This is a genomic window from Methylobacterium sp. Leaf99, assembly GCF_001422375.1.
In the GTDB taxonomy this organism is placed as follows: domain Bacteria; phylum Pseudomonadota; class Alphaproteobacteria; order Rhizobiales; family Beijerinckiaceae; genus Methylobacterium.
This window is the reverse complement of record NZ_LMMU01000001.1, coordinates 336,170-450,172: the sequence shown is the minus strand read 5'-3', so window position 1 is coordinate 450,172 and position 114,003 is coordinate 336,170. Positions and strand designations below refer to the sequence as shown.

100 protein-coding genes, 1 tRNA gene and 1 other RNA gene (2 of these 102 only partly in view) are annotated in these 114,003 nt (G+C 70.0%); 52 read left to right on the top strand and 50 right to left on the bottom strand.

All coding sequences use genetic code 11. The features are described from left to right. A protein-coding gene (locus ASF28_RS02075; RefSeq protein ID WP_056087006.1) for a phosphoenolpyruvate carboxykinase crosses the window boundary here: on the top strand, nt 1-904 show its 3' portion. It extends 716 nt beyond the left edge of the window; only the last 904 of its 1,620 coding nucleotides appear in the window; its start codon lies off the left edge, out of view; it ends in the stop codon at nt 902-904. Between the two features lie 48 nt (nt 905-952). On the opposite strand, the gene ASF28_RS02070 is transcribed toward ASF28_RS02075, so the two are convergent. The 3 genes from ASF28_RS02070 to ffs all read right to left on the bottom strand — a co-directional run bounded on the left by ASF28_RS02070 (nt 953) and on the right by ffs (nt 3,381). Next, nucleotides 953-1,273: a YbaB/EbfC family nucleoid-associated protein gene (locus tag ASF28_RS02070; RefSeq protein WP_056087003.1), complete on the bottom strand. Its 321-nt coding sequence runs from the start codon at nt 1,271-1,273 to the stop codon at nt 953-955. 62 nt (nt 1,274-1,335) lie between these two features. Further along, the gene (locus ASF28_RS02065) at nt 1,336-3,219 is read right to left on the bottom strand and encodes a DNA polymerase III subunit gamma/tau (protein WP_056087000.1); all 1,884 of its coding nucleotides are present in this window, start codon (nt 3,217-3,219) and stop codon (nt 1,336-1,338) included. Nucleotides 3,220-3,284: 65 nt separating this feature from the next. Then, nucleotides 3,285-3,381, bottom strand: an RNA gene (gene ffs / locus ASF28_RS21325) — signal recognition particle sRNA small type. Between the two features lie 123 nt (nt 3,382-3,504). Here ffs and ASF28_RS02060 point away from each other — a divergent pair. Further along, nucleotides 3,505-3,939 (top strand): DUF5991 domain-containing protein, encoded by a 435-nt coding sequence (locus tag ASF28_RS02060; RefSeq protein ID WP_056086996.1) that lies wholly within the window; start codon nt 3,505-3,507, stop codon nt 3,937-3,939. 30 nt (nt 3,940-3,969) lie between these two features. Here the strand turns inward: ASF28_RS02060 and ASF28_RS02055 are convergent, their stop codons facing one another. Continuing rightward, on the bottom strand, nt 3,970-4,233 hold the full coding sequence (locus ASF28_RS02055; protein ID WP_056086994.1) for a PepSY domain-containing protein: 264 nt from the start codon (nt 4,231-4,233) through the stop codon (nt 3,970-3,972). Between the two features lie 155 nt (nt 4,234-4,388). Between ASF28_RS02055 and ASF28_RS02050 the strand changes: the two genes are divergently transcribed. Then, nucleotides 4,389-5,924 (top strand): YifB family Mg chelatase-like AAA ATPase, encoded by a 1,536-nt coding sequence (locus ASF28_RS02050; RefSeq protein WP_056086991.1) that lies wholly within the window; start codon nt 4,389-4,391, stop codon nt 5,922-5,924. Between the two features lies 1 nt (nt 5,925). On the opposite strand, the gene ASF28_RS02045 is transcribed toward ASF28_RS02050, so the two are convergent. The 3 genes from ASF28_RS02045 to ASF28_RS02035 form a co-directional block, all read right to left on the bottom strand. Further along, nucleotides 5,926-7,359 carry a mannose-1-phosphate guanylyltransferase/mannose-6-phosphate isomerase gene (locus ASF28_RS02045; RefSeq protein WP_056086989.1) on the bottom strand — a complete coding sequence of 478 codons (1,434 nt, stop codon included), beginning with the start codon at nt 7,357-7,359 and terminating at the stop codon, nt 5,926-5,928. A 57-nt stretch (nt 7,360-7,416) separates the two neighbouring features. Then, on the bottom strand, nt 7,417-9,582 hold the full coding sequence (gene scpA / locus ASF28_RS02040) for a methylmalonyl-CoA mutase (RefSeq protein ID WP_056086986.1): 2,166 nt from the start codon (nt 9,580-9,582) through the stop codon (nt 7,417-7,419). 179 nt (nt 9,583-9,761) lie between these two features. Then, a complete protein-coding gene (locus ASF28_RS02035; RefSeq protein ID WP_056086983.1) occupies nt 9,762-10,670 on the bottom strand; it encodes an N-formylglutamate amidohydrolase in 909 nt (302 codons plus the stop codon). A 229-nt stretch (nt 10,671-10,899) separates the two neighbouring features. Between ASF28_RS02035 and cpdR the strand changes: the two genes are divergently transcribed. The 4 genes from cpdR to ASF28_RS02015 all read left to right on the top strand — a co-directional run bounded on the left by cpdR (nt 10,900) and on the right by ASF28_RS02015 (nt 12,944). Next, nucleotides 10,900-11,256 (top strand): cell cycle two-component system response regulator CpdR, encoded by a 357-nt coding sequence (gene cpdR / locus ASF28_RS02030; RefSeq protein WP_003603128.1) that lies wholly within the window; start codon nt 10,900-10,902, stop codon nt 11,254-11,256. Nucleotides 11,257-11,348: 92 nt separating this feature from the next. Beyond that, nucleotides 11,349-11,609 carry a glutaredoxin 3 gene (gene grxC / locus ASF28_RS02025; protein WP_056086981.1) on the top strand — a complete coding sequence of 87 codons (261 nt, stop codon included), beginning with the start codon at nt 11,349-11,351 and terminating at the stop codon, nt 11,607-11,609. Further along, on the top strand, nt 11,606-12,454 hold the full coding sequence (locus ASF28_RS02020; protein ID WP_274533104.1) for a carbon-nitrogen hydrolase family protein: 849 nt from the start codon (nt 11,606-11,608) through the stop codon (nt 12,452-12,454). The genes grxC and ASF28_RS02020 overlap by 4 nt, the downstream gene beginning before the upstream one ends. Before the next feature lie 19 nt (nt 12,455-12,473). Continuing rightward, nucleotides 12,474-12,944: a DUF1178 family protein gene (locus ASF28_RS02015; protein WP_056086978.1), complete on the top strand. Its 471-nt coding sequence runs from the start codon at nt 12,474-12,476 to the stop codon at nt 12,942-12,944. A 5-nt stretch (nt 12,945-12,949) separates the two neighbouring features. On the opposite strand, the gene ASF28_RS02010 is transcribed toward ASF28_RS02015, so the two are convergent. Next, nucleotides 12,950-13,438 (bottom strand): disulfide bond formation protein B, encoded by a 489-nt coding sequence (locus tag ASF28_RS02010; protein ID WP_056086975.1) that lies wholly within the window; start codon nt 13,436-13,438, stop codon nt 12,950-12,952. Then, on the bottom strand, nt 13,439-14,020 hold the full coding sequence (locus tag ASF28_RS02005) for a YqaA family protein (RefSeq protein ID WP_056086973.1): 582 nt from the start codon (nt 14,018-14,020) through the stop codon (nt 13,439-13,441). It abuts the gene before it with no gap. A 138-nt stretch (nt 14,021-14,158) separates the two neighbouring features. Between ASF28_RS02005 and ASF28_RS02000 the strand changes: the two genes are divergently transcribed. Further along, nucleotides 14,159-14,243: transfer RNA gene (locus tag ASF28_RS02000), tRNA-Leu, on the top strand. Between the two features lie 3 nt (nt 14,244-14,246). On the opposite strand, the gene ASF28_RS01995 is transcribed toward ASF28_RS02000, so the two are convergent. Next, complete coding sequence (locus tag ASF28_RS01995; protein ID WP_056086969.1) at nt 14,247-14,948, bottom strand: glutamine amidotransferase-related protein; 702 nt, start codon at nt 14,946-14,948, stop codon at nt 14,247-14,249. A gap of 38 nt (nt 14,949-14,986) precedes the next feature. Further along, nucleotides 14,987-16,147, bottom strand: coding sequence for a ceramide glucosyltransferase (locus ASF28_RS01990; RefSeq protein ID WP_056086966.1), 1,161 nt, complete (start codon nt 16,145-16,147; stop codon nt 14,987-14,989). Between the two features lie 199 nt (nt 16,148-16,346). On the opposite strand from ASF28_RS01990, the gene ASF28_RS01985 reads away from it, so the two are divergent. Beyond that, on the top strand, nt 16,347-17,252 hold the full coding sequence (locus tag ASF28_RS01985) for a histone deacetylase family protein (protein ID WP_244474861.1): 906 nt from the start codon (nt 16,347-16,349) through the stop codon (nt 17,250-17,252). A 3-nt stretch (nt 17,253-17,255) separates the two neighbouring features. Here ASF28_RS01985 and ASF28_RS01980 read toward each other — a convergent pair whose 3' ends face one another. After that, nucleotides 17,256-17,828 (bottom strand): TetR/AcrR family transcriptional regulator, encoded by a 573-nt coding sequence (locus ASF28_RS01980; protein ID WP_056086963.1) that lies wholly within the window; start codon nt 17,826-17,828, stop codon nt 17,256-17,258. Nucleotides 17,829-17,919: 91 nt separating this feature from the next. Between ASF28_RS01980 and ASF28_RS01975 the strand changes: the two genes are divergently transcribed. From ASF28_RS01975 to ASF28_RS01965, 3 genes are read left to right on the top strand one after another with little or no spacing between them, the layout of a single operon-like run. Further along, nucleotides 17,920-19,044 (top strand): efflux RND transporter periplasmic adaptor subunit, encoded by a 1,125-nt coding sequence (locus tag ASF28_RS01975; RefSeq protein WP_056086959.1) that lies wholly within the window; start codon nt 17,920-17,922, stop codon nt 19,042-19,044. After that, nucleotides 19,041-20,114, top strand: coding sequence for an efflux RND transporter periplasmic adaptor subunit (locus ASF28_RS01970; protein WP_056086956.1), 1,074 nt, complete (start codon nt 19,041-19,043; stop codon nt 20,112-20,114). The genes ASF28_RS01975 and ASF28_RS01970 overlap by 4 nt, the downstream gene beginning before the upstream one ends. Before the next feature lie 25 nt (nt 20,115-20,139). After that, on the top strand, nt 20,140-23,232 hold the full coding sequence (locus ASF28_RS01965; protein WP_056086951.1) for an efflux RND transporter permease subunit: 3,093 nt from the start codon (nt 20,140-20,142) through the stop codon (nt 23,230-23,232). A 13-nt stretch (nt 23,233-23,245) separates the two neighbouring features. Here the strand turns inward: ASF28_RS01965 and tsaA are convergent, their stop codons facing one another. Then, nucleotides 23,246-23,737: a tRNA (N6-threonylcarbamoyladenosine(37)-N6)-methyltransferase TrmO gene (gene tsaA / locus ASF28_RS01960; RefSeq protein ID WP_056091055.1), complete on the bottom strand. Its 492-nt coding sequence runs from the start codon at nt 23,735-23,737 to the stop codon at nt 23,246-23,248. A gap of 124 nt (nt 23,738-23,861) precedes the next feature. Here tsaA and ASF28_RS01955 point away from each other — a divergent pair, with 124 nt between their 5' ends. Continuing rightward, nucleotides 23,862-25,355: an AMP nucleosidase gene (locus tag ASF28_RS01955; RefSeq protein ID WP_056086948.1), complete on the top strand. Its 1,494-nt coding sequence runs from the start codon at nt 23,862-23,864 to the stop codon at nt 25,353-25,355. Nucleotides 25,356-25,383: 28 nt separating this feature from the next. Here ASF28_RS01955 and ASF28_RS01950 read toward each other — a convergent pair whose 3' ends face one another. Together ASF28_RS01950 and ASF28_RS01945 are read right to left on the bottom strand one after the other, a co-directional pair. Beyond that, nucleotides 25,384-27,915, bottom strand: coding sequence for a PBP1A family penicillin-binding protein (locus tag ASF28_RS01950; RefSeq protein WP_082475943.1), 2,532 nt, complete (start codon nt 27,913-27,915; stop codon nt 25,384-25,386). Between the two features lie 96 nt (nt 27,916-28,011). Continuing rightward, the gene (locus ASF28_RS01945; RefSeq protein WP_056086945.1) at nt 28,012-29,175 is read right to left on the bottom strand and encodes a transglycosylase SLT domain-containing protein; all 1,164 of its coding nucleotides are present in this window, start codon (nt 29,173-29,175) and stop codon (nt 28,012-28,014) included. Nucleotides 29,176-29,493: 318 nt separating this feature from the next. Here ASF28_RS01945 and ASF28_RS01940 point away from each other — a divergent pair, with 318 nt between their 5' ends. From ASF28_RS01940 to ASF28_RS01875, 14 genes are all read left to right on the top strand, one after another. Beyond that, nucleotides 29,494-30,684, top strand: coding sequence for an inositol-3-phosphate synthase (locus ASF28_RS01940; protein WP_056086943.1), 1,191 nt, complete (start codon nt 29,494-29,496; stop codon nt 30,682-30,684). Then, on the top strand, nt 30,684-31,604 hold the full coding sequence (locus tag ASF28_RS01935) for a hypothetical protein (protein WP_056086940.1): 921 nt from the start codon (nt 30,684-30,686) through the stop codon (nt 31,602-31,604). Before ASF28_RS01940 ends, ASF28_RS01935 begins: the two co-directional genes overlap by 1 nt. A gap of 31 nt (nt 31,605-31,635) precedes the next feature. After that, nucleotides 31,636-32,820 (top strand): class I SAM-dependent methyltransferase, encoded by a 1,185-nt coding sequence (locus ASF28_RS01930; protein WP_056086937.1) that lies wholly within the window; start codon nt 31,636-31,638, stop codon nt 32,818-32,820. Beyond that, a complete protein-coding gene (locus ASF28_RS01925) occupies nt 32,820-33,821 on the top strand; it encodes a Gfo/Idh/MocA family protein (protein WP_056086934.1) in 1,002 nt (333 codons plus the stop codon). The genes ASF28_RS01930 and ASF28_RS01925 overlap by 1 nt, the downstream gene beginning before the upstream one ends. A gap of 14 nt (nt 33,822-33,835) precedes the next feature. Next, nucleotides 33,836-35,425: a YcaO-like family protein gene (locus ASF28_RS01920; protein WP_056086929.1), complete on the top strand. Its 1,590-nt coding sequence runs from the start codon at nt 33,836-33,838 to the stop codon at nt 35,423-35,425. Further along, nucleotides 35,422-36,267: a sugar phosphate isomerase/epimerase family protein gene (locus ASF28_RS01915; protein WP_056086928.1), complete on the top strand. Its 846-nt coding sequence runs from the start codon at nt 35,422-35,424 to the stop codon at nt 36,265-36,267. The genes ASF28_RS01920 and ASF28_RS01915 overlap by 4 nt, the downstream gene beginning before the upstream one ends. After that, on the top strand, nt 36,264-37,487 hold the full coding sequence (locus tag ASF28_RS01910) for a glycosyltransferase family 4 protein (RefSeq protein WP_056086925.1): 1,224 nt from the start codon (nt 36,264-36,266) through the stop codon (nt 37,485-37,487). Before ASF28_RS01915 ends, ASF28_RS01910 begins: the two co-directional genes overlap by 4 nt. Further along, a complete protein-coding gene (locus ASF28_RS01905; protein WP_056086922.1) occupies nt 37,487-38,251 on the top strand; it encodes a PIG-L deacetylase family protein in 765 nt (254 codons plus the stop codon). Before ASF28_RS01910 ends, ASF28_RS01905 begins: the two co-directional genes overlap by 1 nt. Beyond that, nucleotides 38,241-38,843 (top strand): uracil-DNA glycosylase, encoded by a 603-nt coding sequence (locus ASF28_RS01900; protein WP_056086919.1) that lies wholly within the window; start codon nt 38,241-38,243, stop codon nt 38,841-38,843. Before ASF28_RS01905 ends, ASF28_RS01900 begins: the two co-directional genes overlap by 11 nt. A 170-nt stretch (nt 38,844-39,013) precedes the next feature. Next, entirely contained in the window at nt 39,014-40,066 is a 1,053-nt protein-coding gene (locus ASF28_RS01895) for a lysylphosphatidylglycerol synthase domain-containing protein (RefSeq protein ID WP_056091049.1), read from the top strand. 31 nt (nt 40,067-40,097) lie between these two features. Next, on the top strand, nt 40,098-41,375 hold the full coding sequence (locus ASF28_RS01890) for an ATP-binding protein (protein ID WP_056086917.1): 1,278 nt from the start codon (nt 40,098-40,100) through the stop codon (nt 41,373-41,375). Between the two features lie 105 nt (nt 41,376-41,480). Next, nucleotides 41,481-44,054 (top strand): heavy metal translocating P-type ATPase, encoded by a 2,574-nt coding sequence (locus ASF28_RS01885; RefSeq protein ID WP_056086914.1) that lies wholly within the window; start codon nt 41,481-41,483, stop codon nt 44,052-44,054. A 56-nt stretch (nt 44,055-44,110) separates the two neighbouring features. Beyond that, nucleotides 44,111-44,506: a MerR family DNA-binding protein gene (locus ASF28_RS01880; RefSeq protein ID WP_370692887.1), complete on the top strand. Its 396-nt coding sequence runs from the start codon at nt 44,111-44,113 to the stop codon at nt 44,504-44,506. 82 nt (nt 44,507-44,588) lie between these two features. After that, nucleotides 44,589-45,758 (top strand): M20 aminoacylase family protein, encoded by a 1,170-nt coding sequence (locus ASF28_RS01875; RefSeq protein ID WP_056086907.1) that lies wholly within the window; start codon nt 44,589-44,591, stop codon nt 45,756-45,758. A 20-nt stretch (nt 45,759-45,778) separates the two neighbouring features. Here ASF28_RS01875 and truB read toward each other — a convergent pair whose 3' ends face one another. The 8 genes from truB to ASF28_RS01835 all read right to left on the bottom strand — a co-directional run bounded on the left by truB (nt 45,779) and on the right by ASF28_RS01835 (nt 55,499). Continuing rightward, nucleotides 45,779-46,822 (bottom strand): tRNA pseudouridine(55) synthase TruB, encoded by a 1,044-nt coding sequence (gene truB, locus ASF28_RS01870; RefSeq protein WP_056086904.1) that lies wholly within the window; start codon nt 46,820-46,822, stop codon nt 45,779-45,781. A 136-nt stretch (nt 46,823-46,958) separates the two neighbouring features. Next, nucleotides 46,959-47,387 (bottom strand): 30S ribosome-binding factor RbfA, encoded by a 429-nt coding sequence (rbfA, locus tag ASF28_RS01865; protein WP_056086901.1) that lies wholly within the window; start codon nt 47,385-47,387, stop codon nt 46,959-46,961. A 181-nt stretch (nt 47,388-47,568) separates the two neighbouring features. Beyond that, nucleotides 47,569-48,444: a hypothetical protein gene (locus ASF28_RS01860; protein ID WP_056086898.1), complete on the bottom strand. Its 876-nt coding sequence runs from the start codon at nt 48,442-48,444 to the stop codon at nt 47,569-47,571. Nucleotides 48,445-48,630: 186 nt separating this feature from the next. Further along, nucleotides 48,631-51,552, bottom strand: a complete 2,922-nt coding sequence (infB, locus tag ASF28_RS01855) for a translation initiation factor IF-2 (RefSeq protein ID WP_056086895.1) — start codon at nt 51,550-51,552, stop codon at nt 48,631-48,633. Next, a complete protein-coding gene (locus ASF28_RS01850; protein WP_056086893.1) occupies nt 51,553-52,371 on the bottom strand; it encodes an RNA-binding protein in 819 nt (272 codons plus the stop codon). Between the two features lie 98 nt (nt 52,372-52,469). Continuing rightward, entirely contained in the window at nt 52,470-54,074 is a 1,605-nt protein-coding gene (gene nusA / locus ASF28_RS01845) for a transcription termination factor NusA (protein ID WP_056086891.1), read from the bottom strand. Nucleotides 54,075-54,149: 75 nt separating this feature from the next. After that, nucleotides 54,150-54,929, bottom strand: coding sequence for a ribosome maturation factor RimP (gene rimP / locus ASF28_RS01840; RefSeq protein WP_056086889.1), 780 nt, complete (start codon nt 54,927-54,929; stop codon nt 54,150-54,152). 210 nt (nt 54,930-55,139) lie between these two features. Then, entirely contained in the window at nt 55,140-55,499 is a 360-nt protein-coding gene (locus tag ASF28_RS01835) for a hypothetical protein (RefSeq protein WP_056086887.1), read from the bottom strand. 221 nt (nt 55,500-55,720) lie between these two features. On the opposite strand from ASF28_RS01835, the gene ASF28_RS01830 reads away from it, so the two are divergent. Together ASF28_RS01830 and ASF28_RS01825 are read left to right on the top strand one after the other, a co-directional pair. After that, the gene (locus ASF28_RS01830) at nt 55,721-57,172 is read left to right on the top strand and encodes a short-chain fatty acid transporter (RefSeq protein WP_056086884.1); all 1,452 of its coding nucleotides are present in this window, start codon (nt 55,721-55,723) and stop codon (nt 57,170-57,172) included. Between the two features lie 8 nt (nt 57,173-57,180). After that, nucleotides 57,181-57,750, top strand: coding sequence for a carboxymuconolactone decarboxylase family protein (locus tag ASF28_RS01825; protein WP_056086882.1), 570 nt, complete (start codon nt 57,181-57,183; stop codon nt 57,748-57,750). Nucleotides 57,751-57,761: 11 nt separating this feature from the next. Here the strand turns inward: ASF28_RS01825 and ASF28_RS22140 are convergent, their stop codons facing one another. The 7 genes from ASF28_RS22140 to rpmH all read right to left on the bottom strand — a co-directional run bounded on the left by ASF28_RS22140 (nt 57,762) and on the right by rpmH (nt 62,003). Next, nucleotides 57,762-57,917, bottom strand: a complete 156-nt coding sequence (locus tag ASF28_RS22140) for a hypothetical protein (protein WP_157085270.1) — start codon at nt 57,915-57,917, stop codon at nt 57,762-57,764. Continuing rightward, on the bottom strand, nt 57,914-58,150 hold the full coding sequence (locus ASF28_RS01820) for a hypothetical protein (RefSeq protein ID WP_056086880.1): 237 nt from the start codon (nt 58,148-58,150) through the stop codon (nt 57,914-57,916). Before ASF28_RS01820 ends, ASF28_RS22140 begins: the two co-directional genes overlap by 4 nt. Before the next feature lie 35 nt (nt 58,151-58,185). Then, nucleotides 58,186-58,560 carry a DUF423 domain-containing protein gene (locus ASF28_RS01815; protein WP_056086877.1) on the bottom strand — a complete coding sequence of 125 codons (375 nt, stop codon included), beginning with the start codon at nt 58,558-58,560 and terminating at the stop codon, nt 58,186-58,188. Then, nucleotides 58,557-59,216, bottom strand: a complete 660-nt coding sequence (gene yihA, locus ASF28_RS01810) for a ribosome biogenesis GTP-binding protein YihA/YsxC (RefSeq protein ID WP_056086874.1) — start codon at nt 59,214-59,216, stop codon at nt 58,557-58,559. The genes ASF28_RS01815 and yihA overlap by 4 nt, the downstream gene beginning before the upstream one ends. Before the next feature lie 173 nt (nt 59,217-59,389). Further along, on the bottom strand, nt 59,390-61,252 hold the full coding sequence (yidC, locus tag ASF28_RS01805) for a membrane protein insertase YidC (protein ID WP_056086872.1): 1,863 nt from the start codon (nt 61,250-61,252) through the stop codon (nt 59,390-59,392). Further along, complete coding sequence (rnpA, locus tag ASF28_RS01800) at nt 61,245-61,829, bottom strand: ribonuclease P protein component (protein WP_443189704.1); 585 nt, start codon at nt 61,827-61,829, stop codon at nt 61,245-61,247. The genes yidC and rnpA overlap by 8 nt, the downstream gene beginning before the upstream one ends. 39 nt (nt 61,830-61,868) lie before the next feature. After that, a complete protein-coding gene (gene rpmH, locus ASF28_RS01795; RefSeq protein WP_018045311.1) occupies nt 61,869-62,003 on the bottom strand; it encodes a 50S ribosomal protein L34 in 135 nt (44 codons plus the stop codon). A 339-nt stretch (nt 62,004-62,342) separates the two neighbouring features. On the opposite strand from rpmH, the gene rcdA reads away from it, so the two are divergent. Next, entirely contained in the window at nt 62,343-62,870 is a 528-nt protein-coding gene (gene rcdA / locus ASF28_RS01790; protein WP_056086870.1) for a protease adaptor protein RcdA, read from the top strand. A gap of 59 nt (nt 62,871-62,929) precedes the next feature. Here the strand turns inward: rcdA and ASF28_RS01785 are convergent, their stop codons facing one another. Then, on the bottom strand, nt 62,930-65,365 hold the full coding sequence (locus tag ASF28_RS01785) for a glycogen/starch/alpha-glucan phosphorylase (RefSeq protein WP_244474950.1): 2,436 nt from the start codon (nt 65,363-65,365) through the stop codon (nt 62,930-62,932). Between the two features lie 480 nt (nt 65,366-65,845). On the opposite strand from ASF28_RS01785, the gene mdcA reads away from it, so the two are divergent. The 9 genes from mdcA (at nt 65,846) to ilvD (ending at nt 75,562) form a co-directional block, all read left to right on the top strand. After that, nucleotides 65,846-67,492: a malonate decarboxylase subunit alpha gene (mdcA, locus tag ASF28_RS01780; RefSeq protein WP_056086865.1), complete on the top strand. Its 1,647-nt coding sequence runs from the start codon at nt 65,846-65,848 to the stop codon at nt 67,490-67,492. A 14-nt stretch (nt 67,493-67,506) separates the two neighbouring features. Then, nucleotides 67,507-67,824, top strand: a complete 318-nt coding sequence (gene mdcC, locus ASF28_RS01775; RefSeq protein ID WP_056086863.1) for a malonate decarboxylase acyl carrier protein — start codon at nt 67,507-67,509, stop codon at nt 67,822-67,824. Further along, nucleotides 67,821-68,744, top strand: coding sequence for a biotin-independent malonate decarboxylase subunit beta (locus ASF28_RS01770; RefSeq protein ID WP_056086860.1), 924 nt, complete (start codon nt 67,821-67,823; stop codon nt 68,742-68,744). Before mdcC ends, ASF28_RS01770 begins: the two co-directional genes overlap by 4 nt. After that, nucleotides 68,731-69,456 carry a biotin-independent malonate decarboxylase subunit gamma gene (locus ASF28_RS01765; protein WP_056086857.1) on the top strand — a complete coding sequence of 242 codons (726 nt, stop codon included), beginning with the start codon at nt 68,731-68,733 and terminating at the stop codon, nt 69,454-69,456. Before ASF28_RS01770 ends, ASF28_RS01765 begins: the two co-directional genes overlap by 14 nt. Further along, a complete protein-coding gene (gene mdcG / locus ASF28_RS01760) occupies nt 69,449-70,084 on the top strand; it encodes a malonate decarboxylase holo-[acyl-carrier-protein] synthase (protein ID WP_056086853.1) in 636 nt (211 codons plus the stop codon). Before ASF28_RS01765 ends, mdcG begins: the two co-directional genes overlap by 8 nt. After that, nucleotides 70,078-70,947, top strand: coding sequence for a triphosphoribosyl-dephospho-CoA synthase MdcB (mdcB, locus tag ASF28_RS01755; protein ID WP_056086850.1), 870 nt, complete (start codon nt 70,078-70,080; stop codon nt 70,945-70,947). The genes mdcG and mdcB overlap by 7 nt, the downstream gene beginning before the upstream one ends. Further along, the gene (locus ASF28_RS01750) at nt 70,944-71,867 is read left to right on the top strand and encodes an acyltransferase domain-containing protein (RefSeq protein WP_056086848.1); all 924 of its coding nucleotides are present in this window, start codon (nt 70,944-70,946) and stop codon (nt 71,865-71,867) included. Before mdcB ends, ASF28_RS01750 begins: the two co-directional genes overlap by 4 nt. A gap of 249 nt (nt 71,868-72,116) precedes the next feature. Further along, nucleotides 72,117-73,622, top strand: a complete 1,506-nt coding sequence (gene glgA, locus ASF28_RS01745; RefSeq protein WP_056086846.1) for a glycogen synthase GlgA — start codon at nt 72,117-72,119, stop codon at nt 73,620-73,622. A 101-nt stretch (nt 73,623-73,723) separates the two neighbouring features. Next, the gene (gene ilvD, locus ASF28_RS01740) at nt 73,724-75,562 is read left to right on the top strand and encodes a dihydroxy-acid dehydratase (RefSeq protein WP_056086843.1); all 1,839 of its coding nucleotides are present in this window, start codon (nt 73,724-73,726) and stop codon (nt 75,560-75,562) included. Nucleotides 75,563-75,632: 70 nt separating this feature from the next. On the opposite strand, the gene ASF28_RS01735 is transcribed toward ilvD, so the two are convergent. The 14 genes from ASF28_RS01735 to coxB form a co-directional block, all read right to left on the bottom strand. Then, on the bottom strand, nt 75,633-76,577 hold the full coding sequence (locus ASF28_RS01735; RefSeq protein ID WP_056091048.1) for a hypothetical protein: 945 nt from the start codon (nt 76,575-76,577) through the stop codon (nt 75,633-75,635). Between the two features lie 53 nt (nt 76,578-76,630). Continuing rightward, entirely contained in the window at nt 76,631-76,987 is a 357-nt protein-coding gene (locus tag ASF28_RS01730) for a hypothetical protein (RefSeq protein ID WP_056091044.1), read from the bottom strand. A gap of 210 nt (nt 76,988-77,197) precedes the next feature. Next, entirely contained in the window at nt 77,198-80,083 is a 2,886-nt protein-coding gene (locus tag ASF28_RS01725; protein ID WP_056086838.1) for a sensor domain-containing phosphodiesterase, read from the bottom strand. 194 nt (nt 80,084-80,277) lie between these two features. Next, nucleotides 80,278-81,573 carry a M16 family metallopeptidase gene (locus ASF28_RS01720; RefSeq protein WP_056086834.1) on the bottom strand — a complete coding sequence of 432 codons (1,296 nt, stop codon included), beginning with the start codon at nt 81,571-81,573 and terminating at the stop codon, nt 80,278-80,280. A 4-nt stretch (nt 81,574-81,577) separates the two neighbouring features. Beyond that, nucleotides 81,578-82,990, bottom strand: a complete 1,413-nt coding sequence (gene thrC, locus ASF28_RS01715) for a threonine synthase (protein ID WP_056086831.1) — start codon at nt 82,988-82,990, stop codon at nt 81,578-81,580. Nucleotides 82,991-83,055: 65 nt separating this feature from the next. Continuing rightward, the gene (locus ASF28_RS01710; protein WP_056086830.1) at nt 83,056-83,472 is read right to left on the bottom strand and encodes a DUF4864 domain-containing protein; all 417 of its coding nucleotides are present in this window, start codon (nt 83,470-83,472) and stop codon (nt 83,056-83,058) included. Between the two features lie 75 nt (nt 83,473-83,547). Further along, nucleotides 83,548-84,279, bottom strand: a complete 732-nt coding sequence (locus ASF28_RS01705) for an SURF1 family protein (RefSeq protein WP_244474858.1) — start codon at nt 84,277-84,279, stop codon at nt 83,548-83,550. A 23-nt stretch (nt 84,280-84,302) separates the two neighbouring features. Then, nucleotides 84,303-84,671, bottom strand: coding sequence for a DUF983 domain-containing protein (locus ASF28_RS01700; protein WP_056086823.1), 369 nt, complete (start codon nt 84,669-84,671; stop codon nt 84,303-84,305). Between the two features lie 129 nt (nt 84,672-84,800). Further along, nucleotides 84,801-85,658 (bottom strand): cytochrome c oxidase subunit 3, encoded by an 858-nt coding sequence (locus ASF28_RS01695; protein ID WP_056086821.1) that lies wholly within the window; start codon nt 85,656-85,658, stop codon nt 84,801-84,803. Between the two features lie 134 nt (nt 85,659-85,792). Further along, entirely contained in the window at nt 85,793-86,392 is a 600-nt protein-coding gene (locus ASF28_RS01690; RefSeq protein ID WP_056086818.1) for a cytochrome c oxidase assembly protein, read from the bottom strand. 21 nt (nt 86,393-86,413) lie between these two features. Beyond that, the gene (locus tag ASF28_RS22135; RefSeq protein ID WP_157085268.1) at nt 86,414-86,584 is read right to left on the bottom strand and encodes a hypothetical protein; all 171 of its coding nucleotides are present in this window, start codon (nt 86,582-86,584) and stop codon (nt 86,414-86,416) included. Continuing rightward, nucleotides 86,581-87,534 carry a heme o synthase gene (locus ASF28_RS01680; protein ID WP_056086815.1) on the bottom strand — a complete coding sequence of 318 codons (954 nt, stop codon included), beginning with the start codon at nt 87,532-87,534 and terminating at the stop codon, nt 86,581-86,583. Before ASF28_RS01680 ends, ASF28_RS22135 begins: the two co-directional genes overlap by 4 nt. A gap of 171 nt (nt 87,535-87,705) precedes the next feature. Continuing rightward, the gene (gene ctaD, locus ASF28_RS01675; RefSeq protein WP_056086810.1) at nt 87,706-89,337 is read right to left on the bottom strand and encodes a cytochrome c oxidase subunit I; all 1,632 of its coding nucleotides are present in this window, start codon (nt 89,335-89,337) and stop codon (nt 87,706-87,708) included. Between the two features lie 85 nt (nt 89,338-89,422). Continuing rightward, on the bottom strand, nt 89,423-90,265 hold the full coding sequence (gene coxB, locus ASF28_RS01670; RefSeq protein ID WP_056086807.1) for a cytochrome c oxidase subunit II: 843 nt from the start codon (nt 90,263-90,265) through the stop codon (nt 89,423-89,425). 274 nt (nt 90,266-90,539) lie between these two features. Between coxB and ASF28_RS01665 the strand changes: the two genes are divergently transcribed. The 6 genes from ASF28_RS01665 to ASF28_RS01640 all read left to right on the top strand — a co-directional run bounded on the left by ASF28_RS01665 (nt 90,540) and on the right by ASF28_RS01640 (nt 97,674). Beyond that, on the top strand, nt 90,540-91,448 hold the full coding sequence (locus ASF28_RS01665) for a LysR family transcriptional regulator (protein WP_056086804.1): 909 nt from the start codon (nt 90,540-90,542) through the stop codon (nt 91,446-91,448). A 158-nt stretch (nt 91,449-91,606) separates the two neighbouring features. Next, the gene (locus tag ASF28_RS01660; protein WP_056086801.1) at nt 91,607-92,080 is read left to right on the top strand and encodes a formate dehydrogenase subunit gamma; all 474 of its coding nucleotides are present in this window, start codon (nt 91,607-91,609) and stop codon (nt 92,078-92,080) included. After that, nucleotides 92,077-93,636, top strand: a complete 1,560-nt coding sequence (locus ASF28_RS01655) for a formate dehydrogenase beta subunit (protein ID WP_056086799.1) — start codon at nt 92,077-92,079, stop codon at nt 93,634-93,636. The genes ASF28_RS01660 and ASF28_RS01655 overlap by 4 nt, the downstream gene beginning before the upstream one ends. 13 nt (nt 93,637-93,649) lie before the next feature. Next, the gene (fdhF, locus tag ASF28_RS01650) at nt 93,650-96,511 is read left to right on the top strand and encodes a formate dehydrogenase subunit alpha (protein WP_056086795.1); all 2,862 of its coding nucleotides are present in this window, start codon (nt 93,650-93,652) and stop codon (nt 96,509-96,511) included. Further along, nucleotides 96,498-97,352 (top strand): formate dehydrogenase accessory sulfurtransferase FdhD, encoded by an 855-nt coding sequence (fdhD, locus tag ASF28_RS01645; RefSeq protein WP_056086791.1) that lies wholly within the window; start codon nt 96,498-96,500, stop codon nt 97,350-97,352. Before fdhF ends, fdhD begins: the two co-directional genes overlap by 14 nt. Before the next feature lie 31 nt (nt 97,353-97,383). Next, nucleotides 97,384-97,674, top strand: a complete 291-nt coding sequence (locus tag ASF28_RS01640) for a formate dehydrogenase subunit delta (protein WP_056086788.1) — start codon at nt 97,384-97,386, stop codon at nt 97,672-97,674. 52 nt (nt 97,675-97,726) lie between these two features. On the opposite strand, the gene ASF28_RS01635 is transcribed toward ASF28_RS01640, so the two are convergent. After that, nucleotides 97,727-98,584, bottom strand: coding sequence for a hypothetical protein (locus ASF28_RS01635; RefSeq protein WP_056086785.1), 858 nt, complete (start codon nt 98,582-98,584; stop codon nt 97,727-97,729). Nucleotides 98,585-99,195: 611 nt separating this feature from the next. On the opposite strand from ASF28_RS01635, the gene gltB reads away from it, so the two are divergent. From gltB to ASF28_RS01620, 4 genes are all read left to right on the top strand, one after another. Further along, nucleotides 99,196-103,911, top strand: coding sequence for a glutamate synthase large subunit (gene gltB, locus ASF28_RS01630; protein ID WP_056086782.1), 4,716 nt, complete (start codon nt 99,196-99,198; stop codon nt 103,909-103,911). Between the two features lie 34 nt (nt 103,912-103,945). Further along, nucleotides 103,946-104,218: a BrnT family toxin gene (locus ASF28_RS21320; RefSeq protein WP_082475941.1), complete on the top strand. Its 273-nt coding sequence runs from the start codon at nt 103,946-103,948 to the stop codon at nt 104,216-104,218. Further along, entirely contained in the window at nt 104,178-104,468 is a 291-nt protein-coding gene (locus tag ASF28_RS01625; protein ID WP_056086781.1) for a BrnA antitoxin family protein, read from the top strand. The genes ASF28_RS21320 and ASF28_RS01625 overlap by 41 nt, the downstream gene beginning before the upstream one ends. 295 nt (nt 104,469-104,763) lie before the next feature. Next, nucleotides 104,764-106,194 (top strand): glutamate synthase subunit beta, encoded by a 1,431-nt coding sequence (locus ASF28_RS01620; RefSeq protein ID WP_056086776.1) that lies wholly within the window; start codon nt 104,764-104,766, stop codon nt 106,192-106,194. A 45-nt stretch (nt 106,195-106,239) separates the two neighbouring features. On the opposite strand, the gene ASF28_RS01615 is transcribed toward ASF28_RS01620, so the two are convergent. The 3 genes from ASF28_RS01615 to galE all read right to left on the bottom strand — a co-directional run bounded on the left by ASF28_RS01615 (nt 106,240) and on the right by galE (nt 109,923). Then, the gene (locus tag ASF28_RS01615; protein WP_082475940.1) at nt 106,240-107,607 is read right to left on the bottom strand and encodes an SGNH/GDSL hydrolase family protein; all 1,368 of its coding nucleotides are present in this window, start codon (nt 107,605-107,607) and stop codon (nt 106,240-106,242) included. Between the two features lie 103 nt (nt 107,608-107,710). Continuing rightward, nucleotides 107,711-108,937 (bottom strand): lytic murein transglycosylase, encoded by a 1,227-nt coding sequence (locus ASF28_RS01610; protein WP_056086774.1) that lies wholly within the window; start codon nt 108,935-108,937, stop codon nt 107,711-107,713. Then, nucleotides 108,934-109,923, bottom strand: a complete 990-nt coding sequence (gene galE, locus ASF28_RS01605) for a UDP-glucose 4-epimerase GalE (RefSeq protein ID WP_056091034.1) — start codon at nt 109,921-109,923, stop codon at nt 108,934-108,936. The genes ASF28_RS01610 and galE overlap by 4 nt, the downstream gene beginning before the upstream one ends. Before the next feature lie 266 nt (nt 109,924-110,189). Between galE and galU the strand changes: the two genes are divergently transcribed. Beyond that, nucleotides 110,190-111,056 (top strand): UTP--glucose-1-phosphate uridylyltransferase GalU, encoded by an 867-nt coding sequence (gene galU / locus ASF28_RS01600; RefSeq protein WP_056086771.1) that lies wholly within the window; start codon nt 110,190-110,192, stop codon nt 111,054-111,056. Between the two features lie 340 nt (nt 111,057-111,396). Beyond that, entirely contained in the window at nt 111,397-112,329 is a 933-nt protein-coding gene (locus ASF28_RS01595; RefSeq protein ID WP_056086770.1) for a DUF817 domain-containing protein, read from the top strand. 49 nt (nt 112,330-112,378) lie between these two features. On the opposite strand, the gene ASF28_RS01590 is transcribed toward ASF28_RS01595, so the two are convergent. Further along, a complete protein-coding gene (locus ASF28_RS01590) occupies nt 112,379-112,594 on the bottom strand; it encodes a hypothetical protein (protein ID WP_056086766.1) in 216 nt (71 codons plus the stop codon). A 424-nt stretch (nt 112,595-113,018) separates the two neighbouring features. Between ASF28_RS01590 and ASF28_RS01585 the strand changes: the two genes are divergently transcribed. Next, on the top strand, nt 113,019-114,003 hold the 5' portion of the coding sequence (locus ASF28_RS01585; protein WP_056091031.1) for a S1C family serine protease. 152 nt of this gene lie beyond the right edge of the window; the window shows 985 of its 1,137 coding nt (coding positions 1-985); the start codon lies at nt 113,019-113,021; its stop codon lies off the right edge, out of view.

The following is a 114,003-nucleotide window of genomic DNA, read 5'->3' as shown; positions in this document are numbered from 1 at the left end:
TTCGGGCACGGGCAAGACCACCCTCTCAAACGATTCCTCGCGCATGCTGCTCGGTGACGACGAGCACGGCTGGAGCCCGGACGGGATCTTCAACTTCGAGGGTGGCTGCTACGCCAAGACCATCCGCCTCTCGCGCAACGCCGAACCGGAGATCTACGCCACCACCGAGCGCTTCGGCACAGTGATGGAGAACGTGGTCATCGACCCCGAGACCCGGGTGCCGGATTTCGACGACGCCTCGCGCACGGAGAACACCCGCTGCGCCTATCCCCTCGACTTTATCGCCAACGCGAGCAGCACAGGGCGGGCGGCGCACCCGAAGACCATCGTCATGCTCACCTGCGACGCCTTCGGGGTGATGCCGCCCATCGCCCGGCTCACGGGGGCGGAAGCGATGTACCATTTCCTGTCGGGCTACACCGCCAAGGTGGCCGGCACGGAGCGCGGCCTGACGGCGCCCGAGGCGACGTTCTCCACCTGTTTCGGGGCACCGTTCATGCCCCGGCACCCGAGCGTCTACGGCAACCTCCTGCGCGACCTCATCGCGAAGCACGAGGTCGATTGCTGGCTTGTCAACACCGGCTGGACCGGGGGCGGCGTCGGCACCGGACGGCGCATGCCGATCCGCGTCACCCGCCGCCTGCTCACGGCGGCTTTGGACGGCTCCTTGTCCCAGGTCGAGTTCCGGCGCGATCCGTATTTCGGCTTCCAGGTGCCGGTCTCGGTACCGGGCGTGGAGCCGCACGTCCTCTCGCCGGTTCAGACCTGGGCCAACAAGGCGGCCTTCGCCGAGACGGCGACGCGCCTCGTCGCCATGTTCCAGGAGAACTTCAAGCGCTTCGCCGCGCACGTCGACGCCGACGTGCGTGCGGCCGAGCCGTCCGCGCAGGCCATCGCGGCCTGATCTTTTGTCAGGGGAGGCGGCCTCCTGGCCGCCTCTTACACGCGAATCCTAAAAAAGCTTCAGGCCGGGCGGCAGGGGCAGGCCCTTGGTCAGTTCGCCCATCCGCTCGGCGGCGACCTGCTCGGCCTTGCCGCGGGCATCGTTCATGGCGGCGACGATGAGGTCTTCCAGAATCTCGCGCTCGTCCGGGTTCATCATGGCGGGATCGAGCTGCACGCCCTTCACCTGCCCCTTGGCCGTCATCGTCACCCGCACGGCCCCGCCGCCGGAGGCGCCCGAGACCTCGACGGTGTCGAGTTCGCCCTGCAGGGCGGCCATCTTCTCCTGCATGGCCTGGGCCTGCTTCATCATGCCCATGAGGTCGCGCATCGTTGGGATTCCTTGGCTGGAGGGCTGTCTCGGCCTGATCTGGGGACGGGTCGGTGCAGGCGCTATGCCTCGCCGTCGGTCTCGTCGGTCTCGGCCTCGCCCGTGGGCGGCGCGTCCGCCGTGACCTCGGGCGCACGGTCGCGTACATCGACGATCTGGGCGCCGGGGAAGCCGGCCATCACCGCGCGCACGAGAGGGTGGGCGGCGGCGTTCTGGTGGCGGGACTCCGTGGCGGCGCGCGCCGTGGCGTCGAGGGTCGGTTCGCCGGCCTCCTTCGAGAGGGCGACGATCCAGCGCCGGCCCGTCCAGGCATCGAGGGCCCGGGCCAGATCGTTGGCGATGGTCTGGCGGCCTCCCTCGGCCAGGCGGAACTCGATGCGGCCCTCCTCGAAGCGCACGAGATGGACCTCGCGCTCCAGGGCCATCTTCAGGCCGATGTCGCGTTTGGTGTCGGCGAGGGCGACGACATCGGAGAAGCGCGTCAGGCGCGGACCCTCGGGCTCGGGCGCCACCGGCGGGGCGATGGACGGTGCCGGGGACGGCGCGACCATGGTCAGGGCGGGGCGGGTGCCGCCGCCGCCCGCGGCCAGGGCGACGACCGGGCGCGGTGGCGCCTCGGACGAGAAGGTCGGGATCGGCGGCAGGGGCGGGCGCCCCTGCGCCGTCACCGGTGCGGCACCGGGTGGCACGTCCGTCGGGGCGCGGGCGGGCGCCGCCAGGGCTTCGCCGCGCATCTGGCGCAGGGCCTCGTCGGGGGTCGGCAGGTCCGCCGCATAGGCGAGGCGGACCAGGGCCATCTCGGCGGCGGCCAGGGGCCGCGTTGCCGTCTGGACCTCGGGAATGGCCTTCAGCAGGATCTGCCACGCCCGCGACAGCACCCGCACGGAAAGTTTTCGCGAGAAATCGCCCCCGCGTTGCCGCTCGGCTTCGCTCAGGGTCGGGTCGGCGGCGGCCTCCTCCGGCACCAGCTTCAGGCGGGTGACGAGGTGGGTGAAACTCGCGAGATCGGACAGGATCACGGCCGGGTCGGCGCCGGCTTCGTACTGGCCGCGCACCTCGGCAAAGCTCGCCGGGACGTCGCCGCGCATCACCGCCTCGAACAGGTCGACGATCCGGCCCCGGTCGGCGAGGCCGAGCATGTCGCGCACGCCCTGGGCGCTCACGTGGCCGGCCCCGTGCGCGATGGCCTGATCGAGCAGGGAGAGGGCGTCGCGCACGGACCCTTCCGCCGCCCGCGTGATGGCGGAGAGCGCCTCGGAATCGGCCTCGACGGATTCGGCCGCACAGATCCTGGCGAGGTGCGAGACCAGGGTGTCGGCCTCGACGCGGCGCAGGTCGAAGCGCTGGCAGCGCGACAGGATCGTCACCGGGACTTTTCGGATTTCCGTCGTCGCGAACACGAACTTGGCGTGGGGCGGAGGCTCTTCGAGGGTCTTCAGGAAGGCGTTGAACGCCTTCTCGGAGAGCATGTGGACCTCGTCGACGATGTAGACCTTGTAGCGCGCCGAGACCGGCGAATAGCGGATGCCGTCGATGATCCCGCGCACGTCGTCGATGCCCGTATGCGAGGCGGCATCCATCTCCAGAACGTCCATGTGCCGGGATTCCATGATCGCCTGGCAGTGGCGCCCGAGCTCCGGCATGGCGATGGTGGGACCGGTATCGGGGTGCCCGTCGCGGACGTAGTTGAGGCCGCGCGCCAGGATGCGGGCCGTGGTGGTCTTGCCGACGCCGCGCACGCCCGTCAGCATCCAGGCCTGCGGGATGCGGTTGGCCGCGAAGGCGTTGGCCAGGGTGCGCACCATGGCGCCCTGGCCGATGAGGTCGTCAAAATTCTGGGGGCGGTACTTGCGGGCGAGCACCCGGTAGGGCGTCGCGGCCGCCTGCGGCTCGGGAGAACCCGGGAGGCCGGGGGCGTCGCTCGGAGTGCCGGAGGTCGCGTCCATGCCGCCTTGCGTGGGTTGGCACCGCCCTGGTCGGAGGGATGCCGCCACGCGGGCTACAGATCGAAGGTGGGAGGCTGGACGAAGACCCGCTCGGTCTCGTTAGGGCTGCTTCCTTCCGGACCTGACCCGGTTGGCGAGTGAAACGTCCCTCGCCAACCTCCCGTGCGCTATATGGCCGGGGCCGGCGGCGGATGCAAGCGGCCGGATCGAAGCAACCGCGAGGGAGAGCGAAGGATGGTTTCGTCCCACACACGATGGGCTCGTGCGGGCCGGGTTCGCGCGGCCATGGCCGTCCCGGCCTGCCTTTTCGCGATGTCGGCGGCCTTCGCCACCCCGGCATCGGCGCCGTCCTGGGCCGGCACCTACACCTTCGCGCACGACGCGGGCCGGACCACGGGAGGCTCGGCCATCGTCGTCGTCTACCGCCTCGATATCGTGCCGGGTCGGGGAAACCGCGACTGCCTGCTGCGGATCGAGGGGTTCCAAACGAATGAAACCATCGTGTGCAAGCTTCGGGGTGACGCGCGGTCGGTCTCGGTGGATTTTCACACCTACGGCGACGGGCGGATCGTCAACGCCTACGGAACGAAGCTGTATGAGATCGGGGCGCCGCTCTTCAGCCTGGAGCGGAGCGGCGCCCTCGTGACCCGGTGGCAGGCGCTGACCCCGGAGGGCGTCGGCGCGGGCACATCGGCGGTCGCGTTCCAGCGGCAGCGGTGATCCCGATGCGGAAAACCGCTGCCGATCGTCCTACTCGGCCTTGCGCTTGACGATGGCGAAGGTCTTGGGATCGAGCTTCAGGTCGAACTGCTTGCCGTTGGCGTCGATGGCGTCGTCCACCTCGATCTCGTCGTCCTCGACCTCGACCTTCTTCCACTTGGTGAAGCCGGCTTCCTTCAGCACGGCGTCGATCCGCGTCAGCTCCGCGGCAGTGGGCTCGCGGTCGGCGAAGGCGGAGCCGGTGAAGGCAAGGCCGAGGGCGAGGGCGGCGAGGCCGGTGGTCCTGAACGACATGGGGAACTCCTTCGAAATCGTTGGGGTGCGGTGCGAACGACGCACCGTACGATTCTGTTCCCAATTCATCGGGCGTCCTTCACCCGCCGAGGTTGTCTCCCATCCGGCTGCCGCCTAGGCTTGCACGCGGCAAGACATCCCGAGGGCGAAGAATCATGGTCACCCGCGTCGCCACCGTCGCCTTCGAGGGAATCGAGGCACGGGCCGTCGATGTGCAGGTGCAGATCGCGCCCGGCCTCGTGGCCTTCACGGTGGTGGGTCTCGCCGACAAGGCCGTGGGGGAATCGCGCGAACGGGTGCGCTCGGCCCTCATCGCCTCGGGGCTGGCCCTGCCGGCCAAGCGCATCACCGTGAACCTCGCCCCGGCCGACCTGCCCAAGGAAGGCTCGCATTACGACCTGCCCATCGCCCTCGCCGTCATGGCGGCCATCGGCGCCCTGCCGGCCGATGCCCTGGCCGGCTACTGCGTACTGGGGGAACTCGCCCTCGACGGCACCATCACGGCGGTGTCCGGCGTGCTGCCCGCCGCCATGGCGGCCAATGCGCGCGGCCTCGGCCTGATCTGCCCGGCCGCCACTGGCCCCGAAGCGGCGTGGGCGGCGGGCGACATGGACGTGCTGGCGCCGCGCTCGCTGATCCAGCTCGCCAATCACTTCAAGGGCACCCAGGTCATGGCCCGGCCCGAACCCGCCATCGCGGTCCCCGGCGGCCCCCTGCCGGACCTGCGCGACATCAAGGGCCAGGAAGGCGCCAAGCGCGCCCTGGAGATCGCCGCCAGCGGGGGACACAATCTGATCTTCAACGGCCCGCCCGGGGCGGGCAAGTCGATGCTGGCCGCGCGCCTGCCGTCGATCCTGCCGCCGCTGTCCCCGCGCGAACTCCTCGAAGTCTCGATGATCCAGTCCGTGGCCGGGGCCCTGAAGGACGGGGCCCTGTCGAACCGCCGGCCGTTCCGGCAGCCGCATCATTCCGCCTCCATGGCCGCCCTGGTGGGTGGCGGCCTCAACGCCCGGCCGGGCGAGGCGTCCCTCGCCCATGGGGGGGTGCTGTTCCTCGACGAGCTGCCGGAATTCACGCCGCAGGTGCTCGACTCCCTGCGCCAGCCCATGGAGACCGGGGAGATCATGATCGCCCGTGCCAATCACCGGGTGACGTACCCGGCCCGGTTCCAGCTCGTAGCGGCCATGAACCCGTGCCGGTGCGGCCAGGCCCTCGAGCCCGGCTATGCCTGCCGCAAGGGTCCAAACGAGCGCTGCGTCGCCCAGTACGGCGCGCGCATCTCCGGCCCGCTCCTCGACCGCATCGACCTGCGCATCGAGGTCGGGGCCGTCACCGCCGCCGACCTCATCCTGCCGCCCCCGGCGGAGGGCTCGGCCGAGACGGCGGCCCGGGTCGCCGCCGCCCGCGCCCTGCAGACGGCGCGCTACACGGCCGGCGATCTCGCCGCCGGCATCACCAACGCCACCTGTCCGGCGACGGTGATCGAGACGGTGGCCGCGCCCGACGCGGAGGGCGCGGCCCTGATCCGGAGTGCCGCCGAATCCATGCGCCTCTCGGCACGGGGCTTCCACAGCACCCTGCGGGTGGCGCGGACCCTCGCCGACCTCGACGGCGAGGCGACGGTGCGGCGGGTTCATCTCGCCGAGGCCCTGTCCTATCGCGGACGGGCCGAGCGGCCGGTGGCGGCCTGACTCAGCGCCCGTAGATGTCCTCGACGCGGATGATGTCGTCCTCGCCGGTGTAGGAGCCGACCTGCACCTCGATGAGTTCGAGGGCGATCTTGCCCGGGTTGGTGAGGCGGTGCATCGAGCCGATGGGCAGGTAGACCGCCTCGTTCTCGTGGACGAGCACCACCCGTTCGTCGACGGTGACCTCGGCGGTGCCGCGCACCACCACCCAGTGCTCCGCCCGGTGGTAGTGCTTCTGGAGCGAGAGCCGGCCACCCGGCGTGACCATGATGCGCTTCACCTGAAAGCGCTCGCCGATGTCGATGCGCTGGTACCAGCCCCACGGGCGGTACATCCGGCGATGGGCGTCGGCCTCCGGGTAGGCCTTGTCACGAAGCTGCGTGACAAGGTCTTTGACCTGGCCCGAGCGGGCCTTCGAGGTCACCAGCACGGCGTCCGGGGTTGCCACCACCACCACGTCGTCGAGGCCGACCACCGTGGTGAGGAGCTCACCCTCGCTGTGGATCAGGCTGCCGCGGGTGTCGATGGTCTCGACCCGGCCGCGCACGGCGTTGCCCGACGCATCGCGGGGCAGGACCTCCCACACGGCGTCCCAGGTGCCGACGTCGGACCAGGGAAACGAGACCGGGAGGACCCCGGCGCGCTCCGTGCACTCCATCACGGCGTAGTCGATGGAGGTCTTGGGCGCCCGCGAGAAGGAAGCGGCGTCGAGGCGCAGGAAGTCGAGGTCGACCTGGGCGGCATCGAGGGCGGCGCGGGTGGCGTGCAGGATCTCGGGGGCCCGGGCTTCGAGTTCGGCCAGCATCACGTCGGCGCGGAACAGGAAGTAGCCGGAGTTCCACAGGGCGCCATCCGTGATGAGGCGTTCGGCCCCGTCGCGGTCCGGCTTCTCGACGAAGCGCTCCACGGCGTAGGCACCCGGCACCCCGTCGAGGCGCGCGCCGCGGCGGATGTAGCCGTAGGCGGTGGCCGGTCCCGTCGGCTCGATTCCGAGGGTCATGATGCGGCCCGCCCGCGCCCCGATGGCGGCGGCTGCGGCCGCGGCCACGAAGGCCGGCGTGTCGCCGATGACGTGGTCGGCCGCTAGGATCAGCACCACGGCCTGCGGATCGCGCCCGGCTGCGTGCAGGGCGGCGACCGCCACGGCGGCGGCCGAATCCCGCCGCTCGGGTTCGAGCACGATGTCGGCGCTGACCCCGGCCTGGAGCAGCTGCTCGGCGACGATGAAGCGGGCCTCGCTGTTGCTGATGACCGTCGGGCGGCCGAACACCGCCGGATCGAGCACCCGGCGCGCCGTATCCTGAAAGGTGGAGGATTCGGCGTTCACCAGGGGGGTGAACTGCTTCGGCATGCTCTCGCGTGAGGCCGGCCAGAGGCGGGTTCCCGATCCGCCGCACAGGATCACGGGGTGGATCAGTTCGGGATGGGCCTGTGCCATGGTCGATCACTCACGCGAGGGGAGGGCCGTGGTCCAGCAGGGACCGGGCCGCGTGGGTTACTCCGCCGCCTGGCGCGCGGCGTAGCCGAGGCGGTCGTTCAGCTCCTCGATGAGCTTGACCGCCGCCTCCGCGATCACCGTGCCGGGCGGGAAGATCGCCGAGGCGCCCGCCGCGTACAGGGCCGGGTAGTCGCCGGGCGGGATCACGCCGCCGATGACGATCATCACGTCCCCTCGCCCCTGCGCGGTGAGGGCGGCCTTGAGCTCCGGCACCAGGGTGAGGTGGCCGGCGGCCAGCGACGACACGCCGACGATGTGGACGTCGTTCTCCACCGCCTGGCGGGCGGCCTCGTCGGGCGTGGCGAAGAGCGGTCCGATATCCACGTCGAAGCCGAGGTCGGCGAAGGCGGAGGCGATAACCTTCTGCCCGCGGTCGTGCCCGTCCTGTCCCATCTTGGCGACCAGGATGCGCGGGCGGCGCCCGTCGTTTTCCTCGAAGGCTTCCACGAGCTGACGGACCGTCTCGACTGCCGGCGACATGCCACCCACCTCCCGCTTGTAGACGCCCGAGATCGAGCGGATTTCGGCCCGATGCCGGCCCCAGGCCTTCTCCAGGGCGTCGGAGATCTCGCCGACCGTGGCCTTGGCCCGCGCCGCCTCGATGCCCAGGGCCAGGAGGTTGCCCTCGCCCTGCGCCGCCTTGGTGAGCGCGTCGAGGGCCGCATCGACGTCGGCCTGGTTGCGCTCGGCCCGCAGGCGCTTGAGCTTGTCGATCTGGAGCATGCGCACGTTGCCGTTGTCGACGCGCATGAGTTCGATGGCGCGGTCGTCGTCCGGCTTGAACTTGTTGACGCCGACGATGGTCTGGCGGCCGGAATCGATCCGGGCCTGGGCGCGCGCCGCCGCTTCCTCGATGCGCAGCTTCGGGATGCCGGCCTCGATGGCCTTCGCCATGCCGCCGAGCTCGTCGACTTCGCGCAGGTGTTCCCAAGCGCGGGCGACGATGTCCTGCGTCAGCTTCTCGACGTAGTACGAGCCGCCCCACGGATCGACCACGCGGGTGGTGCCGCTCTCCTGCTGGAGGAAGAGCTGGGTGTTGCGGGCGATGCGGGCCGAGAAGTCGGTGGGAAGCGCCAGGGCCTCGTCGAGGGCATTGGTGTGCAGCGACTGGGTGCCGCCCTGCGTCGCCGCCATCGCCTCGATGCAGGTGCGGGTGACGTTGTTGAACACGTCCTGGGCGGTCAGCGACCACCCCGAGGTCTGGCTGTGGGTGCGCAGGGGCAGGGACTTGTCGCTCTTCGGCTCGAACTCCTTGACGAGCTTGGCCCAGATCAGGCGCGCGGCCCGCATCTTGGCGATCTCCATGAAGAAGTTCGTCGAGATCGCCCAGAAGAACGACAGGCGCGGGGCGAACTGGTCGATGGTCAGGCCGGCGGCGAGGCCCGCCTTGATGTACTCGACGCCGTCGGCGAGCGTGTAGGCGAGTTCCAGGTCGTTCGTCGCCCCGGCCTCCTGCATGTGGTAGCCGGAGATCGAGATCGAGTTGAACTTCGGCATGTTCTTCGAGGTGTAGGCGAAGATGTCGCCGATGATCCGCATCGAACCCGCCGGGGGATAGATGTAGGTGTTGCGGACCATGAACTCCTTGAGGATGTCGTTCTGGATCGTGCCGGCCAGCTTCTCCGGCGGCACGCCCTGCTCCTCGGCGGCCACGATGTAGAGCGCCAGGATCGGCAGCACCGCGCCGTTCATGGTCATCGACACCGTCATCTCGTCGAGCGGGATGCCGGAGAACAGGGTCCGCATGTCGTAGATGGAATCGATGGCGACACCCGCCATGCCGACATCCCCCGACACGCGCGGGTGGTCGGAATCATAGCCGCGGTGGGTGGCGAGGTCGAAGGCCACCGACAGGCCCTTCTGTCCGGCGGCGAGGTTGCGCCGGTAGAACGCGTTCGAATCCTCGGCCGTGGAGAACCCGGCATATTGGCGGATGGTCCAGGGCTGGGTGACGTACATGGTCGGGTACGGCCCGCGCAGGAACGGCGCCACGCCCGGGTAGGTGTTCAAGAACTCAATGCCCTCGCGGTCCTCGGGTCCGTATACGCCCTTCACCGGAATGCCCTCGGGGGTCATCCAGGGCTCGCCCGCCGGCGGCACCGGGGCGGTGATGGCGTCGGCCGCGTAGGCGACGGTGGTGAAGTCGGGGATGCGGGAGGGCATGGATGCGTGCTCGTGCGACGGCCTGTTGGCCGGCATTATAGGTAAGCGCGTGGGCCGGGCTACTCCTAACCGCCGCCGGCGCCCGCCGGCATCACGAAAATTTCGTGCCGACCGGTCCAGCCTCAAAAATAGTTGACGGCGACCTCAGGCCATTTTGCCGCTCGCCTCACCGGCCGGCCTCATTCCGCCGCCATCCGGCACGGCGTCCAGTCGTCGATCTCGGCGGCCACCGCTGCCACCACGCCGCGCAGGTGCCAGACCAGCTCGGAAAAGCCGGGCCCGAGGGCGAGGCTCGACTCGTTCATGTAGAGGGCGCGGTTGATCTCGACCTGAAGGGCGTGGCGGCCGAGATTGGGCTCGCCGTAATGCTCGGTGATGAAGCCGCCCGCATAGGGTTTGTTGCGTAGGGTACGAAAGCCGCGTGCCCGCAGATGGTGTTCGAACGCTGCGATGAGCTCGGGCGCGCAGGCGGTGCCGAAGCGGTCGCCGAGGATGAAATCGGCCCGCGCGGCCTCGTCGCGTCCGAGGCTGGAGGACGGCATCGAGTGGCAATCGATGAGGATGGCGTGACCGAAATCGCGGGCCGTGCGCTGGATCAGGCCGCGCAGGGTGCGGTGATACGGCTTGTACAGGGTCTCGATGCGGGTGACCGCCTCCTCCACGGGCAGGCGCCCGCGATAGATCTCCTGCCCGTCCGCGACCACGCGCGGCACGGTACCGAGGCCGCCGGCCACCCGCATGGAGCGGGTGTTGGCGAAAGCCGGCAGGCGCCCGTCGAACATGCGCGGGTCGAGTTCGTAGGGCTCCCGGTTCACGTCGAGATAGGCGCGCGGGAAATGCGCGCACATCAGGGGGGCGCCGAGATCCACCACCGGCGCGAACAGCCGGTCGACATGGGCGTCCTCCGAGCGGCGCAGGGCCAGGGCGTCGAGGCGTGACGCCTCCACGAAGGCGCGCGGATAGACGGCGCCCGAATGGGGCGCATTGAAAACAAAGGGGAGGGTGTGCGCGTCCGGCTCGTCCACGCGGAAGGGCGGGTCGAACCAGGGCTGTCCCGGCGCATCCGGAGGGGCGGTCGACTCTGTCATCGCGGCGCGGGCGCCTCGGTCCGGGCGGGAAAACGCATGGGCCCACTGTGCGGTCCGGCGCGGGCCCTGTCTACCATGACGGTCGCCGTCACGGACCCGTCACGGTGCCGTCGCGCACGGCACAGCCGCCTCGGCCCGACCCCACCCTCCGCCGTTGGCAACGTTCTGTTTACCAAGCTGGTGCTTTGTGGAAAGAACACAGCGACTCAAGGGCACAAGGCAACGTTCGATGAAGATCCTCCTCGCGGAAGACGACAACGACATGCGCCGGTTCCTGGCCAAGGCGTTGCAGAACGCCGGCTACGACGTGCTCTCGTTCGACAACGGTCTCTCGGCCTACAACCGTCTGCGCGAGGAGCCGTTCGAACTCCTCCTGACCGATATCGTGATGCCCGAGATGGACGGCATCGAACTGGCGCGGCGTGCCACCGAACTCGATCCCGACATCAAGGTGATGTTCATCACGGGCTTCGCCGCCGTGGCCCTCAATCCGGATTCGAAGGCCCCGAAGGACGCCAAGGTCCTGTCGAAGCCGTTCCACCTGCGCGACCTCGTCAACGAGGTGGAGAAGCTGCTCGCGGCCTGAAAATCGCACCGTCCCCCGTGCCGAACGCCGCAGTAGGAAGAGTCTCCGGGCTCGCCTATAAGCGGCGTGGATTGCCTTGGGGCCTTTTCGACATGAAGCCGGTCACGATCTACACAACCGCCTGGTGCCCGTACTGCTCGGCGGCGAAAAGCCTCCTGCACGAGAAGGGCATCGCGTTCACGGAGATCGACGTCGAGAAGACGGCCGGCTCGCGGGCCGCCATGGTCCAACGGGCCGGCGGCCGCACCAGCGTGCCGCAGATCTTCGTCGGCGAAACCCATGTCGGCGGCTGTGACGACCTCTACGCCCTCAACGGCGCCGGCAAGCTCGAGCCGATGGTGGCCGCGTCGTGACGGAGGCCCCGCGCTTCGTCGCCGCCTGCGTGCAGATGCGCTCGGGCCGCGATCCCCTCGCCAACCGTGACGCCGCCGTTGCCCTCGTGCGCGAGGCGGCGGATGCCGGTGCGGATTACGTGCAGACCCCGGAGATGACCTCCCTGGTCGAGCGCGAGAAGGCGCGGCTCTTCGCCAACGTCACCGTACCGGACGAAGACCCGACCCTCGCGGCCCTGCGCGAGGTGGCGCGCGAGCGCGGTATCGTCGTCCAGATCGGGTCGCTCGCCGTGCGCAACGGCGACAAGATCGCCAACCGCGCCTTCCTCATCGATGCCGCGGGCGCCATCACGGCGTCCTACGACAAGGTCCATCTCTACGACGTCGACCTACCCAACGGCGAGCGCTGGCGTGAATCCGCCACCTATACGGGCGGCGCCTGCGCCGTGGTGGCGGACACGCCGTGGGCCCCCATCGGCGTGACCATCTGCTACGACATCCGCTTCCCGGCCCTGTTCCGGGCCCTGGCGGAGGCCGGTGCCACGGTCATCACCGCGCCAGCCTGCTTCACCCGGCAGACCGGCGAGGCGCATTGGCACGTGCTGCACCGGGCCCGCGCCATCGAGACCGGCTCGTTCATGATCTCGGCGGCGCAAGGGGGGCAGCACGAGGACGGGCGCGAGACCTACGGACACTCCCTGATCGTCGATCCGTGGGGCAAGGTTCTGGCCGATGCCGGCGGGAACCAGCCCGGAATCATCCTGGCCGAGATCGATCTCGCCCGCGTCACCGAGGCCCGCGCGCGGATTCCCGCGCTCCTGCACACCCGGCCGTTCACCGTGGAGCGGATCGGGCGCCCGGCCTGATCACGCCCCGAGTGTCCGCATGATCCGCTACACCCTGGTCTGCGACGGCGGCCACGATTTCGAGAGCTGGTTTCCGTCGAGCGGATCCTACGACGACCAGGTGGCGCGCGGGCTCGTCGCCTGCCCGCTATGCGGATCCGCGCGGGTCGCCAAGGGCATGATGTCCCCCGCGGTGGCGCGCACCGACCGGGCGGCCCGCCTGCCCGTGACCGACGCGCCCGAGGCCGTGGCGCCGGCGCCCGCACCGGTGCCCCTGCTCTCGGAGCCCGAGCAGCGCGTGCGCGCCCTCATGCGCGCGGTCCGCGAACACGTGACGCGCACGGCCGACGATGTCGGGACCGCCTTTCCGGAGGAAGCGCGCCGCATGCATTACGGCGAGAGCCCGACACGCCCGATCTACGGGGAGGCCAGCCTCGCCGAGGCCCGCGCCCTCGTGGACGAGGGCATCGAGGTGGCGCCCCTGCCGCCGGCTCCCGACGACCGCCACTGACGGTCTCAGCGTTTTGCGGCGGCCGTGCCTGAAACCGACGCCAGAACGAAGGCCACGGCGGCGTTCCAGCCCGCGAGGGAGACGCCGAAGAGCCGCCATGCGGCGGTGGAGCAGTCGGCCACCCGCGTGGTTTCGAGGGTGGCGCGGAAGTCCGTGACCGTGGCGGGCGCGGCCCCGGTTCCCCCGCCGCAATCCGACGGGCCGGGCCAGAACGCCCACTCGGCGCCGGCGTGATAGACGCTCAGTCCGGTGCCATACAGGAGGCCGAGGGCCGCGAGTCCGAGGGCGAGGCGACTGAGGCGCTCGGGCAGGACCAGGGCGAGGAGCCCGAGGGGAATCGCGGCGTAGTACGGGATGCGTTCCGTGAGGCAGAGCTTGCACGGCACGTAGCCGAGCCCCCACTGGAAATAGAACGCCACCGCGAGAGTCGCCGCCGACCCGAGGACGAGGAACAGGGCGCTCCGGCGCAGCCGCAGCAGGGTCGCGTAATCCATCTACAGGAGCACCTTGAACAGGACGAAGCCGAGGATGATGACCGCGACCGCGATGGCCGCGACGACGTTGAGGTGGCGGTCGAGGACGCCTCGGATCTGAACGCCGTAGCGTCCGAGAAGTCCCGCCAGGAGGAAGAACCGCGCGCCCCGGGTGATCAGCGACAGGATGACGAACCAGAACAGGTCGTAATGGGCGAAGCCCGAGGTGATGGTCACGAGCTTGAACGGGATCGGGGTGAGGCCCTTCAGCAGGATCACCCAGTGGCCGTACTCGGCATAGGACGCCTGGAACGTCGCGGCCTTTTCCGACAGGCCGTAGACCCGGAACACCCATTGCCCCACGGAGTCGAACAGCAGCGCGCCGATGGCGTAGCCGAGCAGGCCGCCGGCCACCGAGGCCAGGGTGGTGATGAGCGCGTAGAACCACACCCGGTCGGGCCGGCTCACCGCCATGGGCACCATCATCACGTCGGGCGGCACCGGGAAGAACGAGCTTTCGGCGAACGACACGGCCCCCAGCGCCCAGGGCGCCGACGGCTTGCCGGCGAGCGCGAGGATCCATTCGTAGAGGCGGCGGATCATGGGATCATCTGCGTCCGGAGGGCGGAAAGCGGTGCCCTTTGAGCACAGCCGCGCGGGTGTGGCGAGCGGGGGCCGGAGGTGGCCGGGGAAAAATCACCCCTGGTCCGAATCACGAAGGTGTGCCATGAGGCGGGCGCTGCGGGCGTGGTGGAATTGGTAGACGCGCCGGACTCAAAATCCGGTTCCGCAAGGAGTGTCGGTTCGATTCCGACCGCCCGCACCACGCTCAATCGCCGTTCTCCAGAAACCGCCTGATCCAGCCGCCGAGGCGCGGCCCGTCGTTGGCGCGCCCGAGCGACGCGAGGGCGGCGGCGTGCGCTCCCGGTTCGTGCGGCACCGCCGGGCAATGGCCGGCGATGAGGGCCGTGGCGTAGTCCGCCTCGAATTCCGGATGGACCTGGAACGACAGCGCCCGCCGGTCGGAATAGCCGAGGATGCCGTGCGGCGTGAAGGCGTTGCCGGCCAGCGTCCGGGCGCCGGGCGGCGGATCGAGCACCTGATCCTGATGGATCGCCGGCACGGCGATCTCGGTGACGTCGTCCATCCACGGCGCGCGGGTCCGCACCGTGTAGGTCTGCAGGCCGAGGCCCCAACCCTTTTCGGATTTCGCCACCCGACCGCCGAAGGCCGCGGCCATGACCTGATGGCCGAAGCAGAGGCCGACCAGCGGCGTCTCCGGCGGTACCGCCCTGAGGAAATCCAGAAGGGCGGCGATCCAGGCCAGGGGCTCGTAGACGCCCGCGGGTGAGCCGGTGACGAGGTAGGCGTCCTCCGCCGTAGGGTCGACGGGCAGGATTCCGTCCGCCACCGCGTAGGTGGTGTAGGCGTGGCCGGGGCCGACGAGGTTCACCACCATGCGCCCGTAGGTGGGATAGCGGCCGCCGAGGCGCTCGGGCGGGTTGCCGGTCTCGAGGATGCCGATCTTCATAGGGCGCGGCTTACCAGGGCGCCGGCCGCCCCGGAAGCTCAGGCCGCCGTCGCGCGGGTGCGCAGGCGCGCCGGTGCCTTCGGGCGGATGTCCATGGCGTTGCCGCGCCAAAGGACGGCGCCCCGCATCCAGGCGCCGGCCCAGATCGCCGGGAACAGCGTGTCCCGCACGAGGAACGCCAGGAACAGCCGGGGGCCGCGATGCCACCCGGCCCGGATCGCGAGGGCGTATTCGGCCCCGTACCACAGGGCGGCCAGGGCACAGAGCCAGCCGGCCAGGGCCGGGGAGGGTGCCAGCACGAGGGCGAGGCCGAAGGGCAGAACCGGCCCGGTGCCGATCTCCGGCGCGAAGAAGGCCGGGAAGGTGACGCGGCGCAGGCGCGCCCAGCGCAGCTGCCTCGCCCAGACCTCGGCGAGGCTGCGCCGGCCGAGGGGCTGCTCGAACGGGCTCGCCACGAGGTGGACCCGGGCGCCGGCCGCCCGCACGAGCTTCGTCGCCGCCGCGTCCTCGGCGATCTCGGCGGCGAGCGCCCGGATGCCGCCGCGCGCCTCCAGGAACGGCTTGTGCCACAGCATGCTCTTACCCTGGGCGAAGCCGAGGCCGACGGCCTCCCCGGCATATTGCCAGCGGGCCTGGAGGGTGTTGAGGAACGCGCACTCGATCTCGGCGAAGAAGCCGGCCGGCCGCGCCCCGATAGGCGTCGAGCAGACGAGGCCGGTGTCGTGACGCCACGCCGCCTGCAGGCGCTGGAGGTAGTCCGGCGGCATCAGCACGTTGGAATCGGCCAGCACCACCCAGTCGTGCCGCGCCGCCTCCCAGCCGCGCACGCAGTTGTTGAGCTTCGGGTTGTCGCTGATCCGCTCGTCGCCGACGATGAGGCGCGACGGCACGCCGGGATGCGCCGCCATCAGGCGATGGAGCAGGGGGACGATGGGGTCGGCCCGGTCGGCGACGCAGAAGATGAGTTCGTAATCGGGGTGGTCGAGGCGAAAGCCGCGGGTGAGCATCTCTTCGCTGAAGGTCTCGAGGCCGCAGACCGGGCGCACCAGGGAGACCGGCGCCTTGTTCGGGAAGATGGAGGTGCCGCGCCGGCCGCCGAGGCGCAGGGCCGCCAGCCCGAGGCTTGCAAGATTGATCAGCGTCAGGGCGAGGCACAGGGTCAGGGCGAGGTCCATCCCGGTCCAGCCGTCGTCCATCATACCGAGGTCTCCCGCGCCGAGGCTGCCATCGTGCCGCGCCCAAGTCCTTGTGACGGGCCCAAGTCGTTGTGCCGCGCCCAAGTCGTTCGGACGGCCCTAACAGCCGCTTGGCTTCAATCGTATGACGGAGATCGTGCTGGTCGCACGGCGCGGAGGCATGGATGCGGGGGGCAGTCCCGGGAGCCGGGGAGACGGGGACGTGACGGTCCCGCCCATCGTCTACCATCCGGACTATCAGGCGACCCTGCCCGACGGGCATCGCTTCCCCATGGGCAAGTACCGGCGTCTCTCCGAGGTCCTCCTGGCGCGTGGACTGGCGCCGCAGGGCTTCGTGCGGCCGGAGCCGGCGGGCGTGGACCTCATCGCGGGGGTTCACGACCGGACTTACGTCGAATCCGTCCTCGCCCTGACCGTGCCGCGTGAGGTCGAGCGTGAGATCGGACTGCCCGTCGGAGCCAGCGTCGTCGCCCGTTCGCGGGCCTCCGTTGCCGGGACCCTGCTGGCGGCCCGCCTCGCCCTGGCGCACGGGCTCGCGGGGAGCTCCGCCGGGGGCAGCCACCACGCACGGCGCGGCGGCGGGGCCGGGTTCTGCATCTTCAACGATGTCGCCATCGCGGCCCGCACCCTGCACCGGGAGGGCAGCATCGCCCGCGCCGTCGTCATCGATTGCGACGTGCACCAGGGCGACGGCACCGCCGACTGCCTGTCGGACTCGCCGGACCTGTTCACCTTCTCGCTCCACGCCGAGAAGAATTACCCGACCCGGAAGATCGCCGGCGACCGCGATGTCGGCCTGCCCGACGGCCTGGAGGATGCGGGCTACCTCGCCGCCCTGGAGGCCCATGTCGGGCCGCTCCTCGACGCCGTCGCGCCCGACCTCGTATTCTACAACGCCGGCGTCGACCCCCACCGCGACGACCGCCTCGGCCGCCTCGCCCTCACGGATGCGGGGCTGGCCGCCCGCGACCGCCATGTCGTGGCGGCGGCGCGATCGCGAAACATCCCCCTCGTGGCGGTGATCGGCGGCGGCTACGCCACGGATATCGATGCGCTGGCCGCCCGCCATGCTGGGGTGTTCGAGGCCATGGCGGCGGAGGCCGCCTGAGCCTCAGGCCTCGCCCTCCTTCGGAAGGTCCCGCGCGAACCGCTCCATGGCGTCGAATAAACGAGCCAGGTCCGCACCCTCGAGGGTGTGGAACCCGAGCGTCCGCGTCAGCAGCAGGCCCAGGGTCGCGAAGGTGAGCACCGCGCCCGCACCCGGGCAGCTCGCCACATCCTCCATCTGCGCCAGGCGCTGCTTGAGGAAGGCGTTGAAGCCCACGAAAGCCTCCGGATTCTCCGCCGAGGCCAGCAGCAGGGCACGGGGAAACCCCTCCTCGTCGGCATAGACCTGGCGGACATGGGCGATGAGCGCGAGCGGCAGGGCGGCCGGACCGGGCCCCTGGGCCGCCTCGTGGGCCGCGATGCTGTCGCGGATGGTTGCGAGCTTGCGTTCCGCCAGGGCCTGGATCAGCGCGTCCTTCGAACCGTAATGGTGCAGCACCCCGCCCTTGCTCAACCCCGCCTCCGCCGCCACCGCATCGATGGTCATCGTGCGGGTGCCGACCCGCCGGATCAGGCGCTCGGCCGCGTCGAGGATGATCGTCGGGCGGTCTTCGCGCCGCGTGCGCGCCTTGGTCATCGCTTGCCTGCTAAAAACCGTCTGGACGGTCGGTAAGATAGCCGATAAGGATCGCTGCCGATAGGGTCGCAAGCGAGGCTGGCGATACGCGATGACGGGTTTTCACCACATTCGCCGCGCGGGCGGTGCGCTGGCTCTTGCGGCGTCGCTCTCCCTGGCCCCTGTCGGGGGATGGGCGGCGGAGAACGTCCGGCCCGGTGCAGAAAAGCCGCCCGAGCTCGCCCTGGTCCGCACGGTGGTGGCGCGCCGCACCACCATCAGCTCCGATCTCATCTTCACCGGGGACATCGAGGCACAGTCCCAGGTCAACGTGTCCTTCCGCACGGCCGGCAAGATCGCCGCGCGCCTCGTCGAGGTCGGTGATCACATCCGGGCCGATCAGGTTCTGGCGCGCCTCGACCCGCAGGAGCAGCGCGCCAACCTCGACAACGCCAAGGCGGCCCTGACCTCGGCCGAAGCCCTGCTGACCCAGGCCAAGGTCAGCTTCAAGCGCCAGGAAAGCCTGATGGCCGGCGGCTACACCACCCGGCCGAGCTACGACGATGCCGAGCAGCAGCTGCGCACCACGCAGGCGGCGGTGGAATCCGCCAAGGCGGCTCTCGGCACCGCGAAGGAGCAGTTCTCCTACACGGACCTCAAGGCGGGCGTGGACGGCATCGTCCTGAGCCGGACCTTCGAGGTCGGCCAGGTGGTCCAGGCCGGGCAGACCGTAATGGTCATGGCGCAGGACGGCCCGCGCGACGCGGTGTTCAACATCTTCGAGGCGGTGCTGGCGGCCCCCCCGGAAAGCGAGACCGTCGCGGTGGCCCTTCAGGCCGATCCCAAGGTGACGGCGGTCGGCCGCGTGCGCGAGATCTCGCCGAGTGTCGATTCCGCTTCCGGCACCGTGCGGGTGAAGGTCGGGCTCCAGGCGACGCCGCCGGGCATGTCCCTCGGCGCCGTGGTGATCGGCACCGGCAAGTTCCATGCGCGCGAGGCGATCGTCCTGCCCTGGTCGGCCCTCTATCGCTGGCAGGACGGTCCGGCGGTGTGGGTCCGCGATCCGCGGAGCGGCACCGTGGCGCCGCGCAAGGTCACCCTGGAGCGCTACGCTCCCGACACCATCGCCCTCGCGGGCGGCATCGAGCCCGGCGAGGAGGTGGTGATCGCCGGCATCCAGCTGCTCCGGCCCGGCCAGACCGTGGCCGTGGCCGAGACCCTCGGGATCGCACGATGAGCCGCCGGTCGATCTGCCTCATCGCTTCGGCGCTCGTCCTCACGGCCTGCAAGCCGGAGCAGGAGGCCGGCCCGGCTCCCGTCCGTCCCGTCCTGACCACGACGGCCAAGCCCGTCGCGACGGAGGTGTTCGGCCCCTTCGCCGGCTTCGTCGCGCCGCGCTACCAGTCGGAGATCGGCTTCCAGATCGCCGGGCGCATGGTCGCCCGCGACGTGACCGTGGGCGATGTGGTGAAGAAGGGGCAGCGCCTCGCCGCCCTCGACCCGGTGGTGCCGCGCTTCGCCCTGACCCGGGCGGAGGCGGATCTCGCCGACGCCGAGGCCCAGGCCGAGAATGCCGGCGCGACGGAGACCCGCCGCCGCAAGCTGCTCGCCGGCGGCAACGTCACCCAGGCCCAGCTCGACAGTGCCGTCGCCAGCCGCGACACCGCTCAGGCCCGCCTCGCCCAGGCCCAGTCCAGCCTCCAGAAGGCCCGCGACCAGATCGGCTACACCGAACTCCACGCCGATTTCGACGGCGTCGTCACCGTGCGCTCGGCCGAGGTCGGCCAGGTGCTCAGCGCCGGCCAGGCGGTGCTGACCCTGGCCCGTCCCGAGGAGCGGGAGGCGGTGGTCGATATCCCCGAGGACCTCGTCGGGGCCATGCCGAAGGACGCGGTGTTCACCGTCGCCCTGCAGAGCGCGCCGGATGTCACCGCCACCGCCAAGGTCCGCGAGACCGCGCCGTTCGCCGACCGGGTCACCCGGACCCGGCGCATCCGCATGACCCTGCTCGCCCCGTCCCCGGCCTTCCGCCTCGGCTCGACCCTCACGGTCTCCCTCTCGCGAACCGTCTCGCCCCGCTTCGTCCTGCCGGCGACCGCTGTCCTCAGCGCCGACGGCGGGGATTCGGTCTGGATCGTGGACGGGGACGGCAAGACGGTCGCCCGGCGCGCGGTCACCGTGACGGGGCGGGATGCCAACCGTGCCACCGTGACTCAAGGCCTGGCCGCCGGCGACCGCGTGGTCGTGGCCGGCATCCATTCGCTCAGCGAAGGCCAGGCCGTGCGCCTGCCCGACGCAACGCCGTAACCCGGTCGGAAGCGAGACTGACCCCGTGAAGAACTTCAATCTGTCGGAATGGGCCCTGGAGCACCGCTCCTTCGTCTGGTTCCTCATGCTGATCTCGGTGATCGCCGGCGTGCTGGCCTACGAGAAGCTTGGCCGCGAGGAGGACCCGCCCTTCGCCATCAAGACCATGATCGTCCAGGCGCGCTGGCCCGGCGCCACCATCGGCGACACCCTCGATCAGGTCACCGAACGGATCGAGAAGGAGTTGCAGCAGATCGACGCCGTCGATTTCAGCCGCTCCTACACCACGCCCGGGCAGGCCACGGTGTTCGTGCAGTTGCGCGAGACCACGCCGCCCAAGACCATTCCGGCGATCTTCTATCAGGTCCGCAAGCGCATCGGCGACATCCAGGGCACCTTCCCGCAGGGGATGCAGGGGCCGTTCTTCAACGACGAGTTCGGCGACGTGTTCGGCAACGTCTACGCCTTCACCGCCGATGGCGTCAGCATGCGCCAGCTGCGCGACTACGTGGAGCGTGTGCGCGCCGCCGTGAAGTCGGTCCCCAACGCCGGCAAGATGATCCTGCTCGGTGCCCAGGACGAGGTGATCTACCTCGACTTCTCCGTGCGCAAGCTCGCCGGGCTCGGCCTCGACATGAACTCGGTGATCAAGACCCTGCAGACGCAAAACGCCATCGCGCCGTCGGGCGTGATCCAGGCCGGGCCGGAGCGGGTCTCCGTGCGGGTCGGCGGCCAGTTCGTGTCCGAGGACAGCCTCCGGGCCATCAACCTGCGGGTCAACGACCGCTTCTTCCGCCTGTCCGATGTCGCCGAGATCTCGCGCGGCTTCACCGATCCGCCGACCGCCCTGTTCCGCTTCAACGGCGAGCCGGCCATCGGCCTCGCCATCGCCATGCAGCCGTCCGGCAACCTCCTCACCTTCGGTCACGACCTCAAGGCGCGGATGCGCACGCTCGAGGGTGAGTTGCCCGTGGGCGTCGGCATCCATCTCGTGTCGGATCAGCCCAGGATCGTCGAGGAAGCGGTGGGCGGCTTCACCAAGGCCCTGGTGGAGGCGGTGGTCATCGTGCTCGCCGTCAGCTTCGTCAGCCTCGGCTGGCGGGCCGGCCTCGTGGTCTCCCTGTCGATCCCCCTCGTGCTCGCCATCGTGTTCGTGGTGATGCAGGTGATGGGCGTCACCCTCCAGCGCATCTCGCTGGGCGCCCTCATCATCGCCCTCGGGCTGCTGGTGGACGACGCGATGATCACCGTCGAGATGATGGTCGCGCGTCTCGAGGTCGGCGACAGCCTCAAGAAGGCCGCGACCTTCGCCTACACCTCCACGGCCTTTCCGATGCTGACCGGCACCCTCGTGACCGTGGCGGGCTTCCTGCCCATCGGTTTCAACGGCTCCTCGGCGGGCGAGTACACCTACAGCCTGTTCGTGGTCATCGCCGCCTCGCTCCTTGTTTCGTGGGTGGTGGCGGTGCTGTTCGCGCCCCTCATCGGCGTGAAGCTCCTGCCCGCGAAGATGAAGCACAAGGACCACGACAAGCCCGGCCGCCTCATGCGGATGTTCACCGCGGGGCTGCTCGCCGCCATGCGCTGGCGCTGGACCACGGTGGCGTCCTGCATCGGTCTCCTGGCCGCCGCCATCGTCGGCATGGGCCACGTCCAGCAGCAGTTCTTCCCCGCCTCCGACCGGCCCGAACTCCTGGTCGACATGACCCTGCCGCAGAACGCCAGCATCGCCGAGACGAAGGCGCAGATGGACCGCTTCGAGGCGACCCTGAAGGGCGACCCCGAGATCGCGCGCTGGAGCTCCTATGTCGGCCAGGGTGCCGTGCGCTTCTACCTGCCCCTCGATCAGCAGCTCGGCAACGCCTTCTTCGGCCAGATCGTCATCGAGACCAAATCCATCGAGGCGCGCGAGCGCATGAAGGTGAAGCTCGAGGCGCTGGCCCGCGAACAGTTCGTCGGCACCGATTTCCTCATCCACTCCCTCGACCTCGGCCCGCCCGTGGGACGCCCGGTGCAGTACCGTCTCAGCGGTCCCGATCTCCAGGCCCTGCGCGGGCATGCCCTGGCGCTCGCCAACATCGTCGGCTCCAACGGCCACCTCAACGTGCCGACCTTCGACTGGAACGAGCCCGGCAAGGTGCTGAAAGTGGACATCATCCAGGACAAGGCCCGCCAGCTCGGGGTCACGTCCGAGGACATCGCCGGGCTTCTCAACGGCATCGTCGGCGGCCGGGCGATCACGCAGGTGCGGGATTCGATCTACCTCGTCGATGTGGTCGGGCGCGCCCAGGCGGTGGAGCGCAACTCCCTCGACACCCTCCAGACCCTGCAGATCCCGCTGGCCAACGGCAGCGTGGTGCCCCTGCTCGCCTTCGCCACCATCGGGTACGAACTGGAACAGCCCATCGTCTGGCGCCGCGACCGCCTGCCGACCATCACGGTCCGCGCCTCGATCGCGGACGGGACCCAGCCGCAGACCGTGGTGACCGAGCTCGACAAGGACATCACCGCTTTCTCGAAGTCGCTCCCCGACGGCTACACCCTCGCGGTGGGCGGCGCCGTGGAGGAGAGCGCCAAGGGCCAGGGCCCCATCGCCGCCGTGGCACCCGTGATGCTGCTCACCATGGCGGTGTTCCTGATGATCCAGCTCCAGAGCTTCCAGAAGCTTTTCCTGGTCGCGAGCGTGGCGCCCCTCGGGATCATCGGCGTCGCGGCGGCCCTGCTCCTGTTCGACAAGCCCATGGGGTTCGTGGCGATCCTCGGCGTGCTTGCCCTCATCGGCATCATCGTGCGCAACTCCGTGATCCTCGTGACGCAGATCGACGAGTACGAGCGCGACGGGCTGGCCCCCTGGGACGCCGTGGTGGACGCCACCTGCCACCGCATGCGGCCGATCCTGCTCACGGCGGCGGCGGCGAGCTTCGGCCTCGTCCCCATCGCCCGCGAGGTGTTCTGGGGTCCGATGGCCTACGCGATGATCGGCGGCATCCTGGCCGCCACCTTCCTGACCCTGTTCTTCCTGCCGGCCCTCTATGTCGGCTGGTACCGGATCAAGGCGCCGCCGAAGGGCACGCCGCGCCGGACCCATGGCGCCGACGGGCAGGTTCACGCCGCCTGATCACTTGGCCCGATCACGCCGCCCCGGCGCGGTCCACCGCCGCGTCGGGCCGCGAATCCGTCGAGGCGTAGTACGGCTTGATGTCAAGGAGCGGCGTGCCGTCGCGGCAATCGAGGCCGCGCACCCGGACGCCGGTGCCGTCGATCCCGAGGTTCTCCACCACCGACAGGGCGATGGGGTTGGGCCGCGCCGGCGAGCGCAGGGAGAAGGTGCCCCGGCTGCCGCCCGCGTGGCGCGGGCGCTGGCGGATGATGTCGCGCGCGGCTTCGTCCATCCAGTAAAGCACGATGAGGTGGCTCGCGCCCGAGAGGTTCTGCAGGCCGGGCGCATAGACCGGATCGAGCACCAGGGTGCAGACCGCGTCGGTCTGGAGACCGTTTTTCGGGCAGTCCCAGCGCCCGGGCCACGGCGTGCGGATGCGGCCGATGAAGTACACGCCCGCGTCATGGGCCTCGGGCAGCGCGATGGTCTCTTCGCCGGGGCGGCGTTCGACGGTCTGGTTCATCATGTGGAACTCCGGCTGAGAGCGGCATGTCGGATGCTTCGTTAGCCCGCCGCAAGCCCTGCCGGTCGCGTCGCACAGGGCGGCGGTGTACAGCCCGATGCGAAGGGTTCAGCGAGGAGACACCGTGATCCGCGACGAATTGCGACCGATGGAATCCGTTTCCGATCCCGAGACCGCCGTGGACCGGCTCGCCGCCCTGCACGCGGGGGCCACGGATGCGCTCCAGACGGCCCTCGCCCGCTACCTCGCCGGCGGCCCGGCCCCCGACGCGACGGAGCGGCTTCAGTTCCGCTACCCCGAGCTGCGCATCACCTATCAGCCCTCGGGGCCGATGCCGCGGGTGGCGCGCGCCACGGCGAAGTTCCAGGCGCCGGGCGCCTACGCCACCACGGTGACGCAGCCCGGCCATTTTCGCGGGTATCTCCTCGAACAGCTGACGCCCCTCGTGCGCGATTACGGGGCGAGCCTCGAAGTCGGCCTGAGCGCCCAGGAAATCCCGTATCCCTACGTCATCGAGCCGGGCCTCGACCTCGGGCGCGGCGGCGTGACCCCGCGCGATCTCGCCACCTACTTTCCCGTGCCCCTGCTCTCGGTGGTGGGCGACGAGATCGCCGACGGCCTGTGGCAGGATGCACCCGACGCGCCCCGGCCGCTGGCCCTGTTCGACGCGATCCGGGTCGACTACTCCCTGCGCCGCCTCGTCCACTACACCGGCTGCGACTGGCGCGACGTGCAGCCGTGGATACTGCTGACCAACTACCACCGCTACGTCGACGGCTTCATCCGGCACGGGCTGGAGCGGCTGGCGCGGGGCGAGGACGGGTTCGAGCGGATGATCCTGCCGGGCGGCATCTCGGTGTCGCGGGCGGAAGCGGCCTCCGTCGATCCCGCCGCCCTCATCGCCGCCTCGCCCTGGCACAAGTACCAGATGCCGGCCTACCACCTCGTGGCGCGCGGCCCCAACGGGACCATGCAGGGCACGACCCTGGTCAATATCGGCGTCGGCCCCTCGAACGCGAAGACCATCACCGATCACCTCGCGGTCCTGCGTCCGCATTGCTGGCTCATGGTCGGCCATTGCGGCGGCTTGCGCCAGTCGCAGACCATCGGCGACTACGTCCTCGCCCACGGCTATCTGCGCCGGGACCGCATCCTCGACGAACTCGTGCCGCCGGACGTGCCGGTGCCGGCGCTCGCGGAGGTCCAGCTCGCCCTCCAGGCGGCGGCCGCCGGCGTCACCGGAGAGGCGAGCGACGCCCTCAAACGCCGCCTGCGCACCGGCACCGTAGTGACCTACGACGATCGGAACTGGGAGCTGCGCTTTTCCCAGGAGCGGCGGCGGATCAACCTCTCCCGCGCCATCGGCGTCGACATGGAGAGCGGCACCATCGCGGCCCAGGGCTACCGCCTGCGGGTGCCCTACGGCACCCTGCTGTGCGTCTCCGACAAGCCGCTCCACGGCGAGATCAAGCTGCCGGGCGCGGCCAACGCCTTCTACGAGCGGGCCGTCGCCGAGCACCTCCTCATCGGCCTGTCGGCCCTCGATATCCTGCGGGCCGACCGTCACGGATTGCATTCGCGCAAGTTGCGGAGCTTCGACGAGCCGCCGTTCCGATAGGAGGCCCGTCCCACGAGCCTCCGCCGCCTCAGCGCTCCCGCCGCCACAACCCGGCGCGTTCGGAGCGGGCCTGCTCCTCGGCGGCCAGCAGATCGGCCGGGGCATCCTCCGACGCCCGGGCGCCGCCCGCCGCGAGGATGAGGGAGGCCAGATCGTCGCCGTCGATCTGGCAGCGCAGGGGGCCGGCCTCGGCGCCCGCCGCGGCGGTACAGGCGACCTCGCGGCGGCGCAGGTACCGGGCGAGCTGCCGGGCCAGCGCCCCGCCCTCGCCGTCGACGCCGAGGAGCCGCACCGTGCGACCGCGGAAGGCGAGGGTTCCGGTATCGACCACCTCGGGCACGCCGCGGATGGCCGCGCCCGCGGCGGCGGGCGCCACGTCCCGGGCCGGTGCCGGCTCGGCCCGGGCGGCGGAGGGGCGTTTGCGGCCGCGCGCCATCTGCGCGGCGGCGCGCTGCACGAAGTCCCGGAACAGGGCGGCCGGGATGTCGCCGCCCCCGACCCGGTTCATGGACGAATTGTCGTCGTTGCCGACCCAGACGCCCACGACGAGGTCCGGCGTCATCCCGACGAACCAGGCATCGCGATAATCCTGCGTCGTGCCGGTCTTGCCGCCCACCGGCATGCCCGACACCCGCGCCCCCTTGCCGGTGCCGCCATCGACCACGGCCTGGAGGGAATCCAGCATCATCGCCCGCGCCTCCGTCGGCAGGGCCGTGCCGGAGCGGGTTTCGGGGCGCAGATAGAGCGGCTGCGGCGCGCCGCCCCGGATGGCGTGGACGCTGTGGGCGTCGACGGGGACGGCCCCGGCCGAGACGCCCGCATAGGCGCGGGTCATCTCGAGCAGGGTCACCTCGGCCGAACCGAGGGCGAGACTCGGCACGTTGGGCAGCTCGGAGGCGACGCCGAGGCGACGGGCCGTGGCGATGACGGCCTGGATGCCGATCTCGTCGGCGAGCTGCGCCGCCACGGTGTTCACCGACTGGGCGAAGGCCGAGCGCAGGGGCATGGCGCCCTTGAACCGCCCGGTGGAGTTCTGCGGCTCCCAGTCCCCGATCTGAACGGGGCGATCCACCAGTACGGTCTCGGTCGAGAACCCGTTCTCGTAGGCCGTGAGATACACGAAAAGCTTGAACAGGGAGCCGGCCTGGCGCTTGGCCTGGGTGGCGCGGTTGAACTGGCTGTCCTCGTAGTCGCGCCCACCCACCATGGCGAGGACGGCGCCCTCCTTGTTCATCACCACCATGGCCGCCTGGGAGGCCTTCTTCTTGGCCCCTTCCGCGTCCATCCGCCGGGCGACGACGCCCTCGGCCAGACTTTGGAGGTCGAGGTTCAGGGTGGTGCGAACCGTGACGTCCCCGGTGGTGTCGGCCAGGCGCTTGGCCTCGCCCGAGACCATGTCGAGGAAGTAGTTCGTGCCCGGCGGGGTCTCGGGCGGCGTGCGCAGGGTGATGGTCTGGGCGCGGGCCTTGTCGGCCTCGGCCGCCGTGATGGCTGCCGTCTCCACCATGGTCTGGAGCACCACGTCGGCCCGCTCCTTGGCGCCGCCGAAATTGCGGGTGGGGGCGAGCTGGGAGGGCGCGCGCACGAGGCCGGCCAGCATCGCGGCTTCCGGCAATGTCAGGGCCTTGGCGCCCTTGCCGAAGTAGCGCCGGGCGGCGGCGTCGAGGCCGTAGGCGCCGGCTCCGAAATAGGCGGTGTTGAGGTAGCCGAGCAGGATGTCGTCCTTCGACATGGTCGCCTCGACGCGCAGCGCCAGGAACGCTTCCTGAATCTTGCGCCGCAGGGTCTTCTCCTGCGTCAGGGAGGTGAGGCGGACATATTGCTGCGTGATGGTCGAGCCGCCCTCGCGCACGCCGCCCCCCGACGTATTGCGCCACATCGCCCGCAGGAGCCCGCGCGGATCGACGCCCCAATGGGACCGGAAGCGCCGGTCCTCGATGGAGATGATGGCCTGCGCCATGTGCGGCGGGAGGTCGGCCGCGACGAGCTTCTGGCCCTGGAACGCGCCGCGGGTGGCGAAGACCCGGCCGTCATCGGCCTCCACGGTGAGGGCCCGCTGGCCCGCCTCCGGCACCACCCCGCCCAGCGGCGGAAGGGTGACGAAGCTGTAGAGGACGAGGCCCGCGAGCAGGGTTACGGGCAGGGCGACGAGCGCGAGGACGGCCAGGAGGATCGGCCGCCGACTCAGGCGTCCGGCCCGACCCGCGCGCGGGACGGCGGCGGCCGTCGAGGGAGCTGGGGCCGTGGCGGCGGATACCGCCTCAATGTCCGCACCGGGGCGCCGGGCGGACTTCAGGCGGCCGGCCAGGCGGGTGAAGGCTTGGCCCGAGGCGCGCGCGGCACCGGCGGCGCCACGTCCGCCCGTGCGGGCCGCACTCCCCAAGAGGACACCGAGCTGTCGCCCGAGGGTGCGGGCCGCCGCCGCCGCTTCGCGGGCCGCGGCACGGGCCTGGGCGGCCTCGTTCTCGGCGGACGCACCCTTGCCAGACGTAAACTTGCCGGGGGCGTCCTGCGGCGAGGTCCCATCGGGATGCGGACGTTCGGGATCGACGGAGCTCATGGGGTCACTCGACGGTCGTCGGCACCCACGGGGGCGGGGCCGTCGCGTGTCCCGGTTCTAGACTGAATTTTTCCCGGGCGGCTACGCTCCCACGATTCAGTCGGCCGCCGTCGCCTCGGTCACCCGGACGCGATGGATGGGCGCCGCTTCTCCGGCCTCGGCCTCCAGGGTCGGGAGCTCGACCTTGACCTCGGGGGCGGCCAGCGCCGCCACGCCCTCGTACCGGTCGAGGCGGCGGTCGATCATGCCACCGATCTTTTCGCGGACCTCGGCCACCGTGAGACTGCGCCAGCCCTTGCCGGCTTTCTCCGTGAACAGACTGCGATTGGCCCGCGCGGCCGCCTTGAACACCTGCTTGGCCACCTGGCCGGGCTTCTCCGCGTTGAGGGCGAGGAAGCGTCCGGCGCTCGCCGTGCCGAGGAAATGCGCGAAGTAGAGCTCGGCCGTGGTGAGATCGCGGCCGATGCGCTGCTCGATCCGGCCGCGGTCGCGCTTGATGAGTTCACCCGCCATCAGGGCGGCGGTGTAGGGGTCCTGGCGCAGGCGCAGGACACGGGTGCGCAGGGTGTCGTCCGCGATGGTGATGGCGCCGCCGCGTCCGGTGACGGCGGCGGCCTCGCCCTCGAGACCATGGCGGGCGCCGTAGGTCCGGATCAGTTCGAGCCAGGTGCTCGATAGGAACTGGAACAGGCCCTCGGCGGAGGATGTGGCGGCCTTCACCGTGGTGGAGAAGCTCGATTCCTTGTCGGCGAGCGCCATCATGTAGACCGGATCGACGCCGGTCTCGCTGGAGGCGCGCAGGATGGTGTCCACGATCTCGCGGGGGACTTCCATGGCGCCGAAACGCAGGCGTTCGGTTCCGGCGGCATCCCGGATCGGGGCGAGCCCCGCGAGATCCTCGGCGATCAGGACCGCAGTCGCAGGTTCCTGCTCAACGATGGGAACCCCGGTCCATTCGCCGGCGTTCTGAGATTGCACGGTGTGCGCCAGGGCTTGCGCCTGCGCGCTGAGGGCCCGCTCGTCGATCCGGGCATGCGCGGCTGCGGCGGGTGCCAGGGCGTTCTGCGGCAGGGCCGCTCCGAGGGCGAGCCCGGTCACGAGGGTGACGAGGGCTCTGCGTCCAGCTTTGGCGAGGGTCCGGCGCGCGCGGCGCTCGGTCCGTGGCAGCCAGGCCACGGAGGAATCTGCGTTGAAGGTCTCGTTGGGCACGAGACGGCTCACGTCGTCGGCGCGGGGCGCCGGCTCCGGGAAAACCCCCATCCTTGATCCTTGTTCGTGCCGCTGCCTTCGTGGGCGCGGCTTCGATGTGTTCAGCGCGGCGATGTCTCGCCGCCGGCTGTGACCAGAATGGGACAGCGCCGTGATTCAACCGTGGCACGCTTAACGGACGGTTAAGGCTCTGTTTTCACGAAGTTTTAACGAAACGTTCGGCGTCCGTTCAGATGAACCGCGTCAAAAAAGCGTCTCCCGCTGGACTTGGAATGACGCGCGAGCGGTCCAGTTAGCTAAGGCCCGAGGGAATGCTCCGATGTGTGGAGCGACGATCCCCGTGGACCCAATGAAGGAAGCCTTTTTCCAATGAGCATGCAGACCGGTCGCCGAGTCGGCGTTGCGTTCGTTGGCATGGGTGGCGCCGTCGCCACCACCGCCATCGCAGGCATCGAGATGATCAAATCCGGATCGAACCGCCTCGACGGGTTGCCCCTCGCCGGTCTTTCCGTCGCCGGCCTGGCCGATTACAAGGATCTTGTCTTCGCCGGTTGGGATCTGAACGACGACGACCTCGCCTCCGCGGCGACGGGGCACGGCGTGCTCACGGCGCAGGACATCGAGAACGGCGCCCAGGTGCTCAAGGGCATCAAGCCGTGGCCGGCGGTGGGCAGCGCCAAGTTCTGCAAGAACATCGAAGGCGTGAACCGCATCGTGGCGGCCGATCACCGCGAGGCGGTCTCGGTCATCGCCAACGATCTGCGGCGGTTCAAGGCCGAGAGCAATCTCGACGATGTGGTGGTGATCAACCTCGCCTCGACGGAGCGCTGGCCCGATCTCACGGCCGCGACCCTGAACTCGCCGGAAGCCTTCGAGAAGGGCCTCGATTCCAGCGACGAGTCCATCAGCCCGGCGATGCTCTACGCCTACGCGGCCATCAAGAGCGGCGTGCCCTACGCCAACTTCACCCCGAGCGTCGCCGCCGACGTGCCGGCGCTGCTGGAGATGGCCAAGGACCTCAACGTCCCGGTCGCCGGGAAGGACGGCAAGACCGGCCAGACCATGATGAAGACGGTGCTGGCCCCCGCCCTCAAGGCCCGCGCCCTCCACGTCGACGGCTGGTTCTCGACGAACATCCTCGGCAACCGCGACGGCCTCGCCCTCAACGACAAGGACTCGCTCCAGTCCAAGCTCAACACCAAGGGCACGGTGCTGGATTCGATCCTCGGCTATCCCGTCGAGGACCACCTGGTCCACATCCACTATTACCGCCCGCGCGGCGACGACAAGGAAGCCTGGGACAACATCGACGTCACCGGCTTCCTCGGTCAGCGCATGCAGATCAAGGTCAACTTCCTCTGCAAGGACTCGATCCTGGCGGCCCCCCTCGTCATCGAGATCGCCCGCGTCCTCGATCTCGCCAAGACGCGCGGCGACGGTGGCGTGCAGGAGCAGCTCTCGTCGTTCTTCAAGGCACCCATGGTCAAGAACGGTCGCGGCCCCGAGCACGATTTCGGCAAGCAGCAGACCATGCTCCTCGACTGGCTCGGCGTGAACTGATGTCGGCTTCCTCGGAGGGCGGCGCGGCCGCCCCCCTCGCCCTGCGCCCGCTCCTGGTCGAACTCAACGACCTGAAGCGGGTCCATTCGGCCGGGCGTCTCGGCTCCATCGCCGAGCGCCTGTTCGCGCAGGGCTGGGGTGCCCTCACGGGCGGCGCGGCGGCGGAGGATGTCGCCCTCGACATCACCGCCAAGGCGCTCGCCGCCGCGCGGCTCTGCGACCTCGACGCGGCGTTCCTCGCCGCCGCCGGACTCGAACACCAGGCGGCGTCCGACGTACTTGTCGCCGGATTCGATGCCGTCACCGATGCCGTCGATCCGGCCCTGCGCGACCGGTTGCGGGCGCGCCTGCGCGGGACCAGCAGCGCTCTGCCGGGATCGCTTCCGGCCTTCGTCTCCGCCCTGGCGCATCAGCCCCGCGCCGGGGTCACCTGTCCGGGCAAGCCCCGCATCCTGCTGGAGCCGCCAGAGAATCACGCCGAGCATTGCCTGATGGTGGCGGTGTACGGCGTCGTCCTGAGCCCATTCTACCGGGCCGACCCGACCCTGGTGTTCCTGGCCGCCATGAGCCACCATTTCCACAACGCCGCGATGCCCGATGCCGGCTTCACCGGCGAAATGCTGCTTGGCGACCATCTCGGGCCGATCATGGCCCGCACCAATCAGTGGGCGCTCGATGAACTCGATCCGCCCCTGCGCGAGACCGTCCAGCGCGCCCGCGCCGTCCTGCCCGACGATGCGACGGCGGAGGGCCGAGCCTTCCATGCCGCCGATTGCATCGACCGTGTCCTCCAGATCGCCCAGCACCTGCGTGCGGCCGGCCTGACCATGGCGATCGTCCTCGACGACATGGAACTCGTCCATGCCGGCCCGGTGAAGGGGTTTCATGATCGTGTCCTGACGGACATGCATATCCCGTGATCCACAGGTTCGATCACGCGGACACGGTGCCATGATTCCCTTCGCACTCTACTCGCCCGAGACCGGCGAGCCCTTGAAGGCCGACACGCCCCATTCCCTGCGCGAAGCGGGGACGGGGGCCCGCTGGCCCGTCATCGACGGCATTCCCTATCTTCGGACGAACCGCGCCGAGCTCGTCACGCGGACCCTCAAGCTCCTTGATGCGGGCGAGGCGGGCCTCGCCCTGGAAGGCTTGCTCGCCGATCAGGACGATTGGTGGACCGGTCCGCCGGCCGATACCCTCGACCTGCACGAACTCGTGCGTGAGCGGGCCAAGTTCAGCCTGCGCGATGCCGTGCGCCTCCTCGGCTGGGGGCGCGTCGGCGATTATTTCGTCCATCGTTGGAGCGATCCGACCTACCTCGCCGGTCTCGCCCTCCTGGAGGCGCACTGGAACGACCCCGTCTGCGTGTTCGAGTTCGCCTGCGGCATCGGCCACTACCTGCGCGATTTCTCCATGCGGGGCCTCAAGGTCTCCGGCGCCGATGTGGTCTTCGCCAAGCTCTGGGTCGCCCGGCACTGGGTGGTGGGGGCGGACGTCCAGCTCATCTGCTTCGACGCCGGTTCGCCCCACTGGCCGATTCCCGGTGCACCCGTCGATCTCGTGGTCTGCAACGACGCCTTCTATTTTCTCGACGGCAAGGCCGAGGTGCTCGACAACCTGCGCCAGAATGCCGGCGACGACGGCTGGCTCGTGCTGAGCCACATCCACAACAGCGGGAGGCCGGGCTTCTCCGCCGGCCGGGCCGTCTCGGCGGGCGAGATTGAGGAGCTGTTCCCCGACGGCCTCGTCTACGACGACGCCGACCTCACCCGCGCCCTCGTCGAGGCACGGGCGCCGTCACCGCGCGCACCCAGCGAACTCACCGAGGTCGAAGCCTTCTCCGTCGTCGCCGGTCCCGGCATGCGCCCGGCGCCGCGGGCCATCGTCGATGGCATCACCCTGCCGCGCGTGGGCGCATCGTTGCGCCTCAACCCCCTCTACGTGCCCGATCCCGCCGGCGGCTACGTCATCGCGTGGCCGTCCGAGCGCTACGAAGCCGAGTATTCCGGTCGCGCGACCTATCCGATCCACTCCGACGGACCCGAAACCCTCGACTGGCGCGGCGGCCTCGACACGCCCGAGGCGGACCGCATTCGGACCCGCGAATACGTCGATCTGCCGGAGCGCTGGTGATGGATTCCGTCGCCTGGGGCATCGTCGGCTTCGGCTGGGTGGCACGCGACTACATGGCGCCGGGCATCCGCGCGGCCGGCCACCGCCTCGTCGCCGTGGTCGATCCGGGCGCGGAGTCGCGGGCGGCCGCCGAAGCGCTGGGAGCCCGCGCCTACGCCGATCTCGCCGATCTGGTGGCCGATCGCGAGGTCGAGGCGGTCTACGTCGCCACCCCGAACCATCTCCACCGCGGGGCCATCGAGGCCCTGGCGGGGTCCGGCAAGGCAATCCTGTGCGAGAAGCCGATGGCGGCGAGCCTCAGTGACGCCGAAGCCATGGCGGCGGCGGTCGGCGCACAGGGCACGTTCTACGGCACCGCCTTCGATCAGCGCCATCACCCCGCCCATCGGGCGATGCGCGATTGGATCGCGCAAGGCCGGCTCGGTACCGTCACCACCGTGCGGATCGTCTATGCCTGCTGGCTGCCGCGGGCCTGGACCTCGGTGGCGGGCCAGGACAACTGGCGCATCGATCCGAAGAAGGCCGGCGGCGGCGCCCTGATGGATCTCGCGCCCCACGGCCTCGACCTCGTGGACTTTCTCGTCGGTGAGTCCATCGTCGATCTCGCGGCCCTCACCCAGACCCGGGCCCAGGACTACGCCGTCGATGACGGCGCGCTCCTCATCGGCCGCACGGAGTCCGGCGTGCTCGCCAACCTGCACGTGGCCTACAATTGCCCCGATGCCCTGCCGCGCCGGCGCTTGGAAGTGACGGGGACCGGGGGGCAACTCACGGCCATCGACACCATGGGGCAGGTGGCGGGCGGCAGCCTTACGTTCATCGACGGGTCAACCGGCCTGTCCGAGGGTGTCGCCTTCGACGGCGCGGCCTCGCCCTTCCTCGAACAGGTGCGGGCCTTCGGCTCCGCCCTGCGGCGTCCCGCGGAGCGGGAGGCCTACAGCGCAGCCCGAGACCTGCACACCATGCGGCTCCTGGCGCGCGCCTACGACGCCCTGGCCTGAGAACGGATTATTACGTGAGCGAACACGATCAGGACGCCAGAGCCCGCAATCCGCGCGTGAAGGCTCCGCGCGCCTACACCCACGGCGCCAAGCGCCGGATCGAGGGCCTGCCCGCGTCGCTCCCGGAGCCCGTGCGCGCCTATCTCGACATCCTGCCGGAGGGCCGCATCGTCGGCTTTCCCCTGGCACCGCTGGATCGCACCGGCATCCCGGTCTGGTTCGTGTCCCTGTTCCTCGACGACCCGTTCTTCATCGGTGCCATGCCGAGCGGCATCGGCTACGGCGCCACGGACGACGAAGCCCTGATCGGCGCCGTGGCGGAGATCGCCGAAAATCTCATGCCGTCGCTGGCCGTCATGCCCCGCAAGAAGGAGCGCGGCAGCTACGACGACCTGGTGAAGGTGTTCGGCGCCGGCTCCGTCGCCGATCCGCTCACCCTGTGCCTGCCGGCCGGCAGCCCCATCGGCTGGGGCTCGGTGCTCGAATGGACCCCCGCCATCCGCGCCCGCACGGGCGAGACCGTGCTGATGCCCCTCGACATCGCCGCGACGGACTATTTCGAGCTGTCGGAGGGCTACAAGCCCTTCACCAACCTCATCACCAACGGCCTCGGTGCCGGACCCGACACCGCGTTCGCCCTCGGTCACGGCCTCCTCGAACTCCTGCAGCGCGATGGCAACGGCCTGCTGTTCCGGGCCCTCGACCAGGGTGTGATGCTCGACCTGTCGGAGGGGCTCGGTCCCGAGACCCGGGGCATGCTCGACCGTCTGGAGGCGCTCGGCATCAAGGCCCTGCCGAAATTCGCCACCGACCAGTTCGGCCTCACCAACATCTACGTGGTCGGCCACGACACCAACCTCGCCGACGCACCCGTGCCCATCGCCCTGTCGGCCTGCGGCGAGGCCTGCGACCCGGACCGCGAGCGCGCCCTGCGCAAGGCGCTGCTCGAGTTCCAGGCGGCGCGCGTGCGCAAGGCCTTCGGCCATGGCCCCCTGTCCTTCGCCGAGCGCGTCACCCCGCCGGGCTACGTCCAGGCCTTCATCGACAAGGCCCTGCCGAGCCTCGACCTCGAAGAGAGCCGGGCCCTGAAGGCCATGCTCGAATGGATCGTCCTGCCGCCCGAGGATCTGGCCGCGACCCTGCGCGACACGGTCTATTCCGAGCGCGGCACCAAGAAGTTTTCGGATCTGCCGACGACGGCCGCCCCCGACGGGCATGCCCGCGGCCGCATCGCCCGCGACCGCCTGGAAGACGCAGGCTTCGATGTCCTCTACGTCGATTGCGCCCCGCCCGGCGGCTCGGTCGGCGTGGTCAAGGCCATCGTGCCGGGCCTCGAGGTCGAGACCATGAGCTACCACCGCATCGGCGAGCGCAACACGCAAAAGCTCATCGAACGCGACCATCCGCTGATCCGGTTCGGAGACGCGAGCGAGACCCTGCGGCCCGTGCGCCTGACCCTCGAGGCCCTGGAGCGCTTCGGCGGGCAGCCCCTGTTCGACACGGCGCTGGCCGACCGGATCGTCGGGTCGCACTACCCCCTCTATCGCGAACCGGAATCGCACCACGCGCCGTTCCGCTTGGCCCAGCAGGGGACGGGCGAATGAGCCTGCGCTTTGCCTACAACACCAACGGCACCGCCAACCATCGCCTTGCCGACGCCGTCGATCTCATCGCCGAGGCCGGCTACCAGGGCGTTGCCCTCACCCTCGACATCCACCACCTCGACCCCTTCGCCGAGCATTGGGTGCAGGACGCGCAGGCCCTGTCGAGCCGGCTCCAGCGCCTCGGCCTCGGCGTGGTGATCGAGACCGGCGCCCGCTTCCTCCTCGACCCGAAGGCCAAGCACGAGCCGACCCTGGTGAGCGGCGATGCCGCCGGACGCACCCGCCGCGTCGGTTTCCTCAAGCGCGCCATCGAGATCGGGGACATCCTCCACGCCGAGGCGGTCTCGTTCTGGGCCGGCGTGCCGAAGCCCGGCATCGACCATGCGGAAGCCCGGCACTGGCTGAACGAGGGCCTCGTCGCGGTGACCGAGTACGCCCGCGCCAAGGGCGTGGTGCCGTGCCTGGAGCCCGAACCCGGCATGCTGATCGAGACCCTCGACGACTTCGCCGCCCTGTCCGTCGACGGATTGCACCTCGCCCTCGACACCGGCCACTGCCTCGTCACCGGCGAGCGCGATCCGGCCGCCGCGGTGGCCGAGTTCAACGACCGCATCGGCACGGTGGCCATCGAGGACATGAAGCGCGGCGAGCACATCCACCTGCCCTTCGGCGAGGGTGACATGGACGTGCCGGGCGTCCTCGATGCCTTGGACGCCGTCGGCTTCCAAAAACTCGTCTGCGTCGAGCTCTCCCGCGAGAGCCACAGGGCCGACGTCATGGTCCCGGCCTCCCTCCAATTCCTGCGCGTTTGCCGCAAGCACAAGGCGGAGCCGGTGCATTGAGAATCTGCTTCGTCAGCCGTCGCTACTTCCCGGCCATTTCCGGCATGAGCGTCTACGCCCAGAACCTCCTGCGCGAACTCGTCGGCGCCGGCCACGACGTCACGATGATCAGCCAGTATCGCGGCGACGCCTTCGGCACCCGCGTCTACGGCGGCGGGCCGCCCCCGGCCGTGCCCGGCGTCCGTGTCATCGGCCTCGAACAGACCGGCGAGCAGACGGACGGTGATTTCGAGCGCGACATCGACACCATGGTGGCGACCATCCGGGCCGAGCACGCGCGGCGACCCTTCGACATCCTGCACGCCCAGTACGGTTACCCCACCGGCTGGGCGACGCTGCTGGCGGCCAAGGAGATCGGCGTGCCGACGGTGGTGTCGATCCAGGGCGGGGACGGCCACTGGGTCGGCTCGTGCTGCGAGACCCACCGCGTCGCCATGTGCGAGGTTCTGGCCCATGCCAACGCCCTCCTCATCGGCGGCGCGTCTTTTGTAGGCGAGGTCTGCGATCGCCTCGGCTCCGACCCGGCCCGCTTCACCATCGTGCCGGGCGCCGTCGACACCGGCCGCTTCACGCCGGGACCCGGCGACCATGCCGGCCCCGTGCGCCTGTTCTACCACGGCCGCGTCGACCGCCGGAAAGGTGTGCTCGATTTCATCGACGCCCTCGGGCTCATGCGCGCGGGGGGCGTGCCGTTCGAAGCAGTCATTTCGGGCATCGGTCCGGACGTCGACTCGTCCAAGGCCCGCGCCGCCGAACTGAACTTTTCGGAGGCCGAGATCCGCTTCACCGGCTACGCCGATTACGACACCGTGCCGGACCTGTACCGCCAGGCCGACGTGTTCGTGTCGCCGACCTACGCCGAGGGGTTCTCCAACACCATCCTGGAGGCCATGGCGGCGGGTCTCGCCGTGGTCTCGACCCATTCGGTCGGCGTCTCCGATTGCCTGCGCGACGGCGAGAACGGCCTCATGGTTCAGCCCGGCGACGTGCCGGCCCTGGCGCAGGCCCTGACCCGCGTGATCGAGGACGACGGCTTGCGCGCCCGCCTCGCCCGCGACGGCCTCGAGGAATGCCGTCGGGTCTATTCCTGGGGGGCCGTGGGACGCCAGATCATGGAGGTCTATGCGGCCGTGGCGGATTCAAAGCCGGCGACGGAATTTTCTGGCGATCTGCCGCACGATCCGACCTGCCGCTTCCGCGCCGAGCCGCACCTGCTCTGATGCCGGCCGCCCTCGCCCTCTCGCCGCACCTCGACGATGCCGCCTTTTCCTGCGGCGGCACCCTCGCCCTCCTGGCGCGGGCGGGCTGGCGCGTCACCATGGCGACGCTGTTCACCGGCTCGGTGGCCGATCCGACCGGCTTCGCCCTGGCCTGCCAGACCGACAAGGGCCTCGGACCGGAGGTCGATTACATGGCCCTGCGCCGGGACGAGGACAGGGACGCCGCCCAGGCCCTCGGCATCGCTCCACCGCGGCACCTGCCGTTCCGCGAAGCGCCCCACCGGGGCTATGCCAGCGCGCCCGAACTCTTCGCTGAGGTCAGGTCCGACGACGGCATCGTTCCCGATCTGACGCGGGCCCTGGCCGACCTCATCGCCGAGACGGCACCCGACCTGATCCTCGCGCCTCAGGCCGTCGGCGGCCATGTCGATCACATCCAGGCCGTGCGCGCCCTCATGGAGCTGGCACCCGCCATTCCCATCCTGTGGTGGCGCGATTTTCCCTACACCGTCCGCGATGCCGCGCCGCGCGAACCCCTGCGCGATCGCTTCGCCGACCTTCCCGTTCAGACCATCGCCTTCGACGCCGACGCACAGGAGGCGAAGCGTGCCGCCTGCGCCGCCTACGCCAGCCAGCTCGGCTTCCAGTTCGGCGGCGCCGACAACCTCACCGCGCAGCTGGCGCGGGAGGGCGGCGTCGAGCGCTTCCACCGCGGGGGCGCGTTGCCGACCGGCCTTGCACGCCTTTTCGGCGATGCCGGATAAGCCGAAAAGCCTCGGCGAGCCCGCCCGCCTCGCCGCGCGCCGCGCGCTCCTGGCGGGCGCGCATCTGGCGCCGATCCGCGCCCTGGCCCGCCGCATCGCGGCCGAGCGCGACGCGGCCGTGCCCGAGCCCGATCCCCTGGATGGCGGCGCCGACGCACGCCTCCTGCTGTTGCTGGAGACCCCCGGGCCCCGGGGCAGCGGTTTCGTCTCGCGCGACAATCCCACGGGCACGGCCGCCAACCTGTTCCGGTTCCTGTCCGAGGCCGGGATCGCGCGGGCCGACACCCTGATCTGGAACGCCGTCCCGTGGGTGATCCACGCGCCCGATGCCCTCAACCGCGCCCCCCGCCGTTCCGAGGTTGCCGCCGCGGCCCCTTATCTCGAACCTTTGATCGCCTGCCTGCCGCGCCTCGCCGTCGTGGTTCTCGCCGGCCGCGTCGCCGGCCTGAGCCGCCCCGCCCTCGCGACCCTGCGCCCCGGCCGGCCGGTGATCGCGGTGCCGCATCCGAGCCCGACCTACGTCTGCACATCGCCGAACGTCGCGATGCGCATACGCGACGGCTTCACTCAGGCGGCCACATTCCTCGCCTGACGATACCTCGACACCCCGCCCGGCCCACGGGCAAGATCGGCCCGTCGCTGGCAATTGGCGGCCGATGCCCCTAAATGCGGGCGACGGGCCGCGGTCCGGCACAAGCCCGGGACACCCATGCCGCCGTCGAGGTCGAGCGGGGCCGCCCGGCGGAGGCGGACGCCGACACGATGAACTTTGCGGGACAGCACAAGGACCTCGGCCGGGCCGAGGCGATCGACGCCGATGCGCCGACCGTCGCGCCGGGCGAGCCCGTGGCCGATCCCAAGCCGAAGCGCTCGATGAAGGGTCGCTACGCCTGGATCGGCACCATCGCCAGCATCGTGATCTTCGCCGTCTCCGTCTTCGTCCTGTGGCGGCTCGTCGAGACCGTCACCTGGGCCGAACTCCACGCCGCCTTCACGGCGGCGACGCCAGGACAGCTCGGCCTCGCCTTCCTGTTCGTGGCCGTCAGCTACCTGTTCCTCACCTGCTATGACGCCCTCGCGCTGCGCCAGCTCCAGATCACGGTGCCGTACCGGACCACGGCACTTGCCTCGTTCACGAGCTACGCCGTGAGCTTCACCCTCGGCTTCCCCCTGCTGACGGCGGGCACCATCCGCTACTGGATCTATTCTGGCCGGGGCCTGAGTGCGGCCAAGATCGCGGCCCTCACGGTGATCGCCGGCTTCACCTTCTGGCTCGGCATGGGGGTGGTGCTGGGGTTGAGCCTCATCGCCGAGGCCGGGCAGCTCGCCGGGCTCACCTTCACCAGCATCCGCCTCAACCAGGGCGTCGGCCTCGCCGCACTTCTCTCCGTGGTCGCCTACCTCGCCTGGGTCTCGCTCAAGCGCCGCAGCGTGCGCGTGAAGGGCTGGCGCCTCGAACTGCCGGGCGCTTCCGTGTCCCTCAGCCAGATGGTGGTGGGCATCGGCGACGTGTGCGCCGCCGCCGCCACCCTCTACGTCCTGCTTCCGGCCGGGACCTCCATCGGCTTCACCACCTTCGTGGCGATCTACGTCCTGGCGGCCATGCTCGGCATCGCCTCGAACGCGCCGGGCGGCCTCGGGGTGTTCGAGGCGACGATCCTGCTGGCCCTCTCCAGCCTGCCCCGCGATCAGGTGCTCGGGTCCCTCCTGCTGTTCCGGGTCTGCTACTATCTCGTTCCGTTCGTCATCGCCCTGTTGATGTTGGGCGGTTACGAGGTCCTCAGGCGCACCCGGCGCCGGGCCGAAGGGACGTAACGCCGCCGGAAGGATGGCGCTGGGGAGCAGTATGGCACGAGGCGCGCGACGATCCGCCTGGACCGCCGCCGCGTGCGCGAGCGTCACCTTCGGCCTGGTCGCCTGGGTACGCGGCGCCCTCGACGCGCCGTGGATCGCGGCGTCGGTCGCCGCCCTCGTCGTCGGCGGCCTCGTCGGCAGCCTGTTCCGGACGCGCATCCAGGTGACGCCGGAGGCGGCGGCCCGGACCCGGCACTCCGTCGCCGAGGCGCTGCTGGCCAACATTCCCGATCCCGTGATCCTCGTGGACCGGCGCGCCGTGGTCATCGAGGTCAACCCGGCCGCGCGCGCCCTCCTGCCGGCCCTGAAGCTGCGCCACCCGCTCTCGTTCGCCCTGCGCGCGCCGGACGTCCTCGACGGAATCGAGGAGGTGCTGCGCACGGGCGCCCCCCTGAAGACCCTCTACACCACCCGCGTGCCGACGGAGCGCGCCTTCGAGGTGCAGATCGGCGCCCTGCCCATGCCGGACGGTCCGGCGGGCGGACAGCCCAACGTCGTCCTGTTCCTGCGCGACCTCACCTCCGCCCGGCGCCTCGAGGCCATGCGGGTCGATTTCGTCGCCAATGCCAGCCACGAGCTGCGCACGCCGCTCGCGTCCCTCCTCGGGTTCATCGAGACCCTGCAGGGGCCGGCCCGCAACGACGCGCCGGCGCGCGAGCGCTTCCTGGCCATCATGAAGACCCAGGCGCATCGCATGACGCGCCTCATCGACGATCTCCTGTCCCTGTCCCGCATCGAGCTGCGCGAGCACGTGGCCCCGACGAAGCCCGTGGATCTCGCCGGCATCGCCCGCCAGATGGTGAACACCCAGGAACCCCTGGCCCGCGAGCGCGGCGTCGAACTGACCCTGGAGGCGGAGGGCGTCCACCGCCTGCCGGGCGAGCGCGACGAACTCCTGCGCGTGGTCGAGAACCTCGTCGAGAACGCGGTGAAGTACGGCGCCAGCGGCGGTCGGGTCGTGGTCTCCGTCGAGCGGGACGAGATGCCGCCGCGGCGCGCCCGCATCGTGCTGTCCGTGCGCGACGAGGGCCCCGGCATCGCGCCCGAGCACATTCCCCGCCTGACGGAGCGGTTCTACCGCGTCGACGTCGCCTCGAGCCGCGATCAGGGCGGCACGGGCCTCGGCCTCGCCATCGTCAAGCACATCGTCAACCGCCATCGCGGCCGCCTCGTCATCGAGAGCGCGCCGGGCGCCGGCACCACCGTGCGGGCGTTCTTTCCCGAATTCGTCGCCGAGGCCGGAACGGCGTCCGGTTCCGAGGCGGGTTAGCAACCCAACGACGCATCGCGGAGAACCGCGCACGGCGCGGGGCTGGCCTGTCGAACCCGTGGCGGCCCTTGACCTTCCCACCGTGGGAAGCCCCACATCGGGGGAATGACACCGTCTCCCGCTTCCCCCTCCCGCCGCCTCGACCTGCCCGTCACCGGCCTGTCCTGCGCGTCCTGCGTCGGCCGGGTCGAGCGTGCCCTGGCGGCCCTGCCGGGCGCCTCGGAGGTCGCCGTCAACCTCGCCACCGGCCGGGCGAGCCTGCACCTCGCCGGAGCCGACGCCGATGCGGCCGTGGCCGCCATCGTCCGGGCCGGCTACGCCGTCCCCGAGGCGACGACGGTGGTCGAGGTCGGCGGCCTGTCCTGCGCGTCCTGCGTCGGCCGGGCGGAGCGGGCCCTGGCCGGTGTCCCGGGCGTGACCGCGGCCTCCGTCAACCTCGCCACCGGCCGGGCCACCGTGCGTCACGCCGAGGGAGCGGTCGCCTTCGAGAACTTGGCGGAGGCCGTCCGCCGGGCCGGCTACGAGCCCGCGGCGGCGTCCGGCGGTGCCGCACCCGAACGCGGAGAGCGCTGGGCTGAGGAGAGCGTCACCGTGCGGCGCGATCTCGTCGCCGCGTCCGTCCTGTCGGCCCCCATCGTGGTGATCGACATGGGCGGCCACCTCGTTCCCGGCCTCGCTGGCGTCGTCGGCGGAGCCGGGTTCGCCTGGGTCCAGGCCGCGTTGGCGACCCTGGTCCTGGCCGGTCCCGGTCGCCGGTTCTTCGGCCACGGCATCCCGGCCCTCGCGCGCGGCCGCCCCGACATGAACGCCCTCGTCGCCCTCGGGGCGGGGGCCGCCTACCTGTATTCCCTGGTCTCGGTCTTCGCGCCGGACCGGCTGCCGCCCGGTACCGCGCATCTCTATTTCGAGGCGGCGGTCCTCATCGTCACCCTCATCCTGCTCGGCCGCACCCTGGAGGCGCGGGCCAAGGGCCGCACGGGCGCCGCCATCGCGCGCCTCGTCGGATTGGCGCCGGCCACCGCCCGCGTGATCCGGAACGGCGCGGAAGTGTCCGTGGCTCAGGCGGAGCTGCGGCTCGGCGACGTGGTCCGGGTGCGGCCCGGCGAGCGCGTCGCGGCGGACGGCACCGTCGTCGCGGGGACGACCTACGTCGACGAGAGCATGGTGACGGGCGAGGCCGTACCGGTGTCCAAGGGCACCGCCGCCACGGTCATCGGCGGAACCCTCAACACCACCGGCAGCATCGACCTCGTTGTCGGCGCCGTCGGCGCCGAGACGGCCCTGGCGCGGATCGTCGCCATGGTCGAGGCGGCGCAGGGCGCCAAGCTGCCGATCCAGGCCCTAGTGGATCGAATCACCGCCTGGTTCGTCCCCGCCGTGATGGCGGCGTCCGCGCTCACCTTCCTCGCATGGCTCGTCCTCGGCCCGAGCCCGGCCCTGGGATTCGCCCTCGTCAACGCCATCGCGGTGCTGATCATCGCCTGCCCGTGCGCCATGGGACTGGCGACCCCGACCTCGATCATGGTCGGAACCGGTCGCGCGGCGGAACGCGGCGTGCTGTTCCGCAACGGCGCCGCCCTGCAGGCCCTGCGCGACGTCCGCACGGTCGCCCTCGACAAGACCGGTACCCTGACGGAGGGCCGGCCGCGCCTGACCGACCTCCATCCGGCGCCGGGGTTCTCGGCCGACGAGGTCCTGGCCCTGGCGGCCGCCCTCGAATCGCGCTCCGAGCACCCCATCGCGCGGGCCATCGTGGCGGCGGCCGAGGCGCGGGGGCTCGGCCTCGGAGCGGTGACGGGGTTCGAGGCCGTTCCGGGGTTCGGGATCGCCGGCCGCGTCGGCGGACGTGCGGTGGCCGTGGGCGCCGCCCGCCACATGGCGCGTCTCGGCATCGCCACCGGGGACTTGGCCACCGGGGACTTGGCCACCGGGGACTTGGCCACCGGGGACTCGGCGGCCGGGGACTTGGCGGCCGGGGACTTGGCCACCGGGGACTTGGCCACCGGAGACTTGGCCACCGGAGACTTGGCCACACGGGCGGCGTCCCTCGACGCGGAGGGGCGCAGCCCCCTCTACGTTGCCGTCGACGGGTGCCTCGCCGCCCTCCTCGCCGTGGCCGACCCGATCAAGCCCGGTGCCGTCGAAGCCGTGGCCGCGCTGAAGGCGCGCGGATTGACCGTCGCCATGGTGACGGGGGACGCGCGCGGCACCGCCGAGAGCGTGGCCCGGGCGCTGGGGATCGGGACGGTGTTCGCGGAGGTGCTGCCCGGCGGCAAGGTCGAGGCCGTGCGCGACTTGCGGGCGCGCCACGGCGCCGTCGCCTTCGTCGGCGACGGCATCAACGACGCGCCGGCCCTGGCCGAAGCCGAGGTCGGCATCGCCATCGGCACGGGCACGGACATCGCCGTCGAGAGCGCCGACGTGGTGCTGATGTCGGGCGCCCTGGAGGGCCTCGTCACGGCCCTCGGCCTGTCGCGGGCGGTGATGCGCAACATCCGCCAGAATCTGTTCTGGGCGTTCGCCTACAACGTCGCCCTGATCCCCGTGGCGGCGGGGGCCCTTCACGCGTTCGGCGGGCCGCTGCTGTCGCCGGTCCTGGCGGCCGGCGCCATGGCCCTGTCGAGCGTCTTCGTCCTCGCCAACGCCCTGCGCCTGCGTCGGGCAGGGGGGGAGTCGTGACCACGGCGCCCGTGACCATCGGCGAGGCGGCGCGCGTCACGGGCGTCTCGGCCAAGATGATCCGCTACTACGAGGAGACCGGCCTCGTCGCGCCCGCCGCCCGCACGCCGGGCGGCTACCGCCTCTACGGGCCCTCCGATCTCCATGCCCTGCGTTTCATCCGCCGGTCCCGCGACCTCGGCTTCTCCGTCGAGGACATCCGGACGCTCCTCGCCCTGTGGCGCGACCGCGGGCGAGCGAGCGCCGAGGTGAAGGCCGTGGCCCTGGAGCACGTCGCGGACCTGCGCCGGCGCATCGCCGCCCTGGAGGGGATGACCCGCACGTTGAGCCGGCTCGCCGAGACTTGCGGTGGGAACGCGCACCCCGATTGTCCGATCCTGGACGATCTCGCGGGCGATGATCAGCCGACCGCCGCGAGTCCGAACCGCGGATTCAGGCCGGCGCGGCATTGACCCCGCGTGTGGCCCCTTGTTTGCTGGATCGACGCCCAACGACGCCCGTCCTGAGAGTTCTTACCTCTCGAAAGTCAGTCCCATGCCCGTCCTCGACCGGATCGCAGCCCTGGCGCCGGAGATCACCGCCTGGCGCCACGATCTCCACGCCCATCCGGAACTGCAATACGACGTCCATCGCACCGCCGGCTTCGTCGCCGACAAGCTCAGGGCCTTCGGTTGCGACGAGGTCGTCACCGGCATCGGCCGCACCGGCGTTGTCGGGGTGATCCGGGGGCGGGCGCACGGCTCGAATCGGGCCATCGGTCTGCGTGCCGACATGGACGCCCTGCCGATCCAGGAGGTGCGCGACCTGCCCTACCGCTCGACGAACCCCGGGAAGATGCATGCCTGCGGCCACGATGGCCATACGGCGATGCTGCTCGGCGCGGCGCGCTATCTCACCGAGACCCGGGAGTTCGACGGCACGGCGGTGATGATCTTTCAGCCGGCGGAGGAGGGCGGCGGCGGCGGCGAGGCCATGGTCCGCGACGGGCTCATGGAGCGTTTCGGCATCGACACCGTCTACGGCCTGCACAACATTCCGGGCCTGGCCCTCGGACACTTCGCCATCCGGCCCGGCCCGATCATGGCCTCCACCGACCGCTTCACCATCACGGTGGAGGGCAAGGGCGGCCATGCCGCCCAGCCGCACGCCGCCATCGACAGCGTCCTCGTGGCGAGCCACATCGTGGTGGCCCTGCAATCCATCGTGGCGCGCTCCGTCGACCCCCTCGACAGCGCCGTGGTCTCGGTCTGCGCCCTGGAGGCCGGAGAGGCGTTCAACGTCCTGCCGCAATGCGTGACCCTGCGCGGCACCATGCGAGCCCTGTCGAAGCCGGTGCGGACGCTGGTCCAGGGCCGGATCGAGGCGGTGGTGAGCAACGTCGCCGCGGCCTTCGGCGCACGCGGGGCCATCGTCTTCGGCAGCGGCTATCCGGTGACCGAGAACCACCCGGTGGAGACGGACTTCATCGCCGACGTGGCCGCCGGGCTCGTCGGCGAGGCGCAGGTCGACCGCGCCGTGGCGCCGATGATGGCAGCGGAGGATTTCTCCTACATGCTCGCCCACCGCCCCGGCGCCTACATCTTCCTCGGCAACGGCGACAGCGCCGGCCTGCACCACCCGGACTACGACTTCTGCGATGCGGCGGCGCCCTATGGGGCGTCTCTGTGGGCCCGCGTCATCGAGACCGGGCTGCCCCTGCGCTAGGGCGCCCGGTTCGGGTTCGATCAGCCGCGCTGGGGGGCGGTGCCGCCGAGGTGGAACACCCGGTGCGGCACGAGTTCGCCGCGCTCGACATCGCCCACCGCCACGAGGATGCCGCCGCAGGTGGCGAAGGCCTTTCCTTCGACGGGGGCGTCGCGTCCGCGCAGGATCACCGGCTGGCCGCGCATGAGCCGCAGCGCCATGTCGCGCGAGACCGGCACGGACGGAACGGCATCGAGCGCCGTCTCGACGGGATGCAGGTGCGGGCCGTTCCCGTCGGGGCCGGCCTCTTCCAGGGTGGCGACGACGCAGGATTCGGCCTCGGCGAAGGGACCGACGCGGGTGCGGCGCAGGGCCGAGACGTGGCCGTAGCAGCCGAGCATCCGCCCGAGGTCGCGGGCGAGCGCCCGGACATAGGTGCCCTTGCCGCACTGGGCCTCGATCACCGTACGCTGGCCGTCATGCTCCACCACGGCGAGGTGGTCGATCTGGACGGGACGCGCCACGAGCACCACCTCCTCGCCGTCGCGGGCGAGGTCGTAGGCGCGCTCCCCGGCGATCTTGATGGCCGAGTAGCGCGGCGGCACCTGCTCGATGGCGCCGACGAAGTTCGGCAACGCGGCCTCCACGGCCCCGCGTTCGGGGCGCGCATCGCTGGTGGCGACGGGCCGCCCCTCGGCGTCGTCCGTGTCCGTCTCGATGCCCCAGGTCACCGTGAAGACGTAGGCCTTGCGGCCGTCCATGACGAACGGCACCGTCTTGGTCGCCTCGCCGAGGGCGATGGGAAGAATCCCCGACGCCAGGGGGTCGAGGGTCCCGGCATGGCCCGCCTTCTTGGCGTTGAAGGCCCGCTTCACCACGGCCACCGCATGGGTCGAGGTCATGCCGACGCCCTTGTCGAGGATCACCCAGCCATTGACGTCGCGGCGCTTGGGCCGGTCGGGGCGCGGACCGCCGCGCGGCGGGCGACGACCTTCGGCGGGACGGGTGTCCGCGGCCGTGTCGTCCGCACCCTGGGACGCCGGGGCGACCTCATCGGGGGATTCGATGATCGTGTCGTTGGTCATGCTGTCCTCGGTCGAGGGACGGGGCGCGCGCGGGCCAGGGCCGTCCGGTCTTGGTATCTGGAAAAGATGGCACGGGAAGGCCCGGCGTTCCTCGGGGACGCCCGGCATTCCGCCTGGCGGGGACGGCGAAGGGGCCTCAGGCCGCCTCGGGGTCCGAATCGTCCCCGTCGGACTTCTGCGATTCGAGGTCGCGCCGGACCTTGTCGGTGCGCAGGATGGCGTCGATCCGGTCGGCCTCGTCGAAGGTCTCGTCGCGCAGGAAGCGCAGGTCGGGCGCGAACTTGAGGTTCACCCGGCGGGCCACTTCCTGGCGCAACGCCTTCTTGTTGCGCTCCAGTGCGGCGATCACCGGCGCCTCGTTCTGGCCGCCGAGCGGCATGATGTAGGCCGTGGCGAGCTTGAGGTCCGTCGACATGCGGACCTCCGGCACGGTGATGACGTGCGCGCTCAGCACCGGGTCCTGGATATCGCCGCGCTGCAGCACCTCCGCGATGGCGTGGCGGATGAGCTCGGCCACCCGCTGCTGGCGCTGCGTCGGTCCGGTCGGGGTCTGTCTCTGGGCCATGAACGGTTCTGATCGTCTTGTCGAAACGGCCGGATGGCGGCCGGACCCGGGTCGGCCGACCGCTTGACGGCGGGGCATCGCGGGGTGGCCGCCAGCGGAGCGTCGCTGATACGGAGCATCGGTGCGCCGCCGTACGGATACGGAAGCCGGGCAGACCGAAGCGGGTGTCGAAGGCGCTGTCTTAACGCAAATACTCGTTCTGGATATAGGCCTGTTGCGCACGTTTCGCCGTGGCCGGAGTGCGGGCCGGGTGATCGTGGATGTGCGCGGCGAACATCCGGTCGATCCACTGGGCGTTCTTGAAGATGCGCTTCGAGCGCAGGAGGTTGAACGGTGCGATCTTGCGCAGCGGGTGTGCGGCGTTGAACTCGGCCACCGCCAGGAGTTCGCCGTTCCACGGGTTGCAGCCGTCCATGGCGACGTCGTCGAGGTAGACGGGGACGATGGGCAGGTACTGGTCGGGCGCGCCGTCGAGGATCGGCAGGGTCCGGACGGTGGACGAGTAATAGTCCACGTCCACGGCCACGAAGCCGATGGGGGCGTCCGGTCCCACGCTCGCGAGATAGCCCGGGATCGTTTCGGAAACGTCGCCGATGAGAAGGCGGCAGCGCGCCGGCAGGGAGCGGCGCAGGGCCTCGAAATCCATCGGATAATCGCCCTCCTGGAAATACTCGGGCAGGTCGCGGTGGTCCACGGCCGGGGGCATGCCGGTACCGGTGTCGAAGCCGACGACGTCGATGGCGACGCCGGTGGCGGCTTCCGTGTGCGCGGCGAGCTCGCACATGTTGAGGAGGCCGGCCCCCGTGGCGACGCCGAACTCGAGGACGGCGATCCGCTTGAGGCCGAGCTTCCGCGCGGATTCCGCGGCGAACAGGATCGGGTAGGCGTATTGCTGGCGCACCACGAGGTCGAAGGCGACCTTCGCCGGGTAGCTGCCGAACAGGGCGACGCCCGCCGAGATGACGTTGAGGTGCAGGGGCTCGGTCAGCCGCTCGACGAAGATCTTCCGGTACTTTCCGTCTTTCAGCGCCCGCCGCAGGGCGTAGGATTGCAGCATCGATGGCTCCGCCGAACCCGGGGGTGGTTCGCTCTTTCGCACATTAGCCCAGCACGGGATGTCCGTCCGTCCGGCAAGCTTCCGAAACCGGGGAAACTCTCCCTTAATCTTAATCGCCTCGTCCAACAAAAAAGGGCCGCAACGCGAGGCTGCGGCCCTTAATCAAACTGTGTCCGTCGCCGCCCCTCAGAGCGTGCGGCGGATTTCCTCGACCCGGTAACACTCGATGGTGTCGCCGGCCCGCATGTCCTGGAAGTTCTCGAACGACATGCCGCACTCGTAGCCGGAGATGACCTCCTTGGCGTCGTCCTTGAGGCGCTTGAGCTGCGAGAGCTTGCCCTCGTGGATGACCACGCTGTCGCGGATGAGGCGAACGTGGGCGCCCCGCTGGACGACACCGTCGGTGACGCGGCAACCGGCGATCTTGCCGACCTTCGACACGTCGAAGATCTGCAGGATCTGGGCTTCGCCGAGACGCTCCTCGCGGAGCGTCGGCGGCAGCATGCCCGACAGGGTCGCTTTGATGTCGTCCACGAGGTCGTAGATGATGTTGTAGTAGCGGATCTCGACGCCCTTGTTCTCGGCCGACTCGCGCGCTTCCTTGTGGGCCCGCACGTTGAAGCCGATGACGACGGCCTTGGAGGCCTCCGCCAGGGTGATGTCCGACTCGGTGATGCCGCCCACACCTGCGAGCAGGATGCGCGCCGACACCTCGTCGTTGCCGAGCTTCTCCAGGGCGCCGTTGATGGCCTCCACCGAACCCTGCACGTCGCCCTTGACGACGAGTGCCAGTTCCTTGCGGCCGGCGCCTTCCTTGAGGTCGCGCATCATATCGACGAGCGAACGGTTGGCTCCACCCGTGCGGGCGGCGATGCGCTCGCGCTTCTGACGGGCACGATACTCCGTGACCTCGCGGGCACGGGCCTCGTTCGGCACCACCGCGACGCGGTCGCCCGCATCCGGCGTGCCGTTGAAGCCGAGCACCTCCACCGGGACCGAAGGCCCGGCGTAGGGAACGTTCTCGCCCTTGTCGTCGATGAGGGCGCGGACGCGGCCCCACTCGGCGCCGGCCACCACGATGTCGCCGGTGAACAGGGTGCCGCGCTGGACGAGCACGGTGGCGACGGGGCCACGACCGCGATCGAGCTTGGCTTCGATGACCGTGCCCTCGCCGTCGCGCGCCTCATTGGCACGCAGGTTCAGGATTTCGGCCTGGAGCTGCAGGCCCTCGAGAAGGTCCGGTAGACCGTCGCCGGTCTTGGCCGAAACCTCGAACTCGAGGGTCTCGCCGCCCATCGACTCCACCTGGATGTCATGCTGCAGCAGTTCGGTACGGACCCGCTGCGGGTTCGCGTCGGGCTTGTCGATCTTGTTGATCGCCACGATGAGCGGCACGCCGGCCGCCTTGGCGTGGGAGATCGCCTCCACCGTCTGGGGCATGACGCCGTCATCGGCCGCCACCACGAGCACGACGACGTCCGTCACCTTGGCGCCACGGGCACGCATCGAGGTGAAGGCCGCGTGGCCGGGGGTGTCGATGAAGGTGACCATGTCGCCCGAAGGCGTGGCCACCTGATAGGCGCCGATGTGCTGGGTGATGCCGCCGGCCTCGCCCGAGACCACCGTGGTCTTGCGGATGGCGTCGAGCAGCGAGGTCTTGCCGTGATCGACGTGACCCATGATGGTGACGACGGGGGGACGGGGATCGAGATCCTCCTCCAGGTCCGGCTCGTCGCTGAACAGGCCTTCCTCGACGTCCGACTCCGCGACGCGGCGCACGGTGTGGCCGAGTTCCTCGGCGATGAGCTGCGCGGAATCCGAATCGATCACATCGGTGATCTTGTGGATCTCGCCCTGCTTCATCAGCAGGCGGATCACGTCCACGGCCCGCTCCGACATGCGGTTGGCGAGTTCCTGGATCGTGATCGTCTCCGGGATCGTCACCTCACGCGAGAGCTTCTCTTTCTGCTCGACGTGACGGTTGCCGCTCATGCGCTGCTGGCGACGGCGGAACGAGGCGACGGAGCGCGTGCGCTCGTCCTCGCCCGAGGTCGCCGTGGCGATGGTGAGGCGTCCACGGTTGCGGTCGCCGCCCGGCTGCTTCGGGGTCTTGGGCGGCGTGATGATCTTGAGCGGCATGCCGGGGCGACGGATCACGCGCTTCTGCTCGTTCTCCTCCTCGGCGGCCTGGGGACGGCCCGGTGTGCGGGCCGTGGTGGCGGCACCAGCCGGACGTGCGGCGGTGGCCGTCGTCGGCGTGGTCGGCTCCGGCTCGGGGGCCGGGGCGGGGCGCGCCATGAAGTTGAGATCGCGCGGCTTGCGAACGTCGGCCGTGATCGTCTTGCGCGGCTCCGAAGAGGCCGGGCGGGCGGTCAGGGGCGGACGCGCCGCCGGAGCGGCGGGCGCTGCGGGACGCGCCGGAGCCGGAGCCGCAGCGGTGGGAGCCGTCGTGGCACGCGGGGCGGCCGGGGGGGCGCGCACGATGGTGGGCGCCGCCGGCATCGGCGCCGTCTTGGAGACGGGCGGCGCCGCAGCAGCGGGCGCATCCTCGGCGGCGGCGGACTTCGACGCTTCCTTGGCCGCTTCCTCGGCGGCACGACGTGCCTCCTCAGCCGCGGCGGTGCGGGCCTCTTCCTCCTGGCGGCGGCGGGCTTCCTCGTCGCGCTTGCGCGCTTCGGCGGCGTCACGCTCGCGCTGCTCGGCGGCCAGACGCTCGCGCTCGGCGGCGGCCTCGGCCTCCAGGCGCTGCGTGGCTTCCGCCTCGCGACGCTTGGCGTCGGCGAGGGCTGCCGCGCGGGCGTTGCTCTCCTGCTCGCTCAGCGTCCGCAGGACGACGCCCGACGCGGAGCGCTGGGCCTGCCGCGGGGCCGCCGGCGGCGGCGGGGGAGCCACGCGCGTCGCCGGAGCGACGGGTGTCGTTTCCCGCACGGGAGCGGCCGGGGCCGCGCCGATGACACGGCGCTTCACCGTCTCGACCACGACCTGCTTGGTGCGGCCATGGGAGAAGCTTTGACGCACCGTTCCCTGCTCGATCGGACGCTTCAAGGACAGCGGCTTCGAAGGGGGTCTTGCCTGCGTCTTGTCGCCCGGATTGTTCGTATCGCTCATTCAGTCCAAACCCTGAGGGTTTCCATCGTCCCGTGAACCGGCAAACTGCTGTGCGCCGGGCGAATCCGTCACTTCGTCGTCGTGCAGATCGGAAGCGGTTCGCCCATAACGGACGGAACCGGCCTCCTCGGCCGTCGTCGCCAAACCTTCGAAGGAACGGAGCCGACGCCAACGCGCAAGGCAGCCGGAACTCCCGACTCCTGCGACAAGAGCCGCGTGTATCACATGATCCCGGCCCAAGGCCACGCCCAATTCTTCGTTGGACAGGCTGTCGATGACCGGAATGCGGGATATGGCACCCGCATGGCGCCGGTGCAATGCCGCCGCGATCTTCCGGCGGCCGTCGGCACTGCCGTCATGGGCCTGGATCACCGCCGCGACGCCGGCCTTCTCACCGATGGCGGCCTCGACCTTGGCGAAGCCCGCCACCACGCAGCCGGCCTTGTTGGCGAGCGACAGGGACTGCCGCAGGTCGGCCCGCAGGCCTTCGGCGATCCGGTCGGCGAGGTCGGCCGGTGCGACGGCGTCCTTGGTCTTGAACGCCCGCTGGAACACCCGCTTCTTCAGGGCCTCGGCCACCACCGCCCGCGTCGGCGTGAGCCAGGCACCGCGCCCGGGGAGTTTTGCGCGCAGGTCCGCCACCACCTCGCCGTCGGGCGACAGGACGAAGCGGATGAGGTCGCCCGGCGGATGCTTGGTGCGGGTGACGAGGCAGGTCCGTTCCGCACCCTGGCGGCCACGGCCGAGCCCGGCATCGAGCGCGTCGCTCAAGTCCGCCTCGGGCACCTCGGCCGTCGGATCTTCGGGGTGGGGGACCATGGCGGCGGAACGGTTCCGGGAGAACGTTGAAACGCAAACGACGACGGAGGGGACGGGGTTCACCCGTTCCCTCCGTCGAGGGGTCGAAACCCGTGCGGTCAGGCTGAAGCGGGCGCCTCGGCCTCCTCGGAATCACCCTCGGCGGGCTCCGCCGGGGCCTCGATCCAGCCGGCATGGACGCGGGCGGCCATGACCATGGCCTCGGCCTCCGTGCGGGACACCTCGAACCCGTCGAGGTAGCCGGCGTGGCGCGTCGCCTCGGGGCCGCGCCCCTCGGTGTAGCCGACGAGGTCGTCGGTGGCGCAGCCGGCCAGATCCTCGATGGTCTTCACGTCGTTCTCGCCGAGCGCCACCAGCATCGGGGTGGTGATGCCGTCAATCTCGCGCAGCTCGTCCTGCACGCCGAGCTCCTGGCGCTTGGCGTCGAACTCCGATTCGACGCGGGCGAGGTGGTCCTGGGCGCGGGCCTGGATCTCGGTGCCGCTCTCCTCGTCGAGACCCTGGATGTTGGCGAGCTCGCCGGCCTCGACGTAGGCGATTTCCTCGACGTTCCGGAACCCCTCGGCCGCGAGCAGCTGGCCGACGGTCTCGTCGACGTCGAGGGCTTCCATGAACACGGCGGTGCGCTCGGCGAATTCCTTCTGCCGGCGCTCGGATTCCTCGGCCTCGGTCAGGATGTCGATATCCCAGCCGGTGAGCTGGGAAGCGAGGCGCACGTTCTGGCCGCGGCGGCCGATGGCGAGGGACAGCTGGTCGTCAGGCACCACCACCTCGATGCGGTCGGCCTCCTCGTCGAGCACGACCTTCACCACTTCCGCCGGCTGGAGGGCGTTGACGATGAAGGTCGCCTGATCCTCCGACCACGGGATGATGTCGATCTTCTCGCCCTGGAGTTCGCCGACCACCGCCTGGACGCGGGACCCGCGCATGCCGACGCAGGCGCCGACGGGATCGATGGAGCCATCGCGCGAGATCACCGCGATCTTGGCGCGGGACCCCGGATCGCGGGCGACGGCCTTCACCTCGACGATGCCGTCGTAGATCTCCGGCACTTCCTGGCCGAAGAGTTTTGCCATGAATTGCGGGTGCGAGCGTGAGAGGAAGATTTGCGGCCCGCGCACCTCGCGGCGCACGTCGAACAGGTAGGTGCGGATGCGGTCGCCCGGACGGAAGGTCTCGCGGGGAATCATCTCGTCGCGGCGCACGATGCCCTCGCCGCGGCCGAGATCGACGATGACGTTGCCGTACTCGACGCGCTTGACCAGGCCGTTGACGATTTCGCCGATGCGGTCCTTGTACTCGTCGAACTGGCGGTCGCGCTCGGCGTCGCGCACCTTCTGGACGATGACCTGCTTGGCCGATTGCGCCGCGACGCGGCCGAAATCGAACGGCGGCAGGGTGTCGGAGATGACGTCGCCGACGAGCGCCCCCGGATTGTAGCGCCGGGCCTGATCGAGGGTGACCTCGCGGGCGTCGTTCTCGACCTGATCCACCACCACGAGGTGGCGCGACAGGCGCAGCGCCCCGGTCTTCGGGTCGATCTCGGCATGCACGTCCGTCTCGGCGCCGTAGCGCGAGCGGGCGGCCTTGGCGATGGCCTCCTCCATGGCGTCGATGACGATGGAGCGGTCGATCACCTTCTCGCGCGCGACTGCTTCGGCGATCTGCAGGAGTTCGAGCCTGTTGGCGCTGACGACGGCCATCGGTTTTCGTCCTTCTCTTCGGCGTGAGATGTTTTCGTGATCGCGCCCGTTTTTCCGGGCGCGATCAGGGCGTTTCTAGTGAAGCTTGCCGTCGTCCTTCACCCGCACCGCCTTGGTGCGGATGGGCTTGGCTTTGTTCTGGGCCTTGATGGCGAGGCTCGCCTCGGTCTCGATCTTCTCGGGCTTGGGCCGGGCCGAAGCCTTCGGCTTGAGGGGCCGTGAGATCTTCTTCTTGAGGGGCGGCGCCGGCTCGGCCTCGGGGCCGTCTTCCTCCGCGTCCGCGTCCTCGTCGTCCAGCATCGGCGGCGGGCCGCCGCCCCGGCGCAGGGACTCGCGCACCAGATCGTCGGTCAGGACGAGGTAGGCGTCGCCGAGATCGCGCAAGGGCAGATCGATCCGGCTCGGCAGGCCTTCCTTCACGTCGGGCAGGTCGATGGGCACCGTGAGCCCGTCGGGATTGGGGACGCGGATGATCCCACGGAACCGCTTGCGACCCTCGAGGGGCACGGCCAGTTCGATCTTGGCCTCGTAGCCGGCCCAGCGCTCGAAATCGATGGCCCGCACCAGGGGACGGTCGATGCCCGGCGACGAGATCTCGAGGTAGTACGGCTTGCCGATGGGGTCATCGAGGTCGAGGAGCGGCGAGATCGCCCGGCTCACCGCCTCGCAATCGTCCACCGACATGGTGCCGTCCGGCCGCTCGGCCATGATCTGCACCGTGCAGCCATTGGCGCTCGAGACCCGCACCCGGACCACGCGAAAGCCGAGGCCCTCGATGGAAGCCTCGATGACCTGGACGACGCGCGCGGCGACGCCGGTCTCGGTGATCAGACGTTTTTCGGGAGTGTCCGCCATGCTGGGTGCTACGTCCGGCCTTGCGTGAGGTGATCCGGCGGCGCGAGGCATTGCGGCAATAAAAAAGAGCGGACCCGGTGGGGCCCACTCCCGAACCGCAGCCTCAAGACTGCAACCAGAACTGATGACCTTCAAGTAGTCCCGTCGCGATCCCGTTTCAAGCGTTTTCGCGCGGCTGGCCCGTGAACCCCCGCCCCTCGGGTCGCCGGCTCAGCGGCCCGAGCCCAGCATCATCATCCGGAGCTGGCTTTCCAGGCGATCGAGGCGCTCGGCCGTCGCCTTCCGGGCGCAGCCCTGGAAACCATCGCCGGCGGAGAACCCGATCTCAGGATGGTGCCGACATTCGAGGAGGGGCGGCCCGAGGACGACGCAGAACGCCACGCCGAGCACGATGGCGATGTTGGCGGCGGCGGCGACGAGCCAGGTCCGGCCGCTGCCGAAGGCCTTCCCGTCGGAGGACGCGGATCGCGTGGCATCCGTAGCCGCCGTGAGGTCGCGCACGGTCTGGGTGTGGGCGCGCCGGCCCGCCATCAGCCGATCGAACGCGATATCCCCGGACGCCTTCGACATCACATCCCCCCGTCCGGTTCGATCGCCCCGGGCTTCCACCGACCTCGGCCACTCTGCCGGACCATTCCATAAGGAACCGCAAAGATGCCCCGGTCGAAGGATGCCCAAGTCGACTGACATCCCGCGTCGTTCGTGTTCATGGCCGCCCCAGCGCGCTTGAGCGTGGCCGGTGTTTGCGCAAGATGGCGCACCCGCCTCCGGACGACCGTGGAATCGCGCCCATGTCCAACACCCCACGCCCGCCTTCCGGTCCGACAGGGGACACGGCCACCGAGGGGACCCTGTCGCGCCTCGGCATCCGCTTCACCGCCTGGGCGGAGAAGTGGTTTCCCGACGCGTTCGTGTTCGTCGCCATCGCGGTGGTGATCGTGGCCCTCGGTGCGCTCGCCAACGGCGCCCCGCCGGCAGCCATCGCCAAGAGCTTCGGCGACGGCTTCTGGAGCCTGATCCCGTTCACCATGCAGATGGCCTTCGTCACCATCGGCGGTTACGTCGTCGCCACCGCCCCCCCGGTGCAGGCCCTCATCGACCGTCTCGCGGCGATCCCGAAGAGCGGGCGCGGCGCCGTTGGCCTGGTGGCGGCGGCCACCATGCTGTCGTCGTTCCTGAGCTGGGGGCTGAGCCTGATCTTCGGCGGTCTGCTGGCTCGGGCGCTCGCGCGCCGCACGGACCTCAAGATGGATTACCGCGCCGCCGGCGCCGCCGCCTATCTCGGCCTTGGCGCCACCTGGGCCATGGGCCTCAGCTCCTCGGCGGCCCAGCTCCAGGCCAATCCGGCGAGCCTGCCCAAGAACCTGCTGGCCATCACCGGCGTGATCCCGTTCAGCGAGACGATCTTCCTGTGGCAGTCGATGCTGATCGCCGTGATCCTGTTCGTGATCTCGATCATCATCGCCTACGTCTCGGCGCCCGGTCCGGCCAACGCCGTCACGGCCGAATCCATGGGCGTCGACGTCTCGCGCGAAAAGCCCGACACCGCGCGCCCGAGCCAGCCGAGCGAGTGGCTCGAGCATTCGCCGATCCTGACCCTGCTCCTCGCCGTGCTGGCGGTGGGCTGGCTCGTGCAGGAATTCGCCCGGCAATCCTGGATCACCGCGATCTCGAGCCTCAACACCTACAACTTCCTGTTCCTCACCCTCGGCCTGCTCCTGCACTGGCGCCCGAAGAACTTCCTCAGGTCCGTGGGCAAGGCCGTGCCGGCCACCGCCGCCGTGCTGATCCAGTTCCCGTTCTACGCCGCCATCTCCGCCATGCTGACGGGACCGAAGAACGGCGCCGGCACCTCCGTCTCCGACGTGATCACCCACGCCTTCGTCAGCCTCAACACCACGGGCAGCTTCCCCATCTCCATGGGCGTCTATTCGGCGGTGCTCGGTTTCTTCGTGCCGTCCGGCGGCGGCAAGTGGCTGCTGGAAGCGCCCTACGTGATGCAGGCGGCCAACGAGCTGCAGGTCCATCTCGGCTGGGCGGTGATGGTCTACAACGCGGCGGAGGCCCTGCCGAACCTCATCAACCCGTTCTGGATGCTGCCGCTGCTGGGCATCCTCGGCCTCAAGGCCCGCGACATCGTCGGCTTCAGCTTCCTGCAGCTCATCATCCACCTGCCGGTGGTGCTGTTCCTGCTCTGGGCGCTCGCCTTCACCCTGACCTATCATCCCCCCGTGATGCCGTAGGGCGCACCGTGTCCGCGCCCGACCGCATGCCGGAAATCCCGGCCGACCGGCTGACCGACGCCCAGAAGGCGGCGTCGGCCGCCTTCCGCGCCGCGCGCAAGGGGCCGGTCTTCGGGCCGTTCGTGCCGTTGCTCCGCAGCCCGGACCTGATGACCAACGCCAGCACCATGGGGCTGCACCTGCGCTACCGCAGCGTGCTGCCCCTGCACCTGTCCGAGCTCATCATCCTGATCACGGCGCGGGAATGGACGCAGCAGCTGGAGTGGCACATCCATGCGCCCATCGCCGTGGAGGCCGGTCTGGCGGCGGACATCGTCGCGGCGATCCGCGACGGACGGCGGCCCGACGCCATGGGGGCGGATGAAGCCCTGGTCTACGCCTTCGCGACGGAGCTTCACCGCAACAGGTCCGTGAGCGACGTGACCTACGCGCGGGTCGTGGAGACGTTCGGAGAGCAGGGTGCCATCGAGATGGCCGGGATCAACGGCTACTACACGCTGCTCGCCATGAGCATGAACGTGGCTCGGACGGCCCTGCCGGAGGGGGCCGAGCCGCAATTGCCGCCGTTGGTCGGATAGGTCTCGATGTCCTATCGTCCCTGCTGGCCGGCGGCACGGTTCGACGTCGGAACCGGATTGCGCGCCTGACGACGGCCCGCGGCCTCGTGCAGGCGGACGGCGACATATCCCATCACGACGACGATGGCGGGCGTGACGACGAATGCGAGAATGGCCAGCTCGTTCATGGCGTGAGCTCCTTCAGCGTGCGCCTCGCCAGAAGATGTAGGATGGTCGCAGCGGTAAGCCAACCGCCAATCCCCAGCATCAGGGAAAGCGGTTTCAGCGTCACCTGCAGATTGCTGACATTGTAGATGTAGCCGGCCACGGGCGTCGCGATCCCGACGGTGAAGCAGGATGTCGCCGCCGTGTTGAGCGCGGTCGCGAGGAGTTTGGTCTGTTCGTTGAAGACGATGCTCATCGGGTCGGTCGTAGCTGGGGCACGCGCCGGTTCTCCTACCGGACCCGGACCGGAACGAACGCCGCCACGGCCGCCAGCAACCATCCGCCCATCAGCGCGAAACCACCGGTCGGGGCCGCCATGGGGAACAGCGGCGTGCCGTGGAGCGCCCGCAGGGCGAGGTCGCCGGAGAACAGGACGAGGCCCAGCACGAGGGCGGCGGCGGCCAGCCGCGTGACGAGGCGGTGCGTCGTGCCCGTGGCGGCCAGGGCCACCAGTCCGAGGATGGCGGGGGCGTGGAACAGCAGGAACTGCGCGGCCGTCTTCAGGCTGTCGGCCCCGGCGATGTGGGCCGCCGCCGCGCTCGCCGCGACGCCCAGCAGCCCGGCAAGGGCCCCCAGTGCCAGGAGGATGCGGTCGGGCAGGGTCATGCGCCGCGCTCGGCGAGCAGCCGGGCGACGCTGGCGCGCAGTTCCGGCACGCCGCGGTCGTCGCGGCTCGAGGTGATCAGGATCTCCGGATAGGCGGCCGGGCGCTTCGACAGGGCCTCGCGGGTCTTCTCGATGCGGGCCTCGACCTCGGATTTCTTCAGGGCGTCGCCCTTGGTCAGCACCACCTGATAGCTCACGGCGGCCTTGTCGAGGCCGTCGAGGACATCGGTGTCGATGCTCTTCAGGCCGTGGCGCGAATCGATGAGCATGAACACCCGGGCGAGGTTGGCGCGACCCTTGAGGTAGTCGTGGATGAGGTCGGTCCAGGCCTCGACCTTGGTCTTCTCCACCGCCGCGTAGCCGTAGCCCGGCATGTCGACGAGGGTCAGGCGCCCGCCGATGTCGAAGAAGTTGAGCTGCTGGGTGCGGCCGGGCGTGTGCGAGGTCCGCGCCAGGGTGTTGCGGCCGGTGAGCGCGTTGACGAGGCTCGACTTGCCGACGTTGGAGCGGCCCGCGAAGGCGATCTCGACACCCTTCATGGGCGGCAGGGCGACGACCGTGGGGGCCGAGGACAGGAAGTCGGCGGCCCCCGCGAACAGCAGGCGGCCGGACTCCAGGAGTGCGGCGTCTTCGGCTTGGGTGTCGGCTTGGGACATGGCGTGGGACCGTTCGGAAGCGGGCGTATCCGCCATCAACCAGCCGACACGCGAGAAACAGGACGGTCCTCCCCGTCGCTGAGACGGGAAGGACCGGTGTGGTGCGGGTGCAGCGCCGTGCCGCCGATCGCGGGACGGCGGCACGCCCAGAAGATCAGTTCTTGTCAAAAAGATCAGTTCTTGGCGACCGCGTTCTTGTCGGTGGGCTTCTTCTTGAACATCCCCGAGATGTTGTCCCACAACTCCACCTTCACGCCATTGCGGCGCATGATGACGTATTGCTGGATCACCGAGAGAGTGTTGTTCCAGGCCCAGTAGATCACCAGGCCGGCCGGGAACGAGCCGAGCATGAAGGTGAACACGATCGGCATGAAGGTGAAGATCTGCGCCTGGACCGGGTCCGGCGGCGCGGGGTTCATCTTCATCTGGATGAACATCGTGATGCCCATGATGATGGGCCAGATGCCGAGGTGGACGATGTCCGGGGCTGCGAAGGGCAGCAGGCCGAACAGGTTGAGGAAGCTCGTCGGATCGGGCGCGGCCAGATCCTGGATCCAGCCGAAGAACGGCGCGTGCCGCATCTCGATGGTGATGAACAGCACCTTGTAGAGGGCGAAGAACACCGGGATCTGGATCAGCACCGGCCAGCAGCCGGCGACCGGATTGATCTTCTCCTTCTTGTAGAGCTCCATCATCGCCTGCTGCTGCTTCAGCTTGTCGTCGCCGTAGCGCTCGCGGATGGAAGCCATTTCCGGCTGCACGGCCTTCATCTTGGCCATGGACTGGTAGGACTTGTTGGCGATGGGCAGGAACAGGAGCTTGAGGCACAGGGTCACGACCAGGATCGCGACGCCGAAATTGCCGAACAGGTGGAAGAAGAAGTCGAGCGCCCGGAACATCGGCTTGGTGATGAAGTGGAACCAGCCCCAGTCGATCATGAGATCGAACTTCTCGATGCCGAGGTCCTTCTGGTAGCCGTTGATGGTGTTGACTTCCTTGGCACCGGCGAAGAGCTGCTGCGTCGCGGTGGCCGTGGCGCCGGGATCGACGACGCGCACGCCGCCGAGCACGCTCGCCTGATAGACCTTCGTCGCCCCATCCGTGCGCTCGGTGAAGCTGCCGGTGTAGGGGGCGGCCTGGTCGGGGATCGCGGCGGCGGCCCAGTACTTGTCGGTGATGCCGACGAAGCCGCCGGTGACGCCGGCCCAGGACTTGCCCTTGGTGGCGACGTTGCCGAGCACGGGCTCCTTGGCGAGGTGGTCGTAGGTGTATTCCTGCAGGCCCTCGGCGCCGAGCACGCCGATCATGCCCTCGTGGAGCACGTAGTAGCCCTGCGTCGTCGGCTTGCCCCAGCGCGAGACCAGGCCATACGGGTACAGGCTCACGGCGGCCGCACCCTTGTTCTCGACCTCGTCGCGGACCGTGAACATGAACTTGTCGTCCACCGCGATGATGCGGCGGAACAGGAGGCCGGCCCCGTTGTCGAAGCTCAGGGTGACGGGCTTGCCCACCGACAGGGTGGTGGCGTCGGCGGTCCAGGCCGTGTCGCTGCCCGGCAGGGGACCGGCATTCTGGCCGACCCAGCCGAATTCGCCGTAATACGGATTGGCCGTCCCGGTCGGCGACAGCAGCACGATGCGCGGGCTCTTGTCGTCCACGGTCTCGTGGTAGTTCTTCAGCAGCACGTCGTCGATGCGCGCGCCCTTGAGGGCGATGGAGCCGGAGAGCGCCGGCGTGTCGATAGTCACGCGGGGCGAGCGGGCGATGACCGCCTCGCGGGGCTCGACGCCGCCCTGGGTGCCGCCGGCGGCGCCCGGCAGGGTGCCGGGCACGGGAGCGGCCGGGCCGCCCTCCTTCGGGCTGGCACTCGGGACGCCGTCGGGCGAGGTCGCGGCCTTGCCCTGGAGCGCCTGGGCCTGGAGCGTGGCCTGCCGCTGCTGCTCCACGCGAGGCGCGGCGATGAAGTAGTTCCAGCCGAGCAGGACCGCCAGCGACAGGGCGATCGCGACGATCATGTTCGTCTTGTCATTACCCATCGGTCGGTCCGTCGCATGCGTTGGGAATGGGGGAGGGCGCCGTGGCGCGGGCCGTCTGGGCCGCCTCGGGGCCAGAGGCCAATAGCGGCATCGCGCCCGATGCGCCAGACGTCCCCTTGCCACGACCGCGCCGCGAAGCCGGGCGGTCGGGGTCCGAAGATTCCTTGCGCGCCTGCGGCTTCGTCACGATGGGCACGGCACGGCGCAGGTCTTCGATCAGCGTCGCGAAGGGCGCCGACAGGGCCGGGCGTCGAGCGACAAGCACGATGTCGGCCGTCGGGTTCGGCAGGGCATCGGCCGCCGCAAGCACGACGGCGCGCAGGCGCCGCCGGATGCGGTTGCGCTCTGTGGCATGCCCGACGCGCTTGGTGATGGTGAAGCCGATTCGCAGGCTTTCTTGCGCGACGACCTGCGGCGAAGCCTTGGGCTCCGCGACGTCGCGCAACCGCCCTTGGGCGGAGAAGCGCTCCGTATGGAAACGCCGGCCTCCCGCCGCGGCCAGGAAGTCCTTGCGCTGGGTCAACCGTCCGATCGTCGACACGGCCGATCCGATCTCGCGGCCCGGGGCCGGGTCCATGCGGGACGCGCCGCGCGAAGGCGGCGCGATACCTTGATCTTAGGCCGACAGTTTCTTGCGGCCATGGGAGCGGCGGGCCGCGATCACCTTGCGGCCACCGGCGGTGGCCATACGGGCACGGAAGCCGTGACGACGCTTACGCACGAGCTTGCTGGGCTGATAGGTTCTCTTCACGGCGCGATCTCCGATGGCCGAGGATGGGTGCCGCAGGCTTCACCGCCAGTGCAGGCCCCGTCACGCGTCCAGAATGTGTCTGCAAGCGCGAACAGCGCCCAGAAGAGCGCCGCGTCGCGATGGCGCGGCTTATGGCGGATGGCCGGCGCGGAGTCAACGCGCGCGCTCCGTCCGAGGGGCATGAAACCGCCGGATCGGAGGCGCCCCGATTAAGGTTAACCACGGCTTAAGGGCGCGTCGGCCGGCCTGCGGCGTTAGCATTGCGCAACACACGGGGACGGCGCCGCCGATGTCCCAGTCCGGGACGACAGGCCGGCCGGTCGCCGCATGGGAGGCACGATGAACGGATTCGACGTCACATTCCGGGACGAGCGGGACTGGGTCAACTTCGGTGACACCTATGTCGGCTCGGACGCCTTCAAGACGCTGTTTCGCGAAGGCATGACCATGGTGGAGGAGGCGGCCGCCTATCTCGACGGCGAGGGCCGCGAGGAATCGCGCCTGATGTCGCGGGACGGCACCCTGAGCTACGCCAGCGAGACCATGCGGCTCACCACCCGCCTCATGCAGATCGCCTCCTGGCTCCTGGTACAGCGCGCCGTGGCCGAGGGGGAGCTGACCCCCAACGAGGCCCTGGAGGAGAAGACCCGTGTGCGCCTCGCCACGCCCGATCCGTTCAAGGCCGACGTGTTCGGCATCCTGCCGGCGCGCCTCCAGGACCTCATCGTGCGCTCGCGCCGGATGCATGCCCGCATCCTGCACCTCGACACCGTGATCACCGACGAGCGTCCGACGCCGGTGGCCGTCGCGAGCCCCGTGGCCGCCCAGCACAGCCGCCTGCTCGCCGCCTTCGGCACGGCGCATTGAACCCCTGATGCAAGCAGCCCCAGCCGATGCGGATCGGCCGGGGCGCTCGGTGGGTGGCGTCAGGCGACGCGGACCCGCCAGATCTCCTCGGCGTATTCCCGCATGGAGCGGTCGGAGGAGAACCACGCCATCCGGGCGGTGTTGAGGATCGCCGAGCGCCACCACGCCGCCGGATCGTTCCAGGCCGCGTCGACGGCGCGCTGGGCGCGCCAGTAATCGTCGAAGTCGACTGTGAGCAGGTAGCGGTCGTCGTGGACGAGGCTGTCGACGATGGGCCGGAACCGGGCGGGATCGTCGGGCGAGAACCCGCCCGTGCCGATGAGATCGAGGGCGGCGGCGAGGCGCGGCGAGGCGGCGATGGCGGCCTTGGCGTAACCCGGCTCGTTCATGCGAGCCTGCACCCCGGCGGCGTCGAGGCCGAAGATGAAGATGTTGTCCGCGCCGACATGGTCGCGGATCTCGATGTTGGCGCCATCGAGGGTGCCGATGGTCAGCGCCCCGTTGAGCGCCAGCTTCATGTTGCCCGTGCCCGAGGCCTCCATGCCGGCCGTGGAGATCTGCTCGGAGAGGTCGGCAGCCGGGATGATCGATTCGGCGAGACTCACCGAGTAGTTCGGCAGGAACACGACCTTGAGGCGTCCGGCCACATCGGGATCGTCGTTGACCACCCGGGCGACGTCGCTGGCGAGCTTGATGATGAGCTTGGCCTGGACGTAGCTCGGCGCGGCCTTGCCGCCGAAGATCTTGACCCGGGGCGTCCAGTCCCGGTGCGGCTCGGCCTTGATCGCCTGATAGAGCGCCACCGTCTCGATGACGTTCAGAAGCTGGCGCTTGTACTCGTGGATGCGCTTGATCTGCACGTCGAACAGGCTCGACGGATCGATGGCGATCCCCGTGCGCTCGGCCACCACCTTGGCCAGCGCCTCCTTGCGGGCGCGGCGCATGGCCCGGTAGCGGTCCTGGAAGGCGGGATCGGACGCGTGGTCGGCGAGGCCCGTCAGGAGTTCGGGATTGTCGAGGACGCCGTCCCCGACGGCCTCGACGGCGAGGCGGGTCAGCTCCGGATTGCAGTTGTGCAGCCAGCGGCGGAAGGTGATGCCGTTGGTCTTGTTGACGATCTTGTCCGTGTCGAGGGCGTGCAGATCCTTGAACACCGTCGAGCGCATGAGGTCCGTGTGCAGGGCCGAGACGCCGTTGACCCGGCGCACGCCGAGGAAGGCGAGGTGGCCCATGCGCACCCGTTTGCCGTTGGCTTCCTCGATGAGGGACACGGAGGCGAGCTGCGCCGCATCCGCCCGGCCGTGCCGGCCCTGCTCCTCGAGGTGCATCCAGTTGATGAGGTAGATGATCTGCATGTGGCGCGGCAGCACCCGCTCCATCAGCTCCACCGGCCACGTCTCCAGGGCCTCGGGCAGCAGGGTGTGGTTGGTGTAGCCGAGGGTGTTGGTGGTGACGTGCCAGGCATCCTCCCAGTTGAAGCCGTGATCCTCCAGCAGGAGGCGCATCAGCTCCGGCACGGCGATGGCCGGATGTGTGTCGTTGAGCTGGATCGCGGCGTGGTCGGGCAGGGTGCGGAGATCCCCGCGCTCGGCCACGTGCCGGCGCACGAGGTCCTGCAGGGAGGCGGAGGTGAAGAAGTATTCCTGGCGCAGGCGCAGTTCCTGGCCGGCATCGGAGGAATCGCTGGGGTAGAGCACCCGCGAGATCGCCTCGACCCGGGCGCGGTCCGCCACGGCCCCGACATGGTCGCCGCCGTTGAAGCGGGCGAGCTCGACGGGCGCCTCGGCCTCGGCCTTCCACAGGCGCAGGGTGTTCACGTGACGCCCGCGCCAGCCCACCACGGGCACGTCGTGGGCCACGGCCCGCACGGTCTCGGCCGGGTGCCAGTGGCGGCGGATGACGCCCTCGGACACCGACGACATGGTGACGTGGCCGCCGAACCCGACGGTGTAGGTCGCCTCCGGGCGCACGAACTCCCACGGGTTGCCCTCGGCGAGCCAGGTCTCGGGCGCCTCCTTCTGCCAGCCATCCTCCAGGAATTGCCGGAACAGGCCGTGATCGTAGCGGATGCCGTAGCCGATGGCCGGGATCGACAGGCTCGCCATGCTCTCCATGAAGCAGGCGGCCAGACGCCCGAGGCCGCCATTGCCCAGGGCCGCGTCGGGCTCGGCGCCCTCGACGGTGTCGAGGTCGATGCCGAGATCGCGCAGCGCCGCGCGGGTGGTCTCGACGAGGCCGAGATTGTTCATGGCGTCCGAGAGCAGGCGGCCGATGAGAAATTCGAGGGAGAGGTAGTAGACGCGCTTGTTCGGCACCGCCTCGCCGCTCGCCATGCAGGCATCGACGATGCGGTCGCGCAGGGCCAGGGCGGTGGCGGCGAACCAGTCGCGCTCGCGGGCGTTCTGCGGGCTCTTGCCGACGGCGTAGGCGAGCTTGGCCAGGATCGCTTCGCGCAGGTCGGCGACGGCATCGCCCGATCGGGACGCGACCGGCAGCGCGCGCGTCGCAGCGGCGGGCGTGCCGTGGACGGCGGCCGTCGCGGTCCGCTCCTCGGTGGCCTCGGATGCGATCAGCTTCTCATTCAACACGTGCAGGTCCCCCTCATGCCCATCGGCGCGCGGCCGGTCGCTTGAGCGCCTCGTCGCGGACAGCCCCGTGGGCGATGGTCCGAGACGTCGTGCCTGCCACCTTTTGCTTCGTGCGTGACGGATCTGCCGGACCTCTCGGTCCCGCGAGCCCCGTCCCGATCCGCGCGTCGGGCCGGACTTTCACGTCCGGCGGTCCGACATGCGTCGCATCCAATCCGCACGGGAATGAGACAGGGATAGGTTGAAGGTTCGGTGAATGCGGCGGAAACGCGCAGTCCGGCGCCACATTATCGGCAGCTTTCAGGGTCTTGTATGCAAGCGCTTGCCAGATGCATGCGAGATGCAGCATCATTGCATATAGAGCCATCCAGGGCACGGAGGCGGACCATGAGGGATTGGGCGACGCAGGGGGCCGCCCGCGCGGCACGGATCGCTGCCGGCGCGTCCTTCGCCCGCGGCAAGGTCGTGGCCCTGTCCGATCTCGCGCCCTTCCTCGAAGCGATCCTGCGCCCGGGCGACCGGGTCTGCCTCGAAGGCGACAACCAGAAGCAGGCCGATGTCCTCGCCGACGCCCTGGCGGAGGTCGACCCGGCGGTGATCCACGGCCTGCACATGGTGCAGTCGGGCATCGTCCTGCCGTCCCATCTCGACGTGTTCGAGAAGGGCATCGCGCGCCGGCTCGACTATTCGTATTCCGGTCCGCAGGCGGCGCGCATCGCCCGGATGCTCTATGGCGGGCAGATCGAGCTCGGCGCGGTCCACACCTACCTCGAACTGTTCGCCCGCTACTTCATCGACCTGACGCCGCAGGTGGCCCTCATCGCGGCGGTGAGCGCCGACCGCGACGGCAACCTCTACACCGGCCCCAACACCGAGGACACGCCCACCGTCGTCGAGGCCACGAGCTTCAAGGACGGTCTTGTGGTGGCGCAGGTGGACCGGATCGTCGACCGGGTGCCCCGCGTCGACATCCCCGGCGACCGGGTCCACTTCGTGGTGGAGGCGGGCAAGCCGTTCTACGTCGAGCCCCTGTTCACCCGCGATCCGGGCGCCATCACCGAGACCCAGATCCTCACGGCGATGCTGGCGATCAAGGGGCTCTACGCGCCCTACGGCATCCGCCGCCTCAACCACGGCATCGGCTTCAACACCGCCGCCATCGAATTGATGCTGCCGACCTACGGCGAAAAGCTCGGCCTGCGTGGGAAAGTCTGCACCCATTGGGCGCTCAACCCGCACCCGACCCTGATTCCCGCCATCGAGGCGGGCTGGGTCGAGCAGATCCACTGCTTCGGCTCCGAGGTCGGGATGGACGACTACATCGCCGCCCGGCCGGACATCTACTTCACGGGGGCGGACGGGTCGCTCCGCTCCAACCGCGCCTTCTGCCAGACGGCGGGGCTCTATGCCTGCGACCTGTTCATCGGCTCGACCCTGCAGATCGATCTCTCCGGCCACAGCTCGACGGTGACCACCAACCGCATCGCCGGGTTCGGCGGCGCGCCCAACATGGGGTCCGACCCGCGCGGCCGCCGCCATCCGAGCGAGCCCTGGCTCAAGGCGGGGGCCGAGGCCGATCCCGACACGCCGGCGCCCCTGCGCCGGGGCCGCAAGCTCGTGGTGCAGATCGGCGAGACCTTCGGCGACGGCAACGTGCCCCTGTTCGTGGAGCGCCTCGACGCCCTGGCGCTGGCCGAGAAGCTCGATCTGCCGCTGGCGCCCGTCATGGTCTACGGCGATGACGTCACCCACATCGTCACGGAAGAGGGCATCGCCAACCTGCTCCTGTGCCGGAACGCCGACGAGCGCGAGCAGGCGATCCGGGGGGTCGCCGGCTACACCGAGATCGGGCGGCGGCGCGATGCCGGCCTGGTCGCCCGCCTGCGCGAGCGCGGGGTGATCCGCCGGCCGGAAGACCTCGGCATCGATCCCCTCGACGCCGACCGCAGCCTGCTGGCCGCCCGCTCCATCAAGGATCTCGCGCTGGCGTCCGGCGGCCTCTACCGGCCGCCGAGCCAATTCCGCAACTGGTGACGGGAGAGCGTCTGATGGAACGTCTCAGTTACACCCTCGATGCGCCGATCCCGGCCGGTGGGACGAAGCCCCGGGCCATCGTGGGCGTCGTCGCGTCCGGCAACCTCGAAGTCCTGTTGGAGCGTGTGCTGGCCCCCGACCGCTGCACCGTCGAGATCGCCACGGCCGCCCACGGCTTCGGTGAGGTCTGGGCCGCCGTGGTGGCGGATTTCGTGGCGCGGCGCGGGGCGGGCGGCCTGCGCATCGCCATCAACGACGGCGGCGCCCGGCCCGACACCGTCGCCCTGCGCCTCGCACAGGGCGCGCGGCTCATCGCCGGAGACGCGCCATGAATCCCGCCATCGATCTCGTCTTCGAGCCCGAAGCCCTGAGCTGGTACGAGGCCAGCGCCCGCCAGCGCGTCGCCGCCCTGGTCGATCCCGGCAGCTTTCACGAGGCCGTGGGGGCCGAGGAACGGGCGACGAGCCCGCACCTCGCCCTGTTCGACCTGCCCGAGCAGTTCGACGACGGCATGATCGTCGGACGCGCGACCCTCGACGGCGCCCCGATCCTCGTCGCGGCCCAGGAGGGGCGCTTCATGGGCGGCGCCGTGGGGGAGGTCCACGGGGCCAAGCTCGTCGGCCTGCTCCGCGCCGCTCAGTCCCTCAGCCTGGACGTTCTGATCCTGTTCGACACCGGCGGCGTCCGCCTGCAGGAGGCCAATGCCGGCGAGACCGCCATCGCCGAGATCATGCGCGCCCTGGTCGACGCGCGCCGCGCCGGATCGCGCGTCGTCGGCCTCATCGGCGGGCGTTCGGGCTGCTACGGCGGCGGCGGACTCATCGCCGCCTGCTGCTCGGCCCTCGTCGTCACCGAGCAGGGGCGCATCAGCGTCACCGGCCCGGAGGTGATCGAGACCAACCGGGGCGTCGAGGAATTCGATGCCCGCGACCGCGCCCTGGTCTGGCGCACCATGGGTGGCAAGCACCGCTACCTCATGGGCGGCGCCGATGTTTTCGTGGATGACGGCCCCGGCGCGTTTCGCGACGCCGTGCGGGAGGTCCTCAAGGCACCCGGGCGCCTCGACCTCGACACCCTCGATGCCGAGCAGGCCCGACTGGAACGGCGCCTCGCCCGTTTCGGCGCGGCCACGGACGCCGTCGCGGTCTGGTCGGCCCTCGGGATCGCCGATGCGGCCGCCGTGCCGGGCCTGTCCACGCGCGCGTTCCGCGCCGTCGCCACCTGCCGGGAGAGTGCCGATGACGCTCGCTGAGATCCTGGCCGGGCTGTTCCGCGGCAGCCACGACGTCGCCGTCACCGACGGCCTCATCCTCGGCACTGGCCGCCGAACCGGTGGCGGCCTCGTCCATGTGCTCGGCATCGCCGAGGGCGCGCCGCTGGGCATCGACGGTGCCCTGATCCTGGCGGGACGGGTCCTCGCCATCGCCCGCTCGGGCGACGATGCGCCGATCCTGATGCCCATCGATTCGGCGAGCCAGCGCATGAGCCGGCGCGACGAGCTTTTGGGCCTCAACGAGTGCCTCGCCCATCTCGCCAAGGCGCTGATGCTCGCCGAGGCGGAGGGCCATCGGACCCTCGGTCTGCTCTACGGCCGCAGTGCCGCCGGCGCCTTCATCGCGACGGCCCTGGCCACCGGTCACCTCGTCGCCCTGCCGGGCGCCCATCCGGAGGTGATGGACCTGCCGTCCATGGCACGCGTCACCAAGCTGTCCCTCGACGTGCTCACCGAGAAGGCGCGGGCGACGGCGGTCTTCGCCCCGGGCCTCGACAATCTCGTCCGGACGGGGGCGATCCACGAGACCTGGGACCCGGAAAAATCCCTGGCCGAGCAGTGGGAGACCTGCCTCGCCGCGCCGCCGGCCTCGAGCGACCGGCGCGACCGCCTCGGGGCCGAGCGGGGCGGCCGGCCGTGCGCCGCCGCCATCGCCGAGCGGGTCGCGGCGCGCATCGCCGACCATGCCTGAGGCGCTTGCGCGCCACGCCATGGTCCGCATCACGCCGGCATCCTGGCGCACCTGCCTCGCCGGGAGGGCGGACCTCGACGGCCTGCCCTACGTCGCCAGTTGGGCGGAGCGTGGCTGGCCCCTGGTGGCGCGTCGCTCAGCCGTTGGAGAGACCGGCCATGCCCTCGGCCTGCCCCTGCCGCCGGCCCTCGGCAAGCGCCGGCTGTCGTTCGTCCTCGACCCGGCCGCGATCCTGTCCGTCGCGCCCCCGCCGCGCCTCGCCGAGGTCGCGTCCCTGGTGCCGGCCGATTGGCAACCGACACTTGCCCGCCTCCTCGCCCTCGATCCCGAGACGCGGACCTTCGGCGGCCTCGCCTGGCAATACCTCACGGGCCTGACCTACCTGTCGCCGACCTCGGACATCGATCTCCTGTGGCGCCTCGACGGATCGGCCGAAACGCTCCTCGCCGGTCTCGCGGACATCGCCCGCGACGCCCCCATGCGGATCGACGGCGAGTGCCTCGGGGCCGGGGGGCGGGCCGTCCAGTGGCGCGAACTGGCCGAGGGCACGTCCGAGATCCTGGCGAAGGATGCGCACGGCGTGACCCTCGTCGCCCGCTCCGATTTCCTCAGCGGTGCGGGATGCTGAGGGCCGCCCGCGTCCATCTTGCCGCCCTCGCGCCCGGAAGCCTCCCGGCGGAGGCCATCGCCGCACGGGCCGTGGCCTGCCTCCGCCGCGAGGTCGCCACCCATCCCAAGCCCGGCCTCGTCAGCCACGTCGATTCGGGCGCTCATGCCGACATGGACGCGGCCCTGCTGAACCGCAGCGCCGACACCCTGGAACCGTACTTCGCCGACCTCGCCGAGGCCGGTGGGCGCGGCGCCGGAATGGACACCCTACGGGCCATCGGCATCGCGGCCGAGGCGGCCATGCTGGCGTCCACCGGCGGCGTGAACACCCATCGCGGCGCGATCTTCGGCCTCGGCCTCCTGGCCGCCGCCGCCGGGTTCCGCACCGCCGGATTCCGTGACACCCACGGCGGATCCCGGTCCCTCGGGCGCCTCGTCGCCGACCTGTGGGGACCCGCCATCGCGGCCGGTCCGATTCCTCTGCACAGCCACGGCGCCGCCGCCGCGCGGCGCTACGGAGCCGGCGGTGCGCGGCTGGAGGCGATGCGGGGGTTTCCGACCCTCTACGGCCTCGCGCTCCCGGCCCTGTCTGCCGCCGAGGCCCTGCGGCCAGACCATCCGGAAGCCGTGCGAGTGCAGCTCTGCCTCGCCCTCATCGCCGGCGTGGAGGACACCAACCTGCTGCATCGCGGCGGTCCGGCCGGCCTCGCCTTCGCGCAGGGCGCCGCGCGCGCGTTTCTCGACGACGGCGGCATCGGCCACCCCGATTGGCGAGCCCGCGCGCAGGCGCTTCACGCCGCCTTCGTGGCGCGCAACCTCAGCCCCGGCGGCTGCGCCGACCTGCTCGCCATGACCCTGTTCCTCGCCGAGGTTGGCCCGTGACCCTGGCCCTGCTGTGTTCCGGCCAGGGGCTGCAAGCGCCCGATCTGTTCGCCCTGACGGCGGACGCCCCCGCCGCCGCGCCGATCTTCGCCGCCGCCGCCGAACACCTCGGCCGCGACCTGCGCCGCCTCGTGGCCGAGGTCGACCCGGACGTCCTCTACGCCAACCGGACCGGGCAGATCCTGTGCGTCACCGCCGCCCTCGCTCTCGCGGCTTGCCTCGCCGACATCCTCCCCCGGCGCCGCGTCGTCGCGGGCTACAGCGTCGGCGAGATGGCGGCCTGGGGCATTGCCGGCATCTGGACACCGGTACAGGCCCTCGGCCTCACGGCGGCCCGGGCCGAGGCCATGGACGCCGCGAGCCGCCCCGGGCAGGGACTCGCCGCCATTCGGGGTTTATCGCGGGCAGCCCTCGATCCCCTCGTCGCCCGCCACGCCTGCGCCGTCGCCATCCGCAACCCGGCCAACCTGTTCGTGGTCGGGGGCAGGGGGGACGCCCTCGACGCCCTCTGCGCCGAGGCCTCCGAACGCGGCGCGCTCCGGGCGAGCCGCCTGGCCGTCGCGGTCGCCTCCCACACGCCCCTGCTCGAACCGGCCGTGCTGCCGTTCCGGGCGCGCCTCGACGCCGTGCCCGTGCGCCGGCCCACCGCCGGCCTGACGCTCCTGAATGGCACGGACGGCGCCCCGATCTTCGATGGGGCCGGCTTCCGCGGTGTCCTCGCCCGACAGGTCGCAACCTTCGTCGACTGGGCCGCCTGCCTCGACGCCGTGGTGGAGCGCGGCGCGGAGCGGGTGCTGGAGCTCGGCCCCGGCCATGCCCTGGCGGACATGATGCGGGCGCGGGCCCCCCATCTCACCGTTCGCTCGGCGGATGCCTTCCACACCCTGGCCGGCCTGCGTGCCTGGATCGCCGAAGCGTGATGATCGTTTCCCGGGCGCCCGTGCAGCGAGATCGGGCATCCCGCCTGGGTTGTGTCCTGAACCGGTCCTGAATTTCACATCCTGCGACCGTTTGCGCCGCACCAAAAGCAAGGAATCCGTAACCGAAATCGTGGCTTGGATTGTGCAACGCAGCGGAACCATTTACCAATCGGGACGTTCACGATGCCGACGTCAGCCAGGGGCGGTTACGCTCTGAACGTCCAAGGTGCCCGGAGCGGCAAGGATCCCATGACGTCTGCGGCGACTGCTCACTCCGCCCGCGGCCTTGCCGGTCAGACGATCCCTTCGCTGCATCAGCCCCGCATCCTGTTCGCCACGCCGGAGATGGCGGATTTCGTGAAGACCGGCGGTCTCGGCGAGGTCGCCGCCTCCCTGCCGCGCGCCCTGCGCCGGCACTACGACATCCGCGTCCTCATCCCCGGCTACCGCCAGGTGGTGGACCGGTTCGACCACATTCCCGTCGTCGCGCAGCTGCCCGGCCATGCCGGCGTGCCGCCCTGCGAGCTCGGCCTGGTCGAGAGCGGCGACGGCCTCCAGATCTACGTCCTGCTCAGCCCCGAACTCTACCAGCGCGACGGCACGCCCTACGGCGACGGGCAGGGGGATTTTTCCGACAACGACGTGCGCTTCGCCCGCCTCAGCCTCGCCGCCGCCGAGATCGCCCGCGGCGTCGATCCGGCCTGGGCCGCCGACCTTCTCCACCTCAACGACTGGCAGGCGGCCCTGGCCCCGGCCTACCTCGCCTGGACCGGCCTGCGGGTGCCGAGCATCCTCACCGTCCACAACCTCGCCTACCAGGGCCTGTTCTCGCCCGACTCCCTCGGGCGCCTCGGCGTGCCCGACCACGCGTTCCAGATGGACGGCGTCGAGTTCTACGGACAGCTCTCCTTCCTCAAGGCCGGCATCTACTACGCCTCCCACGTCACCACGGTCAGCGATACCTACGCCCGCGAGATCACCACGCCGGAGGCCGGCTGCGGCCTCGACGGGTTGCTCCGCACCCGCGCCGCTCAGGGGCGCCTTGCCGGCATCCTCAACGGCATCGACGAGAGCTGGGACCCGCGCACGGACCCGCACCTCGCCACCCGGTTCGAGGCCGACGACTGGAAGGGCAAGCGCGCCAACGCCGAGACCGTGCGCCGCCAGTTCGGTCTGGCCGTCTCGCGCGGGCCGCTCTTCGCCATCGTCTCGCGCCTCGTCCACCAGAAGGGCATCGACCTCAGCCTCGCCGCCGCCGAGACCATCGTGGCCGAGGGCGGTCAGCTCGTGGTCATCGGCCAGGGCGAAGGCCGCTTCGAGGGGGCCCTGCGCGACCTGTCCCGCCGCCATCCCGATGCCGTCGGCGTCCATGTCGGCTTCAACGAGCAGGACGCCCGCCGGATGTTCGCCGGCAGCGACTTCCTGCTGATGCCGTCGCGGTTCGAGCCCTGCGGCCTCGCCCAGATGTATGCCCAGCGCTTCGGTTCGCTCCCCATCGTCCACCGCACCGGCGGCCTCGCCGACACCGTCGAGGACGGTGTCACCGGCTTCACCTTCGGCGAGGCCTCGGCCCGCGGCTTCTCCGGCGCCATCCGGCGGGCCCTCGACACCTTCGGCCAGAAGAAGCGCCTCAACGCCATGCGCCGCACCGCCATGTCGCGGACCTTCGGCTGGGACGAGGCCGCCACCACCTACGCCTCCCTCTACGCCCGCGCCTTCGGCAACGGCGCCGGCCTGCGGGCGCGCGCGGCCTGACGCGACGACCCCTGCGGGTCCGGAGCACCGGACCCGCGAGAAAGACCCTTGCGTCGCATCGCGGTCCGCCGGCAAAAGCCGGGCGAACAGCGAGAGATGCGATGCCCGCCTACCGTTCCCGCACCACCACCCATGGCCGCAACATGGCCGGCGCCCGCGGCCTGTGGCGCGCCACCGGCATGAAGGACGGCGATTTCGGCAAGCCGATCATTGCCGTGGTCAACTCCTTCACCCAGTTCGTGCCGGGCCACGTCCACCTCAAGGATCTCGGCCAGCTCGTGGCCCGCGAGATCGAGGCGGCCGGCGGCGTCGCCAAGGAATTCAACACCATCGCGGTCGATGACGGCATCGCCATGGGCCATGACGGGATGCTGTACTCGCTGCCGTCCCGCGAGCTCATCGCCGATTCCGTCGAGTACATGGTCAACGCCCACTGCGCTGACGCGATGGTGTGCATCTCCAATTGCGACAAGATCACCCCCGGCATGCTGATGGCGGCCCTGCGCCTCAACATCCCGGCGGTGTTCGTCTCCGGCGGCCCCATGGAGGCCGGCAAGGTCCAGCTCAAGGGCGTGATCAAGAAGCTCGACCTCGTCGACGCCATGGTGGCGGCGGCCGACGACCGGGTCTCGGACGAGGACGTGGCCGCCATCGAGCGCGCGGCCTGCCCGACCTGCGGCTCGTGCTCGGGCATGTTCACGGCCAATTCCATGAACTGCCTCACGGAGGCCCTCGGCCTGTCGCTGCCCGGCAACGGCTCGGTGCTGGCGACCCATGCCGACCGCCGCCGCCTGTTCGTCGAGGCCGGCCATCTCATCGTCGATCTGGCCAAGCGCTACTACGAGGGCGACGACGCCAGCGTGCTGCCCCGGTCCGTCGCCGGCTTCTCGGCCTTCGAGAACGCCATGACCCTCGACATCGCCATGGGCGGCTCCACCAACACGGTGCTGCATCTCCTCGCCGCCGCCCACGAGGCGGAGGTGCCCTTCACCATGGCGGATATCGACCGCCTGTCGCGGCGCGTGCCCGTCCTGTGCAAGGTCGCCCCGGCGGTGGCCGAAGTCCACATGGAGGATGTGCACCGGGCCGGCGGCATCATGGCGATCCTCGGTGAACTCGACCGCGCCGGACTCATCGATGCGCAAGCCGGCAGCGTCCATGCCGGCACCCTGGGCCAGGCCCTCGACCGCTGGGACGTGCGCCGCACGGGCAGCGCCACGGTGTCGGAGTTCTACCGCGCCGCGCCGGGCGGCGTGCCGACCCAGGTCGCCTTCAGCCAGGCGGCGCGCTGGGAAGAGCTCGACCTCGACCGCACGGGCGGCGTGATCCGCGAGGCGGGGCATGCCTACTCGCAGGATGGCGGCCTCGCCGTCCTGTACGGAAACCTCGCCGTCGACGGCTGCATCGTGAAGACGGCCGGCGTGGATGCGTCGATCCTCAGCTTCACCGGCACCGCCCGGGTGTTCGAGAGCCAGGACGATTCCGTCGACGCCATCCTCAAGGGCCGGGTCAAGGCCGGCGAGGTGGTGCTGATCCGCTACGAGGGTCCGCGCGGCGGCCCCGGAATGCAGGAGATGCTGTATCCGACGAGCTACCTGAAATCGAAGGGCCTCGGCAAAGCCTGCGCCCTCGTCACCGACGGGCGGTTCTCGGGCGGCTCTTCCGGCCTGTCCATCGGCCACGTCTCGCCGGAGGCGGCGGAGGGCGGGCTCATCGGCCTCGTGCGCGACGGCGACCGCATCGAGATCGACATCCCGGGGCGCCGCATCCACCTCGCCGTGGACGAGGCGGAGTTGGCCCAGCGCCGCACCGCCCAGGACGCCGCCGGATGGAAGCCGGCCGAGCCGCGCAAGCGCCGGATCACCACGGCGCTCCGGGCCTACGCCATGTTCGCCACCAGCGCCGCGCGCGGCGCCGTGCGTCAGGTCGGGTCCGAGTAGGAGACCACCCGGACATCCGAGGCGACGACCACGCCCGGCTCCCTCGACGAGGGGGCCGGGTCCTTCGTTCTCAGGGTTGGACGTCCAGGAGCGTCGGATAGCACCGGGCCCCGGCCGCCGCGGCCAGGACTTCGACGGCGCCCACCGTCGAGGCGTCGCCGGCGACGTGGACCACGTCGGTGGTGCGCAGCGACGGCAGATGCGCCGTCAGGGGGCCGGGCCGGACGTCGGGCGGCCGCTGGCGGCTGCGGTCGGCGACCAGCACGAGGCGGCCGACGCCCGTGGCGCGCAGCCAGTCCAGGGACGGACGCATGTAGAGGTCGAGGGGATCGCGGGCACCGACATGGATCGCGACCTCGCGGGCCGGCTCGATGTAGCGGGCGGCCCGCGCGATGGACCAGATCGGGGCGAACCCGGTCTCGGCCGCCACGAGGACGAGGCGGCCGCCGCCCGGCCGGTAGTAGCCCCGGCCCACCGGGCCCTTGATCTTCACCGGATGGTCGAGGACGATCTCCTCGCCGAAGGCGTCGGGCAGGGCGGTGCGGTCGCCGGTCAGGCGCAGGTGGAAGACGAGTTCGTTGAGTTCGGCCGAGCCGTCGACGCGCAGGGTCGGGTTCAGGGTGACGGGCTCGAAGCCTTCGAAGGCCGCCACGACCCCGTGTCCCGGCTCCAGGGCGAGGCGCTTGGTCAGGGTCACCACCACTTCGAGGGTGTGGGGGCCGAGCGGCGTGATCTGCGTCACCGTGCCGGCGCGCTTCTGGGCCGGCGCCGGCCTGACCGGTGCGCCGAACGTCTCGGGCCGCTCGATGAGGCCGGCGCGCGGTGGCGTGAGCTTGACGGCGTCGGCGCGGTGGCTGCGGGCCTGGGCACGCCGGGGCAGGGGACCGGAGCCCTGTCCCATGAGGCCGGGCGGTGCGGCGATCATCCCGTCGGCCAGGGCGGCCTCCAGGGGGGTGTCGCCCGTGGAGATCCGCACGGACTTGCCGTTGACCACGAGGGAGCAGCGGGCGCTCATCATCATCCCTCGAACGGGGCCAGGCGTCGCGTCGCGCGTCGCGGAACGGGTGGCTATCGGGCCGCGTGCAGAAGCTGGTCGACGAGGGCGGCCCAGCGGTCGCGCACGGCCTGGGCCTCGGGCGTCAGGGGCGCGTCGGACTCGGCGATGGTCGCGATGCAGGCCCGCAGATGGGCGGTCTCGTCCCGCTCGGAGCGCAAGACCGCCTTCATCACCTGGAGCTGCGCCTTGAGGCGGACGACGTCGGCGGAGGCCTCCGCCGATTCGACGGATTCCGCGGCCGGCGCGGCCGGACGCAACGGCACGATCTCGGCGATGGGCGTCTCGACGAGGCGCAGGGGCCGGGCCATCAGGCGCCGGACGATGCTGGTGTCGAAGCTCGCATCGTTCCGTAAGGCCGCTTCGCCCATCAGGTGATCCCCCATCCCACGGCCGCTCGGGCCCGAAAGTGCCTCACAGAACGCCCGGTCACCGCCGGTACTCACTCCGAGCACGGCGGCGCAGGGGGAATTCCGTGGGAGACACTCAGCATTCCGTTAGGGGGAACGATGGCGGATCATGGTTAAGGGAAGTTTAAACCGATCCCTCGTCTTCGCGGGGATCGGCGTTTCCGGCCGCCGTCAGGCGGCTTCCGGGGCCGCCCCGAGGAGTTGCCGGGCCTGGAGCATCGACATCGGTTCGCCGAAGGCGAAGCCCTGCGCATACTCGCAGCCGAGTTCGGCCAGGGCCTGGGCATCGGCTTCCGACTCCGCGCCCTCGGCCACGATGGCGAGGCCGAGTTCCTGGGCCATCCTGACGATGGACCGCAGGATCGCCGTGCGCCCCGTGGCGATCTGGCGGACGAAGGACTGGTCGATCTTGATGGTGTCGAACGGGAAGCGCTGGAGGTAGGACAGGGCCGAGTAGCCGGTGCCGAAATCGTCCAGGGACAGGCCGGCGCCGAGGTCGTGGATTCGCGCCAGCATCTGCGCCGCGTATTCCGGATTCTCCATCACCAGACTCTCGGTGAGTTCGAGCTTGAGGGAGCCGGTCAGGACGCCGGACCGCGCCAGGATCGTCTTCACGTCGTGCAGGAGGTCGTGGCGCAGGAGCTGGCGCGAAGACATGTTGACGGAGGCGAAGATCGGCGGCTCGACGTCGAGGGAGCGCTGCCAGGCGGCGAGTTCGAGGGCGGTGCGCTCCAGGGCGAAGATGCCGAGGTTGACCACGAAGCCGCATTCCTCGGCCACCGGCATGAAGGTCGAGGCCGGGATGCGCCCGAGGCGGGGATGATCCCAGCGCAGCAGCGTCTCGAAGCCCGCCACCGTGCGGTCCTCGAGGCGGACAATGGGCTGGAACAGCACCTTCATCTCGTTGCGCTCGAGGGACTTGCGCAGGTCGCCCTCGAGCATCAGGCGGTCGCCGTGCTCGTTGCGCATGTCGGCCCGGAATACTTCGATGCGGTCGCCGCCGCCGCGCTTGGCCTGGATCATGGCGATCTCGGCGTTCTTGAACACCTCTTCCCGCTTCAGGTTGGCGCCGACCTCGTGCAGGACGATGCCGACGGAGACCGTGAGGAAGATCTCGCGGTCGGCGTAGGTGATCGGCGTGGCGATGGCCTTGCGGATCATCTCGGCGAACGAGAGGATGCGGTCGGGGTCGCGCTCCGACAGGAGGATGAGGGCGAACTCGTCGCCCGCGACCCGCGCCAGGGTATCCTGCGGACGCAGCAGCCGGCCGAGGCGGCGCGACAGGGTCAGCAGGATCGAGTCGCCGGCCGAGAGGCCGATGGCGTCGTTGATGGCCTTGAACCGATCGACGTCGAGGACGATGGTCGTCGGCTTCAGCCGCGCATCCTGGCTCGCGAAGGCGAGGGCGGCGTCGAGGCGGTCGTGGAACAGCTCGCGGTTGGGCAGGCCGGTGAGGCTGTCATGCACGGCGTCGTGGAGCAGGCGCTCTTCGGCGGTCTTCACCTCGGTGACGTCCGAGATGGTGCCGACGATGCGCACCACCTCGCCGTCGGTGCCGATCACCGGCCGCGCCTTGAGGCGGTACCAGTAGTACGGGCCGGCGGTGGAGCGCAGGCGGAAATCGTGGACGATGCGCCCGCGCCGTTCCTCGATGACCGTGTCGAGGGCCGCCGAGTAGCGCTCGACGTCGAACGGGTGGACGAGGGCGAGCCAGTTCACCGCCGGGCCTTCGAGGGCGCCGCGCTTGAGACCGAGCTGCCCTTCGATCTCCTGGCCGGCGAAGACCCGGTCGCCGGGCACGTCCCAGTCGAACACCACGTCGCCGGCGCCCGTGAGCGCCAGCGCCCGGCGCTCGGTGTCGGAGACCAGGGCATGGGTGAGGCCGCCGCCCGCGAAGGCGTGCTGCATCACCGTGAAGCCGATAAGCATGACGATGAGGACGAGACCGCCGATGAGGGCGGGCTGCACGAGGTCGCTGCCGATCTGTCCCGTGATGGCGAAGCCCGCCGCCACCACCCAGACGAGGAGGAGGAACCAGGTCGGGATCAGCAGGATCGCCCGGTCGTAGCCGTTATGGGCGGCGAGATAGACGATGAGCAGCAGGCCGACCCCCGCCACCGCCGCGATGGAGATGCGGGCGACGCCCGCCGCCACGGGCGGATCGAACACGGCGAGGGCCACGAGGCCGGCGAGGAAGGCGAGCCAGAAGAACGCCACGTGGCTGTAGCGCACGTGCCAGCGGCTGAGGTTGAGATAGGCGAACAGGAACACCAGAAGGGTGGCGCCCAGCACCGCCTCGGCGGAGGCCCGGTAGACCCGCTCGGCCACCTCGGTGACGGGAAAAACCCGCTGGAGGAACCCGAAATCGATGCACGCATAGGCCAGCACCGACCACGCCAGGGCTGCGGCGGCGGGGAAGATGATCGCGCCCTTGACCACGAAGATGATCGTCAGGAACAGCGCCAGCAGGCCGGCGATGCCGATGATGATGCCCTTGTAGAGGGTCAGGCCGGTGGATTTCTTGCGATAGGCTTCCTGGTCCCAGAGGTAGACCTGGGGGATGTTCGGGCCGCGCAGCTCGGCCACGTAGGTGACGGTGGCGCCGGGATCGAGGGTGATGACGAACTGGTCGGCTTCCGGATTCTCGTCGCGCTCGGGGCGGATGCCCTGGCTCGCCGTGATGGCGGCGATGCGCGAGCCGCCGAGATCCGGCCAGATCACCCCCGAGCCGACGAGGCGGAAATGCGGGGCGACGAGGACGCGGTCGATCTGCTCGTCGGTGTCGTTGGTGAGCGCGAACACCATCCAGTCGGGGCGCCCGCCGGTGTCGCGCGCCTTGACGACGATGCGGCGGACGATGCCGTCCTTGCCCGGTGCCGTGGAGATCTGGATGAGGTCCCCGTCCGAGCGATAGCGCTCGATCATCGTCGTCAGGTCGATGGCCGGTGCATCGAGGGTGACGCGCACGGCCTCGACGGCGCGCGCCGGCGCGCTGAGGAGCAGGGCGCCGAAGAGAGCCGTGAGGAGAGCGGCGAGGACGAGGGAGATCTGACGCAACGGGCGAGTGTTCCGGCCGGGCGAGGCTGGGTGACGAGTACGGCTCAGCTTAAGGCTCAGTCGTATCGGCGGCGACCTTCACCGGCAAGGCAGCGGGCGCGCCGGGGCGGAGGCGCCCACCGTTTCTTAAGGGTGACGCCGAACCCGCTGGATCACGTTCCTTTGAGGCCAAAACAAGCCGGGGGCGGAAATTCTCAGGCGGCCTTCAGGGCAGCGGCGATCCGCTCCAGGGGCGGCAGCTTCTTGATCGGACCGATGGCGGCGAGGGTCGGGGCGCCCGCGAGGAGTCTGACGCCGGCGGCGCGGACGTCCTCGACGGTGACGGCATCCACCTTGGCGATGACCTCCTGCGCCGGGATCACCCGGCCCCAGGCGAGGATCTGCCGGGCGTTGCGCTCGATGCGTCCGCCCGGCGTCTCGAGGGCCGACAGCAGCGCGACCTTGAGCTGCGCCTTGGCGCGGGCGACCTCGACGGTGTCGGCGTCGCGGGCCGCCCGGGTGGTGGCCTCCAGGGTCACGTCCACGAGCTGGCCGAGATCGCCGCCCGAGGTGCCGGCGCCGATGCCGAACAGCCCGCAATCGTAGAACGACCAGTGGAACGCCTGGATCTCGTAGGCGAGGCCCCGGGTCTCGCGGACCTCGTGCCACAGGCGCGAGGTCAGCCCACCGCCGAGCACCTGGGTGAACATGTGGAGGGCGTAGTAGCCGGGGTCGCGGAACGACAGGCCGGGTAAGCCGATGACGACGTTGGCCTGTTCGAGCTTCTTCTGGATGCGCTTCTCGCCACCCCCGTAGACCCCCGGGACGGTCTCGGGCGGCGTCGCGGCTTTGAGCGCACCGAAATGGGTCTGTGCCGATTCGACGATGGCGTCGTGCGCGATGGCGCCGGCCGCCGCGAGCACGATGCGGTCGGGGGTGTATTCGCGGGCGATGTAGGCCTCGATGCCGGCGCGGTCGAAGCTGTTGATGGTCTCCGGCGTCCCGATGATCGGACGGCCCATGGGCTGGTCGGGGAACGCCGCCTCGGTGAAGGCCTCGTAGACCACGTCGTCGGGGGTGTCCTCAATGGCGGCGTGTTCCTGGAGGATCACGCCCTTCTCGCGTGCCAGTTCGCCGGCGTCGAACACCGAATCCGTGAGGATGTCGCCGATGACGTCGAGGGCCACGCCGGCATCCTCGCCGAGCACCCGGGCGGTGTAGCTCGTGCCCTCGGCGCTCGTCGCGGCGTTGATGTCGCCGCCGACGTTCTCGATGTCCTCGGCGATGCGCCGGGCCGAGCGGGTCTTCGTCCCCTTGAACGCCATGTGCTCGATGAGGTGGCTCAGCCCGCCCTCGTCGGGCCGCTCGTGGCGCGAACCGGCGCCGACCCAGACCCCGAGGGTCGCCGTGGCGACGCCGGGCATCGCCTCCGTGACGACGGTGACGCCGTTGTCGAGGCGCGTGATCCGCAGGTCCGGGGAAGCACCGTGGGTGGCGAAGTGCTGGTTCATGGGGTCAGCCGGCCTTGGTGATGCGGGCATGGGCGCGGATGAAGCTCTCCACCGCCGCCTGGTCGTTGGCGACGCGCGAGAACTTTTCCTCGCGGTCGAGGAGGTCGGCGAGATGCGGCGGCAGGGCCGGGCGCGCGCCGCCGACCGCCTCGGAGACGGCATCGGGGAACTTCGCCGCATGGGCGGTCGCCAGGGCGACGACGGGCGTGCGCGGGTCCTTCTCCAGGAGCCGCCGCGCGGCATGGACCCCGATGGCGCTGTGCGGATCGATGACGTGGCCGGTCTCGGCGAAGGTCCGGGCGATCTCGACCTTCACGGCGTCCTCGGGCACGGACGCGGCGTCGAACTCGGCCCGCACGGTGTCGAGCACCGCCGGATCGAGGGTGAACCCGCCCGACTGCTTCAGGCCGGCCATCAGGCGGCCGAGGCTCGACGAATCGCGGCCGAGGGCCTCGAACAGCAGGCGCTCGAAGTTCGAGGAGATCTGGATGTCCATGGACGGCGAGGTGGTGGGCTGCACGCCCCGCACCTCGTAGGACCCGTGCTCCAGGGTGCGGGCCAGGATGTCGTTGGCGTTGGTGCCGATCATCAGGCGCTCGATGGGCAGGCCCATGCGCTTGGCGACCCAGCCGGCGAGGATGTCGCCGAAATTGCCCGTGGGGACGGCGAACGAGACCGGGCGATGGGGGGCGCCGAGGGCGACGGCCGCGGTGAAGTAGTACACCGCCTGGGCGGCGACCCGGGCCCAGTTGATGGAGTTCACGCCCGACAGCTTCACCGCGTCGGCGAATTCGGCGTGCTGGAACAGGGCTTTGACGATGTTCTGGCAATCGTCGAAATTGCCGTCGATGGCGATGGCGTGGACGTTGTCCGCCCCCACCGAGGTCATCTGCCGGCGCTGGACCTCGGAGACGCGGCCCTCCGGGAACAGGATGAAGATGTCGACCTGATCGAGGCCCCGGAACGCCTCGACGGCGGCGGAGCCGGTGTCGCCCGAGGTGGCGCCGACGATGGTCGCCCGCGATCCGCGCGCCCGCAGGACGTGGTCCATGAGCCGCCCGAGGAGCTGCATCGCCACGTCCTTGAACGCGAGCGTCGGCCCGTGAAAAAGTTCGAGGAGGAACAGGTTGTCGTCGAGCTGGGTCAGCGGGCAGACGGCCGGGTGCCGGAACGTCGCGTAGGATTCCTCGATCATCCGGTCGAAATCGGCATCCGCGATCTCGCCGTCGATGAGGGGGCGCAGGACGATCTTGGCGGCGTCGGCGTAGCGCAGGCCGGCCAGCCCCGCGATGGTCTCGTGCGACAGCCGTGGCCAAGTCTCTGGCACGTAGAGACCGCCGTCACGGGCGAGCCCGGCGAGCAGGGCATCGGAAAAGGAGAGGGGCGCCGCGGCGCCGCGGGTCGAAACGTGAAGCAAAGGGGCCTCCGGGAAGGCGCCCCGTCTACACCAAGCCGTCGGGCCTGTCGAAACCTGATGACGGCTCAGGCATCGGTACCCGGCGCCTTCGTCAACTGGCACCCGGTGATGCGCCAGGCGCCGTCGGGTTGCTTCTCCAGGGTGTAGAGGGCCAGCCAGTCGGCGCCGGCCTCGTCCTGCAGCTTCACCCCCAGGGCGACGCCTTCGGGGCCGACATCCTCGACCCGGTCCACGCTGTAGGTGCGGGCGCGGTAGACGGCGGCGTAGCCCTTGCGGACCATGGCCAGGAAGGTGTCGGCGGAGGGGAACATCCCCTGGATCACGGGCGCGGCCTGGGCGTAGGCCGTCGCCGCGTCGTCCTTGCGAAAGGCCTCGATCTGTCGGGTGACGGTGGCGCGGGCCGCGTCACGCCCGGCCTCGTCGGCCGCCTGGGCCGCGCCCACGGTCAAGGCGAAGGCCATCATTAGGGTCGCGGCACGCATGGGACACCCTCCGTGGCGTGAACCGCCGGACCGGAGAGTAGCGCGCGCCGGTCCGCGGACAAGCTGGTCGCCGGCTCAGGCCGCGTCCGGTGCGTCGAAGAGGCGCTTCCACGCGAACACGCCGAAGACGCCGACGAGGCAGCCGGCGATGCCGAACCAGGTGAAGGCGTATTGCAGGTGGTTGTTCGGCAGATCGACCCGCAGCTGCCCGCCCTTGGGCCAGCCGCCGGGATTGGGGGTCGCGTCCGCCTCGACGAGGTAGGGCAGGGGGTCGGTCAGGCCGGCCGCCGCGCTGATGCCGGCGATGTCGCGGTTGAACCACTCGTTGCGTGCGGCGTCGGCGGCCGGGACGAACATGGTGCGCGGCTCGGAGCCCCGCAGGATGCCGGTGACCACGGTCTCCCCGGCGATCTGCCCGCCGCTGCGGTTGGCCGGCGCCTTGAGCTCGGTGGGCACGAAGCCGCGATTGATCAGCACCGTCCCGCCCTCGGACAGGCGCAGGGGCGTCAGAACGTAGTAGCCCTGGAGCGCGCGCCCCGGCGTGGCGCCGGCCGCCAGGCCGTGGACCAGGGTCTCGCGGTCGTTGAGGAGGGTTCCGGTCACGCGCACCCGCCGGAACTCGTCGGCGTCCGGGTTCCACGTGCCGGGCGCCGGCAGGGCCGCCGGAGGCTCGACCCGCGAGCGATCGAGGATGCGCCCGATCAGCGCCTCCTTCTGGCCCTTGCGGTCGAGCTGCCAAACGCCGAGGCCGAGGAGGATCGCGAGGCAGACGAGGGAGACGAGGCCGGGCGCGATCAGGGCACGCACGGCGCCGGGCCGGACCGACGGCACTAGCGGAAGCGTCCCTGCTCGGCCTTGTTGGCGAATTGCAGGGCGGCCAGCACGCCCTTGAGCGGCCGGATGATGGCGAGGCTCAGGCCGATGGACAGGGTGCCGGCGACGACGGCGTGAATCCAGATCGCCGGCTCGTAGGTGATCTCCATCCACAGGGCGAGGCCGACCACCACGATCCCGACGATGGACATGACGAAGAAGGCCGGGCCGTCACCGGAGTTGAAGCCGGAGAAGTCCTGGCCGCACACTTCGCAGGACGGGCGAAAGGTGAGAAACCCGTCGAACATGTGGCCCTCGCCGCAATGCGGGCAGCGGCCGCGCAGGCCGGTGGGGATGGGTGGGGGAAGCGGCCGCGTGGCGTCCAAGATGCGTACTCCTCGAGCCCGGACGAACGCCGGCTCGATGCGGATATGGGGATAAGGGACGGTCCCCACACGCGAAAGGGCGGCTCGCGCCGCCCTTTCATGTCTCCCGTGCAGCCGCGATGGCCGAACTCAGTGGGCGGCGTGTCCGATGCCCGAGCCCCAGACGTAGATCGAGGCGAACAGGAACAGCCACACCACGTCGACGAAGTGCCAGTACCAGGCGGCGAATTCGAAGCCGAGGTGCTGCTTCACCGTGAACTGTCCGAGATAGGCGCGGTACAGGCAGATGGCGAGGAAGATGGTGCCGATGATGACGTGGAAGCCGTGGAAGCCCGTCGCCATGAAGAAGGTCGCCGAGTAGATGCTGCCCGAGAAGCCGAAATGGGCGTGGGCGTACTCGTAGGCTTGGCAGGCGCTGAACAGCACGCCGAGGATGATCGTCAGCCACAAGCCGTATTTCAGGCCCTTGCGATCGTCGTGCAGCAGGGCGTGGTGGGCCCAGGTGATCGTCGTGCCCGAGGTCAGCAGGATCAGGGTGTTGAGGAGCGGCAGGTGCCAGGGATCGAACGCCTCGATGCCCTTGGGCGGCCAGGTGCCGCCGGTGAAATCGACGCGGGTCGACTGGATCGGGTCGGCGGTGTAGAGGGCCGCCTCGAAATAGGCCCAGAACCACGCGGCGAAGAACATCACCTCGGAGGCGATGAACATGATCATGCCGTAGCGGTGGTGGAGCTGCACCACGCGGGTGTGGTCGCCGGTGTTGGCCTCGTGAACCACGTCCTTCCACCAGGCGTACATGGTGTAGAGCACGCCGAGGGTGCCGGCACCGAAGATGTAGGGACCCGGGCTGAGGGTGCCGATGGTGAGGCTCTTCATCCAGAAGACGGCGCCGAACGCCATCAGGAAGCCGGAAAAAGCGCCGATGAGCGGCCACGGACTCGGGGCGAGAATGTGGAAATCGTGGTTCTTGGCGTGCGCCTCGGCCATCTAACGTCTCTCCTGACCCCTGGCCCCCGACCGTGACGGCCCCGGGCTCTCTCATTGTTTCGGCTCGACCGGATAACCGGCTTCCACGCTCAGACCCTTAATCAGCCCGGCGCGCTCTTGTCACGCTTGGTGCGTCAGAAATTCGACTTCTTTCCCGTGCTGCCCGTCGTCGCAAGCTCGGCGGTGGGCTGGCCGTTCTTCGACGCGAAGTAGGTGTAGGACAGCGTCATCTCGGCGAGGTGCGCGGTGTTCGAGTCCTGTCGCACAGCCGGATCGATGTAGAACACCACCGGGAAATCCATGGTCTCGCCCGGCTGCAGGGTCTGCTCGTTGAAGCAGAAGCATTCGATCTTGACGAAGAAGGCGCCCATCAAGGCCGGCTGGACGTTGAACGTCGCGATGCCGGTGGACGGTGCGGTGCCGGTGTTCCTCACCTTGAAGAAGACCGTTTTGGTCTCTCCGAGGCGTGCAGTGACTTGCGGGGCCTCGGCCTGGAACCGCCAGGGCAGGCCGGAGGACACGTTGGTGTCGAACCGGACCAGCATGCTGTCGTCCGTGGCCGCCGCCGCGAGCGCCGCACCCTTGCGCGGCGTCCCGTCGAAGCCCGTCGCCTTGCAGAACATGTCGTAGAGCGGCACCGACGCGAAGGCGAGGCCGATCATCCCGAAGGCGAGCGCGGCGCAGGCGACGGCCGTGACGGTGGCCTTCCGGGCCGGGTTTCTGCGGTCGGTCATGGTGTCTCTTTCGCCACGCCTTCAGAGCGCGCGGTTGAGGACCTGAGGTCCGAGCTTCGCGATGGTCAGCACGTAGAAGATCGCCACGAGGGTGAACAGCACCGCCGCGATGGCGAGCGAGCGCTTGCGCCGGCGCTGGGCCTCCTCGGGGGTGAGGGGACGCGGCTGCGGCGTGTTCTGCAGGCCGCTCACGCGATCACCGCCCGGAACAGGCCGAGGCTGTGCTCGGCGAGAAGGGCGGAGAACAGAAGAAACAGGTACAGGATCGAGAAGCCGAACATGCCGAGCGCCGCCTTGCGCTCCGCCTCGCCCTCGCGGTTGCGGAAGACGTGGACGCTGAAGGCGAGCATGCCGAGGCCGCCGAGGAGGGCGGTCAGGCCATAGAGCAGGCCGCCGAAGCCGAGGAAGACCGGCGCGAGGCCGATGGGGAACAGCACGATCGAGTAGTAGATGATCTGCCGGCGGGTGGATTGGGGCCCGGCCACGTTGGGCATCATCGGGATGCCGGCCTTGGCGTATTCGCCGGACTTGATCAGGGCCAGGGCCCAGAAGTGCGGCGGCGTCCAGATGAAGATGATCAGGAACAGGACGAGGGATTCGATACCGACCGAGCCGGTGACCACGGCCTGGCCGATAACCGGCGGCAGGGCGCCGGCGGCCCCGCCGATGACGATGTTCTGCGGCGTCGCCCGCTTCAGCCACATGGAATAGAACACCGCGTAGAACACGATGGTGAAGGCCAGCAGCCCGGCCGCGAGCCAGTTCGAGGCGAGGCCGAGCACCAGCACCGAGCCGACGGACAGGACGATGCCGAAGGCGAGGGCTTCGCCGGGCTGGATGCGCCCGTCCGGGATCGGGCGCTTGGCCGTGCGGGTCATCACCGCGTCGATGTCGGCGTCCCACCACATGTTGAGGCAGCCCGAGGCGCCGGCGCCCACGGCGATCATCAGCAGGGAGATCGTGCCGACCACGGGCTGGATGTGGACGTTCGACACCGCCATGCCGACGAGGGCGGTGAAGATCACCAGCACCATCACGCGCGGCTTCAGCAGGGCGAAGAAATCCGAGACCTCGCCGCCGACGGCCATGGTGACCGGTTGCGGCTCGGCGGCAGCGGAGAGGCTGTTCGACAGGCTCGTCATGGGGACCTGATGCGGTTGACGTGGGGGCTTCGGATCACGCCGTCATCGAAGGATGAGTGCTGGCGCCGCCCTTTTCGGGATGCCCGCCCGCGAGCGGGGCGGATGGGCATCCGGGAAAGAGCGAGGACCGCTCGCGCGGCCCTCGCAATCCGTGGATCAGAGGTTCGTTCTTTAGTGCGCCGGCTCGTCGACGATGCGGGGCAGCGTCTCGAACTGGTGGAAGGGGGGCGGCGACGACAGGGTCCACTCGAGGGTGGTCGCACCCTCACCCCACGGATTGTCGGCGGCGCGCCGGCTGGAGCGGAAGGCGAGAACCACGCCGATGAAGAACACCACCATGCCGAGGGCGAAGATGTGCCCGCCCCAGGTCGAGACCTTGTGCCAGCCGGCGAAGGCCTCCGGATAGTCGGCGTAGCGACGCGGCATGCCGGCGAGGCCGAGGAAGTGCATCGGGAAGAACAGCACGTTCGCGCCGATGAAGGCGAGCCAGAAGTGCAGCTTGCCGGCCCATTCGGGGATGATGTGGCCGGTCATCTTCGGGAACCAGTAGTAGACACCGGCGAAGATGATGAACACGGCGCCGAGCGAAAGCACGTAGTGGAAGTGCGCCACGACGTAGTAGGTGTCGTGCAGGTACTTATCGACGGCCGAGTTCGCGAGCACCACACCGGTCACGCCGCCGACGGTGAACAGGAAGATGAAGCCGACGGCCCAGTGCATGGCGGCGGTGAAGCGGATGGAGCCGCCCCACATGGTGGCGATCCACGAGAAGATCTTCACGCCCGTGGGCACCGCGATCACCATCGTGGCGAACACGAAGTAGGACTGGGTCTGGAGCGACAGGCCGACGGTGTACATGTGGTGCGCCCACACGACGAAGCCGACGACGCCGATGGCGACCATTGCGTAGGCCATGGCGAGGTAGCCGAACACGGGCTTGCGCGAGAAGGTCGAGATGATGTGGGAGACGATGCCGAAGGCCGGCAGGATCATGATGTACACTTCGGGGTGGCCGAAGAACCAGAACAGGTGCTGGTAGAGCACCGGATCGCCGCCGCCGGCCGGGTCGAAGAAGGTCGTGCCGAAGTTGCGGTCGGTGAGCAGCATGGTGATCGCGCCGGCGAGCACCGGGAGCGACAGCAGCAGCAGGAACGCCGTCACCAGCATCGACCAGGCGAACAGCGGCATCTTGTGAAGGGTCATGCCCGGCGCGCGCATGTTCAGGATGGTGGTGATGAAGTTGATGGCGCCGAGGATCGAGCCGGCGCCCGAGAGGTGCAGGGCGAAGATCGCGAAGTCGACGGCCGGGCCGGGGTGACCGGCGGTGGAGAGCGGCGGGTAGACGGTCCAGCCGGTGCCGGCGCCGCTGGCGCCCGGAGCGCCCTCGACGAACAGCGAGCAGACGAGGCTGAGGAAGCCCGCCACCGTCAGCCAGAACGAGATGTTGTTCATGCGCGGGAACGCCATGTCGGGCGCGCCGATCATGAGGGGCACGAACCAGTTGCCGAAGCCGCCGATGAGGGCGGGCATCACCATGAAGAACACCATGATGAGGCCGTGGCCGGTGACGAACACGTTGTAGGTGCCGGGATTGGCGAAATACTGGAGACCGGGCTCCTCCATCTCCATGCGGATGCCGAAGGAGAGGAACGCGCCGATGATGCCCGCGCAGAAGGCGAACAGCAGGTAGAGGGTGCCGATGTCCTTGTGGTTCGTGGAGAGGAACCAGCGGGAGAAGAACGGCGGCTTGTGGTCGTGGGCGTGGGCGTCGTGATGCCCCGGATGTGCTGCGGCGTTAGCCATGGATAGACCTCAGTCCAGGTTTCTCTTGAATCTCATGAAACGAGGCCGGACCGGGCGCCCTTCGCGCCCGGTCCGGCCGGACCCGTCAGCGGGCCGCAGCGAACTTCGAGGTGTCGTTGTCGATCCGCGCGAACTTCGTCTTCCCCTCGGCGAGCCACGTGGCGTAGGCCTCGTCGCTCACGACCTGGACCGTGATCGGCATGTAGGCGTGGCGGGCGCCGCAGAGTTCTGAGCACTGGCCGTGATAGGTGCCCTCGCGCTCGGCCTTGAACCAGAACTGGTTGAGGCGGCCCGGAATGGCGTCGATCTTGAAGCCGAAGGACGGCATCGCCCAGGAATGCAGCACGTCGGCGGCGGTGACCTGGATCTTCACGATCTTGTTCACCGGCACGACCATGTCGTTGTCGGTGCCGAGCAGCTTCGGCTGCTTGTCCTCGTCGAGGTTGGCGTCGAACGTGAAGCCGCCGCCCTGCTCGACGGCCGGGTACTCGTAGGACCAGTACCAGGCGTGGCCGATCACCTTGACCAGCACGTCGGCCTTCGGGTCCGAGAGCTGCGTGCGCAGGAGGCGGAACGACGGGATCGCCACGGCGACGAGGATGAGCACCGGGACGATGGTCCAGGCCACCTCGATGAGGGTGTTGTGCGTGGTCTTCGAGGGCGTCGGGTTCGCCTTCTCGCTGAAGCGGAACACGCAGTACAGGATCAGCCCCAGCACGAAGGCCGAGATGCCGAACGACAGCCAGTGCATGCCCTGTTCGAAGGTGTGAATGTCCCGGGCATTCTCGGTGACCGCGATCTGGCGGTCCATCTGCCAGGGCTCGGGCTGGCCGATGCCCGCCGCCAGGGCGGATGACGATGAGACGAGGACGGCGCCAAGCGCGGCAAGCCCCCATGATGACCGGTGTTGCGCCTGCGTCGTCCGCATCTGCCTCTCTCGGCTCCCCATGACGTGATCGGTTGTCCCCGCGCCTCTTGCTATATTTAGACGAAAGCGCAAGTGCGTTCTGCGGGTGTTGCGGCATCCCGCGGATTTTGCCCACCCTGAATGCCGATCGGGGTGTCAGACCACATGGGCCGTGGCGGTGCAACCGCAACAGCGTCGCATCGCCGGCATTCCCGGGCGTTATGCCGGGTCCGATTCGAGGGCGGGCGCCTGTTCCGAATGGTCGTCCAAGCATCAGGGAGGTTCGTGCCGGCCCGTGATCGAGCGTCTCGAATTCATCCTCGCCCTGGCGCGGGAGCGCCATTTCGGCCGGGCGGCGCAGGTCTGCAACGTCTCTCAGCAGACCCTGTCGGCCGGCGTGAAGCAGCTCGAAGAACGCCTCGGGGTGATGCTGGTCCAGCGCGGCTCCCGGTTCCAGGGCTTCACCCCGGAGGGCGAGCGCGTGCTCGAATGGGCGCGCCGCATCGTCGGCGACGCCCGCGCCATGCGGGAGGAGGTGGCGAGCCTGAGGCGCGGCCTGTCCGGGACCCTGCGCCTCGCCGCGATTCCCACGGCGACGCCCATCGTGGCGGCCCTGACCACGCCGTTCCGGATGCGCCACCCGGAGGTGCGCTTCTCCGTGCAGTCCACCACGTCGGGCGAGATCGGCCGCCTCATCGCCGACCTCGAGATCGATGCCGGCATCACCTACCTGGAGAACGAGCCCCTGGGCCGGCTCACCGCCGTGCCGCTCTACCGCGAGCGCTACCGGCTGCTCACGGCGGTGGACGGCGTCTTCGGTGCCCGTGACTCCGTGACCTGGGAAGAGGTGGCCCGCATCCCCCTCTGCCTGCTGACACCCGACATGCAGAACCGCCGGATCATCGACCGGCATCTGACCAATGTCGGCCGCGTCTCGGCGCCGCTCCTCGAATCGAACTCGATGATCGTCCTGCTGACCCATGTCCGGACGGCGAAGTGGGCGAGCATCATGCCGGCGGTGCTCGCCGACAGCTTCCGCCTCAGCGAGCGGGTGCGGGCCGTGCCCATCGTCGAACCCGACGTCAGCCACCTCATCGGCCTCGTCGTGCCGGAGCGCGAGCCGATGACGCCGCTCTGCGCCGCCCTCATCGTCGAGGCCCGGGCCGCCGCGCCCACCATCGCGCAGGATATTGCCTCCCTGTGAGGTTTGCCGGCTCGGCGAACTGCGCGATCGCTATGAGTTTTTGCGTTGCACAATCCAGATGTGACAAAAATCTGTTGTCGACCAACGGAAAGGCGCGATTGATTCACGGTCGGTGATATACCACCTTGGAACCAGAACAAGATAAGCCGGGTGGAACAATGCTGCCGAACGAGCCCTGGAGCGAGCCCCGCGCCGCCGGGATCATCGCCGATCATCTCCATCTGGAAGGGGCGACCCTTCCGATCCTGCACGCGCTTCAGGAGACGTTCGGCTACGTCGACGAGGGGGCCGTGCCGCTCATGGCCGACGCGCTGAACCTGTCGCGCGCCGAGATCCACGGCTGCATCACCTTCTACCACGATTTCCGCCGGGCTCCGTCGGGCAAGCATCAGGTGAAGCTGTGCCGGGCCGAGGCCTGCCAGGCCATGGGTTCGGACAAGCTCCACGCCGACATCCTCGCCCGCCTCGGCATCGACTGGCACGGCACGACGCCGGACGGCCAGGTGACCGTCGAGCCGGTCTACTGCCTCGGCCTCTGCGCCAACGGCCCGGGCGCCCTCGTCGACGACGAGCCCCTGGCCCGGCTCACCGCCGACTCCCTGGAATCGGCCCTGGCCGAGGTGAAGTCATGAGCGTCACCCTCTACGTCCCCCGCGACGCCGTCGCCCTCGGGCTCGGCGCCAACCGCGTCGCCCGTGCCCTGTTCGCCGGCGCCGAGCGCCGGGGCCTCGACGTCATCATCGTCCGCACCGGCTCGCGCGGGATGCTGTGGCTGGAGCCCATGGTCGAGGTCGGCACGGCCGAAGGCCGCATCGCCTACGGCCCCGTCACCCTCTCCGACGTCGATGCCCTGCTGGATGCCGGTCTCGTCGCGGGCGGCGAGCACCCGCTCCGCCTCGGCGACCCCGAAAAGATTCCCTACCTCGCCCGCCAGCATCGCCTGACCTTCCAGCGCTGCGGCGTCGTCGATCCGGTCTCCGTCGCGGATTATAGGGCGCATGGCGGCTACAAGGGTCTGGACGCCGCCCTGAAGCTCGATGCCGCCGGCATCGTCGCCGAGGTCCGCGAGTCCGGCCTGCGCGGGCGCGGCGGCGCCGGCTTCCCGGCCGGCATCAAGTGGAACACGGTGATGCTCGCCGCGTCGGACCAGAAATACGTGGTCTGCAACGCCGACGAGGGCGATTCCGGCACCTTCGCCGATCGCATGATGATGGAGGGCGACCCCTTCAACCTCATCGAGGGCATGACCATCGCGGGCATCGCGACGGGCGCGACGCGCGGCTACATCTACCTGCGCTCCGAGTATCCGCAGGCGTTTGCGACGCTCAAGGAAGCGATCGCGAACGGGGTGAAGGCCGGGTACCTCGGCGACAACGTCATGAACTCCGGAAAAGCCTTCCACCTGGAAGTCCGCCTCGGCGCCGGCGCCTATATCTGCGGCGAGGAGACCTCCCTCCTGGAGAGCCTGGAAGGCCGCCGCGGCATCGTCCGGGCCAAGCCGCCGATCCCGGCCCTCAAGGGCTTCCTCGGCAAGCCGACCCTGGTCAACAACGTGATGACCTTCACGGCCGTGCCCTACATCCTGGAGCACGGCGCCAAGGCCTATGCCGAGTACGGCATGGGCCGGTCCCTCGGCACCCTCGCGATCCAGCTCGCCGGCAACATCAAGCACGGCGGCCTCATCGAGTACGCCTTCGGCATTACGCTCCGCGAGATCATCGAGGATTTCGGCGGCGGCACCCAGAGCGGCCGTCCGGTCCGGGCGGTGCAGGTCGGCGGCCCCCTCGGGGCCTACTTTCCCGACCACCTCCTCGATACGCCCCTCGATTACGAGGCGATGGCGGCCAAGAAAGGCCTCGTCGGCCACGGCGGCATCGTGGTGTTCGACGACACCGTCGACATGGCGAAACAGGCCCGCTTCGCCTTCGAGTTCTGCGCCGTCGAATCCTGCGGCAAGTGCACCCCCTGCCGCATCGGCGCGACGCGCGGCGTCGAGACCATGGACAAGGTCATCGCCGGCACCGACACCCAGCGCAATCTCGCTGTCATCTCAGACCTTTGCGACGTCATGACCGACGGGTCGCTCTGCGCCATGGGCGGGCTCACGCCGATGCCCGTCATGAGCGCGATCACCCATTTCCCCGAGGATTTCGAGCGTGGCGGACAGATGTCCGTCGCCGCCGAGTAAGGAGGCGCGACCCATGGCCCTCATCAAAGAGATCGATTACGGCACCCCGATCCGGGTGTCCGAGCAGACCGTGACGCTCACCATCGACGGCATGCACGTCACCGTGCCGGCCGGCACCTCCGTCATGGCCGCCGCCATGCACGCCGGCACGCAGATCCCCAAGCTCTGCGCCACGGATTCCCTGGAAGCCTTCGGCTCCTGCCGCCTCTGCCTCGTCGAGATCGAGGGCCGTCGCGGCACCCCCGCCTCCTGCACCACACCGGCCGAGAACGGCATGGTGGTCTCGACCCAGACGGACAAGCTCGCCAAGCTCCGCAAGGGCGTGATGGAGCTCTACATCTCCGATCACCCCCTCGACTGCCTGACCTGCGCCGCCAACGGCGATTGCGAGTTGCAGGACATGGCCGGCGCGGTGGGCCTGCGCGACGTGCGCTACGGCTACGACGGCGCCAATCACGTCAAGCCGTCCTCGGACCAGTACCTGCCGAAGGACACCTCGAACCCGTACTTCACCTACGATCCGTCGAAGTGCATCGTCTGCAACCGCTGCGTCCGCGCCTGCGAAGAGGTACAGGGCACCTTCGCGCTGACCATCGAGGGCCGCGGCTTCGACAGCCGCGTCGCCGCCGGCCCGACGAACTTCATGGAATCCGAGTGCGTGTCCTGCGGCGCCTGCGTCCAGGCCTGCCCGACGGCGACGCTCCAGGAGAAGTCGATCATCGAGCACGGCCAGCCCGATCATTCCGAGATCACCACCTGCGCCTATTGCGGCGTCGGCTGCTCGTTCAAGGCCGAGATGCAGGGCACCCGCGTGGTGCGGATGGTCCCCTACAAGGGCGGCAAGGCCAATGAGGGCCACAGCTGCGTCAAGGGCCGCTTTGCCTACGGCTACGCCACCCACAAGGACCGCATCACCAAGCCGATGATCCGCGACAAGATCACGGACCCCTGGCAGGAAGTGTCGTGGGAGGTCGCCATCGACCGCGCGGCCTCCGAGTTCAAGCGCATCCAGAAGACCTACGGCAAGGATTCCGTCGGCGGCATCACCTCGTCGCGCTGCACCAACGAGGAAGCCTACCTCGTCCAGAAGCTCGTCCGCGCCGCCTTCGGCAACAACAACGTCGACACCTGCGCCCGGGTCTGCCACTCGCCGACCGGCTACGGTCTGATGTCGACGCTCGGCACCTCGGCCGGCACGCAGGACTTCGCCTCGGTGGCGCATTCCGACGTGATCCTCGTCATCGGCGCCAACCCCACCGACGGCCACCCCGTGTTCGGCTCGCGGATGAAGAAGCGCCTGCGCGAGGGCGCCAAGCTCATCGTCGCCGACCCGCGCAAGATCGATCTGGTGAAGTCGCCCCACGTCCAGGCCGACTTCCACCTGCCCCTGAAGCCCGGCTCCAACGTCGCCTTCATCAATTCGATGGCGCACGTGATCGTCACCGAGGGGCTCATCGACGAGGCCTATGTCCGCGAGCGCTGCGACCTCGGCGACTTCGAGGCCTGGGCCCGGTTCGTCGCCGACGAGCGCCATTCCCCAGAGGCGCAGGCGATCTACACCGGCATCGACCCGGCCGAACTCCGGGGCGCCGCCCGCCTCTACGCCACGGGCGGCGCGGCCGGCATCTACTACGGCCTCGGCGTCACCGAGCACAGCCAGGGTTCGACCATGGTCATGGGCATGGCCAACATCGCCATGGCCACCGGCAACATCGGCATGCTCGGCGCAGGCGTGAATCCGCTCCGCGGCCAGAACAACGTCCAGGGCTCGTGCGACATGGGCTCGTTCCCGCACGAGCTGCCGGGCTACCGCCACGTCTCGGACGACGCCACCCGCGAGACCTTCGAGTCGCTCTGGGGCGTCTCCCTCGACAGCCATCCGGGCCTGCGCATCACCAACATGCTGGATGAAGCCGTCGATGGCGCCTTCAAGGGCATGTACATCCAGGGCGAGGACATCGCCCAGTCCGATCCCGACACCCACCACGTCACCGCCGGTCTCATGGCGATGGAGTGCATCGTCATTCAGGACATCTTCCTGAACGAGACGGCGAAATACGCCCACGTCTTCCTGCCGGGCGCCTCGTTCCTCGAGAAGGACGGCACCTTCACCAATGCCGAGCGCCGCATCTCCCGCGTCCGTAAGGTGATGCCGCCCCTGTCGGGCGTCGGCGACTGGGAGGGCACGATGCTGCTCTCCAACGCGCTCGGCTACCCGATGAACTACAGCCACCCGTCCGAGATCATGGACGAGATCGCCTCACTGACTCCGAGCTTCAAGGGCGTGAGCTTCGCCAAGATCGACGAGCTCGGCTCGATCCAGTGGCCGTGCAACGACGCGGCGCCGCGTGGCACCCCGATGATGCACGTCGACCGCTTCGTCCGCGGCCTCGGCAAGTTCATGATCACCGAGTACGTGGCCACCGAGGAGCGCACGGGTCCGCGCTTCCCGCTCATCCTCACCACCGGCCGCATCCTGTCGCAGTACAATGTCGGCGCGCAGACCCGCCGCACGGAGAACTCGCGCTGGCACGAGGAGGACGTGCTGGAGATCCACCCGTTCGACGCGGAGGTGCGCGGCGTCGTCGACGGCGATCTCGTGGCCCTGGAAAGCCGCTCCGGCGACATCGCCCTCAAGGCCGTGGTCTCCGAGCGCATGCAGCCCGGCGTGGTCTACACCACCTTCCACCACGCCAAGACCGGCGCCAACGTCATCACCACGGATTACTCGGACTGGGCGACCAACTGCCCCGAGTACAAGGTGACGGCGGTGCAGGTCCGGCGCACCAACCGGCCTTCCGATTGGCAGGCGAAGTTCTATGAGGAGGACTTCTCCCTGACCCGTATCGCGACCCAGTTGAATGCTGCCGAGTAGCCAGGCCCTGAACCAGGACGACGCGCCGGCCGAGGCGGCCCGGCGCGTCCCGACCCTCGTCGTCGCCTACGACGACCCCGTTGCCCGGCCGGACGAGCGCGACCTCGCCGTCGAGATGCCGGTCAACCTCGTCTACGGCAGCGTGCCCTACGCGGTGATGATGTGCACGCCGGCCGACCTCGTGGACTTCGCCTACGGGTTCAGCCTCACGGAAGGGATCGTCGCCTCGGCCGACGAGATCCGGGGCGTGACGGTGGAGGATGGCGAGGGCGGCCTGCGCCTCCTCGTCGACCTCGCGCCGGGGCGCCTGCGCGAGCACCTCGCCCGCAAGCGCGCCATCTCGGGCCGCACCGGCTGCGGCGTCTGCGGGATCGACGATCTCGCCGCCCTGCCCATGGCCGAGACGCGGCCCGACGGCGCGGTCACCGTCGCCATCGCCGCCGTCGAGCGCGCGTTGGCGGCGCTGGGCGACGCCCAGGTGCTCAACCGCCGGACCCGCGCGGTCCATGCCGCCGCCTGGGCCAACCTCGACGGGTCCCTGGTCGCCGTGCGCGAGGATGTCGGGCGCCACAACGGCCTCGACAAGCTCATCGGTGCCCTGATCCGTCAGGGCGTCGATCCGGCCACGGGGTTCGTGGTCATCACCAGCCGGTGCTCGTTCGAGATGGTCGAGAAGGCAGCAAACCTCGGCGCTTCCATGGTCGTGGCGATCTCGGCCCCGACCTCGCTCGCCATCGACCGGGCGCGGCTGCACGGCCTCACCCTCTGCGCCATCGCCCGGTCCGACACCCTGACGGTCTTCACCGGTCGCGAGCGCTTGATCCTCGCCCCGGCTCCCTGACCGCGCCTCCCTCACTCACGCGAGCGTCCCCATGAGCGCCCTGACATCCGACCAGAAACTCGTTCGCATGGCGAACCAGATCACCACGTTCTTCCGGTCGTATCCGGACGAGGAAGCGGTGGCCGGCATCCACAAGCACATCGTGGCGTTCTGGACGCCGAAGATGCGTCGTTCCCTCGAAGCATTCGGCCCTACGGAGGGCAGCGGCCTCGATCCCCTCGCCCTTAAGGCGATCTCCGAGACGCCCGAGGGCGAGAGCCCCGTGCGGGCCGGCACCCGCGATCCCGCCCTGCAGGGGGCCGGCGCGAGCGACGCGGGCTGAGGTTTTTTAAGCGGGCCGGGTCGGGCGGAGGCTGATTCTCATCCCCTGAGAATCAATCCTTGGCGGGCTCCGCCTGGGGCGTCGCACCGGGCACGACGGTGGCGCCGCCGATCACCCGGACCGGCCGCTTCTGGTCGGCGGGCGGGTCTTTCCAGTCCTTCGACGCCTTCGCCTCGCGGGGCGGCGGGGCCGGAGGGGACGCGTTCGTCGCCGGTGTCACGGGCTTCGGCGCGTCGAGGGCGGCGGCCGGCTTCGCCTCGGGCACGGCCGGCGGGGTCTCCGACAGGCGCGGCGCCTGCGGGCTCACCCGGGGCGCCGCCGGCTTCGTCGCCGGGGCGAGGCGAACCACCTTGGCCGGCGCGTCGGATGCGGGGCGGGCGTCGGGATTGAGGCCCATGGGATTGCGGTCGGGCACCTCGGCCCGTACCGGCGGCGGCGCGGCCGGGGCCATACGCCGCCCGACACCCGGGCCATCGCCCGGCGGCGCGATCCGCGCGGCCTCGCGAATCGGGCGGCGCGGGACCGGCTCCTCTTCCGTCCAGCCGTATCCGGGCGCCGGCCGGGCGACCCGCACGGGCGGCGGCCCGGCATCGAGGCGCTGGCGGCGCAGGATGGCCCCGTCGCGGGCATCGACGAACACCCGGACCCGCTCGCCGTAGGGGTCGTCGGCCTCGACCACGTAGGCGCGGCCGTCGAACTCGGGCCGCGTGACGGCCCGGAAGCCCCGGTCGTTCAGGCGCCAGACCACGGCGCGGGGCGGCATCAGCATCTCGCGGTCGTCGAAGAATTGCGCCGAGGCGAGTCCCGATCCGAGGACGGACAGGGCGAGGCCGCCCACCAGGGCGGCGAGGCTCGGCGACGCGGCGCGCGGACGTGACCTGCACCGCCGATTCTCGCCACGTGCGTTCATGGGGCCTCGTGCGTTCATGGGGCCTCGTGTCAGATCGCTGAAGGCCGGAGGCCCGCTGTTGGCGCGGGTCCTCCGGCGGGTCTCCGCAAGGGCCTCGCCCCGCATGCCGCTTGTGCCCGGCAACCCTGTGTTAACCGGGGGATTGGGGCGGGATTGCGAGGTCTTCGGGGCGGGACTCTGTCGAACCGTTTCGGCACTTCGATGGCCCTGCGGCAACGATGCGCGCCCGCAGGCGTTCCTGCGCGCGCAAAAGGCGGCCGTTGACGCGGAACGGCTCTTGCTGGAGCGTTTAAAATCTGTCACTTTCCATCGTTAGGACAGTAAGACTGTCCCATTTCCGGCAGGGTGCCTGTCCGGTTGGCCGAGGATCTCCGCGGGTGACGTTTCCGGCGAACAAACGAGATTCCAAGACGATCGCCACCGTGGCGATTCGGGCCCGCACGGCTTGAGACCAGGCCGGCGTCGCGCCCGCGGGTCGCGGGCGCTTCCTCACCGAAGTCCCGCTGACGACAAAACCCGCCGAGAGCCGACGCTGTCGAGAGATGCACCCGAGGGCCGCTGGGCGCTCGGGCACGAAACATGCTCGCGAGCGAGCACGTCGGAGGCGAGGGATGGTGAGCGTGGTCGCATCTGCTGAGTTCGGGGCGCTTCAGGCGTCGATTCCCGCCACCCGTGACGGCGATGCGCCGCTGATCGTGCGCGATCACGCCCTGCCGAAGGCGCAGGGGCTGTACGACCCGGCCCGCGAGGGCGACGCCTGCGGCGTCGGCTTCGTCGCCGACATGCACGATCGCCGGACCCACGCCATCGTCGCGCAGGGCCTGCAGATCCTGAAGAACCTCGACCATCGCGGCGCCGTCGGGGCCGATCCGAAGATGGGCGACGGCTGCGGCATCCTCACCCAGATCCCGCACGCCTTCTTCCAGGCGGAGTGCGAGGGACTCGGCATCACCCTGCCGGAGCCGGGCCATTACGGCATCGGCCAGTTCTTCATGCCGAAGGACGTGGAGGCCCGCCGGCTCATCGAGGAGATCGTCGAGAAGGCCCTGGTGGACGAGGGCCTGCCGCTGCTCGGCTGGCGCGACGTGCCCGTGGACCCGAGCGATCTGGGCGTGATGGTCAAGGAGACCGAGCCCCACCACCGCCAGCTGTTCATCGGCCGCCCGGCCTCCATCGCCGACGAGGACGCCTTCGAGCGCCGCCTCTTCACCGTGCGCAAGGTGATCTCCAACAAGGTCTACGGCCTCAAGGACCCGCGCGCGGACATCTACTATCCCGTCTCGCTCTCCACCCGGACCATCGTCTACAAGGGCATGGTGCTGGTGACCCAGCTCGGCGACTACTATCGCGACCTGCTGGACGAGCGTTACGTCTCGGGCCTCGCCCTCGTGCACCAGCGCTTCGCCACCAACACCTTCCCGACTTGGCGCCTGTCGCACCCCTACCGGATGGTCGCGCATAACGGCGAGATCAACACCCTGCGGGGCAACGTCAACTGGATGGCCGCGCGCCAGGCCAGCGTCGATTCCGAACTGTTCGGCAACGACATCTCGAAGCTGTGGCCGATCTCCTACGAGGGTCAGTCCGACACGGCCTGCTTCGACAACGCCCTCGAATTCCTCGTGCAGGGCGGCTACTCGCTCGCCCACGCCATGATGATGCTCATCCCCGAGGCCTGGGCGGGCAATCCGCTCATGAACGAGGAGCGCAAGGCGTTCTACGAGTACCACGCCGCCCTGATGGAGCCGTGGGACGGCCCGGCGGCCGTGTGCTTCACCGACGGCCGCCAGATCGGCGCGACCCTCGACCGCAACGGCCTGCGTCCCGCGCGCTACCTCGTCACCGACGACGGCCTCGTGGTGCTCGCCTCCGAGATGGGCGTGCTGCCGATCCCCGACGAGAAGATCGTCGAGTCCTGGCGCCTGCAGCCGGGCCGGATGCTGCTCATCGACCTGGAGAAGGGCCGCATCGTCTCCGACGAGGAGATCAAGAGCGAGCTCGCGGCCGCGCACCCCTACGCCGAATGGGTCAAGAACACCCAGATCGTGCTGGAGGACCTGAAGCCCGTCATCCCGCGCGCCTCGCGCTCGGACGTGTCGCTCCTCGATCGCCAGCAGGCCTTCGGCTACAGCCAGGAAGACCTCAAGCTGCTCATGGCGCCCATGGCCGTGACCGGCCAGGAGGCGGTGGGCTCCATGGGCACCGACACGCCGCTCTCGGCCCTCTCGGACAAGCCGAAGTCGCTCTACTCCTACTTCAAGCAGAACTTCGCGCAGGTCACCAACCCGCCCATCGATCCGATCCGCGAGGAGGCCGTCATGAGCCTCGTCTCGTTCATCGGCCCGCGCCCGAACCTGCTCGACATGGAGGGGGCTTCCCGCAAGAAGCGCCTCGAGGTTCGCCAGCCGATCCTCACCAACGGCGACCTCGAGAAGATCCGCTCGATCTCGCACTTCGAGGACCGCTTCGACACCAAGACCCTCGACATGACCTTCCCGGCCGAGACCGGCGCGGCCGCCATGGAGGGCGCCGTCGACCGCCTGTGCGACCGGGCCGAGGTCGCCGTGCGCGGCGGCTACAACATCATCATCCTGTCGGATCGCGGCGTCGGTCCGGATCGCATCGCGATCCCGGCCCTGCTGGCGACGGCCGCCGTCCACAACTACCTCATCCGCAAGGGGCTTCGCACCTCCGTGGGTCTCGTGGTCGAATCGGGCGAGCCGCGCGAGGTCCATCACTTCGCGTGTCTGGCCGGCTACGGCGCCGAGGCCATCAACCCCTACCTCGCCTTCGAGACGCTGATCGCGATGAAGGACGAGTTCCCGCCGGACCTGACCCCCGACGAGATCGTCTACCGCTACATCAAGTCCATCGATAAGGGCCTGCTCAAGGTCATGTCCAAGATGGGCATCTCGACCTACCAGTCCTATTGCGGCGCACAGATCTTCGACGCCATCGGGCTGAACTCGGCCTTCGTCGCGCGGGACTTCTTCGGCACCGCCACCACCATCGAGGGCATCGGCATGGCCGAGGTCGCCGAGGAGACGGCGCGCCGGCACACGGATGCGTTCGGCGATGCACCGGTCTACCGCACGGCCCTCGACGTCGGCGGCGAGTACGCCTACCGCCTGCGCGGCGAGAGCCACACCTGGACGCCGGATTCCGTGGCGACGCTCCAGCACGCCGTCCGCCTCGGCCTGCCCGAGCGCTACCGTGAATACGCCCGCCTCGTGAACGAGCAGGAGAGCCACCTCAAGACCATCCGCGGCCTGTTCCGAATCAAGCAGGCGGCCGAACTCGGCCGCGCGCCCGTCGCCATCGACGCCGTCGAGCCGGCCGTCGACATCGTCAAGCGCTTCGCCACGGGCGCCATGTCCTACGGCTCCATCTCGAAGGAGGCGCACGAGACCCTGGCCATCGCCGTCAACTCCTTCGGCGGCCGCTCGAACTCCGGCGAGGGCGGCGAGGAGGTCGAGCGCTTCAAGCCCATGGCCGACGGGCGCTCGCGCCGCTCGGCCATCAAGCAGGTGGCGTCGGGCCGCTTCGGCGTGACGACGGAATACCTCGTCAACGCCGACATGATGCAGATCAAGGTCTCGCAGGGCGCCAAGCCCGGCGAGGGCGGCCAGCTGCCCGGCCACAAGGTCGACGCCAAGATCGCCAAGGTCCGCTACGCCACCCCCGGCGTCGGCCTGATCTCGCCGCCGCCGCACCACGACATCTACTCCATCGAGGATCTCGCCCAGCTCATCTTCGACCTGAAGAACGTCAATCCCGATGCCGACGTGTCGGTCAAGCTGGTTTCGGAAGTCGGCGTCGGCACCGTGGCGACGGGCGTGGCCAAGGCGCGGGCCGACCACATCACCATCTCGGGCTTCGATGGCGGCACGGGCGCGGCGCCGCTCACCTCCATCAAGCACGCGGGCGGTCCGTGGGAGACCGGGCTCGCCGAGACCCAGCAGACCCTGGTGCTCAGCCACCTGCGCGGCCGCGTGGTGCTCCAGGCCGATGGCGGCATCCGCACGGGCCGCGACGTCCTCGTGGCGGCTCTGCTCGGGGCCGACCAGTTCGGCTTCTCCACGGCGCCGCTCATCGCCGCCGGCTGCATCATGATGCGCAAGTGCCACCTCAACACCTGTCCGGTGGGCGTGGCGACGCAGGACCCCGTGCTGCGCAAGCGCTTCAAGGGCACGCCCGAGCACGTCGTCAACTACTTCTTCTTCGTGGCCGAGGAGCTGCGCGAACTGATGGCGGCCATGGGCTACACCAAGCTCGAGGATCTCATCGGCCGGGCCGACTTCCTCGACACCCTGGAGGTGATCGCGCACTGGAAGGCCAAGGGCCTCGACTTCTCCAAGCTGTTCCACCGCCCCGACGTGCCGGCGCACGTGGCCATCCGGCACACGGAGAAGCAGAAGCACCCCATCGACGACGTGCTCGACCGGCGCCTCATCGCCGGCGCCCGGGCGGCGCTGGAGGGCGGCGAGGCCGTGGTGGTCGACGAGGTCATCAAGAACTCCGACCGCACCGCCGGCGCCATGCTGTCGGGCGCCGTGGCCAAGCTCTACGGCCACGAGGGGCTGCCCGACGACACCATCCGGGTGAACCTGTCGGGCACCGCCGGCCAGAGTTTCGGCGCTTGGCTCGCGGCGGGCGTCACCGTGACCCTGACGGGCCACGCCAACGACTATGTCGGCAAGGGCCTGTCGGGCGGCAAGCTCATCATCCGCCCGTCCGACGCCCTCCGGGCGCCGCCGTCGCACACCATCATGGCCGGCAACACCGTCCTGTACGGCGCCATCGCGGGCGAGTGCTACATCCGCGGCTCGGCCGGCGAGCGCTTCGCCGTCCGCAACTCCGGCGCCATCGCGGTGGTCGAGGGCATGGGCGACCATGGCTGCGAGTACATGACCGGCGGCGTCGTCGTCTCCATCGGCGAGACCGGGCGCAACTTCGCGGCCGGCATGTCCGGCGGCATCGCCTACGTCCTCGACGCCGACGGCTCGTTCGCCGCCCGCTGCAACCTCTCCATGGTCGATCTCGAGCCCGTCGAGGAGGAGGACGACCTCATGCGTCGCTTCCACCAGGACGGCGACCTCGAGACCAAGGGCCGCGTCGACATCCTCGCCGACATGTCGGGCCACGACGAGGAGCGCCTGTCCCAGCTCATCACCAATCACCTGAAGTACACGGGCTCCCCGCGTGCCAAGGCGATCCTGGAGGACTGGGCCGGCTACCGCACCAAGTTCGTCAAGGTCATGCCGGTGGAGTACCGTCGTGCCCTGCGCGAGATGGAGATGGCGCGGATGCCGGTGGCGGCGGAGTAGGCGTTTCCGCCTTTGCCAGCGCGCGCTTTCCCGGATGCGGATCACGTTTGATCCGGGAAAGCGCGACCGGACGCTGGCAGAACGCGGTCTCGATTTTGCCCGGTGCGGCGAGGTTTTCCTCGGACCGCATGCCACCAAAGTTGACGATAGGACGCCGTATGGGGAACGGCGCTACATCACGGTAGGATGCCTCGATGATCGAATGGTCGTCGTGGTCTGGACGGAACGGCACGGGACACGGCGTATCATCAGCTTGAGGAAAGCCAATGAGCGAGAGCAAGCGCGCTACGGTGGCTCACTCCCATGAGCCGCTGGCACCCGACGACATCGGGTGGGACCCGGACGATGCGCCGGAACTCGACGGTGAGTGGTTCGAACAGGCAGACCATCATATCGGAGAACGCCTCGTTCGACGGGGCAAACGGCTTGGGGTGACCGAGGAAGTTATTCTTCCTCGGGAGATCACCGAACCGTTCCGGGCAGGCGGTGCCGACTGGCAGATCAGGATCGAATCCGCATTGAAGGAATGGATGGCCGAACATCCTGAGCGGATTTGACGAAGGTGGCGACGCAAGGACACGCGAACGGATGGAATGTGGCGATCCGGTGTTACGCGAAGGCATGACGATCGTGATCGAGCGTCCTTGTCGGCCTGCGGCACCCGCGACGCTCCTCGCCGTCCTGTCGAGCCTTGGAGCGCTTGATGAGACGTGGCCCGTGATCGAGGACTCGTTGCCGGAGCCCTACGTCTGGCAGGAGCCAGACCGGGCGAGACCATAGCGAGCGCGCTCGCGGGAAAAGAATCGGTCTCCGCTTCGTGCGGAGCGCTTGGGGTGAGTGGGGCATAAGGTCATGGGCAAGGTCACGGGTTTTCTCGAATTCGACCGGCAGGAGCAGAAGTATCAGCTCGCGGCCGACCGCGTGCGGCATTTCCGCGAGTTCACGCTGCCGCTGGACGAGCATGACCTGAAGAAGCAGGCGGCGCGCTGCATGGATTGCGGCATCCCGTTCTGCCACGGCGACACCGGCTGCCCGGTCCACAACCAGATCCCCGACTGGAACGAGCTCGTCTTCCAGTCGGACTGGGAGGAGGCGGCGCGCAACCTGCACTCCACCAACAATTTTCCCGAGTTCACCGGCCGGATCTGCCCTGCGCCGTGCGAGGAGGCGTGCACGCTGAACCTCGAGAACCAGCCGGTGGCCATCAAGACCATCGAGCAGGCCATCGCGGATCGGGCCTGGAACAACGGCTGGGTGAAGCCCGAGCCGGCGTCGCACCGCACCGGCAAGAAGGTGGCGGTCATCGGCTCCGGTCCGGCCGGCATGGCGGCGGCGCAGCAGCTCGCCCGCGTAGGCCACGAGGTCCACGTCTTCGAGCGCGAGCCCAAGGCCGGCGGCCTGCTGCGCTACGGCATCCCCGACTTCAAGATGGAGAAGCGCCACATCGACCGGCGCGTGAAGCAGATGGAGGCCGAGGGCGTCCGCTTCCACTACGGCGTCAATGTCGGGGTGACGAAGTCCCTGGACGAACTCACCGCCGAGCACGACGCCGTGCTGTTTTCCGGCGGCGCCGAGGACCCGCGCAACCCGCAACTGCCGGGGCAGGACCTCGTCGGCGTGCACTACGCCATGCCGTTCCTGGTCCAGTCGAACCGCCGGGTCGGCGCCGAGCCGATGCCGGGCAACGGCGAGCTGCCGATCCTCGCCACGGCCAAGAACGTCGTCGTCATCGGCGGCGGCGACACGGCGTCCGACTGCGTCGGCACCTCGTTCCGCCAGGGCGCCCTGTCGGTGACCCAGCTCGACATCCGCCCGCGTCCGCCGGAGCGCGAGGACAAGCTCTCGGTCTGGCCGTACTGGCCGACGAAGATGCGGACCTCGTCGAGCCAGGCCGAGGGCGCCGAGCGCGAGTTCCAGGCGGCGACCCTGCGTCTCGAGGGCAAGAAGGGCAAGCTCACGGGCGTGGTCTGCACCCGCGTCGACGAGAAGCGCCAGCCCGTCCCCGGCGGCGAGTTCGTGCTGCCGGCCGACCTCGTCTTCCTCGCCATCGGCTTCGCCGGCTCCGTCCGCAAGGGCCTGCTGGAGGAATCCGGCGTGACCATGGACAAGCGCGGCAACGTCACCGCCAACACCGTCGATTACCGGACCTCGAACGAGAAGATCTACGTCGCCGGCGACATGCGCCGGGGCCAGTCCCTCGTGGTCTGGGCGATCCGCGAGGGCCGGCAGGCGGCCCGTTCCATCGACGAGGCGCTCATGGGCGCGAGCGTCCTACCGCGGTAGCGATCACGGGCGTCCGCCGGACCCCCGTGATCGATGCCGCCGGGGTCAGCCCGGCGGCCAGCGGAAATCGTCGGCCCGGCCGGGCTGGGTGACGGGCGCGGCGCCCCTCAGGAGCGCCCGCTCGACGTTGCCCGAGGGATCGGCGTCGCGGGGGCGCCCGCTCATGAGCGCGCCGCCGGGGGCGATCTCGGCCCGCCCCAGCGGCACCACCGGTCCGGCCGCCGGCTTGACCGGCAGGGCCGGGATGCCGGGCGGTTCGGGCAGGCTCGGCAGCATGGCGGTGATCTGGCGGTCGATGGCGGCGGCGTCGTCGAGGCGCGGCGCCTCGCCGTCCACGGGGGCGGTGGCCACGGCCGCCGCCGGGGGCACCGCCGTCGAACCCGTCCCCATCATCCGCTTCAGTTCGACATCGGCGAAATGCGCGAGCTTGCGCGCGCCGGCCTTGGTGAAGTGCACGCCGTCGCCGGCCCTGAGCTTCGCCTCCTGGCCGTCGAGGTCCGGCCCCGTCGCGGCGTAGCGGTTGCGGTCGTCGACGAAGCCCGGCCAGATATCGACGTAGGTCTGGCCCGCCTTGGCGACGCGCTCGCGGGCGATGTCGTTGATCTCGGCGAGATCCTTGGTGAGGGACTCGCTGCGCATGGGCGGCACGCCGACCCAGACCAGGGGGATCTTCTGATCCACGAAGACCTTCACCAGGGCCTCGACGCGCTCGCCGTAGAGCTGGCGCCAGCGCTCGCTCAGGGGCTCGACGGTCTGATCGCCGTCCCGGATCGGCTGGCGGTCGTTGGCACCGACCATGACCAGGGCGTAGGCGACCTTCGGGGTGGTCTTGAGGTAGTCCTCGGCGGCCTTGGGCCAATCGACCAGGTCCCTGCGCACGAGGCCGCTGTCGGCGCGCGAGCGGTCGATCACCCCGACGGTGGTGTTCTCCTCGAACACGTCGCCGAGGCCGGCACCGAGCGAGGCGGCCAGGGAATCGCCGAAGACCGCGATCCGGGTGGTGGGCTCGGCCTTCGGAACCACGGGTCTCGGCTGGGCGACGACGGGGGCCGGGCGCGGCTTGCGCCGGACCGCGCGGGGATCGTCGGCATAGGCCGGCGTGCGCGGCCGGGGCGTCGGCCGCAACGTCGGCGTCGGCGCCGGCTGGGCCTGCTGCGGCCGGTCCTCCCACGGCCAGTAGAACTGACGGGGCGCCTCCTGCGGCGCGGGCGCGTAGCGCCGGGCGGCCTGGCGGGCGCCGGCATTGCCGTCGTCGCGATAGTACTCCCGGGTCCGGCGCCGGGGGGCGTCGTATCCCCCCCGCGGGGCGTCGTAGGAATCACCCCACTGCGCCGCGGCGGGGGGCGCCGCGCCGAGGACGAGGACGAGGCCGGCGAGGACGGACCAGGCCGCGCGCGGTGTCGGCACCATCATGGGGAGCCTCGCATGGAGAGCCTTGTTCGAGGGCCGGACGGGCCGGACTGTCCGCATCCTAGTCCATGCCGGGGCGCGGGTCTAAGGGCCGCCGCTCGTCGCCTCACGACCGTCCCTTGAGATGCGCCAGGAGGGCCGGGGTCGCGTAGCCGTCCGCCGGCAGGCCCTGCTCGATCTGGTAGCGGCGCACGGCCTCCCGCAGCTTCGGTCCGGCCCGGCCATCGGCCTCGCCGGCATAGAGCCTGCGGCCGGCGAGACCCGTCTGCAGGGCCTGGAGGCCGGTTTTGTCGAGGCGTTCGGCGGCGCTCGGCCAGGGGGCGGCCAGGGGCGGTCCACCGGCGAGGCGGTCGGCGAGGTGACCGACGGCGAGGGCGTAGGAATCGGACGTGTTGTAGGCGCGGACCACCTCGAAATTGTCGGTGATGAGGAAGGCGGGCCCGCCGAGCCCCCCGGGCAGGAACAGGCTCGCGTTGCCCGAGGCGGGCAGGGACGCCCCGTCCGTCCGCCGCACGCCCCGGCGGGCGAAGTCCGACAGGTCGGCCCGGTACGCGGTCAGGTCGAAGTCCGGGGGCAGGGTCACGGCATAGCCCCAGGACAGAGCGGGGTTCCAGCCGAGCGCCTTGAGATAGCTCGCGATGGAGGCCAGGGCATCTGCCTGCGAGCCCCAGATGTCGCGGTGGCCGTCCCCGTCGAAATCGACGGCATGGGCGAGGAAGCTCGAGGGCAGGAACTGCACCTGTCCCATCGCCCCGGCCCATGAGCCCTTCATGCCGGATGGTGCGATGTCGCCGCGTTCCAGGATCGTCAGGGCCGCCAGGAGTTCGTCCCGGAACAGGGTGCCGCGAAAACCGGCCTGCGCCAGGGTCGCGAGGGCCCGGACCGTCGGCACCGTGCCGGCGCTGACGCCGAAATCGGATTCGACCCCCCAGAACGCCAGGACGATCCAGCGCGGCACGCCGAAGCGCACCTCGATGGCCGCGAGGGTCGTGGCGAGGCGTGCCGCCTGCGCCTGTCCCCGGGCGATGCGGCCGGGGGAGACCGCACCGACGAGATACTCCCAGACCGGCCGGGCGAACTCGCCCTGGCGCTTCGTGCGCGCCAGGACATCGGGATCGGCCGTGGTCACGCCGGCGAAGGCCGCCGCGAAGGTCGCGTCGGAGACGCCCCGGGACTGCGCATCGGGGCGCAGCGCGTCGATGAAGGGACGCAGGCCCGCGGCGGCCGGGGCCTTCGGTCCGGGTGCGGGTTGAGCCCGTCCGGCGCCGGGGACGCCGGCGAGGACGAGGGCGGAGACGAGGGTCCGGACGAGGCGCGCGGTCCGAACCCTCACGTGCGGTTGCGCTTCGTCAGGGCATCTTCCCAGGCCAGCGCCTGGGCGACGATGCCGTCGAGGTCGGCGTGGCGCGGGGTCCAGCCGAGACCCCGGATGCGGTCGGCCCGGGCGACGATCTGCGCCGGGTCGCCGGCCCGGCGCGGACACAGCCGGACCTCGAAGTCCCGGCCCGAGACGCGCTTGACCACCTCGATCACCTCGAGGACGGAGTAGCCCTGGCCGTAGCCGCAATTCATCGTCAGGCTCTCGCCGCCCGAGCGCAGGTGGTCCAGGGCCACGCGGTGCGCCTCGGCCAGGTCGGAGACCTGGATGTAGTCGCGCAGGCACGAGCCGTCCGGGGTCGGGTAGTCGGTCCCGTAGACGTCGAGATGGCTGCGGTGGCCCAGGGCCGCCTGGGTCGCGACCTTGATGAGGTGGGTGGCGTTGGGGGTCGATTGCCCGGTGCGGCCGCGCGGGTCGGCGCCGGCCACGTTGAAGTAGCGCAGGATCACGTAGGTGAAGCCGTGTGCCCGGGCGGCGTCGGCGATCATCCACTCGCTCATGAGCTTCGAGCGGCCGTAGGGGTTGATGGGGGAGGGCAGCAGGTCTTCGGGTACGGGGACGACGTCCGGCTCGCCGTAGACCGCCGCCGTTGACGAGAAGATCACGTGCTTCACGCCCTCGCGCACCGCCGTCTCGAGGAGGACGCGGGTCTTCACCGTGTTGGCGAGGTAGTAGCCCAGGGGGTCGGCCACGGAATCCGGCACCACGATGCGCGCGGCGAAGTGGGCCAGGGCGTCGACACCGTGCTCACGGATGACGCGGGCGACCAGGGCCTGGTCGGCGACATCGCCGATGACCAGGGTCACCTCGGGCGGCAGGGCCCAGTCGAAGCCAGTCGAGAGATCGTCGAGGACCACGATGCTGTCATGCCCCGCATCGAGCAGGGCGAGCACCATGTGGCTGCCGATATAGCCCGCTCCACCCGTCACCAGAACAGCCATGACCATCACCTCCCGGAGCTTACGGTATCGATATATCGCAAAACCCGCTCATGGGTTATGCCGTTCGACGGCCACGCTGTTCGACCGGTCTTCGAACGTTCTTCGACCGTTCTTGGGATGTGGGCGCATCGGACCCGATCCGATACGCCCGATCCTCGGTTCGGCATCGGCGTGTCCGCAGGCCGGTTCCCACCGTTCCGGCCGATGCTCTATCGTATGGCGCCTTCGAGGCTCGTCCCACCACACTCGATACCGGGTCCCGCTAGATGAAACCGATTCGCAAGGCCGTCCTTCCCGTCGCGGGCCTCGGGACCCGCTTCCTGCCGGCGACCAAGGCGGTGCCGAAGGAAATGCTCACCGTCGTGGATCGGCCCGTGGTGCAGCACGTCGTCGATGAGGCGCGGGAGGCCGGCATCGAGCATTTCATCTTCGTCACGGGCCGCGGCAAGGCGGTGATCGAGGACCATTTCGACATCGCGTTCGAACTCGACCGGATGCTGCAGGAGCGCGGCAAGCAGGCGGCCTACGAGGAGCTCAAGCGCGACCTTCCGGCCGCCGGACAGACCAGCTTCACCCGCCAGCAGGAGCCGCTGGGCCTCGGCCACGCCGTCTGGTGCGCCCGCGAGATCGTCGGCGACGAGCCGTTCGCCGTGCTGCTGCCCGATATGCTGAGCCGCGGCTGCATGCAGCAGATGCTGTCGGCCTACGAGCGCCACGGCGGCAACGTCATCGCCGTCGAGGAGGTGAAGCCCGAGGAGACCCACCAGTACGGAATCGTCGGCGTCGGCGAGACGTTCGGCCAGACCTTCGAGATCAACGGCATGGTGGAGAAGCCGAAAGCCGGCACCGCCCCGTCGAACTTCATCATCTCGGGCCGCTACATCCTGCAGCCGGAAATCTTCGAGGTGCTCTCGCATGGCGAGAAGGGCGCCGGCGGCGAGATCCAGCTCACCGACGCGATGATCAAGCTCGCTCGGACCCAGGACTTCTTCGGCATGCGCTACGAGGGACGGACCTACGACACGGGTTCGAAGCTCGGCTTCCTCACGGCGAACATCGCCTACGCCCTGGAGCGCGAGGACCTCGGCGGCCCCCTGCGGGCCGAGATCGCCCGGCTCCTCGCCGAAGGCTGAGCCCGCCCAGGGGACAATTCGGCAACGCCCCGCGCGGATCACGGGAAAAGCGCGGGGCCGCCCTCGGACCCTCTTGCGTTTTGTGCGCTGCACTCTACTTTGTGCATTGCGGGATCGCGATGGCGTCGCGGTTCGGCAGCCCTTTTTGGGCGTTTCCTCCCTAGACTTCGGGCCGCTCTTCGGAGCGGCCTTTTTTTCTGGGAACGGGTCGGCGATCCCGCACCATCGTATCGCTCGTCCGAGCCGTCCCGCGGAGCTTGACGCGCGACCGCCACGGGACGAATCGTCCACGCTGCGATCCCGTGCGGCGTTGCGTGGAAGATCCGGTTTCGAGGGGGCGATGGAAGACAGTGCCGCGCGCCTCTGGCCGCCCCTCGCCCGGTTCATCGCGGTCGATGCACGGCTCGGCGCCTGGGCCCTCGCGCGCGGTCCCTTCGTCGCCGGCCTCTACGAATTCCTGCGATTCGGCGTGAAGCAGGCCTGGGCCTGCCTGTTCGGCGGCCTGATCTGCGCCCTCCTGATCGCGAGCTATCTCTTTTACCCCAAGGATGCCCCCTTGAGCCGCTACGACGCCCTCACCCTGGCGGCGGTCGCGATCCAGGTCGTCCTGCTCCTGGCGCGGATGGAAACCTGGGAGGAAGCGAAGGTCATCGCCCTCTACCACGCGGTCGGGACGGTCATGGAGGTGTTCAAGACCGGTGTCGGATCGTGGGTCTATCCGGAGGCGAGCGTCCTGCGCCTCGCCGGTGTCCCGCTCTTCACCGGGTTCATGTATGCGAGCATCGGCTCCTACATCGCCCGGGTGTGGCGGCTGTTCGATTTCCGGTTCATCCGCCATCCGCCCCTGTGGCTGACCCTGCCGCTGGCCGGGGCGATCTATCTCAACTTCTTCACCCACCACTTCGCATGGGACCTGCGCTGGGTCCTGATGGCCCTGTCCTGCGTGCTGTTCGGGCGGACCTTCGTCCACTTCAAGGTCTGGCGGGTCCATCGCCGGATGCCGCTCGTCGTCGGCTTCGTGCTCGTGGCCCTGTTCATCTGGATCGCCGAGAACATCGGGACCGCGAGCCGCATCTGGCTCTACCCCCATCAGCAGGCCGGCTGGTCGGCGGTGTCGTGGGGGAAATTCGGATCGTGGTACTTGCTGATGATCGTGTCCTACGTCCTCGTCACCCTCGTGAGCCGGCCGCGGGAGTTCCGGCGGTCGGCTCGCGGGGAGGACCGGCCCGCGGAGGGGGCCGGGAGGACGTCTGAGATCAAGTCGTTCAGTTAGGGCAGGTTACCTCAGTCGAGGCAGGTCACCTCACTCGAGGCGGGTCGTCTCAGTTCAGGTAGGTGCGGATCCAGTTCGGGGACAGGATTTCGCCTTCCTCGGTGATGATCCACGGCTGCTTGGCCGGGTCCGTGAGAGCACCGGCGGCGGCCTTGATGGCCTCGCGCAGGGTGTCGTAACGCTCGGGTTGGGCGAGGGGGGCCGGGACGGGGGCGGTCCGCCAGATGGTCAGGTCGGCGGGACGTTCGAGGGCTTCGGTTTCCATGGTTCCTGTTCCTTGATCGGGAGGGTCGATCCCCACGATGCCGGCTGTCCGGTCCATCCGTTTTAAACGGATGAACCTGAACGGCCGCTGCGGACGATGGTGGGGAATGGCAGCATCTCTGGGGCGGCTTTGCGGTCGTTTCGGACGCAATTGTGCAGATGGCGTCCGTTCCGGCGCAGGGTCAGGGCGATGACGGATCATCGTTCTGGCCGGTGCTACTTGGGCGATACGGCTCTGTCGGGTTACGGGTCTTCCTGTGGTTCGCCCTATAGGCAGGATGTAGCTGCGGCGTTGAGATTGAACGGTGTGCTGTCACACCCGGGCCGTTCCGGCCCTTGACGTGAGTTGACGGCAGAAGCGTCACCGAGCGGTTAATGCGGCAGTGCAACAAATGGGTTTTCCCAGTACCGCGAAGAGGATGGCGATGGCGGATCGGTTCGTGCGGATCGCGGTGGGCGCGGCCCTGATCCTGCTCGCCCTGTTCGTGGCGCAGCCCTACGTGACGGCCGTCCTGTTCGCGGCCCGGACGCCGCGCGCGATCACGGCCCGGGGCGATCTCGCGCCGGCGGAAGCCTCCACCGTCGCCCTGTTCGCCCGGGCGAGCCCCTCCGTCGTCCACGTCTTCGCGCAGGCGGCGGCGCAGGGCCGCGCCCTCCTGGGCGTCGAATCCGACGAGGGGGGCGAGCAGGAAGGCCGCGGTTCGCAGACGGGCACCGGCTTCGTCTGGGATGCGGCCGGCCACATCGTGACGAACAACCACGTGGTGGCCGCCGCGGCGCAGGGGGGCGGCTCCATCTCGGTGCGGCTCTCGTCCGGTTCCGTGGTGACGGCCCGCATCGTCGGGACGGCGCCGAGCTACGACCTCGCCGTCCTCCAGCTCGGACGCACGACCGCGCCGCCGCCCCTGGCCATCGGCACCTCGGCCGATCTCAAGGTCGGCCAGACCACCTACGCCATCGGTAATCCGTTCGGCCTCGACCATAGCCTGACCACGGGCGTGGTCAGCGCCCTCCAGCGCCGCCTGCCGACGGCCGAGGGCCGCGAACTCTCGGGCGTCATCCAGACCGATGCGGCGATCAACCCCGGCAATTCCGGTGGTCCGCTCCTCGATTCCGCCGGGCGCCTCATCGGGGTCAACACGGCGATTTTCTCGCCCTCGGGGGCGAGCGCCGGCATCGGGTTCGCGATCCCCGTCGACGTGGTCAACCGCGTGGTGCCCGAACTCATCCGCAACGGCCGCACCCGCAATCCCGGCATCGGCATCATCGCCGGCCAGGAATCCATCGCCGCCCGCCTCGGCATCGACGGGGTCGTGGTGGTGCGCGTGATCCGCGGCTCGCCGGCCGCGGCGGCGGGACTGCGCGGCGTCGATCCGCAGACGGGTGCCCTCGGCGACGTCATCGTGGCGG

Excerpts from the sequence above, each read along its gene's own strand:
- ASF28_RS02070 (WP_056087003.1), bottom strand. The coding sequence starts at position 1,273 with ATGCGCGACCTCATGGGCATGATGAAGCAGGCCCAGGCCATGCAGGAG.
- ASF28_RS02065 (WP_056087000.1), bottom strand. The coding sequence starts at position 3,219 with ATGGACGCGACCTCCGGCACTCCGAGCGACGCCCCCGGCCTCCCGGGT.
- ASF28_RS02060 (WP_056086996.1), top strand. The coding sequence starts at position 3,505 with ATGGCCGTCCCGGCCTGCCTTTTCGCGATGTCGGCGGCCTTCGCCACC.
- ASF28_RS02055 (WP_056086994.1), bottom strand. The coding sequence starts at position 4,233 with ATGTCGTTCAGGACCACCGGCCTCGCCGCCCTCGCCCTCGGCCTTGCC.
- ASF28_RS02050 (WP_056086991.1), top strand. The coding sequence starts at position 4,389 with ATGGTCACCCGCGTCGCCACCGTCGCCTTCGAGGGAATCGAGGCACGG.
- ASF28_RS02045 (WP_056086989.1), bottom strand. The coding sequence starts at position 7,359 with ATGGCACAGGCCCATCCCGAACTGATCCACCCCGTGATCCTGTGCGGC.
- scpA (WP_056086986.1), bottom strand. The coding sequence starts at position 9,582 with ATGCCCTCCCGCATCCCCGACTTCACCACCGTCGCCTACGCGGCCGAC.
- ASF28_RS02035 (WP_056086983.1), bottom strand. The coding sequence starts at position 10,670 with ATGACAGAGTCGACCGCCCCTCCGGATGCGCCGGGACAGCCCTGGTTC.
- cpdR (WP_003603128.1), top strand. The coding sequence starts at position 10,900 with ATGAAGATCCTCCTCGCGGAAGACGACAACGACATGCGCCGGTTCCTG.
- grxC (WP_056086981.1), top strand. The coding sequence starts at position 11,349 with ATGAAGCCGGTCACGATCTACACAACCGCCTGGTGCCCGTACTGCTCG.
- ASF28_RS02015 (WP_056086978.1), top strand. The coding sequence starts at position 12,474 with ATGATCCGCTACACCCTGGTCTGCGACGGCGGCCACGATTTCGAGAGC.
- ASF28_RS02010 (WP_056086975.1), bottom strand. The coding sequence starts at position 13,438 with ATGGATTACGCGACCCTGCTGCGGCTGCGCCGGAGCGCCCTGTTCCTC.
- ASF28_RS02005 (WP_056086973.1), bottom strand. The coding sequence starts at position 14,020 with ATGATCCGCCGCCTCTACGAATGGATCCTCGCGCTCGCCGGCAAGCCG.
- ASF28_RS01995 (WP_056086969.1), bottom strand. The coding sequence starts at position 14,948 with ATGAAGATCGGCATCCTCGAGACCGGCAACCCGCCCGAGCGCCTCGGC.
- ASF28_RS01990 (WP_056086966.1), bottom strand. The coding sequence starts at position 16,147 with ATGATGGACGACGGCTGGACCGGGATGGACCTCGCCCTGACCCTGTGC.
- ASF28_RS01980 (WP_056086963.1), bottom strand. The coding sequence starts at position 17,828 with ATGACCAAGGCGCGCACGCGGCGCGAAGACCGCCCGACGATCATCCTC.
- ASF28_RS01975 (WP_056086959.1), top strand. The coding sequence starts at position 17,920 with ATGACGGGTTTTCACCACATTCGCCGCGCGGGCGGTGCGCTGGCTCTT.
- ASF28_RS01970 (WP_056086956.1), top strand. The coding sequence starts at position 19,041 with ATGAGCCGCCGGTCGATCTGCCTCATCGCTTCGGCGCTCGTCCTCACG.
- tsaA (WP_056091055.1), bottom strand. The coding sequence starts at position 23,737 with ATGAACCAGACCGTCGAACGCCGCCCCGGCGAAGAGACCATCGCGCTG.
- ASF28_RS01950 (WP_082475943.1), bottom strand. The coding sequence starts at position 27,915 with ATGAGCTCCGTCGATCCCGAACGTCCGCATCCCGATGGGACCTCGCCG.
- ASF28_RS01945 (WP_056086945.1), bottom strand. The coding sequence starts at position 29,175 with ATGGGGGTTTTCCCGGAGCCGGCGCCCCGCGCCGACGACGTGAGCCGT.
- ASF28_RS01940 (WP_056086943.1), top strand. The coding sequence starts at position 29,494 with ATGAGCATGCAGACCGGTCGCCGAGTCGGCGTTGCGTTCGTTGGCATG.
- ASF28_RS01935 (WP_056086940.1), top strand. The coding sequence starts at position 30,684 with ATGTCGGCTTCCTCGGAGGGCGGCGCGGCCGCCCCCCTCGCCCTGCGC.
- ASF28_RS01930 (WP_056086937.1), top strand. The coding sequence starts at position 31,636 with ATGATTCCCTTCGCACTCTACTCGCCCGAGACCGGCGAGCCCTTGAAG.
- ASF28_RS01925 (WP_056086934.1), top strand. The coding sequence starts at position 32,820 with ATGGATTCCGTCGCCTGGGGCATCGTCGGCTTCGGCTGGGTGGCACGC.
- ASF28_RS01915 (WP_056086928.1), top strand. The coding sequence starts at position 35,422 with ATGAGCCTGCGCTTTGCCTACAACACCAACGGCACCGCCAACCATCGC.
- ASF28_RS01905 (WP_056086922.1), top strand. The coding sequence starts at position 37,487 with ATGCCGGCCGCCCTCGCCCTCTCGCCGCACCTCGACGATGCCGCCTTT.
- ASF28_RS01900 (WP_056086919.1), top strand. The coding sequence starts at position 38,241 with ATGCCGGATAAGCCGAAAAGCCTCGGCGAGCCCGCCCGCCTCGCCGCG.
- ASF28_RS01895 (WP_056091049.1), top strand. The coding sequence starts at position 39,014 with ATGAACTTTGCGGGACAGCACAAGGACCTCGGCCGGGCCGAGGCGATC.
- ASF28_RS01890 (WP_056086917.1), top strand. The coding sequence starts at position 40,098 with ATGGCACGAGGCGCGCGACGATCCGCCTGGACCGCCGCCGCGTGCGCG.
- ASF28_RS01885 (WP_056086914.1), top strand. The coding sequence starts at position 41,481 with ATGACACCGTCTCCCGCTTCCCCCTCCCGCCGCCTCGACCTGCCCGTC.
- ASF28_RS01880 (WP_370692887.1), top strand. The coding sequence starts at position 44,111 with ATGATCCGCTACTACGAGGAGACCGGCCTCGTCGCGCCCGCCGCCCGC.
- ASF28_RS01875 (WP_056086907.1), top strand. The coding sequence starts at position 44,589 with ATGCCCGTCCTCGACCGGATCGCAGCCCTGGCGCCGGAGATCACCGCC.
- truB (WP_056086904.1), bottom strand. The coding sequence starts at position 46,822 with ATGACCAACGACACGATCATCGAATCCCCCGATGAGGTCGCCCCGGCG.
- rbfA (WP_056086901.1), bottom strand. The coding sequence starts at position 47,387 with ATGGCCCAGAGACAGACCCCGACCGGACCGACGCAGCGCCAGCAGCGG.
- ASF28_RS01860 (WP_056086898.1), bottom strand. The coding sequence starts at position 48,444 with ATGCTGCAATCCTACGCCCTGCGGCGGGCGCTGAAAGACGGAAAGTAC.
- infB (WP_056086895.1), bottom strand. The coding sequence starts at position 51,552 with ATGAGCGATACGAACAATCCGGGCGACAAGACGCAGGCAAGACCCCCT.
- ASF28_RS01850 (WP_056086893.1), bottom strand. The coding sequence starts at position 52,371 with ATGGTCCCCCACCCCGAAGATCCGACGGCCGAGGTGCCCGAGGCGGAC.
- nusA (WP_056086891.1), bottom strand. The coding sequence starts at position 54,074 with ATGGCCGTCGTCAGCGCCAACAGGCTCGAACTCCTGCAGATCGCCGAA.
- rimP (WP_056086889.1), bottom strand. The coding sequence starts at position 54,929 with ATGGCGGACACTCCCGAAAAACGTCTGATCACCGAGACCGGCGTCGCC.
- ASF28_RS01835 (WP_056086887.1), bottom strand. The coding sequence starts at position 55,499 with ATGTCGAAGGCGTCCGGGGATATCGCGTTCGATCGGCTGATGGCGGGC.
- ASF28_RS01830 (WP_056086884.1), top strand. The coding sequence starts at position 55,721 with ATGTCCAACACCCCACGCCCGCCTTCCGGTCCGACAGGGGACACGGCC.
- ASF28_RS22140 (WP_157085270.1), bottom strand. The coding sequence starts at position 57,917 with ATGAACGAGCTGGCCATTCTCGCATTCGTCGTCACGCCCGCCATCGTC.
- ASF28_RS01820 (WP_056086880.1), bottom strand. The coding sequence starts at position 58,150 with ATGAGCATCGTCTTCAACGAACAGACCAAACTCCTCGCGACCGCGCTC.
- ASF28_RS01815 (WP_056086877.1), bottom strand. The coding sequence starts at position 58,560 with ATGACCCTGCCCGACCGCATCCTCCTGGCACTGGGGGCCCTTGCCGGG.
- yihA (WP_056086874.1), bottom strand. The coding sequence starts at position 59,216 with ATGTCCCAAGCCGACACCCAAGCCGAAGACGCCGCACTCCTGGAGTCC.
- yidC (WP_056086872.1), bottom strand. The coding sequence starts at position 61,252 with ATGGGTAATGACAAGACGAACATGATCGTCGCGATCGCCCTGTCGCTG.
- rnpA (WP_443189704.1), bottom strand. The coding sequence starts at position 61,829 with ATGGACCCGGCCCCGGGCCGCGAGATCGGATCGGCCGTGTCGACGATC.
- rcdA (WP_056086870.1), top strand. The coding sequence starts at position 62,343 with ATGAACGGATTCGACGTCACATTCCGGGACGAGCGGGACTGGGTCAAC.
- mdcA (WP_056086865.1), top strand. The coding sequence starts at position 65,846 with ATGAGGGATTGGGCGACGCAGGGGGCCGCCCGCGCGGCACGGATCGCT.
- mdcC (WP_056086863.1), top strand. The coding sequence starts at position 67,507 with ATGGAACGTCTCAGTTACACCCTCGATGCGCCGATCCCGGCCGGTGGG.
- ASF28_RS01770 (WP_056086860.1), top strand. The coding sequence starts at position 67,821 with ATGAATCCCGCCATCGATCTCGTCTTCGAGCCCGAAGCCCTGAGCTGG.
- ASF28_RS01765 (WP_056086857.1), top strand. The coding sequence starts at position 68,731 with ATGACGCTCGCTGAGATCCTGGCCGGGCTGTTCCGCGGCAGCCACGAC.
- mdcG (WP_056086853.1), top strand. The coding sequence starts at position 69,449 with ATGCCTGAGGCGCTTGCGCGCCACGCCATGGTCCGCATCACGCCGGCA.
- mdcB (WP_056086850.1), top strand. The coding sequence starts at position 70,078 with ATGCTGAGGGCCGCCCGCGTCCATCTTGCCGCCCTCGCGCCCGGAAGC.
- glgA (WP_056086846.1), top strand. The coding sequence starts at position 72,117 with ATGACGTCTGCGGCGACTGCTCACTCCGCCCGCGGCCTTGCCGGTCAG.
- ilvD (WP_056086843.1), top strand. The coding sequence starts at position 73,724 with ATGCCCGCCTACCGTTCCCGCACCACCACCCATGGCCGCAACATGGCC.
- ASF28_RS01735 (WP_056091048.1), bottom strand. The coding sequence starts at position 76,577 with ATGAGCGCCCGCTGCTCCCTCGTGGTCAACGGCAAGTCCGTGCGGATC.
- ASF28_RS01730 (WP_056091044.1), bottom strand. The coding sequence starts at position 76,987 with ATGGGCGAAGCGGCCTTACGGAACGATGCGAGCTTCGACACCAGCATC.
- ASF28_RS01720 (WP_056086834.1), bottom strand. The coding sequence starts at position 81,573 with ATGAACCAGCACTTCGCCACCCACGGTGCTTCCCCGGACCTGCGGATC.
- ASF28_RS01710 (WP_056086830.1), bottom strand. The coding sequence starts at position 83,472 with ATGCGTGCCGCGACCCTAATGATGGCCTTCGCCTTGACCGTGGGCGCG.
- ASF28_RS01695 (WP_056086821.1), bottom strand. The coding sequence starts at position 85,658 with ATGGCCGAGGCGCACGCCAAGAACCACGATTTCCACATTCTCGCCCCG.
- ASF28_RS01690 (WP_056086818.1), bottom strand. The coding sequence starts at position 86,392 with ATGACCGACCGCAGAAACCCGGCCCGGAAGGCCACCGTCACGGCCGTC.
- ASF28_RS01680 (WP_056086815.1), bottom strand. The coding sequence starts at position 87,534 with ATGACGAGCCTGTCGAACAGCCTCTCCGCTGCCGCCGAGCCGCAACCG.
- ctaD (WP_056086810.1), bottom strand. The coding sequence starts at position 89,337 with ATGGCTAACGCCGCAGCACATCCGGGGCATCACGACGCCCACGCCCAC.
- coxB (WP_056086807.1), bottom strand. The coding sequence starts at position 90,265 with ATGCGGACGACGCAGGCGCAACACCGGTCATCATGGGGGCTTGCCGCG.
- ASF28_RS01660 (WP_056086801.1), top strand. The coding sequence starts at position 91,607 with ATGCTGCCGAACGAGCCCTGGAGCGAGCCCCGCGCCGCCGGGATCATC.
- ASF28_RS01655 (WP_056086799.1), top strand. The coding sequence starts at position 92,077 with ATGAGCGTCACCCTCTACGTCCCCCGCGACGCCGTCGCCCTCGGGCTC.
- fdhF (WP_056086795.1), top strand. The coding sequence starts at position 93,650 with ATGGCCCTCATCAAAGAGATCGATTACGGCACCCCGATCCGGGTGTCC.
- fdhD (WP_056086791.1), top strand. The coding sequence starts at position 96,498 with ATGCTGCCGAGTAGCCAGGCCCTGAACCAGGACGACGCGCCGGCCGAG.
- ASF28_RS01640 (WP_056086788.1), top strand. The coding sequence starts at position 97,384 with ATGAGCGCCCTGACATCCGACCAGAAACTCGTTCGCATGGCGAACCAG.
- ASF28_RS01635 (WP_056086785.1), bottom strand. The coding sequence starts at position 98,584 with ATGAACGCACGTGGCGAGAATCGGCGGTGCAGGTCACGTCCGCGCGCC.
- gltB (WP_056086782.1), top strand. The coding sequence starts at position 99,196 with ATGGTGAGCGTGGTCGCATCTGCTGAGTTCGGGGCGCTTCAGGCGTCG.
- ASF28_RS21320 (WP_082475941.1), top strand. The coding sequence starts at position 103,946 with ATGCGGATCACGTTTGATCCGGGAAAGCGCGACCGGACGCTGGCAGAA.
- ASF28_RS01625 (WP_056086781.1), top strand. The coding sequence starts at position 104,178 with ATGAGCGAGAGCAAGCGCGCTACGGTGGCTCACTCCCATGAGCCGCTG.
- ASF28_RS01620 (WP_056086776.1), top strand. The coding sequence starts at position 104,764 with ATGGGCAAGGTCACGGGTTTTCTCGAATTCGACCGGCAGGAGCAGAAG.
- ASF28_RS01615 (WP_082475940.1), bottom strand. The coding sequence starts at position 107,607 with ATGATGGTGCCGACACCGCGCGCGGCCTGGTCCGTCCTCGCCGGCCTC.
- galE (WP_056091034.1), bottom strand. The coding sequence starts at position 109,923 with ATGGCTGTTCTGGTGACGGGTGGAGCGGGCTATATCGGCAGCCACATG.
- galU (WP_056086771.1), top strand. The coding sequence starts at position 110,190 with ATGAAACCGATTCGCAAGGCCGTCCTTCCCGTCGCGGGCCTCGGGACC.
- ASF28_RS01595 (WP_056086770.1), top strand. The coding sequence starts at position 111,397 with ATGGAAGACAGTGCCGCGCGCCTCTGGCCGCCCCTCGCCCGGTTCATC.
- ASF28_RS01590 (WP_056086766.1), bottom strand. The coding sequence starts at position 112,594 with ATGGAAACCGAAGCCCTCGAACGTCCCGCCGACCTGACCATCTGGCGG.